Consider the following 115343-nt stretch of genomic DNA (forward strand, 5'->3'; position numbering starts at 1 on the left):
CATAAGGCGAAGTAATCAATTCGTTCAGTGCTGGATCATACATTAAAACAGATGCGACTCGCCAAAGTTCAAGATTGTTTGGATCATTGATATAATCATCGGTTTCATTGCCTGCACAAAAATACCAGCCGCTGTCTTCTTCTCTTGTGGGTTTATCACGCATTCCATAACCGATCTTCCAGCCCTCTTCACGAACTTTTTTTGATACGATCGCTGTCATTTTCCACAGTTTTTTGCGTTCAATCATAGGGATATAGTATTTTTTTGAATCCAGAAACATTTCAACTGACCGATCATCAGGTGTATCATCGCTGGCGAGATCTCTGATATATGAATCCCATATCTTTTTTTCGTCTGCATTTTCGGTAAGAAGAACGGCTAATTTCAGGAGCTGATCGGGATATGCATCAATAACGTGAACGATCTCTTTAGGATCAGCATGACCTTTATCTCCGTACACAAAAATGGATAATCTCCCGTCAGAGTAAAGAAAAGCCTGGACAGCGCCAAGCTTTTCGCTGTCGTTGTAGAAAATAAAAAAGCAAGGGAAATGCTCGTTGACGAACCAGTCGAAAGCAGTTCCGTTTTTCCCGTTCATATAGAAAACAGCACCATTATCTTCCAAATCAGCTGTATTTATATCCGGAAGATTGATTTTCAGTGCCTCTTGCATATATTTCTCTATCTGCACCAATATCTTATTCATATCACTTCACCGTCCAATGAGTATATTTGTACACATTATAGCATTATGCGGCAGAAATGTCAATAAACCTGAAATAGTAACTGTGACCTTTGATTTCTATATCAGTGCTGCAGTGTCACTGCAAATTCTTTCTGCATAGACTATAAAAAACAAAACGGAAAGGAAGTGCCACAAAATGAAAAAAACTATTATAACCATGAGCAGCATAACCTATGCCATGAAAGCAAAGGAATATCTGAATTCGCTTGGCTATTGGTGTGAGGTGGAGCGCACTCGGAAAAATATAGGCAGCGGCTGTGGGTATTCAATAGTAGTGCGGGATGATGCTGATATCATCATACGCCAGCTGGAGCGCGTTAATATCCCGTATAAAGGGATATACAGCGTATAGGGGGGATGGTATGGAACTAAAAAACATGGTGAATTTTGATAATTGCGCGGGTACTTATCCTAAGCCTGACAGTGTGCGTAAGGCTGTTTCCGATGCAGTGAGGGTACTTGGGGGAAATCCGGGCAGGGGAGGGCACAGGCTGTCACTTGAAGCAGCTGAACGTATTTACGGTGTGAGAAAAAGTGCGGCAGAGTTCTTTGGCGCTGAAACGGAAAACACGGCATTTACGCCAAACTGTACCTACGCCCTGAATATGGCGATAAAAGGGATAATGCAGTTCGGCGGGCATATCATAATAAGCGGCTGGGAGCATAATTCCGTCAGCAGACCTGTATATGCCCTTACAAAGCGCTGCGGAGTGAAATGTTCGGTGGCTGAGATATTTGCAGATACGGGGAAAACTGTTGAGAGTATCGAGAAGCTTATTCGCAGCGATACTCTGTGTGTGTGCTGTATGGCGGCTTCAAATGTCACGGGAAGGATAATGCCATACAAGGAGATAGCAGAACTGTGTAAGCGCAGAAATATAGCTTTTATCTGTGACTGTGCACAGGCAGCGGGTGTTCTGCCGCTGAAGGTAGGAGATGGTATCAGCTTTATATGTACCTCCGGTCAGAAAGGGCTTTACGGTCCCACAGGGACGGGACTTCTTATAAGCAGCGGAGAATTACCTCTTTCGACGATAATCGAGGGAGGTACGGGAGCAACATCAGGGGAACTGGAACAGACTCCGTTTATGCCTGAAAAGCTTGAAAGCGGCACACTGAATACCGCAGGTGTGACTGGACTTGGTGCGGGGCTGGGATTCGTCAAAGCTAAGGGCATTGATAATATCCTGCGGCATGAAATGGAGTTGTGCAAACGATTTGAGCAAGGTCTTTTAAAGCTTGGTGCAGAGGTCTATGACAGCGATATTCTTCGGGTGCCGATAGTGGCATTTAATATAAAAGGCAAGACTTCTGAGGAAACGGCTGCGGAACTCAGCAAAGCCGGATTTGCTCTGAGGGGTGGTATGCACTGCGCGGCACTTGCCCATGAAAGTCTGGGTACGGGTAAACGGGGAGTTGTAAGGTTCTCGCCGTCGGTGTTCAACACCCATGTACAGGTGAGCGAACTTCTTGGTTTTATTGAAAACAGGCTGTGCGTATAAATGAAAGACCCCACAGGACGTATCCTGCGGGGCTTTGCATTATATAAATTTACTTCCGTTTCTTGAATACCACTGCAACGCAGCCTGCCAGCGCAATACTGACTGTAGCAAGTGTTGCAGCACCTGTATCAGGATTTATATTCTGACCGGTGACAGCTTTTTCACCTGCGTTTTCGGTATTCTCATCAGCCCATACAGGCACAGCTGCAGAACACAGCATCATCGTGCAGCATAGTAATGAAACGAGCTTTTTCTTCATACCGTTTCACTCCTTTGCTCGGTAATGGGATATAATTTTTCGCATCATTTTCCTATATCATTATTTTATCACATATCTATCACAGATTCAAGATGCACATTGAACAAATAACAAAGTATATTTATGGAGAATATCAACAGATGAAATTAATGGACAGTAAAGCTGTTTTCATATATAAAAAGACACTTCTGCCGAAAGAGCAGAAGTGTCTGAAATTACATATCAAGCGATGTTTCGCGGATTATTACTTGTCAGCGATAACGTCGATGCCGGGGAGAACCTTGCCCTCGAGGTATTCGAGAGATGCGCCGCCGCCTGTGGAGATGTGGCTCATCTTGTCAGCGAAGCCCAGCTGGATAACTGCAGCTGCAGAGTCGCCGCCGCCGATGATAGTAGTAGCATCGGTCTCAGCCAGTGCCTTAGCAACAGCTATAGTACCTGCTGCCAGAGTGGGGTTCTCGAAAACGCCCATAGGTCCGTTCCAAACAACGGTCTTAGCGGACTTAACAGCCTCAGCGAACAGAGCCTGAGTCTTGGTGCCGATATCCAGACCTTCCTTGTCTGCAGGGATCTTGTCGGAATCAACGATCTCAACTTCAACCTCAGCGTCGATAGGATCAGGGAAGTTGGAAACAACTGTTGTATCGATAGGCAGAAGCAGCTTCTTGCCGTTCTTCTCAGCCTTAGCGATCATTTCCTTGCAGTAATCAAGCTTGGTATCGTCAACCAGGGACTTACCAACTTCCTTGCCCTGAGCCTTCAGGAAGGTGTAAGCCATACCGCCGCCGATGATGAGGGTATCGCACTTCTCGAGCAGGTTAGAGATAACGTTCAGCTTATCAGCAACCTTAGCACCGCCGAGGATAGCAACGAAAGGACGAACAGGGGTCTCAACTGCATTACCGAGATAGTTGATCTCCTTCTGCATCAGGTAACCAACTGCGGTCTCCTTTACGAACTTGGTAACGCCTGCTGTAGAAGCGTGAGCTCTGTGAGCAGAACCGAAAGCGTCCATTACGAATACCTGACCGTCAACCAGCTCAGCCAGTTCCTTAGCGAACTCCTCGCCGTTCTTGGTCTCGTCGTTGCCTCTGAATCTTGTGTTCTCCAGAACAACGATCTCGCCGTCCTTCATAGCTGCAACTGCTGCCTTGGCATTGTCGCCTACAACAGTATCGTCAGCTGCGAAAGTTACCTTAGTGCTTACCAGCTCTGCAAGTCTGTCAGCAGCGGGCTTCAGGCTGAACTTAGCCTCAGGACCGTTCTTGGGCTTGCCCAGATGTGAGCAAAGAACTACCTTTGCGCCGTTCTCAACCAGCTTGTTGATAGTGGGGAGAGCAGCTGTGATACGGTTATCATTAGTGATAACGCCGTCCTTCAGCGGAACGTTGAAATCAACTCTTACAAGGACCTTTTTGCCCTTAACATCAATGTCTTCTACAGTGACTTTGTTTAAACCTGCCATTTTAGTGACACCTCTCTCTTAATATTTCCGCCGGGGCGGATACTTTCCGTTGTTAAAGTTATAACAACTCCGAATTATATTATATAATATCACGGCAAAAAAATCAAGAGGTTTTGGCTTATTTTTACCAATATTCCAAAAAAACAGTGCTGTTTTGTATGCCTATTATTCATTATTTTTTACTGTTCGGCATATCAGCTGCGACTGCTGCTGCGGAATACCAGTGAAGCGAGAAAAGCAAACAGCATAGCGGCTGCTATACCGCCTGCGCCTGCTGTAAGTCCTCCTGTGAATATACCAAGAAAGCCTTTGTCTTCTATCTCACGGCGGACACCCTCAGCCATCAGCGCACCGAAGCCTGTCAGCGGTACAGTTGCACCGCAGCCTGCGGCATCGCGGAATCCGTTGTATATCCCCAGCCCGCCGAGGACTACTCCTGATACTACATAAGCGGTCAGTATCCTTGCAGGGGTCAGTTTAGTGAAGTCTATGAGCAGCTGACCAATGGCACAGAGAGCTCCGCCTGCCAGAAATGCATATAGAAATATCATTTTATAACACTACCTTTCTCGTGGGACAGCCATACCAGATGGCTCACTGAGGGTATGCTTTCGCCCTGCTGACTTACTGTCGGGGACAGAAGAGCACCCGTTGCGGCGAAAAGGATATTTTTGATCCTGCCGCTGCGAAGTTCAGGTATAAAGTATCCGCAGAGCATACTTGCCGCACAGCCACAGCCGCTGCCGCCCGAATGAACGTCCTGTTTTTCGCTGTCGTATATCATAAGTCCGCAGTCAAGGTGGCGGGAGCGTATATCCATACCTTCGTGCTCGAATATCTCACAAAGCAGTCTGCTGCCCACCTTGCCTAAGTCACCTGTGACTATATGGTCGAAATCTTCGGGGGATAAGTCTGTGTCCGTGAAAAATTCACTTATTGTAGAAAATGCAGCCGGAGCCATAGCGGCACCCATGTTGTTTGCATCTGTCACACCCATATCAACTATACGTCCGATAGTCACGCCCCGTACATAGGGCGCACTTCCCTTGGAGGACACAGCCAGTGCTCCGCCTGCGGTAGCTGTCCACTGGGCGGTGGGGGGACGCTGTCCGCCGTAGTTGAGGGGCATACGGTACTGTCTTTCGGCGGTACAGAAGTGTGATGATGTGACCGCCATAGCCATGTCTGCAAATCCTCCTGCGGTAAGCATGGAAGCCAGAAGAAGTCCTTCGGACATAGTCGAGCAGGCGGCGTAAATGCCGAGAAAGGGCAGGTCGTAGTCCCGCACGCCGTAGGTGGTGCCGACACACTGGTCAAGCAGGTCGCCGCCGATGAGAACATCAATGTCATCCTCCTTTAAGTTCGCTTTTTCCAGGGCTATGCGCACAGCCTGTTTCTGGAGCTGGTTTTCACCCTGTTCAAAGGTATCAGCAGTCAAATATGGGTCATCGTTTATTTTGTCGAAATACTTTCCGAACGGCCCTTCGTTCTCTGTTTTTCCGCCTACCGCCGCTGAAGTTACTATTGACGGCGGCTGATCAAATATAGTTGTTGCTTTGTGCATGGTATCATCTCCGTTTTGAATTTAGTATGGGCTGAGAAAATGTTAATTATTCGTGTGTTGATTTTTTTTTTGCTATATGATATAATATAACGAAATGCAGTGTGTCCGGACAGCAAAGAAAGGATATGGCACAATTATGATGGAAGATATGACCGCGCCCTGCGGTGACGGGCTGATAAATATACGTGTATGCGCCATAATACAGAAAAAGGGCAGACTGCTGATGGCTTACAGTGATGATGCCGACTACTTGTATACAGTTGGCGGACGGGTAAAATTCGGTGAAACAGCCGGGCAGGCGATAGTCCGCGAAGTATTTGAAGAAACAGGCGTTAAGCTCGGTATCGACAGGCTCGGGTTCATTCAGGAGAATTATTTTTACGGTGATGTGCCGTCGAATAAGGGGAAACTCATATACGAGGTGGATTACTTTTTTTACATGAAAGTGCCCGAAGATTTCAAGCCCGTGGGTATGGATTTCAAAGAGGGCGATAACACTGAGCATCTTTGCTGGATAGACCCGATGACAGAGGAAAGACAGTTCTATCCCGAGTTTTTCAGGACGGAGCTTTTTGAGCCTTTTGATGGCATAAGACATATTGTAACAGATGACAGATAATATAGATAAAAGTAAATGAGGTAGTTATGTTCAAGTTATTAAAGCAAGAGGGTGCCGCAAGACGCGGTGAATTCAAGACGGTTCACGGAACTATACAGACTCCCGTTTTCATGAACGTGGGAACTTCTGCGGCGATAAAGGGCGGAGTGTCCTCAATAGACCTTAAAAACGAGCTGAAAACACAGGTGGAGCTCTGCAATACCTATCATCTTCATGTTCGTCCCGGGGACGATGTGATATACAAGATGGGCGGACTTCACAAGTTCATGAACTGGGATAAGCCCATACTTACCGACAGCGGCGGATTTCAGGTGTTCTCCCTTGCAAAGCTCAGGCGCATAAAGGAAGAGGGCGTGTATTTCAACAGCCATGTTGACGGCAGAAAGATATTCATGGGACCCGAGGAAAGTATGCAGATACAGTCCCATCTGGCATCAACTATCGCTATGGCTTTTGATGAGTGCGTTGAAAATCCTGCGGAGTATAACTACTCAAAGCGTTCCTGCGAGCGCACCACAAGGTGGCTGCACAGGTGCATCGCGGAGATGAAAAGGCTCAACTCCCTTGAAGAGACCATAAACCGCGATCAGCTGCTTTTCGGCATAAATCAGGGCTGTACATACGATGACCTGCGTATCGAGCATATGAAGACTATCCGCGAGCTTGACTACTGTGCAGGCTTCGCTATCGGCGGACTTGCAGTTGGTGAGCCTACGGAGATAATGTACCACGTTATCGAGCAGGTTGAGCCTTATATGCCCAAGGACAAGCCCCGTTATCTTATGGGTGTTGGTACGCCCTCGAATCTTATCGAAGCTGTTTACCGCGGCATAGATTTCTTCGACTGTGTAATGCCAAGCCGAAATGCCCGCCACGGTACCATGTTCACATGGAACGGCATCATACATATCGAAAACAAGCGCTTTGAAACAGACGACCGTCCTGTTGACCCCCAGTGCGACTGTCCCTGCTGCCGCAATTTCAGCAGGGCTTATGTAAGGCACCTGTTCAAATCGGAAGAACAGCTGGGCGGCAGACTGGCGGTTATGCACAACCTCTATTTTTACAATACTCTCACCGAACGTATGCGTGAAGCCCTTGACGAGGGACGCTTCGGCGCATTCAGGGCAGAGTATTCCGCTAAGCTGGCGCAGAGACTTCCTGACGGAGAGTAACATAAAAATGATCATACACAGCTTTTTCGCAGCAGTAATGCACAGCGGAAAAGCTGTGTTTTTTTGAGAATGTAGGGACGATTTTCGGAATAGGAAAAGTGTAGTTTCAAAAATAGTTGACAAAACGGTTACAAAGAGGTATAATAATATCGGAACCTTGTGACTTATTATTGATTTCAAGGAGTGATATAATGAGATTTATGGGACGTACATACGCTGCTGCTACAGCTATTATGCTCGCTTACAGCGCTTTTTTCAGTGCTGCGGCAAGTGCTGCAAAAACAGATGACAAAAAAGTTACAGAAGTTACAAAGAAGGACGTTTCAGGATATTCAGCTGCTGAGATCTGTGCTGATATGGGCATAGGTATGTTGCTTGATGATACAAAGGATATCGCTTCACAGGTAGCAGCGGCAAAGAAAAAGGGCTATGGAACTGTAAAGATATCGGACGGGATGAGCGGTCATACCGAGGATACCGAGAATTGGCTCGCAGGGCTTAAAAAGAGTGTTGATGCGGCAGATGAAGAGGATATGTACATAGTGCTCTCCCTTGACAGTGAAGATCTTACTGCTGAGGAAAGCAGGAATATATGGAAGCAGACAGCTGATCTATTCAAGAAATATGACAGAAAACTTCTCTTTGAGGGTGATTTTTTCAGCAGGACAAAGATCGGTGATAAGACGGATGCTGCAGCGGCGATACGCAGTATCAGCAAGGACAGGGTGCTTGTGTGTTCAGCAGCTGAACCATGGTCGGCTGCTGGCTTCGGGGCTGATACCATAGCTGCGGTAAGTGTAAACGGTAAGAACAGCGAGAAGCTTTTGAAGACATTTGAACGGCTTGAGATAGCTTTCGTAAACAAGGGCATACCTGTACTTATCCGCGGTACTGCACCCTCCGTAGAAAAAACGGCTGCATTGTTTGCGCAAAATGCGAAGGCGCTTGGTATTGCGGCTGTTATGGCAGATAATACCAATGAGGATAAGATCATAAAGACTTATAAAGATTCAGCGGCTTCGGGAACTGTATTTGATACTGAGGAAGCTGAGGAGAACAGCAGGATAGCATACACTGGCGATATAGAGCTGAAAGCCGGTGCTGATGGAAAATACAGCAGAAAGATCGCAGTAAGTGACCTGCTCGGCGGCATAGAAAAGGATCGGGTAAAAGGGATAAGGTTCACGGGAAGTGACGGCTTTACCCTAGTGCTTGATAAAAAAGGCACTTCTGCAGAAAAGGAGTGCTATAAAAAAGTTATATGTGTTAATGATATAAAGGGCGATACGCTGGAGGTATCTTCATCAGCTTCAAGCGGAACAAGGCTGGTAGAGTATGAGGTACTTGTGGCTGACGGCCGACTTGAACCATATACCCGTTATCTGCAGTTTAGTGAAAAGAACAGTGACGGCAGGTGCTATGCGCGTGCCGTCATGATGGTGAAATATGAAGATGTAGCAGCTGCGGATTCGGTGAAGTTTACTTTTGACCTCGACGGCAAGACTGCAAGTGTGACATCCGCGAAGTACTATAAGGCTGTTTCACAGCAGGGGCAGATAATTGAGCCCGATGAGGGTCATGTCTTCGTGGCGGCAGTAATATCGGGTGTGCCTGTCGGTATTACAGATAAACTGAAGGTCACTGATATCGAACTTGTCGGTGCTGACTAAGGAGGACGGCTATGAGGAAATATATTGTTATGATAGCGGGAGCTATGCTGACAGCCACACTTTGCGGCTGCGGAAATGTCATAGCCAGGGATGATGATATCATGTCAGAACGGATATCCCAAAGGTATGAGAAGGAAACCGAAACAGTTACCTCAGCTATGGAGCAGGAAGCTACATCATCGGTAGTGGGTGATATACGTGAAGAAAAGACTGCCACTGAGGCGGCGGTCGTAACGACTAAGACGGAAACTGCCGAAGAGGAAACCAAGACAAAAAAGACCAGCAGAGTTACGGCTGATTCAAATGATGTGATCGCTTTCACATTATCTGAGGAAACCAAGGAAAATACATCATCTGCTGAGACCACAGTTACGGCTGTGCCTTCTGTGACAACTGTTTCGGAAAAACGGGGAACTTCATCGGTGTCATCAAAAAGACCTGCAAATAAGGTCGATAAAGTAACTTCAAGAACTACTACTTCTGCGACTTCAAAAAAGACTGTCACATCCAAGCCTGACGAATTCACGGATATATTTACAGATAAAAAGAGTACTGAGAAAAAAACAGGATCTGACGGAGGGTCAGATGGCGGTGAAAAACATACAACCAAGCAGACGGAGAGAGCGACTGAAAAAGTAACTTCCGTAACGGAGAAACAGACGGAGAAGCCTGTGAAGACAGTAACTTCTGCTCCTGAGAAACCTGATGAACCTGTTGCTACAACAAAGGATAAAAGTGAGAAAAAGTCTGAGGGCAAGCTGAAAAGTGAGAAACAAGCGCCTTATAATGACCTTGACTGGGGTAGTTTTATTGCCATGAAATAACAGTAAAGCCGGATGGCAGAGATGTCATCCGGCTTTTTGGCTGTATATGAAAATAATGTTAAATTTCTTCTTTGCTATTGCAAAAGTGAAAGGTAAGTGATATAATAAAGTTAGTCAAGGTAAACTAGGTTAGAAGATTATAACGATGCATAGCAGACAGTACCTGTGAATATATCTGTAATGGGACAGTCTGTTTTAAGGAAGGTAATAGAAATGACTCTCAAAGAATTGCAGATAGGAAAGAAAGCAGTGATAACCGAGGTCGGGGGAGAGGGTGCACTCAGGCAGCATTTCCTGGATATGGGTGTAATCCCCGGAGCTGAGGTAAAGGTCGTAAAGTACGCTCCGCTGGGTGACCCTATGGAGCTTCTGCTGCATGGATATTCACTGAGCCTGCGCCTTGCTGATGCTGCGCAGATAACAGTTAAGGAACTGTCAGAGGATGATGAGAAGGTTCAGGAAAAGCCAAGAAAGAAAAAACGTGAGCATCCCGGATTCGGTGAGGGCGGACGTTACCATGAGGCGCATCCGGAAAAGCCCGAACCTCTGCCTGATGATGTCAAGCTGACATTCGCACTGGTCGGCAATCAGAACAGCGGAAAGACCACCCTTTTCAACAGGCTGACAGGTTCCAATCAGCACGTGGGTAATTTCCCCGGGGTAACGGTAGACCGCAAGGACGGCCCTATCAAGGGACATGAGAATACTCTTGTCACCGACCTTCCGGGAATATATTCCATGTCGCCTTATACAGCTGAGGAGGTAGTAAGCAGGAGCTTTGTACTGGATGAAAAGCCCAGGGGCATTATCAACATCGTGGATGCTACCAATATCGAGCGCAATCTTTATCTTACAATGCAGCTGATAGAGATGGATGTGCCTATGGTGGTGGCGCTGAATATGATGGACGAGCTCACTGCAAACGGCGGCAGCGTGGATATAAACGAGATGGAAGCTATGCTGGGTGTAGCTGTCGTGCCGATATCAGCAGCTAAGAATTCGGGCGTTGATGAGCTTGTGGATCATGCAGAGCATATAGCACGCTTTCAGGAAAGACCCGTAAGGCAGGACTTGTGTGATGAAAACGACAGCGGCGGTGCAGTACACAGATGCATCCACGGCATATCCTGTCTGATAGAAGACCACGCGAAACGTGCTGGTCTGCCTGTCAGATTTGCGGCAAGCAAGGTGATAGAAGGCGATGAGCTGGTAATGAAGCAGCTTGGTCTTGAACAGAATGAGATAGATGCAGTCGAACATATCGTTATGCAGATGGAGAAGGAGAGGGGACTTGACCGAAGCGCTGCTATAGCAGATATGAGATTTGCTTTCATACATAAGGTCTGTCGCGAAACGGTAAAAAGACCCCATGAGAGCAAGGAGCACATACGCAGCAGAAAGATAGACAAGGTGCTGACAGGACGCTTTACGGCGATACCTTCCTTTGTTGCGATAATGGCACTTGTGTTCTGGCTGACCTTCGGCGTTATAGGCGCGGGACTGCAGGGATTGCTTGAAACGGGAATAGACAAGCTGATAGCTCTGGCAGACGGTGCTATGAAAAGGGCTGGTGTTAACGAAGTTATACACAGCCTGCTGGTCAAGGGCGTTTTTGCGGGAGTTGGCAGCGTGCTTAGCTTTCTTCCGATAATCGTGACGCTTTTCTTCTTCCTGTCACTTCTGGAGGACAGCGGATATATTGCAAGGGTGGCATTCTTTATGGACAAGGCACTTCGTAAGATCGGACTTTCCGGACGAAGCATCGTGCCGCTGCTTATAGGGTTCGGATGTACAGTACCTGCTGTTATGGCTACACGTACCCTGCCAAGTGAGCGTGACCGTAAGATGACGATACTACTTACGCCGTTTATGAGCTGTACAGCAAAATTGCCGATATTCGCATTCTTTGCATCGGCTTTCTTTCCTGAAAAAAGCGCATTTATATTGATAGGGCTTTATTTGCTGGGTATTATTTCCGGTATATTCGTTGCCTGCGTTTACAAGGCAACAGTATTCAGGGGCGAGGCTGTTCCTTTTGTTATGGAGCTACCGAATTATCGTCTGCCTGCTGCTAAGAATGTAGGTCAGCTTTTATGGGATAAAGCAAAGGATTTCCTGCAAAGGGCATTCTCGGTAATACTGATAGCATCGGTAGTTATATGGTTTTTGCAGAGCTTTGATTTCAGCCTGCACATGGTCAGCGATTCGGGCAAAAGCATACTTGCGGATGTGGCAGGAGTTTTAGCGCCTGTATTCGCACCTCTGGGTATTGGTGACTGGAGGATAGTGACCTCTCTTATAAGCGGATTTATGGCTAAGGAAAGCGTTGTATCAACGCTGGAGGTACTATTTGCCGGAGATGTGGGCAGTGCGTTGACTACTCTTGGAGCGGCTTGCCTGCTGGTGTTCTCGCTGCTGTATACCCCTTGTGTTGCAGCGATAGCAGCTGTAAAAAGAGAACTCGGAAAAAAATGGGCAGTGACCCTGGTGGTATGGCAGTGTGCAATTGCCTGGGTGATAGCGCTGGCTGTAAGGCTGATAGGCATGGCTTTCGGAGGTGTGTGATATGAATATTGCAGATATAGTACTTGTGGTACTGATCGCTGCTGCTCTGGCAGGTGCGGTCTATCACTGTATCAGGAGCCGCGGAAAGTGCAGCTGCTCGTGCTGCTGCGGAGATTGTTCACAGTGCCGTGGTAAAATTTAGTAAAAGATAGAGGATGAGTTCATGCTTGTCCCCTTTTTTGTACAATAACAAATGGTTAAGAAGACTTGGCGTTAACAGAAAGTCTAAAAATACGCATTTTTGATAACAATAGAGAAAGGTCATATATTTTAATTGTGAAGAATGGATATTGACGTTAATGGTGGTAAGTGTTAAAATGATAGGGTGGATAATGATGCACATTTATTGACAGATAATTACAGGAGAGAACAAAAATGGAGCTGAATCTAATTCGACTGCTGGAACGTACAGCAGACAGATCACCTGACAAAACAGCGTACTCTGACAGCGTGGAGAGCCTTAGCTTTTCACAGGTCAGGGAACAGGCGGAACGCATAGGCAGTGCTATTGCTAAGAAGGTGCCTGCAAGGTGTCCCGTGGCGGTCATGTCAGGCAGACGTGTGCATACCCCCGTGATATTTCTGGGGATAGTATGCGCAGGGTGCTTTTATGCACCTATGGACAGCACTCAGCCTAAAGCGAGGCTGGCGGATATACTCTCAGTGCTACAGCCGAAGCTGCTGATAGCAGATGAAGAGGGTATAGAGACTGCCCGTGAGCTTGGGTTTGAGGGCGAGATACTTAGCTATGAGGATCTGGCAGGGCAGGAGACCGACAGGGCTTTGCTCGATGAAAGGGCAAGGTATGCCTGCGCTGATGATCCGCTTTATGTGATATTCACCTCGGGTTCTACAGGTAAACCCAAGGGAGTTATCACTTCTATGATGTCGCTGATGTGTTATATAAGCGCATATATAGAAGTCATGAAGATAGACGAGAACGATGTGCTGGGCAATCAGTCGCCGCTGGACTACATCGCTGCGGTAAGGGATATATATGTCCCCATATTTACAGGCGCTTCCATGTTCATAATACCTAAGCAGTGCTTTATGATGCCTGCAGAATTATTCAGGGTGATGAACGAGAGGAAGATAACATCTGTCGGCTGGAGCGTTTCAGTGTTCACGATTGCTGTGAAGCTTAAAGCTTTTGACGGTGAAAAGCCAGGATATCTGAAAAAAGTATGTTTTTCAGGTTCGGTCATGCCCTGCAGTGCACTGAGGGTCTGGCAGGATAATCTGCCAGGATGCAGATTCGTAAATCAGTACGGACCTACCGAGTGTACAGCATCGTGTACCTATCATGAGGTGGAAGGTCTTGTTGAAGAGGGTGACACTCTCCCTATCGGCAGACCCTACAGGAATTACAGAGTATTCCTGCTTGACGATGACAACAAGCCTGTCAGCACAGGCGAACAGGGCGAGATATGCGTCAGCGGACCCATACTCGCGCTTGGCTATTACAACAACAAGGAACTTACAGACAAGTCGTTCATTCAGCATCCGCTGAACGGGGCTTACAATGAACTTATCTATAAAACAGGTGATTACGGAGTTTTTGATGAAAACGGTGTGCTCTGGTTCAAGGGGCGCAAGGACAGGCAGATAAAACACCTGGGTCACAGGGTTGAGCTTTCGGAGATAGAGAATGCCGCCCTCAGGCTGGAAAGCATAAGGGAATGCTGTGCTATGTACCTGAAGGAAAAGGAGCTCATATATCTTTTCTATACAGGTACTGCGACTGCGAAAGAAGCGGCTGTGCATTTCAGGGGAATACTCCCCGGATTCATGGTGCCGCGCAAGCTTGTACAGCTTGAAGAAATGCCGCATTTGGCTAATGGCAAGACCGATATGCGTACGCTTACGGAAATGATGAAATAAAATGAGAATGATGAAATAATAAGGTTATGATACAGGAGGAACAAACAATGAAAGAACAGCTTTTAGAATTACTTGAAGAAATAAGACCCGATGTGGATTTTGAAAATGAGAAGCAGCTCATCACTGATGGTGTGCTGGATTCATTCGATATAGTATCCATGGTAACAGCCATGAACGATGAGTTCGATATCGAGATAGAGGTTGGCAATCTTGTGCCGGATAATTTCAACAGCATCGAGGGCATGATGGCTCTCATTGAAAAGCTGCAGGACGAGGATTGATACTGCGGCATGGAGAAAGAGATATTAAAAAATGCGGCTCTGACCTTAGGCACGCCCTGCTATATATTTGATACGGATGTATTCGCAAAGCGTGCAGCGGCAGTAAAAAATGCCTTTGGTGACAGGGTCGGGCTTTGCTATTCCATAAAGGCGAACCCTTTTCTGCTGGCAGCACTGCCGGAGGAGTTTTCGTATATCGAAGTATGCTCTCCGGGAGAACTCAGTATATGCGAGAATGTGGGTGCGCCACTTGATAAGATAATATTTTCGGGTGTGAACAAGACCGGGGAAGATATCGCACGCGCATATGCTGACGGCGTTGCCATATTTACAGCCGAAAGCAGACTGCACGCAGAGCTTATTAACGAGTGTGCGGTAAAGAACGGCGGCAGGGTGAAGCTGATACTCAGACTTGCCCACGGAAGCCAGTTCGGTATGGATAAGTCCGATCTGTTGGACATTATCGACCGCAGGGAGCAGTTTGCAGGCGTTGAGATAATAGGTCTGCACTACTTTACAGGCACGCAGAAAACTAAGGTCAAGACCATAGAAAAGGAGCTCGCACTTCTGGATGAGCTTTGTGCAGAGCTTGAAAACGAGCATGGCTATAAGCCCTCACATATCGAGTACGGCACGGGGCTGGCGGTGGAGTATTATAAGGACTTTACCGAAAGCACCGATATTGCGTTGCTTGAAGAAGCATCTGCGGTTATCCGTCCATTTGCGGAAAAGTACCCACTTACTGTTGAGATGGGAAGATTCTTTGCGGCTGAATGTGGAAGCTATCTGACCAAAATAATGGACATAAAGACCACAAATGATTTAAAATACGTGATATGCGACGGCGGTATAAACCATGTGAATTACTACGGTCAGAACATGGCTATGAAAGTTCCGCCTATAGAAGTAATTGAAAAAACAGGGGAGGAGAAGGACTACTGCCTGTGCGGAAGTCTTTGTACCACCGCTGATATACTTGTGCGCAAGGCAACTCTCCCGACTCTTGAAAGAGGGGATATCATCGCATTTTCAAAGTGCGGTGCTTATTCCGTTGCGGAGGGCATAGCGGCATTCCTTTCGAGAGATATGCCCGCAGTAGCTCTTTTCAGCGAAAAAGACGGACTTGTTTCTCAGCGAGGTCATGTGGCAACACACCCTCTTAATACCCCATCGGAGGTAAGACCTTGAGCTACACTTCGATAAATTACCTGCTGTATGTGGCAGTCTGTCTGCTGCTGTACGGCATCATACCCAAGACCAAAAGATGGTGGGTACTTCTGGCGGCAAGCATGGGATTCTACGGGATAATATGCAGGGAACACCCGTCACTGGTACTGTTTATACTTATGACCGCCGCGACTACCTACGGCGGAGGACTCTGGCTGGAAAAATACATCGAGCAGAAAGATGCTTATGTAAAGTCACAGAAAGGCAAGTGGAGCAAGGAAGAAAAGAGCGCCTACAAGGACAAGGTGACAGCAGGCAAAAAGCGGATCTGCGCTTCGGTGCTGGTGCTGAACTTCGGTGTGCTGGCGTTCTTGAAATATTTCAACTTCTTTGCGGATACTATAAATTCCGTGACAGGGCGCGGAAGTGTCCCTAGGCTGGGACTGCTTCTTCCGATAGGTATATCATTCTATACTTTCCAGTCCATGGGATATATCATCGACATCTACCGCAAGAAATATAAGGCGGAACGGAATTATCTGAAATTTCTGCTGTTCGTGTCCTTCTTCCCGCAGATAGTGCAGGGCCCCATAGCTTTTTACAGTGACCTGGCACATCAGCTTTACGCAGGTGAGGATGTCAGATTTGAAAACATAAAGCAGGGCGTTCTGCTGATAACATGGGGCTTTTTCAAAAAGCTTGTTATCGCTGACCGACTTGTTACTGCAGTGATGACTGTACCCAATGACTGCGACAGTTATTCGGGAACAGCGGTACTGCTGACGGCGCTGATGTATGCTTTGCAGCTGTATGCCGATTTCTCGGGCGGTATAGATATCTCCCGCGGCGTGGCACAGCTTTTCGGCATAAATATGGCTGAAAACTTCAAAAGACCATATTTCTCAAAGGATATTTCGGAGTACTGGCACCGCTGGCACATCACTCTCGGCGCATGGCTTAGGGAGTATCTGTTCTATCCCGTGGCAATGTCAAAGCCTTTCCAGAAAATGGGCAAGGCGCTGAAAGCCAAGTTCGGCATGAAGATATCGAAGGTGCTGCCTGTCAGCATAGCTTCGCTGATAACCTTCCTTGTGGTGGGTATATGGCACGGCGCAAACTGGAAGTATGTTGCCTTCGGTGCATGGAACGGCGGTATCATAATGATATCCACACTTCTGGAGAGCAATTTTGAGAGCTGGAAGAAGAAGCTTCATATAGAGAATACAAACAAGCTGTTCATAGTATTCCAGCTTTTCAGGACATTCCTGATAGTTCTGGTGGGCTACTATTTTGATATAGCGCCTGATTTTTCAACAGCGATGCACATGATGTATATGTCGGTGACAGACCTGCATCCCTCTGAACTGTTCAGCAGGGAGTTCCTTGGTTCGCTGTCACTGTGCAGAGCCGATGTTGTCGCAGTGCTTGCTGCGATGGTAATAATGTTGATCGTATCGCTGAAGCAGGAGCATTCAGAGGTAACTCTGAGAGAAAGGATATGCAAAAGGAGCTTTGTATTCCAGTCGCTGGTATTCCTGCTGCTGCTGTATGCAGTGATAATTTTCGGCGTTTACGGACCGGGTTCAAACCCCGCGGATTTTTATTATATGCAGTTCTGATAAGGAGAGCAAATGAAAAGCAAAATGAAAAAACGTATGCTGAAGCTGACCGGCCTTGGCGTGGTGACAGTGCTTCTGTTTGTGCTTACATCCTATGTTTTGCAGTACACGGCTATCAGCTCGGAAACACATATACGCAATTTTTACCGCGAACCGAAAGATTCGCTGGATGTTGCTGTTATAGGATGCAGTGAGGCTTATGCTGATTTCTCACCGCCCATAGCCTATGATAAGTATGGCTTTACCAGCTACAATCTGGCTTTTGAGGGAGCACCGGGTCATTTCTACAGCTCGATGCTGGATACTTTCGTATCAAGGCAGAAGCCCCAGCTGGTGGTGTTCGAGGTAAACGGATTCTTATATAATGACGATCACTCTTACAAAGAGGGAGTAGTCCGCAAGTGGATAGATAATATGAAGAAGGACAAACTCTGGTACGATCTTGTAAAGCAGGAGATACCCGAGGATGAACGGATCAACTACTACTTAGGTATACTTAAATACCACGACAACTGGAAACACCCGTTTTTGCTGGCAGGCAGACAGTACCAGCTGTGGGAGAATTATAAGGATGACGTATCCCTTATGAAAAGCTTCGGTACAAGAACAACTACAGATTCCAAAAAGAAGAAAACTCCCAAAAGAGTCCACAAATTATGTGATTACGGTATAAAGAATCTGACAGCGACGATCGATCATTGCCACGAACTTGGGATCGAAAATGTGCTGTTCATACGTACACCTCATAAGGATAAGCTGACTCCCGAAGTTGATGAAGAACTCAGAAAGCTTATCACTGATGCAGGCTATGATTATGAGAATTTTGAAAACGATGAGAATATCGGCATAGACGAAAATACCGACTTCTATAACGGCGATCACCTGAATGTTTTCGGCAATGAGAAGAATACCATATACCTCGGAAAGTACATAGTAGATCACTATGATATCAAAACTTCTCACTCCGAAAAGGTAGATAAGAAGTGGCGTGAATGTGCTGAGTATACATATAAAACATTCGATGTTCTCAAAAAGAAAACTCTTGAGGATGAGGATGATCAGTATAACGAGTTCTCAAATCTCAGCGATCACACACTTAAACTGAAGAAGAAGTTCGCGAAGTATAAGAATAAACACACAGAAGGAGAATCCTCCGTAAAAGAGTGATATTGACAAGTACAGGCACAGATGGTATACTATAATCATTGATAATTCTGCCGATACGGCAAAAGGAGTAATTGATATGAATAAAAAAATAACGGTCATTAAGGGTGACGGTATAGGTCCCGAGATAGTTACCGAGGCAATAAAGGTACTTGATGCAGTGGCAGCTAAGTTCGGTCACAGCTTTGAATACACAGATATACTCATGGGCGGCTGTTCCATAGATGCCTGCGGCGTTCCGCTGACAGATGAGGCTGTTGCTACCGCTAAGGCTGCCGATGCTGTACTGCTGGGTGCTATAGGCGGTAATACTTCCACCTCTCCCTGGTATAAGCTTGCTCCCAACCTCCGCCCCGAGGCAGGTCTGCTGAAGATACGTAAGGAACTGGGACTTTTCGCTAACCTGCGTCCCGCTAACCTGTATGACGAGCTGAAATTTGCCTGCCCCCTGAGAAGCGATATCATCGAGGGCGGTTTCGATATGATGATAATGCGTGAGCTTACAGGCGGACTTTACTTCGGCGCAAGAAAGACCGAGGAAGTTGACGGCGTTGAGACTGCTGTTGATACCCTTTCCTACAACGAGAATGAGATAAGACGTATAGCTATAAAGGGCTTCGATATCGCTATGAAGCGCCGCAAGAAGGTAACAAGCGTTGATAAGGCAAACGTGCTGGATTCTTCAAGACTCTGGAGAAAGATAGTAAACGAAGTAGCTAAGGATTACCCTGAGGTAGAGCTGGAGCATATGCTGGTGGATAACTGCGCTATGCAGCTGGTACGTGATCCCAAGCAGTTCGATGTTATACTCACTGAGAATATGTTCGGTGATATCCTTTCGGATGAGGCTGCTATGGTCAGCGGTTCACTTGGTATGCTGGCTTCCGCTTCGCTGAACGATACAAAGTTCGGTCTGTACGAACCCAGCCACGGTTCTGCACCTGATATCGCAGGTCAGGATAAGGCTAATCCTCTGGCTACCATACTTTCAGCTTCCATGATGCTCAGATATTCTTTTGATATGGATAAGGAAGCTGACGCTATCGACAATGCAGTAAAGCAGGTGCTTGCTGAGGGCTACCGTACAGGCGATATCATGTCCGAGGGCATGAAGCAGGTCGGCTGTAAGGAAATGGGTACTCTGGTAGCAGAGAGAGTATAAATCAGATAATGATTCGGTGGGGGCTGTCAATTTATGGCAGCCCTGCTTTTATTGGGAGATAACATATGAGAAAATTGGGATTTTCGGGGGTAATAAAAGAGATAGTTTTACCCTTGGTGATTTCAGCGCTGATAACGTGGTATATGCTGTACAAAGCAGTGACGGACATTAAGCGGATAAAGTTCTTCAAGAGAAATGGTATTACGGCGCCCGCAAAGGTTATGGATTATAATATGCTGAAATGCGGCAGCGGACGTACGAGATACCATAAATATAATGTCACGGTGGAGTGCAAGCCGCCTGGCTCAGATAACGAGGAAATGTACTTTCTTTCCACCACGAGCGGCAGGGCGAGGCGGTATAAAAAGCTGAAAGAAACCGAGGTGGTGTTTATGAGCCGCGACGAAAGCATACCTATCCTTGTGGAAGAACTGCACCTTATCAGGCGAGAGATATTTGCCGCGCTCCTTGGCGGGGTGATCTGCGGGCTGTTCTGCGCACTGTTACTGATAGCTGTGGCAGATGATCTTTCGGGCGGTGTGATAAGGAATTTTCTGCACAAACTTTTTTTCTGAAAAAAATTTTGAAAAGCACTTGACAATTCAGAAAAAAGATGTTATAATATATGAGTTGTTATGAGAGATATCTCAAAGCAAATGAGCCATTAGCTCAGTTGGCAGAGCATTTGACTTTTAATCAAAGGGTCTGGAGTTCGAATCTCCAATGGCTCATTTATCGCCTTCGGTACACATCGGAGGCGGTATTTTATATGCGGGTGTGGTGAAATTGGCAGACACGTTAGATTTAGGTTCTAATGCCGAATGGTGTGCAGGTTCAAGTCCTGTCACCCGCACTTCATTGATAACCGTCAGGATACGTTCAGCGCGTATCTTGGCGGTTTTATTGTGTTTATGTATGTTGTGGGACATGGAATTTTTAGTTAAATGATAAAATAATAATTAAGAAAAAAGTTATAAAGCCCTTGTCTGTTTTACATTAAATATCTTGACTAATTGATTAATTTATGGTATACTTGCCAAGGAGTATGATATGAAAAACAAGGAGATTGGTTATAATACGCACGTATGTGAAGGCATACGAATTATGATCATGAGAGGAGTTTTTTTATGAAAAGAAGAGCTTTTGGCCGCTGTACTGCGGCAGGCGTTGCTGCTCTGATCGGTGTTGCTGCACTTGGGCAGTCGATGCTGACAGCCAGTGCGGCTTCGGGTGTCGTTATCAACGAAGTCTGCACCAAGAACACAACTGTACCCGCATCAGACGGTCAGTTCTATGACTTTGTAGAGCTGTACAATCCCACGGGAAGCGCTATATCCATAGCAGGCTATGGACTGTCTGACGATGCAGCTTCACCTATGCAGTATACACTGCCGCGAAATGCTTCCATACCCGCATACGGTTATTATACCATTTACTGTGGAGTTGACAGCAGCAGCGGTGTGCAGGGCGCGTCCTTCGGCCTTTCCAAGAACGGTGAGAAGATAATACTTTCAAATGCGAACGGGAATGCAGTTGAAACCGTTGAAGTACCAGCGCTCAGTGATAATACTTCCTATGGCAGAACACCCGACGGCAGCCAGAACTTTGGTATCTTTTCTTCGCTGACACCGGGTTATGCAAACCAGAATAACCAGAACGTTCAGGCAGATGTGAGTGAGCCGCAGTTCTCAAAAGAGAGCGGTTTCTACTCCAACAGTTTTGACCTGACGATATCTGCGCCCTCGGGCTGCACTGTATACTATACCCTTGACGGCAGTGACCCGACAACTGCATCAGAGCGTGCTAACGGCAGCATAAACATATATGACAGGTCATCGGAGCAGAATGTATATTCTGCAAGAACAGATGTTGCTGACGGATATACTCCGCCCAGCTCGCCTGTTGACAAGGCTACCATAGTACGTGCAATTGCTGTTGACCGTAACGGCAATGTGAGCGATATCGTAACAAAGACTTATTTTATAGGCTATACCCAGAACGACTGCGAGATGAATATGCGTGTCATATCCCTCGTCACCGACCCCGACAACCTTTTCGACTATGAAAAAGGCATATACGTAAAGGGCAAGATATACGATCAGTCTACGGGAAATATGATGCAGTCCTGGAGCCATCCCGCAAACTATACACAGGACGGCAAGGAATGGGAGCGTCCCGCAAATATCACAGTGTTTGAAAAGGGAAAAGCCACATACAACGCAAACGTAGGCATACGTATACACGGTGCGGCTACACGTGCCGATGTACAGAAGAGCTTCAACCTTTATGCAAGGAGCGAATACGGTACAAAGAAGCTGAAATATGATTTCTTCAACGGACAGCTGACCAACCACAAGGGTGAAGTTATAGATTCCTTTGAGAAGATAACACTGCGTAACGGCGGCAACGATTACAAGACCAAGCTTCGTGACCGTCTGAACCATGAGATGGTAAGCGACCGTCATTTCGGTTCACAGGCACAGACAGAATGTGTTGTGTTCCTGGACGGTGAATTCTGGGGTACATACAATATCACAGAAAAGATAGGCAAGGAATACATTTCCGACCACTACAAGGTCAAGGAAGACGATGTATGCATGATAAAGACCGATGAGCTCGCTGACGGCACTCAGCAGGGACTTTCGGATTATGAACAGCTGAAGCGCCTTGTATCTTCAAACAATTTCAAGGACAGCAGTGCATACGCCAGACTTGAAGAGCTGATGGATATGAGGAGCTTTGCCGAATATATGGCAACAGAGCTGATAGTAGGCAACTCCGACTTTGGCGATAACAACTATGCGCTGTGGAAGACCGAGACAGTTGACGCTGATAAGAAGTACGGCGACGGCAAGTGGCGTTTCATACTCTTTGATACCGAATACGGTCAGGGTCTTTACGGACAGAGCAACGCAAATACCAACGCTATACAGGCTCTGCGAAACAAGAACAAGTGGATAACACAGCTGTTCTTCGGACTGTGTGAGAATCAGGATTTCCGTGACCTTTTCCTGAGAGCTTATTTTGATCTGTGCAACGAGAACTTTGATACCGACAAGGTGCTCTCGCGCCTGAATGAGCTGGAAAATGCATACAAGGCTTCCATGAGCAAGAGCTACGCACGTTTCAACTGGTCAAGCGGCACAGGCGGCTGGGGCGGCGGAATTTGGGGCGGCGGCTGGCAGTTCCCCGGACAGGGCGGACAGCCCGGTCAGCAGAACCCCGGAGATGGTCAGCAGGCAAACGGCAACGACAAGTTCTCGACGGAGGTTTCTTCTATTCGCAGTTTCTGGTCGAACCGTATATCTGCCTGCGAACAGCAGGTGATGCAGTACTTCGGCATAAGCGGCACAGTAAACGTCACCGTGAAGAACAACTCTTCACAGGGACACGTAAACTTCAATACCCTGAAGGTTTATGACAGCAGCTGGAGCGGTGTATATCCCGCAGACTGCAAGCTGACCCTTGAAGCTAAGCCCGAGGACGGATATCATCTTGAAAAGTGGGTAGTCAGCGGTGCGCAGTTCGTTTCGGGCAGTGCGACATCTGAGGAAGCAGTTATCAAGCCCACAGGTCAGAACGTGACAGTTCAGGCTGTGTATGCGGCAGGCAGCGGTTCATCACAGCCCTCAGCAAAGGACTATCCTACGAACATCAAGGTGAATTACAATACCCAGTATCATCAGATACAGTTCGTATGGGACAAGGTACAGGGTGCTGACAAGTACGGCATAGCTGTATACCTGGCAGGAAAGTGGAGAGTGCAGACTTCAAGCATAACCACAAACAGCTTTGTTACACCCAAGAACCTCACCCCGGGCATGAGCTACAAGGTAGCAGTTGCGGCAAGAGTTAACGGTCAGTGGAACACCACAGACCCCATCAAGAATGCTGTTACAGTTACTGTAAAGTGATAGGTACGACATTCGGGTGATGTAAGAACATTATTTAGGGCTATCCCCATGGCACACCGGCAGATACGATGATACGGTGTGCCGACGGGATAACATAATTATTATCTTATTAAGGAGTTGTCTTTTTGACGAATATCAAAACGGAGATAGCAGCGTAAACGGGAGGTTTGCGAATACTATCTGCACAAGCCTCCCGTAGTGTGGCAAACATTTACAGGAGGTAAAAACAATGAAGATCAAAGACTATATCATAAGACAGGAAACAGAAAAGGACTACCGTGAGGTGGAAGAAATGGCTCGTGAAGCTTTCTGGAATTTAAGCGTACCGGGATGCAGCGAGCATTATTTCATACACCTGTTAAGACAGCACAAGGCTTTTCTGCCGCAGCTTGATTATGTACTGGAAAGCGATGGCAGGATACTGGGCTGTGTGATGTATTCCGAATCTGATATCACAGATGAACAGGGCTGTAAACGGACTGTACTCACCATGGGTCCCCTTTGCGTGAGGAAAGGATATCAGCGTCAGGGGCTGGGCAAGGCTTTGCTTGAACACACTTTCAGGCTGGCAGAAGAGATGGGCTACGATACTGTCATAAACTTCGGAAACCCCGATAACTATGTTGCAAGAGGATATAAAAGCTGTAGAAAGTACAATGTGTGCTTTGAAGGAGATATCTACCCTGCGGCACTGCTGGTGAAGCCGCTGAAAGACGGCGTATTCGATGGCAGAAAGTGGTATTATCACCAGAACGATGCTGATGCGCCTTGTGAAGATGAAGCTGCGGTGGAAGAGTATGACAAGCTTTTCACGCCGATGAAAAAGGCATGGCAGCCAAGTCAGGAAGAGTTCTATATCCACAGTCATTCGGTGATAGCCCGTGAGTGACATCGGTACTTAATGACTTCAATTATTATGGCCTAAAACAAAAAATGGCTGCGCAGAAAACTCTGTGCAGCCATTTTGATATTATGCTATGATAGTTATCTCAGGTATCAATCAAGTTTCCAGCTGTCAACTGAAGCATTGTTGTTGAATACGAAATAGAGATCGTTCTTGCCGCTCAGACCCTGAACAGGAACTGTGATCTCCTGCATTGACGAACCTGCGGGTATCTCAACATAGGATACGACTGTTCCGTTTGCACTGCCTGTGCAAACCTTAACGATACAGCCTGTGTTGGAAGAAGCCTTGAATGTCATGGTTTCTGCGCCGCTTCCGCAATCAACTCCGGATACACGGTACCAGCTGCCCTTCTTAGCCTGTACGGTAGAATAATCGCCGCTGCCGCTTATGGTTATGCCGCCCTGATGCGAGAATGTAGCTGCACGCTGGGTACGGAAGGGATCAAACGATTTGATCTGGCTGACACCCTTCTTGGTGCCTGTGATAGCCTGGATAGTACCATTGGAATTGATCGTTACCTTATCAATATGAGTGCTGCGGTAGCCGCCCTTCAGACCCATGTTGTCCTGTAAGTACTGTGCATGGTAGAACAGATACCACTGATTGTTGAACTTGAATATGGTGTGGTGGTTGTTGCCGCCTGTGCCGAAGAATGTGCCTATACCCTTGAATGCCTCACCAACGTATGTGAAGGGTCCGAGAGGATAGTCGCTGACCATGTACTGGATAGCACCGCCTGACAGTCCATACTGGTTTCCGCCGGTGCTGAAATTCGAGCAGTAGCTGTAATAGTACTTGCCGTTGAACTTGTGTATGCCGCTGTCCTCAAAGAGATAAGGCGGGTCAATAGTCTGGGGAGTACCTACGATAGAGGTCATATCACTGCCGAGTTTTACACATCTTGCAGTCTTGGGGTGAGCATTCTGTCCGCTGGGAACACCGCCGCCGAAATACAGATATCCTGTGCCGTCGTCATCTACGAGTACTGCAGGGTCGAACAGCCATTCAACGTTGCCGCAGTTCGGGGTCGAACGAGAGATAAGTGCCTTGCCGATAGGATCTTTCCAGGGACCTGTGGGGCTGTCGGCTTCAAGAACTGCTATGCCGTTACCGCCGTTTGCGAAGTACAGGAAGAATTTCTCTTTGCCGTTGATCTTCTTGTGGCAGGCAGTAGGTGCCCAGGAGTTTCCGCCCCACCTGCACAGACCGTTAGATCCGGCTGCATTTATCAGACCGTGGTCTGTCCAGTTAACAAGGTCGTCGGAGGATATGCAGCGGATGCAGTTGATAGTACCGTATTCGATATCCTTGAGCTGACCGTTGCTGTAAAGCAGATGGTCGTCTGTCATAAATACATATACTCTGCCGTTATACTCCATTACACCGGGGTCTGCACCGAAGTACTGAGATATCAGGGGGTTGTTCTCGTTGGACTTCTTATAGCCGGTAGCGAGGCTGACATTGCCGAATTTGCCTGCCATTTCGTTGAAATCTATCTTATTTATCTTGGGGAAGCTGTTTATTTTCTTGAGGATAAAATCCTGTAAGTAATTGATATCATCATTATCGACAGTACCGCTCTTGTCGATATCTGCAGCCTTCTGAGACTGCTTGTTCGGGAATCCCGAATACATACCGCGCTTAGCAAGTATCAGGTCTGCCAGGTTGATCCTGCCGTCCTGATTCACATCGCCGCGGATATCGCCTGGGGTCTTGGGTGCGGTGTAGCCCTGTGAAGCCCCTGAGCTGTCGATCGTTACACCGTCAGCGGCAACTATGGCTTCATCGATGTAGAAATTGCCGTAAACGTCGGTAGTTTCAACATAAAGGTAAACATCGCTGGCATCCGATGGTATCTGGAAGCTGGGGTTTGAAAGCTGGAGATACTGTCCGCGGGAGGTGGAGCCTTCTGCAAGGTGCAGGTACTTTACTGTGCCCGTAGAATCGGTGTACTGCATGGAAAGCAGGAAATTCTGGGTGCTCTCGCCTTCCTCATAGTCAACGAATACATTGAAGCTGTAGCTTTTTCCGGGAATGAATGTAGAAGTATCAAGCGCCATCTGAGCGCCCTGCCATGCACTGGTACGGTCCTTGATAAGGAGCGCGTTGGTACCCTTGAAAGGATGTCTGCCGCTGAGAAGTATCTCACCTGAACCCCTTATCTCCCAGTTGCCGCTGCTGTCCTCAAAAGTATCATGGTAATAGAACCCGTTTGAATCGGGTGACATTGCCGCTGACACAGGTAACGCAGAAGTTGTCGAAAGCAATACTGCGCTGCTCAGAGTTGCTGTACAAAGTCGGGTAATCGTTTTCTTCAGTTTCATAAAAAAATCTCCTCCTTATATAAAATAACATAAAATAATTTAACAAATCCTACATTATATGGGCATTATAGCACACGAATATGCCCATATCTATGAAATTTCATGTACTAAATGTTAATAATTAAATAATTTTATTGATTAATAAACTTTTATAAGATAATAATTTTATATGCCTTTTTCTGATTATTGCATAAGCTAAAAAGTTTATATAAATTAATAATACAAATGTGAAATTTGTTATAGCCATGCATGTTAAGACCTTTTATGTACTACTGCAGATCGTGATGTCCACAGAAAAAAAGAAAAGCTGCACGGACAAAAATGTTCATGCAGCTTTGTGAATATACAGTAAGAATTTATACTATGTTTGTTTCACTTAGTCCTTTGACAAAGTGATGACTTTTCGGTACGAAAGCAGCGCTGCAGCCGATACTGATGCTATCATCACCAGAGTGGCAATATCAACGGATATCTTGGTGCCGAGAAAGACGGACAGTACAACCAGTCCCATTGTTGCGAACATATTCGGGAACATATATATGGCAACTGCCGCACCCTGCTTGATGACCTCGACCTCGTTCTCCCAGTCAAGACGCATATGCTTTATGCCGCACACACAGCCCCGGGAGGTCGAGAAAGCACACAGGCATACCACAAGTATGATGTGAAGTATTGTAGTCAGAAATGAAGCCTTTGTGCATATACTGAATGTCAGTACGGCGAAAACGGCAAATGGTACTGTAATATACATATTAAAAAGCATCTTGCCCTGATACAGTGTCTTTTTGCTTATGGGAAGACTTTGCACTATCCAGTAGTTTTTGCCTTCAAGGGAGGGGGTGAAAGCAGTTGTAGCTATCATACCCACGAAGAAGTAGGCTATAAAAGGTATGGCGGGTATCAGCATCTCAACGGTCATGGGGGCATCTTTTGCTACGGCTTTTATGACCTTCTGCGGGTCGATGAACAGGGCAGCTGCGCCTGCCGCAAAGCACATTATTTCGCCGATCATTGCGTTTGTCATGTATACCACAGAACCTGTCATGCGCTTGAATTCCTTGAAAGCTATGGCATTTACGAGGGAATGCTGTTTCTGTTCCTTCATTACGAATCCGCCTGAAGCCGCGTGTGAACGCAGGGCTGAATTTATCCTGCGGTACGACCTGCCTACGGGTATGAAAGTCACAACGAACAGAACAGCCGTTACTGATATGAAAAGGAGAGCGTACAGTATATGTGGCTTTGTAACAGCGGTGCTGAACCACTTCATCGGCATATAGATACTGCTGACCTTTGATGTAGTGGCGGATACGGTGTTGAGCACATCTTCTGTCTTGTTGTTTTTGAACATATCTTCAAGGAAGAATCTCAGGAAGAACATCAGCCCTATGAAGATCATTGTGATGACAGTCTGTGCGATGTTCTTGTTTTTGAAGCCTGAACCCAGCCTTGCTATAATGAAGCCGATGAATGCCGCCGCAAGCATTGGTATTACCGGCATTACAAGGGAGAGGATCAGCCAGATGGGATATACGATAAAAGGGGGCTTTTCATATATCCCGTATCCTGCCATCATCGAGAGCGAAACGCTCATATACCATGGCAGGCTTTTTATATACATATACATGAACTTGCACGCTGCGATCGTACCGGGTGCAAAGGGGAGCGACATCAGCATATCGTACTCCTTAAAACCGAAGAGATAGCCGTTTGTTTTGAACAGCGTAAATACGAAAGCCAGAAGGGATATGACCATGGCGCACATATCAGGGATAAATGCGGTCAATCCGAATTTACCGTAGCCTATGCAGGTAAAAATACAGTAGCACATCAGCATGAGATAAAGCATTGAAGCTCCTATGATGCTGCCAACTATCCTGCCGCGTTTTTTGTTGTCCTTGCAGTGTTTGTATATGTTGATGCTGCTTGTGGACTTCATAAGTGTTTTGAGTAATAGGATATTTTTATTCATCAGCTACCTCCAGGAAAACATCCTCCAGCGAACAGCCCTTTGTGAGTTCTTCCATAGTACCCTGTGCGATGAGCTTGCCCTGCTTGATTATAGCTACCTTGTTGCACAGCTTTTCGGCAACGTCCAGTACATGGGTGGAAAAGAATATCGCTGTTCCTCTGGAACATATATCGTGCATTATCTGTTTGAGGGTGAAGGTCGCTTTGGGATCAAGGCCTACAAAGGGTTCGTCAAGCACCATCAGTTTAGGTTCGTGTATAAGTGCCGATATAATGGCGAGCTTCTGCTTCATACCGTGGGAATAGGAGCTTATAAGGTCGCCAAGAGATTCTGTTATCTCAAACATATCGGCATAGTCCTTTATGCGTTCTGCACGTTCAGTACCGCTTATTCCGAAAACATCAGCGATGAAATCCAGGTACTGTATGCCGGTGAGATTCTCGTAGAGGTCGGGATTATCTGGGATATAGGCTGTGACTTTTTTGCATTCCATAGGTTCGGTCTTCACGGAATGACCGTCTATGAATATGTCCCCCTCGGTGAAATCGAGCACACCCACAACAGCGCGTATGGTAGTAGATTTGCCTGCACCGTTGTGCCCGATGAATCCGTAGATATCTCCGCTTTCAACAGTAAGGGTGACATTATCCGCAGCTTTTTTTCCCTCGCCGTAGATCTTTGTGTAGTTCATTATTTCAAGTATCGCTTTGTTTTCCATAAGCTGACCTCCGTTTGTTGTTCTCTTTTGTTTGAGATTATATATTTTGATATCAATATGATATCAAAATTTTCTGTGTTTGTCAAGATTCTGTTACAAGCTTTGTAAAAATATATAAATTTCATATCTCCTTTTTGGCAGATATTTGTCGCGGTGAAAACAAAAAATCCGCGAACATGATGTTCACGGACTTGGGAATCGGCGACCGCATCTTTACTGCGATATTAGCAATAAAAAACCACCCTTGGATTATCCAAGAGTGGTAAGCTGGTGACGGGACTCGAACCTGCGACCTGCTCATTACGAATGAGCTGCACTACCAGCTGTGCTACACCAGCGTATATCAGCACTGTCAATTGTTTAACAGCTATACTATTATACACTACTTTGTCAGATTTGTCAAGGGTTGTATATAAAATTTCACAGGCAGGTTGTTTGATGCAAAACAGTTAAAAAATTAATTTGTTATAACTTTGGATGAAAATATGCAAATTTGTTTATAATATGGCGGCTGTATAATATATTAACAAAAAGTTTAGGCGATACAATGTCTTTATGTTGATTTTTTACAACGCCCCCTATTGACATTTATTCATTGGGGTGTTAAAATAAATCCGTAAGATACCATAGTACTGTAATAGTACAATAACCGAACGGTATCATCGAGAGGGGAATATATCATGAAAAGTATTATCAGAAGAATGGCTGCCATTGCATCGGTAGCTGCACTGTCTGTGACAGGTGCGGTACCGGCGTTGTCGGCAGTCACAACAACACCTGCAGTAGCTGCAACAACAGATGACTGCAACGACGACTGGCTGCAGGCAAAGGGCAGCAGACTTTACGACAAAAACGGCAACGAGGTATGGCTGACCGGTGCAAACTGGTTCGGTTTCAACTGCAGCGAGGCTTGCCCTCACTACCTCTGGAGTGCTGACGCTGATGACTGTCTGAAAGAGATAGCAGACCGCGGCATCAACATTATCCGTTTCCCTGTTTCTTCCGAGCTTCTCGTTTCATGGATGAAGGGCAAGCCAATGCCCGTAAGCAGCTTCTCCTGCAACACAGACCCTGCTTACACCATCAATGCTGACTTCTGCGAAGCAGACGGAAAAACAGCAAAGAACAGTATGGAAGTATTCGATATCATGATGCAGAAATGCAAGAAGTACGGTATCAAGGCTTTCATCGATGTTCACAGCCCACATACTGACAATTCAGGTCATAACTACAACCTCTGGTATGGCAAGGCAGGCGTAACTACTGATGTATGGATAGAGTCACTGGTATGGCTTGCTGACAAGTATAAGAATGATGACACACTTCTCGCTTATGACCTCAAGAACGAGCCTCACGGCAAGGGTCAGGAAGGCGATGAAGCAGCTAAGTGGGACGGTTCCAAGGATGAGAACAACTGGGCTTATGCTGCGACAAGATGCGCAGACGCTATACTTGACGTTAACCCCAATGCACTCATACTCGTTGAAGGTGTTGAGCAGTCGATGAGCGGCGCTCAGGCAGGCGACTACTGGGGTATGCCCGACAGAAGAGACAACTCACCTTACATTGGCGCATGGTGGGGCGGTAACTTCCGCGGCGCAAGAAAGTATCCTATCAAGCCCGAGCATGGTACATCTCAGATAGTTTACTCGCCTCATGACTACGGCCCTTCTGTTTATGCACAGACATGGTTCAATAAGGATTTTACAGAGGAAACTCTTCTGAAAGATTACTGGTATGATACATGGGCATATATCAATGCTGAAGAGATAGGTCCTGAGCTTATCGGTGAGTGGGGCGGTCATATGGACGGCAAGGAGAACCAGAAGTGGATGACTCTTCTTCGTGACTACATGATCAAGCACCACATCAGCCATACATTCTGGTGCCTCAATACGAACTCCGGCGATACAGGCGGACTCTGGGATGGTCTTGGATTCATGGCAGGCAGCGGTACATCTATCAAGTGGAACGAGCCTAAGTATGAGCTCTTCGAGAAGGCTCTCTGGCAGACAGCTACTTCCGGCAAGTACATCGGTCTTGACCATCAGGTAGCACTGGGTAAGAACGGTATCTCCCTGAATGAGTTCTATTCAAAGTATTCATCTACTGAGGGCAGCAACCTTGACGGCGGAAAGAAATCTCCTGGTAATGTTAACAATGATACACCTGTTGTTCAGAGCATCAAGGTTTCGTACACTGCTGTTGAAGGTGGTGCAAACCTCAGCTGGAACAAGATAAGCAACGCTGATAAGTATGCTGTATACCAGAACGTTAACGGTTCCTGGAAGCAGGTTGCCGAAACAACAGGCACTTCCTATAACTGGACAGGTCTGACCTATGGTACTAACTACAAGGTAGCTGTCGTTGCAAGAGTCAATAATGCATGGACTAATGATTATTCCAATGCTATCACTGTAACTCCCAAGCAGACAACTTCCAACACTGATGATTATCCTAAGAACGTTAAGGCTAATTACAACACTCAGTATCATCAGGTACAGTTCACATGGGACAAGGTACAGGGTGCTGACAAGTACGGCATAGCTGTATATCTGGCAGGCAAGTGGAGAGTTCAGACTTCCAACATCACAACCAACAGCTTTGTAACACCCAAGAACCTCACCCCCGGCATGACCTACAAGGTAGCCGTTGCGGCAAGAGTAGGTGGAAAGTGGAACACAGCCGATCCTATCAAGAACGCTATAACTGTTACTATTAAGTAATTGCGATAGTTCATGATAATAAAGAAAGACCGTCGATCCGTTTGTAGGATCGGCGGTTTTTCCTTTCCGCTTTTCAGCGGTCATTCTTTGTTTTGATTCTGCATTTTCAGCTTGGTCATCTTGTATATGAATATCTCGGTGGCTACTACAAGTATTATAACAGCCCCTGCAATAAGCCCTATGAAAAGTATCTTGCTGTCACTGCCTGCCTTTATATTTTCTTTGGTGTTAGCGTCAGTATTCTCATCATCATCACTCGCGGATTTCTTTGTTTTGTTCTCAGCCTTGTTTTTGTCAGCCTTTTCTTCGTCATAGGTGGACTTTTCAGCAGGCTCAGCATCACCGCCGTTGTTTTCTTTTCCTATGTCTTTGCCTCCCTCGCCGGGTTTTATGTCGGCGTTAAGTGCAGAGAAGGCTGTGAGCCATGCAAGTGAAGCGTTCCAGTTTATAGTACACTCGTTGCAGCTCCATGCTTCTATGGAGTCAACATAGCACTTCTGGGGAGCTATCTCGCCTTTTTTCCAACCCATGCCCTTTACCCAGGGGTCCTGCATACCCGAGTTTGGTCCGCCCGAGAGTACTCCGCAGGGCGCTTTCGGGAATTTGTCATCTATCTGGTTTGACCACCAGCGGTGATGTGGATTTTCCGTGGTGTGACTGCCGTAGCCCGTAACATAGGAATAGTCCATAGCATTTCGTCCAAGCAGATAGTCAAGACCCTGTAATGCACCGTCAGTATAGCTGTCGTCCTCGTTGAGTACAGCCGCATAAGCAAGTACGATTGCGTTATCTGCTACGAATGAGTTCGAGCCCCAGAGGTATCCCTTGTCGCTGTCGTTGTAGCTAAGGGTGCTCTGCCCGTAGGGAAGCCCGTAGCCCTGCTTTTCTTCTAAAGTGATATAGTGGTCAGCTGCTTCTCTCAGTGACTTTTCAGCTTCGTCCGCATCATCGAAGGTGTTCTCGTTCAGCAGTGCCGTAAATGTACCCAGTGCTGCGGTATTTCCCCAGTCGAAAGTACCTGTGCTGTCAACACTCTCGCCGCTGCCCATAGAAACAGGCACCGACATATAGTAGTCTGACTTCTCTGCATCCTTCAGGTAATCCTTCTCCCCTGTGGCAGCATAAAGCTCCATGGCAGCCCAGTAGAATTCATCTTCAACGTCATTATCTCCGTAAGCACCGCCGCCCACGCTCTCATCGAGGGGAGCGTACATCTCGGGGTGCTTTTTAGCCGCCGCGTAGGCTTTCTCGGCAGCTTCAAGGCAGGTATCCGCGAAATCACTGTCGAGGTCTTCCCAAAGTCTTGCAGACTGTGCCGCGCAGGCAGCAAGATTCAGCGTTGCCGCTGTGGTAGGCGGCTTGATTATCCTGTTCTTGTCATCGTCCGCAGGGGCAACTCCAAGACCTGTCCAGGTCTCATCGTGAGCCTTGTGGTAAGCCATGCCCTCGTATTCGCTGGTATCTAGCTGCATTTTCAGCATCCATTCCATTTCCCACCTTGCTTCGTCCAGCAGGTCGGGGAAGCCGTTGCCGCTTTCTGGTATTATCATTGAACCGTCAGCGAATATATCTTCATTACCGGTATATACAAAAAACTCGTAGAGGTTCTGCAGCATCCACAGGGAAAGTCCGCCGTTTACGGTATACTTGCCGTGGTCGCCCGCATCGTACCAGCCGCCTGTCACATCGACTCTGCCGCTTGTTGCGCTGTAACCCCATGTGTGCTGTATCTCGGCATCATCAGAGGTATGTCCGGCCGCACGGGCAAGGTCTGATTTGTCACCAGAACTTATATACTCGCTCTCTATCTCGATGCCGCTGCGGTTCTGGTAGAAATAATTCAGCGAATCATACAGCAGTGCCGAGTAATCGCTGACTTCATCCGCCGCGAATACTTTAAATTCTCGGCTCTCAGCACCGTTGTCAGCTTCTATATGGAAAGTTCCGCTCTCATCAAGCTCTGAAAAGTCTATGATATGAACAGTGTCCTCAGAATCCTCATCGTAGCCGAAATATTCACTTTTGCCCTCATAAACTGTCTTGCCCGAATCGTCAACCACCTCAAAGCCGATTGCGTCCTTATCGGTGCACAGGAGAGTTGCTTTCTTTTCACGCTTTGCAAAATAACCCACCTGATTTGTGAGGATATCCGCACGTACCCATTTCTCGGGTACCTGATAATCGTTCTCGTCACTTGTAAGGTCTATGAGCGACATATTATCAAAGGTTATCTCAGTGCCCGCAGGGAAGCATCCGCCCTGAGTATACTGACCGTCACCGCCCAGATGGAATGCCCATTCGGCAACATCAAGGGACTGGCTTGCGGTAAAGGTGAGTTCCACCTTTTTTGTCTCCTTTGCGCTTATTGGTATCGGGTCCCATGTTCCGTCAAGGTCATAACCGTTGGACATATTGTGCCATACCTCAACATCGCCGTCAAGGTTGCCTATCTTGGTATAGTATTTGCCGCTCTTTGAAGGCGTTATCTCGTAGGATACCTTGTACTGATGTCCCGATACTATCTTCAGTCCTCTGTGGCGGAACTGGCAGTCCCACCTGTCTTCACCGCCGTTTGAGGCACCGCCAGGGTTCACGATGGTTATTTTGTATTTCCCGTCAGAGATATCGAAGTCCATTTCGGCTGTTCTTGATTCACAAATGTGCCAGGGAAGTCCTACTCCGTCATCGAAATCTGTCTGCCCGAGCTGCTGTCCCGCAAATACACACAAGGGTGCAGCGCTGTTCAAAAACAGTACCGATGCTGCGGCGGCAGAAGCGATACGTTTTGTTGGTCTGATAAACATTTTAAAAATACCTCCATTTTTCTGACCTGTGTATAGTCACAGTAATGATTATAACACATTATTAATCGAATGTAAAGCGGCTGATATGTATTTTTTTCAGGATTATTTGTGATGATGACAGCAAAAGTACGATAATATGAAATATACAATATGCAATACAACGTATATGATATATAAGTGAAATTTGTGCTGAATATGAAAATATTATATTTATTATATTGATCATATGTTATTTTTGATTGACTTTTTTTCTGCTTTGCTGTATAATAGTATAGGGTATGTAAGCCTGATATAAATGTGGTGGTAAAGTTCTGTGTCAGGATATGGGTGAAATATTTTCAGATAATGATGCATAGGGAAGTGATAGTAATGATTCTTCAGGAGTTGGCAGACAGTTTTTCTACTATGACCTGTATCGTATCCGTCAAGTACAATGTCGGAAGATATGGTGATGTAAACAAAGTTCCAGTAAACAACGGTTCCCGCGGTATTATGACAGGGAAAATGTTTAAGACCAGAGGCTTTAATATGGAACACCAAGAAAGAAAACACGGATAGGAGAATTTAAAAAACAGCAAAAATATCGTGGATTTTATCGAGGTGTACACAATGAAACATGAAAATAAGGCTACAAATAATTTACAGAATACGCTGGAGGATCTTTCGGGAGGCAAAAAAGCATCCAAAAGTCTCTTTGTGTTATTGCTCATATCGTATATAGGGGTATCGCTGATAGTAAGTATGTCAGCAGGGTCACATAAGGTGATGAATGTCGCAGGTACTGAAATAGGTATGTATGCTTTTGCAGGTGTGTTCTCGGCACTGGTGAACATACTGGCTATATTCATGGCGGTGTATTTCAAGAAAGTGGGATTCATATCAGCCATCGTTCTGACCGGGCTGCAGTTTCCATCGCTTTTGGTCGGAATATTCAAGCATGATAATCTGCAGAGTCTGCCCGGGGTGTTTACGAATGTCCTTACGATAATCGCTTTGCTGATAATATACATAAATAATGTGAGGATAGAGCGCTTTCAGGAAAAGATAAGGGATCAGGCAGTAACGGACAGGCTTACTGGTCTGCCGAACAGATTTGCCTGCCGTGAGCTGGTAGACTCTCTGTTGAAACAGAATGAAAGATTTGCGGTGGTGTCAATAGATCTGAATAATTTCAAAAGCATCAATGACACTATGGGACATGAAAACGGCAACAAGGTACTTGTGACCATAGCTGAAAGATGGAAAGCTTTGGCAGAAAGCGGAGAAACTGGTACTCTGGATTTTGTGACCAGACAGGGCGATGATGAATTCACCCTGATAATACGAGGCTACTATTACGAGAAAGACATAGCTGCTACGATAAAGCTTTATCGTGAACGGCTAGAAAAAAAGATAACCATAGATGACTGTGATTTCTATATAAGGGGAAGCTTCGGCTATGCCTTTTATCCCAATGATACGGATAATATAGATCATCTGTTTACTTATGCCGATGCTGCTATGCATGAGGTCAAAAGGCTCAACAGCAGCGAATGCATACTCAGATTCTTCAAGGAACAGCTCAAGCTGGAACGCACCCTGGATATCGAGCGCAAGATAAGAAAAGCACTGGATGATGATTCAATATTCTTTGAACTGCAGCCGCAGTATGATATGTCATACCAACTGCGCGGATTTGAAGCACTGGCACGAATGAAGGATGCAGACGGTAATGATATAAAACCATCAGAATTTATCCCCGTGGCTGAAAAGGTAGGGCTGGTAGACAAGGTGGATCTTTGTGTGTTCAGGCAGTCAGCAAAATTTTTCGGTGAGCTTGTAAGGAAAACGGGTGCCAATATCACACTGAGTATAAATATCTCCGTCAGACACCTGATGAAGAACGATTTTCTTGATGAAGTCATTTCGATAATAACATCAAGCGGTATCCCTGCAGGGCAGCTGGAGATAGAGATAACAGAATCGGTGCTTATAGATTCGGCAGAAAAGGCTCTCCAGTGCATAAACGAGATCAAGAAGATGGGCATAAAGATAGCCATAGATGATTTTGGTACGGGCTATTCTTCGCTCAGCTATCTTTACAATTTCCCTGCAGATCTTCTGAAGGTCGATAAGTCGTTCATCGACAATATGAATACCAACAGATCTTCAAAGCAGTATGTAGCAGCTATAATCTCCATCGGTCATATCATGAAATACGATGTTATCTCAGAAGGCGTTGAAAAGGAAGACCAGCTTGAGACCCTTAAAGAGATCGGATGCGATTACATACAGGGCTTCATCTGGGGCAGACCGCTTTCAATGGTGGAAGCCGAAAATATCGTTATGAGCGAAGTGTGCAAATAAGCAAATAATAATTCCCCGACTTGTGAAAGTATACAGGTCGGGGATAATTTATATGTTTTTAATTACATGGTCATAGCTGTCCGAGCAGTTCTGATATGAGTGCAGATGATGCAAGACCGTCAGAGAATGCTGTAGCACCGCCTGCTGCAGTACCGAGCTTAATGGCGTATTCATAGTCGCCTTCTGCTGACCCTGCTATAAATCCTGCCAGCATGGAATCTCCTGCACCTACTGAATTTTTCACAGTGCCGCGGCACACTCCGCAGATGTGGGTCTTTCCGTTCTTATCGAGCAGTATTGCACCGTCACCTGCCATAGATACAAGAACGTTCTGAGCGCCGAGTTTCTGCAGTCTGCCGGCATATTCTATTATATCCTCGGTGGAAGTCAGGGTAACGCCGAACATCTCACCGAGTTCAAAATTATTTGGCTTTACCACAAAGGGCTTGTATTTCAGTACATTCATCAGAAGCTTGCCCGTGGCATCAACAGCGGTCTTTATATCTCTGCCTTCAAGACGTGCCAGGATACGCTCGTAGATATCTCGGGGAAGACTAGCAGGGATACTGCCGGCCAGGACCAGTGTGTCACCGTCCTTTACAGCATCGGTCTTCTCAAAAAGCTTTTCCAGAGAGATCTCATCGATATCGGGCCCCTGAGCGTTTATCTCAGATTCCTCCGAAGCCTTTATCTTGACATTTATGCGTGAATCACCCTTCGGCAGCCTGACGAAATCAGCCTCAATACCCATAGCTGCAACGCCCTTTTCAATGGCTTCTCCCGTGAAGCCTGCAGTGAAACCCAGTGCACGCGACTGCACTCCAAGTTCTTTGAGTACAGCCGAAACATTTATTCCCTTGCCGCCGAAATACATTTCCTCAGCTGTTGTACGGTTGACCTCACCTGCCCTGAATGCATCCATGTGAACAACGTAGTCAATGGCAGGGTTGAAAGTTACTGTGTATACCATTATCAGACCTCCTGAAATTCGTCAATGAAACGCTGTGCTAAATCTGCCAGCTCTCCGCTCCTTTCGGGCTGATGTGAAAGATAGGTCACTATCAGCTCTTTTTCGGGGCACACTACACATCGCTGCCCCCATTTGCCGCTTATGGCAAAGGTATTGTCATTTACCCACAGAAAGTATCCGTAGCCGCCTTTTCCGGTATTGACACGGGCAGTGGCAGCTTCACGGACAAGTTCTTTCGGGATAAGCTGTTCACCATGCCATGAACCCTCCTGCATGAGAAGCTGTCCCAGTCGCGCAAGCTGACTTACAGTGAGCTCCATACCCGTCGCACCGTAAAAATGCCCCTCGGGAGAGGTCTGATAAACGGGTCTGCCCCAGCCGAGAGGTTCAAAAAGCCGAGGACGAAGGTATTCTGCCAGCGGCATACCCACAGCGTTTTCACAGGCTGCACTTACAAGATAGGCAGGTATATTTGAGTAGTGAAAGCCCCTGTCGCTGTAATCTACAGGCAGGCGAAGTATGTTTTCCAGCCAGTCAGCCTCATTTGGTTCTTCAATAAGGGAGCTGACCTCCTGCGGACGAAAAGGGTAAGGCGCTGATGTCATGGTCATGAAGTCGCGGAATGTCAGTGCCCTGAACGGATCAGGGACGATATCTGAATATTTTTTATCCAGATATTTGTACAGCTTATCTGAGATATCCAGCCTGCCTTCACCTTGTGCCATGAGCACAGCAGCTGAAGTTACCGACTTTGTGGCAGAGTAGACAGGGTAACATTTATCCTCGCTAAAGCAGCGCTTCAGTACTGTCTTTCCGTGAAAGGATATCTCAGCACAGTGCAGCGCGATGCCTGCAGCAGCGGTGCTTTCAATAAATCTATCAAACATTGTTTTCCTCCGGATACTGTATTACAAAATGATTATACCCCTTTTTATGCATTAAGTCAAGTAGCAGGTGAATGGTTAACATATTGTGCAAAAGCTGGTTAAAATTTAAGCAGTATAATATATTGACGGATATTTGATCCGATGATATAATTAAGCAGTAATGGATCTAATGAACGGAGGTATCGCTATGATAGTAAAAACACCGCCTATGGGCTGGAACAGCTGGGACTGCTACGGAGCATCTGTAGATGAGAAAACGGTGCGCCGTAATGCCGAGTATATAGCTGAAAACCTTAAACAGTACGGATGGGAGTACGTTGTGGTCGATATACAGTGGTATGAGCCGAAGGCTAAGAGCCATGAATACAACCATTTTACCGAGCTTTGTATGGATGAATATTCACGCCTTATCCCTGATGAAGGCAGATTCCCGTCATCAGCAGGAGGCAAAGGATTTGCTCCGCTTGCGGAATATGTCCATTCTTTAGGACTTAAATTCGGTATACATATCATGCGCGGTATACCAATACAGGCTGTCCACAGGAACACTGCTCTGCTTGGGACGGATAAGACCGCACGCGAGATAGCCAAGATGAACAGTATATGCGCGTGGAATACTGATATGTACGGTGTTGACCCCGACAAGGATGGTGCAGAGGAATACTACAAGAGCATTTTTGCATTGTATGCAGAATGGGGAGTAGATTTCATCAAGTGCGATGATATCTGCCGTGAACTACCCCATGAGGAAAGCGAGCTTATTATGCTGAGCAAATGCCTGAGAAGCTGCGGCAGGGATATGGTGCTGAGCCTTTCACCCGGTCCCGCTCTGCTTGAAAAGTCCGAGGTATATAAGCAGACCGCTGATATGTGGCGCATCACTGACGATTTCTGGGATAACTGGGAGTCGCTGTACAATATGTTTGAAAGGTGTGAAAAATGGAGCATACACAGCGGCTCGGGACATTACCCTGATGCCGATATGCTGCCTGTTGGAGCTATATTGCAGGATTACAGTCCGGAAAACAGGACTAAATTTACTGAGGACGAGCAGCGCACTATGATGACCTTGTGGAGTATTTTCCGTTCTCCTCTGATGATAGGCGGTGAGCTGACAAAGAACGATAAGTTCACTCTTGGTCTGCTGACGAATGCAGGTATCATCGGTATGAATAAGCTCTCACGTCATGCACACATGGTATGGCGCAGGGATATCGGCGGCAGTGAGCATATTCTCTGGACGGCTGTAAACGCAGAAGACGGTCAGTACGCAGCGGTATTCAACTCAGGTGAAAATGCAGGCTGCTTTGAACTTGATCTTGCAGATCTGGAGATATATGAACCTGTAAGCTGCACCGAGCTGTGGACCGGCAGTATAAAAGAAAATATCCGCAGCATCCATATTGACCTTCCGCCTCACGGTGCGGCGGCTTATATTATTAAATAATATGGTTATCACACTGACACACTATGTTTCATTGTTATATATCACTTTGGTGGTGTGTTAAATGGGTAGCTTATTTATATAATATCCGGCTTTTTGATAAAGGCTTTGCGTACCTTTGGTGTGCAAAGCTTTTGCTTTTTTTGTACGTCTGAATATCCACTGTCCAAAAAAATTCATACTAAATTTCAAAAACCTCTTGAAATTTGAAAAAATCTGTGTTATAATGTATTTTAGAGAAAAAAAACGTACTTCATCAAATCGGAATAGGAGTTTTATTTATGAGATGTCCCTTTTGCAGTTATGAGGATACAAGAGTAATAGATTCACGTCCGAGTGAGGGCAAAAAGCGCAGAAGGCGTGAGTGTCCAAAGTGCGGCAGACGCTTCACCACATATGAGGTGGTTGAGAAGCCGCTGCTGATGGTATACAAAAAAGACGGCTCTTTTGAGCCTTTTGACAGGCAGAAGCTGATAAAGGGTCTTCAGAATGCTATAAAAAAGCGTCCTGTCAGTGTTGAACAGGTTACTAATCTGGTCGATGATATAGAAAACACATACGCAAACAAGATGCAGACAGAAACTACCACCGGTGAGATAGGCGATATGGTACTCAGCGGACTCAAAAAGCTGGATAATGTTGCTTATGTTCGCTTTGCATCTGTGTATAAGGATTTCAATGATGTCGATTCATTTATACAGATAATCTCTGAACTATCCGAAAAATGATGACCCGCAATAAATAAGTTTTCTCATAAAACTCAAATATAAGACCGATGAACGCCCTGCATATAACAATGCGGGGCGTTTGTCGTCGTTGCAGGATATTTGATGCGTAAGCTTTATTCTGCTTTTTTATCGGCAGATAAAAGCTGTGCTGCCAGTACGGCTGAAAATACAAGCGCACATCCGCATATCTCACGCGGAGAAAGTTTTTCGTTAAGTATCACCCAGCCTGAAAGTGCTGCAAATACCGATTCCAGACTCATAAGCATAGTTGCCCGTGCAGGTTCTGTCTGCCGCTGACCGAGTATCTGCAAGGTGTAGGCAACGCCGCAGGACATTATGCCCGTGTAAAGTATAGTCAGCTTTGCATCGGATATTGACGAAAGCACAGGCTTTTCAAATATGAACATACATATCAGCATTATAGTACCTGCTGTAAAAAATTGTAAACAAGCCATGACCATGCCGTCTGCACCCATATCATTGAATTTGTCGATCACCATGATATGAACAGCAAAAAATACCGCCCCCGCAAGCACCAGAAGGTCACCCACGGATACTGCAAAGTCTTCCTTTATGCACAGCAGGTAGAAGCCTGCCAGTGCACCTGCGGCACATATCCAGATGACAGACCTCGGGCGTTTGCCAAGAAAAAGCCCAAGTACAGGTACTATTATTATGTAAAGTGCAGTCACGAAGCCTGCCTTGCCTGCGGTGGTCATGATTATACCTGCCTGCTGCAGTGAACTTGCTGCGAACAGTACTGTACCGCATAGGATCCCGCCTTTGACGGTTGTTTTTGACGGTGTGTTTTTTTGTGTGCTTTTGCTCCGCCTGAAAAGTGCTATCACGGGTATGAGAACTATCCCGCCAAGCAAAGTACGCAGAGCATTATACGTGAATGGCCCGATGTAGTCCATGCCCTTGCTTTGTGCCACAAAAGCCGTACCCCAGATAAGGGCAGTGATGATCAGCATTATACTGCCTTTTAAGTTTTTCAAATTATCCTTCTCCCTGTTATTGATGAGATTAATTATACCACCTTTCTGACTGCTTTGCAAGTGTAGGGTCAAAATAAGAGTGCTGTTTTTTTCAGCACTCTTACGTATGATATCAGTTTATGCCTTTCGGACTGCCTCTTTGTCAAGACGTTTGTGTATGTTGTCGATATCCTCGGTAGTTCCGCCGCCCTCATCATCAGGTGCGCGGAATTCACCTTTTTCTACCAGCCGCAGAAAAGCATCAACAACATCTTCTGTCAGCTGGGTGCCTCTGACTTCTTTCATGATAGATACAGCCTTATCGAAGTTCATTCGCTTTCGGTACGGTCTGTCAGAATACATGGCATCAAAGGTATCGGCAACTGCGATTATCTGTGCTACACGTGGTATCTCATCGCCCTTGAGTCCCTTGGGGTAGCCCTTGCCGTCTGGACGCTCATGGTGTGCCCCCGCACCTATGGCAAGCTCCGGCATTATGCTGATATCTTTCAGCGTATTGTATCCAAGCGCAGAGTGTGATTTGATTATCTTGAACTCGTTATCGGTGAGTTTGCCGGGCTTGTTGAGCACCTCGGCAGGTACACCTACTTTGCCTATATCGTGCAGAAGGGCGATGTTGTAGTACTTCTCGATGGTTTCTTCGTCGAGCCCCAGCTCACGGGCAAGCATCATGGTGTATTCTGCTACGCGTGAGGAATGTCCGTTGGTGTATTTGTCCTTCATATCTATAACTTTAGCGAAGGCTTCGACTATCTCACGGATGAGCTGCTTCTGTTCTTTTTCCTTTTTGAGGAAACGCTCAGTCCTGCGGCCGATATAAAGCTTTATCAGCAGAACTATCACGGTGAGCATAACGGCAAGACATAGCAGCATGAACCAGATGTGTTCGTATATAGCCTTCTTTTTTATTATATTTATGACCTTCTCCTTGACTCCTGTTCCACTCGGATCCTTTATCTGCATAACAAAACGGTATGTACCGCCGCGAAGATTGGTGTAATCCACAGGTGCAAGTTCGCTTCTCTTTACTGTGACAGGCTGTTTGTCAAAACCTTCAAGGCAGTAGGTTATCTGAGGATTTATAAGCGAATAGTTATAGGCGTAACTGTATATGGTGAGCTTTTTGACATTTGATGGTATAACGATGTTTCCGTTTTCATCGGGATATATCATTTCTCCGTCAGCCTCAGCGTAGGGAACTGAGAGCTTTATGCGGTTGACATCGTTAAATTCCTTTTCTATGTTGACCTTAGCCACACCTGTTGTGCCTGAGATATACAGGTCTCCGTCTGCGGTAAGCTCGCTGTATGAATTTGAAGTAGTTATGCAGTGAAGACCGTTGTCCCTTCCGTAATATATCGGAGAGATATCTTCGTTGGCGAGCAGAGTATCTACATCTTCAACGTATACGCCGTTGCTGCTTAGTATCCACATATCGCCGCGGCTGTTTTCGTACAGGTCGAAATTGTTTGAATATGGGAATTTTCTTATGGTGGTGATATTGTAGTCAGCATCCATGTATGCCAGGGAATTGCTGGTAACTATCCAATATATCTCCTTCGTTCTGTCCTTCTTGATACGCATGATGACATCTGAGTTAAGCCCGTCATCAATGCCAAGATGGGTGGTCGAGCTTTCATCTATGACGAATATCCCTCCGCCGTCTGTGCCGAGTATGATATCACCGTTTTCGGCTGAGGCGGCTGTAAGTATCTCGGTATTGCTTATGCCGTCGCTCTCGTCGTATACCTTGGTGATCTTATCATCCTTTATTATCGCTGCACCGCCTGTGTATATTGCGATGAATGATCCGTCTGCCCTTTCGATAACTGTTCTGACGCGGCTTGATGGAAGACCGTCTTTTTCTGTGAATTTAATCAGCTTGCCCTTGTCGTACCGAAGAAGTCCCTGTTCACCGAAGGTGGAGAACCAGAGCCTGTTTTTGCTGTCACGTATTATCGAGCGTATCTTGCAGCCCTGCAGCAGCCTGATAAGATCGCTGTCATTGAATATTTCACCCGAAGCACTTCTCGATGATGTAATGGGAAGTGTATCCACTTTTTTTCCGTTTGTAAGTACCAGCAGTCCGCTGTTCTTTGTGCCGATGAACAGCTTTCCGTCTGTCGCACAGGTGGAGTATACTACCTCTGTATCCAGCTTGTATTTTTCAAAAATATCAGTGAACTGATTGGGTACTATCTTCATGACTCCCTGCTGTGAGGATACGAACCACAGGTTTTTCTGATAGTCGGTCATCATGCCTTCGACAGAGTTGTTGAATGGGGTATTCTCTATCTGTGTGAACTTTCCGTTTTCCACAAAGCCTATGCCGCTGTCAGTGCATACCCACAGCATATCACCGGTGGCAGACATTGAATTGATATATCCCAGCGGTGATATATCTGTAGGTGATACATTACTGAATCCTTTTTCAAGCTCGCCGTGATATATCTCCGAACCCTTTGTGCCGACGTATATATACCCTGCACGCAAAGGGTCGGGGAGTATTGTATGTATATCCTCGACTCCCAGCTTTTCAGCATCACAGAAGCTTTTAAGCCTTTTATCCTTTAGTGTGAACACTGCACCGTCCAGAGTAATACCGTATATTATACCGTCTATGCCTTTTTCAAGCATACGTATATACTCATTGTTCAGCTGGGGTTCATCTATGATCGTCAGATCACCGTTTGTATCTATAAGTGCTGCACCCTGTGTAGTACCGAGATATATGTTGCCGTCGCTATCCTCTGCAATAGAGCGAATCGACAGTGAACGCAGACCATTGTCCTTGTTGTACATCTTGAATGTTCCGTTTTCCATAACAGCAGCACCGCTGTCATTGGTTCCTATCCACAATCTGTCCTTTGAATCTACGAATAGCTTCACAACGCTGGCTATACCTGTTGTTGAATCTATACGCTCGAAGGTATTGCCGTCATATCGTATAAGTCCGCTGTAGCTGCCTATCCAGATAAATCCCTCGCTGGTCTCGACGATATCATTTGCTTCCGAAGTTGGAAGCCCCGAGGTGTTGTCGTACAGCACTGCCGAATAACCGTCGCCTTTGCCTGTCGGGTCTACTGAAAGTTCTTCTGCGGGAGAAAGTGCATCACCGCCGGTGTGCAGAACTACAGTGGACGGTACAGCTGTCAGCATCAATGCAGAAGCTATAATACAAAGCATTTTTTTTGATATACTTTTTATCACGCTGGATATGATCTTCATTATGCTCACTCTCCCCGGTGATACTGACAGCAGTTGCTTATATGTTGGAATGCGATATTTACCTGTTGTCAGGATCTGTATAAGTACTATCCGACTTATGACTATGATTTTTCCTTAATTTTACTGTTTTGTTATTTATATTTACTTAATACAGAGTACATGAATTATTTATATATATGATATCACATTCTCATGTATATTGTCAATAGTATAAATACAAAAATCACCCTCGAAATCATCTGCGGCTCCATAAGACATTCAAACATAAGTTTGGATATGGCGGCTTTAGAATTGTTCCGATTTTTAAAGTTCTTGATTAAATTTATCGCAGCTTTTCTGAACATATTCAGGCATTGCTGAACGTCTTTGTTTTCGACTCTGCACCAATCTTCTTCAAAATGAACATCAAGCAGCCAGTGCATTGACTCAACCGACCATTCCATTCTTGCATGATGAAGGAGCTGTTCCGCTGTCATTTCGCGGCTTGAAAGGTAATAGTGCCATTCGCTCGAAGTGCCTTTTTTCGTTGAAAACTCAGTATGAATGGCTCCTATGCACTTCAGATTTTTCCACTCTTTTTTCTGTTCCAGCCAGTTGATATCTGTTGTTACATACGCTGTCCTTGTTTCAACTCTGCCACGGTTTTTCTCCGTTCTTGAAACTGTTTGCATAGTGTCTCTGAGAGAACTGTCCTGCACATAATCCTCGATATCTTTCTTCAAATTTGGGTGATTATCCTTAACGCAAAGCAGATAATCTGCCTTTTGTTTTACGATAATCTCAGCAGTTTCTTTCTGACAGTTCAGTGCATCCGCAACAACTATATTACCCTTTATTTTCAGTTCTTTCAGAAGCTCCTGCACCGCAGGTATCTCGTTGCTTTTATCGTCCGTGCTGCGTTGTGCCAGGGTCAATCCAAGTTCGCATACCTGTGCGCTGATGATGTGCAGAGGACTTTCGATCTTACTCATTTTAAGTGTCGAACAAACAGTTTTCCCGTCAAGAGAGATCGTCATACTTTTGGACTTTTCGGGCATGAATGAATAGACCCAATCCGCAAAACAGCGGTTGAGCGATTCGGGCTTGACATATTTCAGCAGGCTCAATATCCAATAATAGCAAGGGACATGATCGATTCCGAATTTCTCCTTTAAGAATTCGCTTACTCTGTCATTTGTCGCCCATTGATGAATCTGATGAATGTTTCTAAGTCCACAGATACTTCCAAGAATTGCTATTGTAATGATATCGGGGATACTGCAAAAATAGCCGTCATATTCCTCATATAATTCAATATCTTCAAAATACTCGGTTATTCCATTATTCATGCCTATATTATATCATTTTCCAGGTGCTCTGTCCAGTAATTTGTACAATCTGAAATATAAATGTAACTTTTGAAACCTGATTTTTTGAAAATTGATTTCCGTGTACAAAAATAGTGGACTGTCTATAATATGTTTGATAGGGTCTTAATAATAAAGAGATCACCCGCTCGTCTTGATGTACGCAAGAGAGCGGGTGAAGAGGAAATATTATGAAAAAGATCCGATACTGTCTTTTTTGTATAACTGATGATCAGTCATTCTTTTTGTCTGCAGAAACCGGTGCAGTCTCGTATATGAACTTGACTTCGCCCTTAGTGTCTGCTGCTTTACCCGAGAAATTATCGTAAGCCTTGCCTGCTGCCTTTATTGCATCAAGTCTGTCCAGCAGGGGAGTGATATCATCGTTGTAAGCGTTGATTATCTTGTCGATGCCCTCGCGGCGGAATTTCTTCATGCCGTTGTTGAGTTCTTTTGCACCGTCTTCAAGTTTCTGAGAACCGTCTTTCAGCTTTGCGGCTCCGTCATCGAGGGTAGTTATACCTGCATAAAGGGTGCCGCTGCCGTTGGAGAGCTTTTCAGCGCCCTCTAAAAGCTGTGCACTGCCTGTGGATACACTGTAAGTACCGTCTTTTAGTGTCTGTCCGCCCTGCCAGATAAGTCCCAGACCGTCATCGAGTGCAAGAGCACCGTCTGAAAGCTGTGTAAGTCCGCCCTGTAATGAGCCTATGCCTGTATCCAGCTGTACAGCGCCGTTGCGTGCCGCTGCTATGCCGTCGGCAAGGGAATGTGCGCCGCCCGAAACTTTCTTAGCACCGTCGGAAACTGCTGTGCTGCCGTCAGCCAGCTGTCCTGCTCCTGCTACAAGCTCGGTCACTCTTGAAGCCAGCGTGCCTGTACCTGCCTTGAGCTTTTCTCCGCCATCGGTCAGCTGACCAAGACCGTCATCGAGCTTTGATGCGCCGTCTGAAAGCTGACCAAGTCCGCCGTTAAGCTTGCCTGCACCAGCATCAAGAGCAGCCGCACCTGTATTTGCGGAGTTAAGTCCTGTTGAAAGGGCAGCAGCGCCTTCGCTGAGTGAGCCTGCGCCTGTTGCCAGAGCCTTGATACCCTCGTAAAGGGAAGTAGTACCTGTATCAATGGCTGCGATGCCGTTGAAAAGTGTGTCTGCGCCGACTCTGAGTTCGCCAGAGCCGAATGACAGCTTGCCCAGACCCTCGTCAAGGGCTGAAGCGCCTGCACTGACCTGTTCTAAACCTGCCTTCAATGCCCCTGCTCCGCTGTCAACGCTCTTGGCCCCTGCGGAAGCGGTAGTCAGTCCCTTGGAGAGTGAACCTGTACCTTCGGAAAGTGAGTTAGCACCTGTCAGAAGCTCGCTGCTTCCTGCTTTCAGTCCTGCCGCACCGTTTGATACCTGTGCAGCACCGTTAGCCAGAGTTTTTGAACTTGTATAGAGTTTGCCTGCACCTGCCGCCAAAGCCTTGCCGCCCTCATCGAGAGTTGCCAGCCCTGTATCGAGAGCCTGAGCACCTTCTACCAGTGCAGCGGCACCTGTTTTCAGGTCTGCGATACCGCCTGTGAGCGCTGAAGTATCTGCCGATATCTGAGAAGAACCCTCAGCCAGACCTGCGGCTATCTGCTCCTGAGATGCGATAGTCTGCTGTAAAGTGCCTATCATGGCGGCTATGTCATCAGAGGGGTTAGAGGCATATACCTGCTGTAATCCTGCCAGCACCTGTTTGTTGTATTCTATGGTAGAGTTAAGGCTGTCTGCGGCATTTGTCATAGAAGCCGAAACACCATTCAGCTTTTCGGGGATAGCTGCTGCACCGCCGGCTAGAGTATCTATACCGCCTGCCAGTGCCTGTGCTCCTGCAAGCACCTTTTCGGAACCTGCCTTTGAGGAAGTTATGCCTGCCGAAAGTTTACCGGCTGATGTGCTGAGTGAACCTGCGCCTGTGGAAAGCTGTGTAGAGCCTGCCGCTACGTTAGCCGCTCCCGAATCAAGAGTTGCCGCTCCTTCAGCCAGAGCCTTTGAACCGCTTGCGACTTTCTTTGCACCGCTGTGAACGTCTGCTGCGCCCTTATCGGCAGAGCCTATGCCCTCAGCCAGTTTTGCTGTGCCTGATTTGAGTTCGCTTGCGCCGTTTTTTAGCTGTGAAGTTGCGTCTTTCAGTTTTTCAGAACCTTCCTTGGCTGACTTGATCCCGTCATCAAGAGTTTTAGCACCGTCAGCCAGACCCTTTGCGCCAGCCTTTGCCGATGATGTACCGTCTTTGAGAGTCTTTGCACCTGCGGCGGCGGTGTCAGCACCGTCTTTGAGTTTGTCAGCGCCGTCTTTCAGTTTCGCCGCACCCTCATCTGCATCTGCAATACCTGCCGCCAGCTGTGCTGTGCCTGCTTTCAGGTTTGCCGCACCGGAATTTACCTGTATGAAACCACCCACCAGCTGTGCAGAACCTTTCTTTGCCGCCTTTATGCCGTCAAGCAGGGACTTTGCGCCATCATCGAGAGTTTTTGTACCCTCAGCCAGTGCGCCCGAACCACCTGCAACTTTCTGTATGCCGTCATTGAGTTTGCTTGCTCCGTCTGCAAGAGAAGCCGCACCCTCATCGAGGGTCTTTGCGCCTGTGTCTGCATCGCCCAGACCGTTTGCCAGCTTTGCAGAACCGTCTTTCAGCTGTGCAGCACCGTCATTTACCTGTATGAAACCGCCGGCTAGCTTGCTGCTGCCGTCCTTTGCGTTTTTTATACCGTTTACCAGGTCGCCTGCACCGCTGTCGAGGGTCTTTGTGCCGTCAGCGAGTTTCCCTGCGCCGTCAGCCAGAGATACAGCGCCGTCGTTCAGCTGCTTGCCGCCGTCAGCCAGCTTATCTGCACCGTCTTTCAGATCTCCAACACCCTTGTTGAGTTCCTTTGTGCCGTCATAAAGCTGTTGTGAGCCGTCAGAAAGCTGATCTACTGCATCAGCAAGTTCGCCAAGCTTTTCTTCCAGTTCATCGAGCTTGTCGATACCGTCAAAGTCTATATCATTGAAGAATGAGTTAGTTCCTGCAGTGAATACTGTTTTCAATTCAAAATCTGTAACATCGGCAGTGAATTCAAAATACTCGGGTATGCCGATGTCGCTTTCATCATCAAGCCCAAGACTTTCTTTCAGTCCCGGCAGGGCATAGCCGATGACAGCCTGTCTGCCGCCGTCGGAGATCAGCTTACCGTTAGTCACACTGATATTACTGAACTTTTCACTGTCCAGCAGTGCACCTGTTGCCATAAGGAACGGGGTATAGATCGTTTCGTTCTTTCCGTTTATCTTTACTGTGGAAGTCGAATTGTTTGTATAATCGTACCTTACAGTGACCTTGCCGCTTTTGCCTGCCAGTTCCTCGGGAGTGATGCTTTTGCCGTCAAGGGTGTAGCTGACTTTTATATCAACAGGCAAAGCTGCATCTGTGTAGCCCTTGTAGTATACATCTCCGCCTGATGTGTTCCACTGCATATTATCTCCGCTGCCTGAGAAGGTATCATCGTTCTTCATATTTTCTATATCGGTAAGAGTGGATATATCCATAAGCGAAGTGAGTCCCTGAGGATTAACAAGATGGTCACTCACCACAGTCTTTGTCGGAGCGCCGTTTGCATCGGTCAGTACGTAAACAGTTTCCTCTTTGCGTGCAGTATTGCTGTCGGCGGTCTTTGTATCTTCTGTTTTCTTCTTGTCATGCTTTTTTATCTCGGGCGACTTGTGATCATCGTCAGCTTCGGAACTGTCTTTATCCGAAGTCTTTGAGGAACTGTCATTTGCGGATGTATCGTCCTTGTTTGCAACTGCGTAAAATCCTGTTGAGCCTGCCGATATCAGTACTGCCAGGACACCTGCTAAAAATCTGCTGTATTTTTTCATAATGATCTCTCCTTATCTATTCAACTATTCAACTGTTCAGTGAGGGGACTTTGAAAGCTTTTTCCCTTCTTGCTGTATCCTTCATGCCTATTGTGCTGTTGATTATCACCTTATCAAAAAGCAGCAGCATGGATGGGAGTGCACATATTACCGTTACCATTGATACCAGCGCACCTCTGGACATCAGTGTGCAGAGCTGTGATATCATATCTACGCTGGAGTATACACCGACACCGAAGGTCGATGCAAAGAAGCCCAGTGCGCTTACCATAATGGATTTCATCGAGGTAGCTAATGCTATGGTCACGGCTTCGGTCTTGTCCTTGCCGTCTATACGTTCCTGCTTGTATCTTGTGGTCATTAGTATAGCATAGTCAACAGTGGCGCCCAGCTGTATGGTGCCTATTACTACAGATGCTATAAAAGGTATCTTGGTATGTGTGAAGCAGGGAACTGCCATATTTACGGTTATTGCGAATTCTATCACTGCAACGAGTATCATAGGCAGAGATACCGATCTCAGCGCGAAAAGTATGATTATGAATATTGCTGCTATGGATACCGTGTTTACAACTGCGAAGTCACGTTTTGTTATACTGATAAGATCCTTTGTTGCGGCAGCCTCACCTATTACCATGCCGTTGTCATCATACTTTTTGAGTATATCTATGAGTTCATCTACCTGTGCGTTGACTTCGGGGGATGCTACCTTGTAATCAGAGCCTACCAGCATCAGCTGCCAGCCGCCCTCTTTCAGAAGACCGCTCACCGATTCGGGGATAGCTTCTTCGGGGATGGACGGACCTATAAGAGTATCGAATGCCATAGTCATGCTGACACCGTCCACCTTTTTCATCTCATCAGTCATACTGATAACATCACTGCGCTTCATATCAGCGCTGCACAGTATCATGTGGGTTGAGGTTATATTGAACTCATCCTGAAGCTTGGTGTTTGCGATCACGCTGTTCAGATCAGTGGGGAGCGTGTCTGTCAGGTTGTAGTAAACATCTGTATGGGTCTGTCCGTAAATACCCGGTATCAGCAGGGCTATGAACAGTACAACGAATACAGTGTGATGCTTTACTATAAAAGAAGCGGCTTTGTCCATGCTGGGGATAATATCCTTGTGTATGGTCTTTTCGAGCAGCTTATCAAAGACGAGTATCATTGAGGGCAGTACAGTCACACAGCATATAACGCCGATGACAACACCCTTAGCCATAACTATGCCCATGTCAAGACCCAGTGTATAACTCATGAAGCACAGTGCCAGGAATCCTGCAACTGTAGTTACCGAACTTGATACTACAGAGGAGATGGTCTGTGCTATGGCTTCAGCCATGGCTTCGTATTTGTCGGAGAAATTCTCTTTTTGTTCCTTGTAGCTGTGCCACAGGAATATTGAGTAGTCTATCGTTACCGCCAGCTGTAAAACAGCTGTCAGCGCCTGTGTGATGAAGCTTATCTGTCCGAGGAATATGTTGGTTCCAAGATTGTAAAGTATCGCAAGACCAACGCTAAGCATAAAGAATACAGGTATCAGCAGAGAATCCATAGTCACCGCAAGTATGATGCTTGTAAGAAGTACCGCTATTCCGACGTATGCGGTGGTCTCTTTCATCGTCAGGTCTTTAATGTCTTCAACTATGGCGGTCATGCCGTTTATGAAACACTGCTTGCCTGCTATCTTTCTCATCTCAACTACCGCTTCAAGGGATTCGTCAGCAGAAGTGGCTTGATTGAAGAACACAGCCATCATTGTGGCACTGCCGTCCTCATTGTTGAAGAAACTGTAGATGTCCTCAGGGAGTATCTCTTTTGGTATGGATATATCAGCTATACTGTCATACCAAAGCACATCACTGACAGCATCTATTTTTTCAAATTCGGATTTAAGTGCTGCAACATCCTTGTCCTCCATGCCTTCTACAACTACAAAGGCGAAACCGCCTTTACCGTATTCGTCAAGCATTATCTGCTGACCTTTCATCGTGTCGATATCTTCGGGAAGATAAGAGAGTATGTCGTAGTTTATCCTAGTTTTCAGCATACCTATCGCCGCGGGCACCGCAAGCACCAATGCCAGTATGACGATGAGTATACGCAGTCTGACAACTGCTTTACCGAAGTTTTTCATACTACCGTTCCTTTCTTTGTGGTTTAATGACTCACGGTCATTTCTTTATATGTAGTATAGCACTAAAATGACCAACGGTCAATAGCTAAAATGACCTTTGGTCATAATTTTGTAGAGATAAACAAAATGACTGTCAGTCATTTGCGATCACTGTTGATTTTGACCTATTGACAAAAAATTCTAAATATCATATAATTATAGCAAACGACGTATAAGAGGATAATAGGATGCTTGATAAGAATAATATTGAAAAACAGTTCAATATGGTAGCAGAGGAGTATGATATGAACCGCAGAAGATTCATACCCTGCTACGATGATTTCTATATAAACACGACGGCGCTTATCGCTGCTAATATTGATGCACCTGAACGTATCATTGATCTTGGTACGGGTACAGGACTGCTTTCGGAACATTGGTACAGACATTTTTCTGGAGCAGAGTATATACTTACAGATATCGCAGAGGATATGCTTGAAGTGGCAAAGTGCAGGTTCAGCGGGCTTGAGGGCTTTTCGTATAAGGTTGCTGACTACCTGAAAGGTCTGCCTGATGTTTCTGCGGATACAGTTATATCAACGCTTTCCATACATCATCTGGAAGATGATGAAAAGCAGGTATTGTTCGGCAATATATACAATGCACTGCCCGATGGCGGTCTGTTTGTGAATTACGATCAGTTCTGTGCAGTTGATGACAGACTCAGCCGCTGGTATGACCGCTTCTGGGAAGGTCAGCTGTATAACTCCGGTCTGACGGACAAGGATATCGCACTATGGCAGGCGCGCAGAAAGCTCGATCGGGAATGCTCAGTCGAGCAGGAGATAAATATGCTGAGAAAAAGCGGTTTTTCTATGGTGGAATGTGTATATTCATATCATAAATTCGCTGTTATAGCGGCGTTAAAATAATGAATGAAATGTAATAATATGGTAATGATAAATATAAAGTCAACCCTCATATTCGCAAAAACGGAGGTTATATAATGGGAAAGCTGGATATCAATAAAAAGGCCAAGGAGGATTCTCTGCTTGCCACTGCATATAAGCTGTTCACAACAAACGGTGTCAGCAAGACCTCGGTATCCGATATAGCCAAGAGTGCTGGGGTGGCAAAGGGTACTTTCTACCTTTATTTTAAAGATAAGTACGATCTTAAAAACAGACTGGTGGCACATCAGTCTTCAAAGTTGTTCAGTAATGCGATCTCAGCACTGGAGGCTGAAAGCAAAGAAATGTCTTTCAATGAAAAGATCATTTTCGTTATAGACAATATTCTCGACCAGTTGGAGGGCAATCATGCCATGGTGGCATTCATCGCTAAAAACCTGAGCTGGGGAGTGTTCAAACACGCTGTCACTTCACCTTCAAAGGGCGATAATATGGATCTGCGTGCAATATACGATGCTATACTTGCTGATGCACCTGACAGCATAACAGAACCTGAGATCATGCTTTTCATGATAGTTGAACTGGTAAGCTCTACCTGTCATTCTGCTATACTTTACGGTGAACCAGTCAGCCTTGAAAAGCTTAAACCCTATGTTTACCGCAGTGTCAACGATATCATCAACAGGCATATCTCGGCAGATAACTGATCCCGCAACTATGGGAGCCCATACGGATAAATGCGCTTGCACCGTTTCGGTGTTAGCGCTTATTTTATGGAATGTATAAAGCGTGTATAAAAGTTGCCTGTATTCACTGAAATATAAATTATGAATTATGAATAGATGAACATTAAATATAATGAAGTTTTTGCAATTTAATCTTGCAATTTGTCTGTAAATATGTTATGATATACGTTAAGGGATTTTTTTAGTGAATCAATTCGCACAGTTGTGCGGGATAGGAGAATATGTATGCCAAAGAAACAGGATATCAACAAGATAATGATAATCGGTTCCGGTCCTATAATCATAGGCCAGGCCTGTGAGTTCGACTACTCGGGTACTCAGGCTTGTAAGGCGCTGAGAAATCTGGGATATGAGATAGTGCTGGTCAATTCAAACCCCGCTACCATCATGACAGACCCCGATGTTGCCGATATCACTTATATCGAGCCCCTTAATCTTGACAGGCTCACACAGATAATCGACAAGGAGCGCCCCGATGCTCTGCTGCCTAACCTGGGTGGACAGTCGGGTCTTAACCTTTGCTCGGAGCTTGACAAGGCAGGCGTGCTGAAAAAGTACGGCGTACAGGTAATAGGCGTTCAGGTAGATGCTATCGAACGCGGTGAGGACAGGATAGAGTTCAAGAACGCTATGAACGAGCTGGGTATCGGTATGCCCAAGAGCCAGGTGGCTTACTCGGTAGACGAGGCTGTAAAGATAGCTGAGGAGCTGAAATACCCTGTAGTTCTTCGTCCTGCTTATACCATGGGCGGCGCTGGCGGCGGTATGGTATACAACGTTGACGAACTCAAAGTAGTATGCGCAAGAGGTCTTCAGGCTTCTCTCGTCGGACAGGTGCTTGTTGAGGAGTGCATCTTCGGCTGGGAAGAGCTGGAGCTTGAAGTAGTAAGAGATGCAAACAACAACAAAATAACAGTATGCTTCATCGAGAATATCGACCCCATAGGTGTTCACACCGGTGACTCCTTCTGCTCTGCACCTATGCTGACTATCCCCGAGGACGTTCAGAAGGAACTCCAGGATATGTCTTACCGTATAATCGAGTCTATCGAAGTTATCGGCGGCTGCAACTGCCAGTTTGCAAGAAATCCCGAGGACGGCAGGATAGTCGTTATCGAGATCAACCCCAGAACATCACGTTCTTCCGCACTGGCTTCCAAGGCTACAGGTTTCCCCATAGCACTGGTATCCGCTATGCTGGCTTGCGGTCTTACTCTTGATGAGATACCCTGCGGCAAGTACGGTACTCTCGATAAGTATGTTCCCGACGGCGACTATGTAGTTATCAAGTTTGCAAGATGGGCATTTGAGAAATTCAAGGGCGCTGAGGACAAGCTGGGCACTCAGATGAGAGCTGTCGGCGAGGTAATGAGCATCGGCAAGACCTACAAGGAAGCTTTCCAGAAGGCTATACGTTCTCTTGAAACAGGCAGATACGGTCTGGGCTTTGCAAAGGATTTCCATGATCTTTCCAAGGAGGAGCTTATGGATAAGCTCCGTTTCCCCACAAGCGAAAGACAGTTCATTATATATGAAGCACTGCGCAAGGGCGCTACAATAGATGAGATCTGGCAGCTCACCAAGATCAAGCACTGGTTCCTCGAGCAGATGAAGGAACTTGTTGACGAGGAAGAAGCTCTGCTGAAAAACAAGGGCGCTGTTCCCGCTGAGGCTGTACTCAAGCAGGCTAAACTGGACGGTTTCTCTGACAGATATCTGTCTTCTCTCCTTGAAGTTACCGAAGAGGAGATAAGAAATGCCCGCATCGGCTTCGGTATCAAGGAAGCATGGGAGGGCGTACACGTAAGCGGCACAAAGGATGCAGCTTACTACTACTCCACCTATCACCTTGCTGAGGACAACAGCCCTGTTAATACCGAAAAGCCCAAGATCATGATACTTGGCGGCGGTCCTAACCGTATCGGTCAGGGTATCGAATTCGACTACTGCTGTGTACACGCTGCACTGGCACTGAAAAAGCTGGGCTTTGAGTCCATAATCGTTAACTGCAACCCCGAGACAGTATCTACCGACTATGATACTTCCGATAAGCTGTACTTCGAGCCTCTGACTCTTGAAGATGTTCTGGCTATCCACGATAAGGAGAAGCCCGTGGGCGTTATCGCACAGTTCGGCGGACAGACTCCTCTGAATCTGGCTAACGACCTGAAAAAGTACGGCGTAAATATACTGGGTACAACTCCCGAAACTATCGACCTCGCAGAGGACAGAGATCACTTCCGCGCTATGATGGACAAGCTGGGTATTCCTATGCCCGAAGCAGGTATGGCTGTCAATGTTGACGAAGCTCTGGAGATAGCTAACCGTATAGGTTATCCCGTAATGGTAAGACCTTCTTACGTACTGGGCGGCCGCGGCATGGAGATAGTTCACGACGATGAGATGATGAGAGTTTATATGTCTGCTGCGGTAGGCGTAACTCCCGACAGACCTATACTGATAGACCGTTTCCTCAACCACGCAACAGAGTGCGAGGCTGACGCTATATCCGACGGCGAGCACTGCTTTGTTCCCGCTGTTATGGAGCATATCGAGCTTGCAGGCGTACATTCCGGTGACTCCGCTTGCATACTGCCTTCCAAGAACCTGAGCGAGAAGCAGGTAGCTACCATCAAGGAATACACCAAGAAGATAGCTGTGGAGATGAACGTAAAGGGTCTGATGAATATGCAGTACGCTATCGAGGGCGATACTGTATACGTACTGGAGGCTAACCCCCGTGCATCGAGAACAGTTCCGCTGGTATCCAAGGTTTGCTCTATCAACATGGTAAAGATAGCTACCGAGATAATCACAAGCGAACTGACTGGCAATCCTTCTCCTGTACCTCAGCTGAAGGACAAGAAGATAGGTCACTACGGCGTTAAGGAAGCTGTATTCCCCTTCAATATGTTCCAGGAAGTTGACCCTGTACTCGGACCTGAGATGAGATCCACAGGTGAAGTTCTGGGTATCTCACCCAGCTTCGGTGAGGCTTACTACAAGGCTCAGGAAGCTACCAAGACAGCACTGCCCACAGAGGGTACAGTACTGCTCAGCGTATGCGACAGAGATAAGCCCGAGCTTATTGAGATCGCTAAGTCTTTCAGCGAACTCGGCTTCAATATACTGGCAACAGGCAAGACCTACGAGATGATAGTTGATGCAGGTATCCCCGCAAAGAAGATCTTCAAGATCTACGAGGGCAGACCCAACATCGCTGATGAGATCGCAAACGGCGAGATCCAGCTGATAATCAACACTCCCGCAGGCAAGACCAGCGCTCACGATGACAGCTATATCAGAAAGAACGCTATCAAGCACCGCATACCTTACATCACCACCATGGCAGCAGCCAAGGCAAGTGCCGAGGGCATACGTGCTATCAAGCAGAAGACCCACTTCGGCGTTAAGTCTCTCCAGGCTCACCACGCTGATATCACTGAGTAATAGTAAAAATAAAATAGCGCTCGCATCGTTAAGATGCGGGCGCTGTTTTTCGTATTATGTCTATCCATTTAACACACTAAATAATGCGACTGTATAAAGTAGTACATTTGTTGATACCACTAATTACTATTAGTTGTCAGCAAAGGATGTTTAGTGTGTCAGTGGGATTGCCATATTTCATATTAATTGAGTGGTGTTGTGCTGATAGAAGTGTTTTTGTTGGGCTCTATCTCGATATCAATGAGCTGCTCACCGTCATTGAGCTGACACTTGCAGTAGCCGTTCTCGTCGAACTTGTCTGTTATATCCTCTTTGAAGTCCTTGCTGTAGACCCATACAGTGCCGTCATCCTTGAAATCAACATAAATATCATCCTCGATACACTCAAGTACCTCTTCCTCAGTCAGCGGTCTTTCTCCGCCAAAGCCGTCCATAGCCATACCGCCGCCGTGTATCTCCTTTTCCTCGCCGCTCTCATCGGTGTATTTCAGCTCGTATTCAGTAATATCCTCACTTTGCTTTATATCCACAACAGCTTCTGTCTGCTCGCCGTGGAGCCATATATTCACTTTCTTCTGTATACCGCCGATATCTGCCGCATAAGCACCTACGCTCATAGCTGCCACGATAGCTGCTGCTGCACAAACTGCTGTTATTCTCTTTGAAATTCTTATACCTTTTCTCTTGTTCATTGTCAGTTCCTCCAAATCAAATTCGGAGGCATGAAGCACTGAAAATGTACGCTGATATTTTTCCTTGTTAGTCATTGTTCCATTCCTCCGTCAACATTTCTTTCAACAGAGCACGCCCTCTGCTGAGCTGACTTTTTACCGTTCCCTCGCGTTGTTTCAGCGTATTCGATATCTCGGTGATGCTCATTTCCTCGTAGTAAAACAAGTGTATAACTATACGATATTTGTCGGGAAGCTTCATCACTGCCTCGAACAGTTCGCTGTCTTCGGGGGCTGCAAATTCCAGCTCGTCCATATAGTCCTCCCACGGGACGGAATTTTTTCTTGCGAACGAGCGTGTGAGATCCTTTGCACGGTTGATAGCAGTACGCAGAAGCCACGCTTTGATATGCTCATCATCATTATAGTCCATATTTTTGGATATGTACTTGAAGAAAGTGTCATGTACAGTATCATCGGCATCTGTCTTGTTGCGACATATACTGAATGCCGCTGCAAAGGCATTGTCTGCATATCTGCGGTAAGCTTCGTCTGCTGTCAGTCTCATCGGGTGTCTCCTAGATTTATTTTTGTCTGAAAGGTCCTTTCAACAATAACACGTATGAGGGCTGCGAAAGGTTGCAAAAAAAGAAAATTTTTTTCAAAAAAATATTTTCAGCCGTGAAATGCCCGATAAATCGGGATTTCACAAAACATGCGCCCGCTGAAACTGCGAGCGCATACGAATTTTTTTTACGTATAACAAATTGTACGAACGCATATGTATCATTACAAACGTATACCAAATTGTACAAGCGCATACGGAGGCATACAAAAACTTACGAACGTATCTTCATGGTTCTCATGGCATTGAGTATTGCTATCACAGAGACGCCAACGTCTGCAAATACCGCCAGCCACATATTAGCGATACCAAGCGCACCCAGTATCAGCACCAGCGCTTTTACACCAAGTGCGAAAACTATGTTCTCACGAACTATTCGTACCGTCTTGCGTGCTATCTTCATCGCAAGTGATATCTTAGCAGGGTCATCGTCCATAAGAACTATATCAGCCGCTTCGATAGCCGCGTCGCTGCCAAGGCTTCCCATGGCTATGCCGACATCTGCGCGTGTAAGAACAGGCGCATCGTTTATGCCGTCACCCACAAATACCAGTGAAGAACCCTCCTGCTTTTCTTTCAGAAGTTCTTCCACCTTTTCCACCTTGTCCGCAGGCAGAAGTTCAGCGTAAACCTTATCAAGTCCAAGCGTATTTGCAACTTCCTCAGCTGTTGACTTTGCATCGCCCGTAAGCATAACAGTCTGCTTAACGCCGTTCTCTTTAAGACTTTTTATAGCCTCTGCTGAAGTTTCCTTTACAACATCGGATATAACGATATGTCCCGCATATCCGCCGTCAGCCGCAACGTGTACCATAGTACCCCTGCAGCTGCATTCGGGAACATCAACGCTTTGCTTAGCCATCAGCTTTTTGTTGCCTGCATATATTTCTCTGCCGTCTATCACAGCACGTATGCCGTGACCCGATATCTCCTCATCGGAAGTTATCCTGCCGTGATCGACTTCCTTGCCGAACTTAGCGCATACCGACCTTGCTATGGGGTGGTCGGAATAACTCTCTGCATGGGCGGCAAGGTCAAGAAGTTCGTCCTCGCCCATAGAATCGGAGTGTATCTTCGTTACTTCAAAACTGCCCTTCGTAAGCGTTCCTGTCTTATCAAAAACAACAGTTTCGGCATTAGCAAGTGCCTCCAGATAATTTCCGCCCTTTACCAGTATGCCGCGCTTGCTTGCACCGCCTATGCCTCCGAAAAAGCTCAGTGGTACAGATATTACCAGCGCACAGGGGCAGGATATTACCAGGAATATCAGCGCACGGTGTATCCAGTCAGCCCAGCCGCCGCCCAGTATCAGCGGAGGAAGCACAGCAAGCACCGCCGCCGCGATAACTACCGAAGGCGTATAGTACCTTGCAAAACGAGTAATGAAGTTCTCGTACTTAGCCTTTTTAGTCGCTGAGTTTTCCACCAGTTCAAGTATCTTAGTAACAGTGGAATCCTCATATTCCTTAGTGACTTTCACTTTCAGAAGGCCGCCCTGATTGATGCATCCGCTTATTACTTCGTCCCCGACTTTTACCGACCTCGGAAGGCTTTCGCCTGTAAGTGCCGCTGTATCCACCGAAGAACTGCCCTCGATTATAACGCCGTCAAGTGGTATCTTTTCGCCGGGCTTTATAACGATGATGCTGTCAAGCTCAACTTCCTCCGGGTCAACTTCTTCAAGCTGACCGTCCCTTTCAACGTTTGCATACTCGGGACAGATATCCATAAGGTCTGATATTGACTTTCTCGATCTGCCCACAGCCACGCTCTGAAAAAGCTCACCTGTCTGATAAAACAGCATGACAGCCGAAGCTTCGGGATATTCACCCACAAAAAGCGCACCTACGGTAGCCACGCACATCAGGAAATTTTCATCAAAAACCTGTCCGTGTATTATACCGCGCACAGCTTTCCAAAGCACATCATAGCCTATCACAAAATACGGCACCAGAAATGCTGCCAGCCGCAGCAGGCTTTTTTCTTCAAGGGGCAGAAGTGCCGCTGTTATAAGCAGCGCCCCTGCTGCGATTATCCTTATCAGAACGTTTTTCTGCTTCTTCGTCATCTTTATTCTTCTTTCTTCACATACTTTAGATCAGCGGTTTCAGGGCTGTAAGGTTATTATAATACTATCTGACAATCAGGCTCGACCTTTTTGCACAGCTTTACAACCTTATCCATCAGTGCGTCCATATCAGTTCCGTCGGGAACTTTAATGGTCATTTTCTGTGTCAGAAAACTTACTGTGCAGTCCTCAACCTCGGGAAGATCCTTGATAGAATTCTCCATTTTAGCAGCGCAGTTTGCGCAGTCCAGATCAATAAGTTTGTATACTTTTTTCATAATAAGTCATTCCTTTCAAATAAATATTAACTAATACTTTGCTCAGCGTTTTGTCAGATCATTCTTTTGTTATCACAGCTATGGCACATGGCATCCTGCCGTCTACCAGATCATATACGACATTCTTATAACCGCCCTCGGTGAAGAACTGCTTGTAGCTATCTTCATCAAACTGTCTTTTAAAATTGGCTCCTGCTTTGTCTATCAGCTTTACCGGGAGGGAATTGCCTTTCTTCTGTAGGTTTATATATGTGGGAATTATTACCTTTCCGCCCTTTTTGCATACCCTCAGAAGCTCGTCAACAGCTTTGTAGGGTTCGTCCAGCAGATGTATGACGTTTCCTGCCACCACATAGTCAAAGCAGTTATCTCTGCATCTCAGATCATATATATCACCTTTGCACAGCCTTACGTTATGGAAGTTTCTCAGATTTTTTTCAGCCTGCCTGAGCATACCTGATGAAAGGTCTACTGCCCTGAGAAAGCCTGCTTTTTCTGCGAGATAACGGCTTATAGAACCTGTACCGCAGGCACATTCCAGAACTCTGCTGTCCTCTTTGATATATGAAGCGACTTTCGCTCCTGTGCCGTCATAGCACCTTTTGTTGTAAAGCCGTTCAAAAAGGTCGTAAACACCTGCAATGCAGTCCCAGAAGCTCTTTTTCATTTCAGTTATTCTCCTGTCTTTTTCTCACTGTTTCTCTTTTCTGTCTGGATTATTGTACTATTCCAAAATGTGTTCCATGCCCAGCGCCAGTATGCTTCTTACGTGATCATCAGCAAGGGAATAGAACATGATCTTTCCTTCACGGCGGAACCTTACAAGCTTACTGTTTTTAAGCACTCTCAGCTGATGTGAGCAGGCTGTCGGAGTGAGCCCGAGCAGCTGTGCCATATCACCAACGCACATCTCGCTTTCAAGCAGAGCATACAGTATACGTATACGTGTGCTGTCACCGAAGACCTTATAAAGCTCAGCCAGGTCATATAGTTCTTCATCGGAGGGAGTTTCTCTTTCCAATCTGTCTATATCCTCCTGTGAAAGCGCCAGAAAATCAGAACTTTTCATATCCTGCAATATATTCACTTCCTCTCTGTTTTTATGAAGTTCATTGTTACATCTGAATCACTGTTCATATGATAACATATTATAGAACATTTGTCAAGGGGTAATGAAATAATTTTTATAAAAACCTAGAAAAGAGGCACTGCTGCACACAAAAAAGCTGATCGGTGAAGTGTGTCGGGCATACACTGCTTTAATATACCTATAAAACATTATGTACGATATGAATAATAAATGCATCGGAAATTTGTTTGGTTTAATAAGCGGTGAGGTATTGTTTTTTTGATCTTTATATGTTAATATACTATTATAAAGTGGATGTTTATTAAACTAAATAGTACATATCCGAAAGGAGGTCTTGATTTGAAAAGAAAACACAGAATGGTGTCATTGTTGACATCTGCTGCGATGCTGTGGGTGATGCAGCCTTCGGGCATAGTTACGGTATCTGCGGATATGGCAGGGGAGTTCAGTGAAAATCACAGCTATGTAGGTGGCACTGTCAACACCCCTATCCTCAGATCAACCGATATCCAACCAATAGAAATAACCGAACAGCCCTCTGCTGTATCAGATGTATACTATAATGAGGATGTGACACTTACTGCTAAGGCAGATAATGCGAATACTGCAAGATGGTACTGCCGCAGTCTGAATGGCATACATCCATGCGGAAAGCTGACTGCCCTTGATGAAAGCGGTCTGACTTCAGTGAGCGTAAAAGCAGACGGCAAAACGTATTTCTGCCGTTTTTCGGACGGAAAGGAATATGCTGACACACAAACAGTATCAGCCTGCTTTATTCCTGCGTTCACGGTAAATGAAACAAGCATGACATTTATAGGGGGTGAGGATGCAGAGATCTCCATTCCCTGTGATTATGACCATGAGCATCCATGTGATCATATCATTACTGATGAATGGATAATGCGGAAGAATGGAACGGATGTTACGATAACAAGTTCTGATAAGTACATTATAAAAGGCAGCAGGCTTACAATCAAGGACATATCCGCAGAAGAAAGTTCCTGTATATTAAGACATATCATTACCGAACACGGAAGTTATTACAGCAAAGGGATAAATATCAGCGTAGTTGACGGCGATCCTGATAAGAGTATATCCTCCTTTGAACTGGAAGGGATAGGAAAGCTGTTCATAGGTGATAAAGCACCCGGTATTTCGGATATAAGTACTATGAGCGAAAAGTACACTATTGAGAGCATATCCTGGACAGGTGTTGATGCAAACGGATATATAGTAAGCCCGAATCCTGCATACAGTATATCATTGAAGGCGGCTGACGGATATATGTTCAGGTATGGCGGTAACGGTGATATCAAGGGTCATATGGATGATATTATGCTGACAGCTTATGGTGTACCTGATACTTATACAGACAAGCTGACTGTAAGCCGTACCTATGATAATCACACATATCTTACGGCGCCGAAGGACTTCATCGCACTGGAGCAGTACGATCTTTCAGCCTGCCGTTATAATTACGTTGATATACAGCTGAAAGTTAACTTCTCCTGTCCCGATCAGCATTCCGAAAAGCACGCTGTCAAGAGTTTTACCGATGCACATTATTCTGCGGGATACCATCTTCCCGAGGGGCTTACTATGGACAGCATGGGACATATAACAGGTATGCTTACTGCCCCCGAGGGTGTACAGCCTTTCCTTGTGTATATTGAAAGTACAAGCGGAGAAGCCTACCTTATGGATTGTACTTTTACCGTAAACGAACATGAACATCAATATGTAAAGGACACAGACCCTGAAACTGGTGAGGCGGTAATGGTCTGCAGCGGGACTGAGTACTGTGGCGCTGAACCTATACCTGTGCCACAGGAGCCTCACAATGCTCATACATGGGGGCAGTGGATAAGCGACAATGACAATACACACAGCTGTACCTGCACTGAATGCAGTGAGATCAAGACAGAAAGTCACAGCTTCGATGACGGAGTTATCACGAAAGAAGCTTCAAAGGAAGAAAAAGGTATTATAGTATATACCTGCACAGAATGCGGTCATCAGATCACCGAGGAGTATGAATATGATGGAAACACTGATGATGACTATATTCTCGGAGATGCTAACGGCGACGGAATGATAAATGTTTCTGATATCGCCATAGCGGCTGCCTATGTCAAGGGCAGAAAACCACTTGACGACAAGTCACAGAAACGCGCTGATACCAATAATGACGGCAAGGTGAATATCTCTGATATCTCGAAGATAGCCGCCCATGTTAAAGGCAAAAAACTTTTGGCAAAATAAGAACAAGGCTGCCCGGCGATATGCTGAGCAGCCTTGTTTATATTATTTTTGGTTTATCAGTGCCTGTACTTCCGAGAGTGTCGGCGGATAAAGCGGCAGAGGAAAGCGTGATATTGCTATGGCTGAGCAGGCACTGGCGAAACGCACAAGTTTGTCATCGTTCATGTGTTTCAGCAGACCGTAGATACAGCCTGCTTTAAATGTATCACCGGCACCGAGTGTGCTTTTTACAGATACATCGAATGGTTTCATTCGTTGTATCTTTCCGCCATTTCTGCCGTAAAGCATATCATCTCCGCCCTGTGTTATAACTGTCAGCCCTTCGCCTGAAGACATCATAAGTTCAAGCACAGCCTCTGACGGCATACCTTTGTAGCGGATAGAAGTGCATTCCCGTGAAACTGCGTTTACTGCTGCATGACGGTGAAGAAACGAATCGTGAGGTGCATCTATGGTAACATAGGGGACACCAAGTTCTATGCACAGCCTTGCTGCCAGCAGTGATTCTTCACCAAAGAAAGGATCTATCCCGGCAGCACCGCAGCCTGAAATATCTTCCTCTTTTGGGATGCCCCACCATCTTTTGCCTGATGAGAACAGCTGTGCGAATCTTCCCATAGGTGAGCGCACAAGTCCTGCTATCACCACATAGTCCATAATACCCGCATCATCCTGTAATAAGCCCAGGGATGATATATCCACGGTCTTATCACGATAGAATTCTTTAAGCATAGGCGCGACTTCTGTTCTGATTTGAGTACCGTCCATTTTTATGGACACTCCCAGTGAAGCCAGCACTGTAGCCGCAGTACCGGTTTCACCTCCCGGGAGAAAATACTGTTCGCTTATCTCGGAATATTCATCGGGTTTTAAAAAACCGTCCTTCAGCAGAAAAGAATGCGTACCAAGTATCTGACCGAAAAGATATGCGCGGTTATCGGTATCCATAGTAAAGGTACCTCCTTAGAAGATATTATCCGTATCAGTCGAACGTCCTCATCTGGTCTGTAAGACTTTCCTTGTTTATCTTTCCAAGTGTTATCAGCGATGATATCACAGCGGCTGCAAATGCGATGGCTGCGGCTATCCATATCAGCGGAACAGGTTCGATGAAGTTCACTATGTAACCGAGTTCCTCATAAAGATTTATCCGTTTCAGAAGCAGTACCATCAGACCCATTAGACCTTCCATTAGTCCTGTTGCCAGCACACCTGCAGTCAGCGAATACTGTAAACATTCTATCACTGTCATTCCGTACATCTGACCTTCGGTCATGCCCATGCATTGCATGGAAGCAAGTTCTGCCTTGCGGTTAAGCAAGCCGGTAGACAATATATTCACCATATTCACCAGTGCGATTATACCGATGATTATACTCAGAAAAACAGAGCCTATCTTTATGGCACCTACACCCGAGCGCATTTTAAGCATATCACCGTGATAGTCTTCGTCTAGCTTCATAAGTTCTGTATTCGCATTGATAAAGGTCTTTGCCTGTTCGTAGTCATTATCGTCCTTGAGATCGAGGTGTACATACTCAAATCCGTCAAGAATAGCAAGGCTTCCTTTGCCTGCCAGAGTGTATGCACTGTTATTATAGTAGTCAAGAGTACCGGCAAGTATAATAGCATTTCCTGCCAGCTGTTCTTCAGAGGTAGGAGCCTTACCTTCTTCTGACCTGAATATGGGCGCAGAGCCAGCGACATTCAATACTGTGGGGTAAAGCTCTGTTGTATAGCGATATTCCAGTTTCTTGCTTTCAGTATTGAAATCATCGATATAGTAGTCCTTGACCTTTTCCTTTTCTGCGGCGCTCATGGCATTATACTCTTCGTCGGATATGATCGTTTTTTCCATCACACCTACTTCCAGCTTTTTGGGAGTATCGAAGTGCTCTGAAACTGCATCTGCAGCGCTGTTCATCATAAGGTACGCACCCTGCGATGTCAGCTCATCATAACTTACAGGCAGTTCTCCTGCGAATTTCTTTTCGAGCACATCTCTGGGATAGTATCTCAGCACACAGGTATTCATTGTGCCGTCAGAAGTTTGTATATATGATACCTGCTCCTTGCAGAAATCATTCACATCGAATAATCCTGTTTCCATCAGTGCATCATAGCCTGCCTTGTAGTCCATAGGCTTTCCCTGCTCACTTTTTATCGCAACGCCAAGATCGTAGTTAAGTCCGATTATGTCGACCAGCTTTTCAAAAGCCGCAAGAGATTGTCTGAGTACGACTGAAAATGAGGCAAACAGTGCGATTGACAGTGTCAGAGATATAACGGTTATAGCAAAACGCTTCGGCTGACGGCGGTTATTGCGTGAAGCCAGCTTGCCCTTCCAGCCGAACACAGAACTGAATACGGAAGCTTTTTTTACCTTGTTCGTTTTGTTGCTGCTGCCGAATATAGCTTGTATAGGAGTTTTTTTGATCGCACGCATACCTGTCTGATAAGCCGAGAGAAATACCCAGACCAGACCTGTCGCTGCTGATAGTACAAGCATCAGCGGACTGACATGAAGGTGCATCAGATCATGCGCTTTTTCTGCAGTAAAGAAAGTTTCTGCCACGTCGCTGGAATCAATTACCTTCAGGGCACAGGCGCTTGCCCCGAATCCCAGCAGCATACCGAGTGGAAGACCGATAATACAAAGGATAAGACCTTCATAGGTGATAGTGCGGACTATCTGCTTTGGTTCAGCGCCCATGCATTGCAGCATACCGAACTGTTTTTCACGCTCCTTGGCGCTTATCTCAAAGGCTGTATCTATCATAAGTCTAAGTGCGATGACCAGCAGGAATACAAAGATAAAATATACAGCAAGGTCACGGAGTGCTTCATATCTCGACGGGAAATCCAGTTTATCCGCACTTATAAGATCGTAGTTCACATCTATCTGCGATGTATCGAATTCTTCAAATCGGTCACTGTAAAGCTGTTTTTCCGGGAAAAGGCTGAAAATATACAGACCTATATCCTCGTGATATCCATTCAGCATGACCTCTGCCGATATGGTACCGTCTGCTTCGTTAGTGTGATCGCTTATGCTCAGTTCTTCATTTTCTGCAAGCTGCTCATATTCTTCTTCGGTGAGCTTCATGATCCTGAAATGGTATGGTTTATCCGCATATACCGATTCACGGACTATTCCCCTGAATGTCGAATAGCCTATGAACAGCAGCGTCATCAGTGCGACAGCGATCGTTATGCTGCAGATGGTGAAGATGCTGTGGCGCTTTTGTGACTTGATATACCTTAGCGCCAGTAACCTCTCAAACATGACCTCACCTCCCTGAATTTGTCAGCTCATCTTTAACGATCCTGCCGTCTGACATGGTTATGATGAGGGTCGCACTGTTTGGCAATATTTTCATCATGGGTTATTATTATCATCGTCTGCCCTAGTTTAAGATTAGAGGTCCTGAGCAGTTTGATTATCTCGGCGGAGTTTTTACTGTCAAGATTTCCCGTAGGTTCATCTGCAAGTATAACATCGGGTGAAGTAAGAAGTGCTCTGCCAATGGATACTCTCTGCTGCTGTCCGCCCGAAAGCTGCGAAGGAAGATGTCCGCGCCTTTCCTTGATATCCATTAGCTCCAGCATTTCCTCGACCTTTTTCTGATCGGGCTTTTTGCCGTCCATTATGCAGGGAAGGGTCATATTCTCCTCTGCGGTAAGTACGGGTATAAGGTTGTAGAACTGATATATAAGTCCTACTCTTCGCCGCCTGAATATGGCCAGCTCCTTGTTTGACTGTTCATATACGTCTGTGTCGTCCAGCAGTACCTTGCCGGAAGTAGGTCGGTCAACACCGCCTAGTATATGCAGCAGGGTAGATTTGCCCGAGCCTGATGCACCTATGATAGCAGCCATCTGTCCTTTCGGTACAGTAAAGCTGACGTTATCTACTGCTTTCACAATGTTTTCGCCGTTTCCGTATGTTTTGCAGATCGCTTCGGCTGTAAGTGATGCCATGATACTGTTCCTCCTTATGATATATATAATAAATATTATAGCACAATCCGGCGATCATTTCAATGATTTTCAACAAAAAAATCATATTTTCAGGTAAATCCTCGGCCATGAAGGACATACTGTATTGAGTGCGTAGTTATACGCAAAAAAACTCGGGACGATGCTTAACAAGCTTTATCATCCCCAATCAGAAAGAGTATGCTGAAAGATCATTATGATCTTATATGATAAATGCCCCGAAGGGTATGGGTTGTGCTTATAAAGAAGTTTTAAGCCATAGTATTTCTGATCTTAAGTCAGAAGTACTATGGCGTTTTTTATTGACAATGCAGCGATGCTATGTTATAATTGCTACTAATATATATCGGGATTGATTTATATTCGATGAATAGGGGAAAAGCTATGAAAATAGAAACAGGTTCAACAATAGGCGTTTTCAGCCCGTCGTGGTGCATCACAAATGAAGCGCCGGAAGCTGCTGCTCGTGCAGAGAATTATATTCGCTCCCAGGGTTTTAATGTAAAGCACGGCAAGCTATGGGGAAAGGCAGATGCATACGTTTCAGGCTCACCAGAAGAAAGAGCTGATGAATTCAATGCGTTGCTTCACGATCCCGAGGTCCGTATACTTATGGCGAGTGTCGGCGGTCAGGTGACAAACGGTATGCTCCCGTACATTGATTATGAATTCTACGCGGAAAACCCGAAACCCGTTGTAGGTATGTCGGATGTGACGGCGCTGCTGATGGCAATTTATACGAAAACAGGCGTACCCACATATTACGGCTCGAACTTTGTAACAAGCTATGCAAGGCTCAGTCCGTATCGGGATATCGCCTTAAAAAGCCTTTGCGATGTGCTGAACTTTGAAGAATGCCACAAATATTTTTTCCCCGAATACTATTCTGACGACGTTATAGAATGGTCGCAGGAATTAACCGAGGAAAAGTGTATCCCAAATGAGATTATAACTCTGAGCGGCGGAAAGGTATCGGGCAGACTTATCGGCGGGAACCTGTATACTATCGGAAATATATGGGGTACCCCATATATGCCGGAAATACGCAAGGGTGATATTCTGTTCATTGAAGATACCGAGGAGTGGGCGTGCAGCCTGGAACGAACATTGGCTCAGTTGAAAATCTGCGGTGTTTTCGACATGATTGGAGGGCTTATCATCGGGAAATGCAGGCAATTTCAGCATTACGGGACAGAGAAAACGTATTATGAGTTTATATACGATTATCTGAACGGACCGAATTATCCCGTGCTTGCCGAGTGTGATTTTAGCCATTGTGCACCCATGCTGACACTGCCTATCGGAATCACGGCTAAGCTGGATGCCGATGCCCAAACGATAGAATTGGTAAGATAAATTATGAATTGTTTTAGCGGCCGTATAAAATAGAATGCCCCTAAGCACTTTGAAGTGCTTAGGGGCAAAACTTCTATATGGGTATCCCTCTTAACTTTCGGGGGCATTTATATCATGCGGTTACAAGGCACGCATTCAGCTTTGAGAGAATGTCTGCTTTCTTATAGTCTTTTCCTATGAAAACAAGCTGGTTTATGCGGTCACCGTATTTATCATCCCAATCGTCTTTAAGATCGGGATAAGCCTGAAGCATGGCATCGACTTCTTCCTGTGGGCAGGATGCGAGCCATTCATTCAGCTCTGTCACGCTTGCATTTCTTCCTGCCTGCTCAAACAGCTGTATATGTACATCATCATCCGCGAACCACATATACCCTTTTGTGCGTATAAGTTCTGTCGGGTACTCATCCACCAGTGCCATGAATTTATCACGGTCAAATGGGCGTACTTCCTCATAAACAAATGAAGTTATACCGTATTCGTCCATACACGCTTCCTTGTCATTCGGTTCGTTGGTGTTGAGTGCACGCTGTACCGATGATGATGCCATTACCGAATGGTAGTCGAATTCCTTGCCGTGAAGTATCTTGTCTGTATCCACTACGCTGTTAACTGCGGGGATTATCTCCGCTTCGGACTGTATGTCACGGATAGCCTTTGTTACTTCTTCTATCTGTCTTTCACAAAGAAGGTCGGTCTTGTTGAGTATGACCAGGTCGCAGAACTCTATCTGGTCTATGATAAGATTGATTATATCTCCCTCTTCGGTGTCGTTCTCCATGGATATCTCACGAAGGAATTCGTTATATATGCGGTCAGCGTCCACAACGGAAACAACGGAACTCAGGTAAACATTGGTATCGGGATTATCCTCGGTATATATCACGAAAGATGCTGCTATATTGGAGGGTTCGCTTATGCCCGATGCTTCAACGAATACTGCTTCAATATCGGGCAGCTGAGATATACGTTCTATCTCAGCGATGAATTCATCACGGAGGGTGCAGCATATACAACCGTTCTGAAGTTCTACCATTTCTACGGAAGAAACGCGGTCGCGGTTCTTGTTAAGCAGAGCGGCATCTATATTGACACTGCCCATATCGTTAACGATAAGTGCTATCTTGCGCTGTTCCTGTTTCAGAAGATTCTGCATAAGTGTGGTTTTTCCCGAACCGAGATAACCTGTTATAAGAATTACGGGGATCTTTTTGTTGTTATTCATACTGCACCTCATTTCAGAACGCCTGCAAGAACATCATAGTTTTTCTGCATAAGTGATATGTAGCTTGCACCGCCTGCGATATCGTCCTGTGATACTGACTGTAGTGAATTCAGTTCAGCGATCTCTACACCTTTACCTGATGTGCTTATGATAGTTTCAGCAATATCCTTGCTTGAATTTTCAAGTGTGAAGATAGTCTTGCAATCAAGCTCATTGATTTTATCGGCAAGGAAAGAGATAGTTTCAAAGCTTGCTTCGGTTTCAGCCGAGCAGCCGATGAATGCTGCATAGTAATCAAGACCGTAATCATCAACGAAGTAGCGGAAGGGGAATCTGTCACCGAAAATAAGTGTATTTACAGAAGAATTATCGACCAGTGTACTGAAGCTGTTATCAAGTTCATCAAGCTTTGCGGCATAGCTGTCAAGGTTAGCCCTGTAATCAGCGGCATTAGCTGAGTCTATAGCCTCTATATTTTTCTCTATCTCAGCACAGAGGATCTTTGCGTTTTTGACAGACAGCCATACGTGCTCGTCGTATTCTTCCTCGCCCTCTTCGTGTTCATGCTCGTGTTCGTCTTCTTCATGATCCTTGTCATGACCTGCAAGGTGATCGCAGATCTCCTCGCCGCTCATATCAGCGGGGAAGAATGTAGGCCAGTATTTTTCGGGATCAACAATAGCATCATAGCTTTCGTTGCTCATTCTCAGGTGGAAATGCTCAGCCTTGGCAGGTTCGATCATGTGATCATTGATCTCGATATAAACAGGTGCGCCTGATCCTTTATCCTCAGCTTCAAAGCGGTACATTGCGCCTCTTGTTCCGCTTGACCAATCCTGTATGAAGTAGCCTGTATACTTATAATCAGAGCTTACAGTTTTTCCGTTATCATAGGTATATGTGATATTGTCACCGTCTATCTTTACTGACTTTATGTCTGTTTCATAGCCGGTCTTGTAGTATTCCTTGTACTCCTCGGCGGTCATTTTTCCCTTTGTTTCAGCCATCGCATCCCATGCTTCATCGAGTGTACCATCGAGTACGAACGGATACGGAGACTGCCATTCGCCTGCCCAGTCAGAAAGACTTCTGTCCTTTACTTCATCGTCCTCAAAGGTGGATACTTCCTTGCTGTGTTCATGATCGTGTTCATGCTCATGTTCGTCCTCCTGCATACCCTCCTTCAGTTCTTCCACTTTGGCGGAATCCCCGAGAACTTCCATGAGATCAATGACTTTCATATCCTTGTTCTGCGGATCTTTAAGAACATCTGTTACCCACTCATCCGATTCTCCGCCTACATATATAAACAGGTCACAGGTAGTTATTTTCAGTATATCTTCAGTAGTCGGCTGATAGCTGTGAAGATCCACACCGTTATCCAGAAGATAGGTGAGCTCGACATTATCAGCGTGATCGCCAAGTATCTCCTTTATCCAGTCATACTCAGGGAATATAGTGCATACTACACTGAAAGTCTCTGTATCGGATGCAGTCTTTTTATTATTATCTGAAGCTTTTGCAGCAGTGCCGCAGCTTGTTATACCGGTCATTGTCATAGCTATTGCAAGAGCATAAATAGCTGTTTTTTTCTTGAACATAAATATTGATCCTCCGAAATAAATAATCGCATAATACTGATCGGGCATAAATACCCTTTTACGATGTCTGTGTGTTTTTCTGACATTGTCTGAGTGTCGGTCATCAATCCAGAAGCTCAACTTTCAGAGATATAAGGGTGTTGTGTGCAGGACGTGATCTTATGATGACCCTGCAGGACACAGTGATAATGCAGAGTAAAAGACTAAGCTTTAATGCTCCTGCAACTGCTGTACCGAGAGTATTGATCATCTTATGGCACTGTGCAAGCTCGTAACATACAGAGCAGCCGTCACCAGTACAGTCATGATCTGCCTTCATTATTATAAAACAGGATGAGCCTATAATTACAAAACCGAATAATATAAGTATCAGTAATGTTACGATCCTTTTCATGTAACCTTTCACTGTGCTCACCTCCGCGAATATGATAATAACTCTCAATTTAATATTATAATTTGAAAGGATAGAATTGTCAATGATTTCATATCAGATTCTACATCTTTGCTAAAATGAGAGCTACTCTCATATTTTTACTATTTATTTTTGACAGTATTACAGTGAACAGAACGGTGTAAGAATAACTCCGTAAGCAGGCATATATGACAGTATTTTGGGATCCGGGAACGAATGGCCTTGATCAACAAAAAAAAGTGATTCGCCATACGTATTTATGTTGCAGGGATTGGTGTTTTTGTCACGACATTATATCAATATATGTCAATATTGATATATTAAACTGTTGCAAAAATGTTAAAAGTTATAATCTATAAAATGAACAGTCTTGCAATCCATTGACAAATTTAATCAACAATGATATAATTTTTTTGGTTAGATTATTAGACATAATCAATATGTCTGAACCAGTGGTGTATTTAGATCTAAGGAGGGATCGAGTTATGAAAAGATCAACTAGGGGTGCAGCTTGTGTGCTGCTTGCAGCAGGAATGCTGGCATCAACAGCGACACCGCTTCTGCCGAATATTCAGATGAGTATAGTGGCAAATGCGGGTGAGAATGATTTCAGCTGGAGTACCTATTCAAAAAAGGATTCATCATGGTGGAAAAGTTCAGAAGCGACCGCGCTTGCTGATGAGATGATAGCTTATCAGCTTTCGGACGGCGGCTGGCGCAAGGATATGAAAACGGCTACAACAGGTTCGTGGAACAAATCCACTATAGATAATAACGCTACATGGGGACAGATAAGGTTCCTTGCAAGCGTATACAACGCTACAGGTACCCAGAAGTATAAGACTGCGTGTCTGAAGGGTCTGGATCTGCTTATAAACGGACAGTATTCCAACGGCGGTTGGCCTCAGGTGTTCAACGATGCAGGTACATATCATGCACATATTACCTATAATGACAGTGCTATGGTGCAGGTGCTGAAGATCATGCTTGAAGTATCCCAGAAGTCGGGTGCTTTCTCGTGGGTGGACAGCAGCTATCAGAGCAAGGCAGAAAATGCAGTTAACAAGGGTATAAACTGTATCCTCAATACACAGATAAAGATAAACGGAACTCTTACGGCATGGGGTCAGCAGCATGATGAATACACTCTTGCTCCCGCAGCAGCCAGAGCTTATGAGCTGCCGTCGGTATGTACTTCAGAGAGTGCAGGCGTAGTTGATTTTCTCCGTTCACTTCCCGATTCAAAGAAGAGTGCAGATGTTATACGCAGTATAAATGCTGCAGTCAGGTGGTTTGATTCAGTAAAGATCGAGAATAAAAAGTGGGACTGGAATTCTGATAAGTCGGATAAAGTACTGACCACATCCAGCGGTTCAACTATATGGGCGCGTTTCTATGATCTTACTTACTCCAAGCCTTTGTTTGCAGACCGTGACGGCAAGGCGTATACAGATGTTACACAGATAAGTCAGGAGCGCAGAACAGGATATTCGTGGTACGGAACATGGTGTGCCAATAATATCAAGCTCGGCACTCTGCCCGAACCTTCAGGTTCTACCCAGCAGACACAGGGTACACATTTGTATGTCGGCTACAGCAATAAGTCTAACAACTATAATACAATACAGGCGGCTGTAAATGCAGCAGCTTCCAAGAATCCTTCTTCCGAGCAGACCCGTGTGAGCATACATATCGCACCCGGTACTTACCGTGAGCAGGTGCGCATAAATACACCGTATATCAGCCTGATCAACGACGAGCCTTCAAAGGAAGTAAAGATCACCTGGTATTACGGTATCGGCTACAAGTACTACAGCATGGGCAGTGACGGTTATTATAATGCTACCAATGCGAAGAATAAGTCATCTAAGGGTGAAGCTACCCGCTGGGGAAGTGCAGTTGCCCTCCATACCAATGCTTCTCACTTCCGTGCTGAGTATATCACATTTGAAAACTCATTCAACCGTTATGTTACCGATGAAGAGATCTCGGACGGTGTTCAGGTGTCCGGCAGTGAGTCTATAACTTTCCAGCGTTACAAGGGCGCTGATGTTAAGAGCAAGACCGCTACCGAGCGTGCAGCTGCTATCGCTATCGAGGGCGATTACAGTGAGTTTTACAAGTGTAATTTCCTGGGAAGCCAGGATACGCTGTTCACAAGGGGCGCACACGAATACTTCCGCGAGTGCCGCATAGAAGGCAACACAGATTATATCTTCGGTCAGGGCACCTGTATTTTCCAGAAATGTGACCTTGTATGGGCAGGCTATACCGACAAGTCTGTCGGCGGTTACATCACAGCTGCAAAGAGTGACGGAAAGTACCTGTTCTCAGACTGTAACGTATATGGCACAAGCGGCATGAAGGTAGGCTCGGGATACTTCGGCAGACCATGGGGCGCTGATGCAGATGTTGCGTTCGTAAATACAAAGCTGTCCTCGGAAAGCATGATAACCTCTGCCGGATGGACAAGCATGAGCGGAAATCAGCCCGAAAATGCAAGATTCAAGGAATACAACACAACTGTTAACGGCAGTGCTGTTAATACTTCGGGCCGTGTTTCGGGTACAGTAAGGTCCTCCGCGAGCGGACTGGATGTAAATACATATTTAAGCGGCTGGAGCCCATATTATTATACGAATGCAAGTTCATCCTATCAGCCTGTGGCTATAAACGGAAAACTCGTAAAAGATCTGATCGTCAATGACGGTGAGAACGCTTACGACTGGTCTGTTGGTTATGGTTTCGGATATGGCTCAATGCTGTTCGGTGACCGTGATTTCACAGCACTGAATGTACCGTCTTATCTTAACAATGCAGAAGTTATCAGAACTGCCTGTGATTCCAAGAATGTCACATCCGACCTCGGATACTTTACAGCAGCATCTGATATTACTGTATATACAGCTGTTGACAGCCGTATTACAGGAAGTCTGCCGTCATGGCTCTCGGGCTGGACTAAGACAGGTGATGTTATAACCACATCAAATGACCTGACTATGGAGCTGTTCAAAAAGACCTTTACATCGGGCAGCAAGATCACTCTCGGAACCAACGGCGTTTCAACAGGCTGCGTAAACTATATCGTACTTATGACAGAGAATGCTCCTGAGCCCCTGAACGGAAAGCTCATCAGAAATCTTGTCGTCAATGATACTGAAAATGCTTCAGACTGGTCTATCCGCTATGACATTAACAATGGTTCACAGATCTTCGGTGACCGTGATTTCACAGTACAGGGAGTACCAAGCAATCTGATAAATGCAGAAACTATCCGTACTGCCTGCGATTCCAAGATGTTCACATCAGATCTTGCAACATTTACAGCAGGTGCAGATACAACACTCTATGTAGCGGTAGATACCAGAGTAAATAGTCAGCTCAGCTGGCTGAACTCGTGGACTGCAGTAGGAACGTCTATGTACACTTCAAACGATGTTGAGCTTGCTCTCTATAAGCGTGATGTTACTTCGGGAACTAAGGTGACCCTTGGAACAAACGGAGGAGAAGGCTATTCTGTAAACTACATCGTAATGGCTGTACCAAAGGAGTATTCACAGCCTGCAATAGACTATCCGACTAATATCAGGGTAGAGTGCAGCGAGCAGTACCACCAGTTAAGATTCTCATGGAACCCTGTCAGCGGAGCTACAAACTACGGCATCGCTGTATATCTTGCAGGTAAGTGGAGAGTACAGACTTCAGCTATACCCGCTTCACAGACCTACTTTATCACACCCAAGAACCTGACCCCGGGCATGACTTACAAGGTTGCTGTTGCTGCAAAAGTAAATGGCAAGTGGAATACAGCCGATCCTATCAGGAATGCTGTGATCGTCACTGTCAGGTAACAGGTAAAGTCAGTATTACCACACTTACATATATAACAATAATAATGAGGAGCCGATGCTGCATCAGCTCCTCATTTTATGTATTACAGACTTCAAAAAGCTCCGATGAAATGTCGGAGCTTTTTGCATGATTTTTACTTAATAAGACCGATGCCCCAGATGGTGAACTGACCGCTTCCGCTGATGGAAACATCAAGGTCACCTGAGGTACTCTGATAGTATCCAAGCTCTGCATCCGGACCGCCCCATGTGTACTGCTTGTTGCCGCTTATCTTGGTGGTCTTGCCGTTTACAGTAACATTTATGCTGCCCATACCCGAGCTGTTGGCTTTGAACACGATTATCAGACCTTTGCCCTGAGTCTTGAACTTCATCGGATTGCTGCCGTTGAGAGTATATGAGTAGTTCAGACCTGAGTTGTTGTAACCGTAGCCCGATGTCCATGAGCCTGCACTGAAGTTTGTCAGGTTCTTGGGGTCAACGTTAACAGTGTCAGCGTATTCGGCACCGTATACGTAGCTGGTAGGCTGAGTATAGCTGCTTGAACTGTTCTGGCTCTTCATTGCCTGACGTACATAGTAAGCCATGCAGTCAGCTATGAGCTGTCCGCCCTTCTGATGAGGGTGATACTCGTCAGTGTAGTAGTCGCCTGTATTGAGGAATCCGCTGTTGAAGGCTTTGGTAAGAGCATCATCCATGCTTATAACGGGTATATCGAAGTTCTTTCCGATAGGATACATCTGATTCTGGCTGGAGAATCCGCCCTTTGCACGGGTGATGAGGACACATACAGCAGGTGCGTTAGGCATATCAAGGAATTTTTTGATACAGCTCTCGAAGCATTTCTTGTACATTATATCCTCGTGATCATTTACCGAGAATTCCAGGAAGATGATATCAGGCTTCTGCGAAACTATCTGTGCTTCGCTGCGCACAAGTCCTACTACGGATGAAGTACCCGAAAGACCTGCGTTTATTTCCTTGAAGCTGCCCTTGGCGAAAGTATTCTTCAGGTAGCTGGAGAATGGAGTGGTGTAGTTCTTGCCCTCAGTGATCGAACCGCCGAGGTAAGCCACTGTCAGGGGAGAACCGTTTTCAGCTGCACTAAGTTTCTGAGAAAGTCTGTATGTGTTGCCCATGTGCTTTATGGAGCTTTTGTAGAAATTTATATACTGAGAGGATGCGGTTTCCTTATAGTTATCCCACTTGGAATGATCCACTTCAGTACCTGTACCTGATCCCGAACTGCTTGCTGAGCCTGGAACTTTGCCTGTGCCGCCTGTCTTGACCGATGATTTTGTACCTGCGGCTGCGATCTGAACATTGTCGATATAGAAATCAGTAAGGTCACCCGAACCCTGAACAGTTTCAACGTATAAAGTTATATCGCCTGCGTTATCGGGAATAGTGAATGATGTGTTCTCTATCTTTGTCCATACACCGCTCTTGCATTCTGCGGAAGCTATATGAGTGTATACAGCGCTGCCGTAGCCGCCGCTCTGCTGGAGTGATACCTGTATTTCAGATGAACCTCCCGAAGTTTGCAGTGCTGCCAGACTTATGCTGTATGTCTGCCCTGCCTTGAAGTCTGAACCGAGGTTTATAGCAGCGCCGTTCCATTCTGCAGTTCTTCCCGATACATACATTGACTTGCCTGATGTACCGTAGTAAGCATTATCTGTAGCCGCAACAGAAGCAGCACCTCTGCCTGCCCAGTTGCCGACACCAGAATTGAAATCATTACTCAGTACAACTCCTGAAGGAGTATCGGTCTGACCTGATGGGTCATCTGTTACCTCTTTGATGGGAAGGGAGCTGATATGGCCTAATATGTAATTTTTTATGGCATTTGCATCATCAGCGGTAATGCCATCACCAACGTTGAAAACGTCTGCGTTTACGCTGCCCTGCCCTGTGAGCTTGTACTTGCCGGGAGCTGCTACAGCCTGTCTGATAAGTACAGCATCCTTCATATCAACCTTGCCGTCAAGGTTAGCATCACCGTACAGAGAAGCTGCTTTCTTTCCGCTTCCACTGCTCTGGGATGAAGAACCGTCAGATTTGAATGCATATCTCATGAATGTATATAGATGAGGCTTTACAGAATTGGCATTATGTCCGCCGCCCGGTATAGACTGGTATACGTGATCGACACCGTTGCGTGTGAGGATATCGCTGTACTGTTTCGGGAAAGTACCTACAACGTCATCGTTGGTTCCGCCGGTTATCATAAACACCTCAGGCTCGGGACCTACATTCCTGAACTTCATTTCGCTCTCCTGCATACAGCCGGGGTGATCCATGTAGCGGTCAGAACCCGGAGTGATACCGGGAGCAGGGCAAGCGCCGCCTACATAACCGAATACATCAGGGCGCATAAGTCCGCAGTAAATAGCCTCACGTCCGCCCATGGAGAAACCTGTGATAGCTGTATTCTCTCTGCCTTCCTTTATGGGATAGTTCTCCTTTATAAACGGCAGAAGGCTGTCTGTAACATCGTACAGGAAATTATCGTACTCAGCACAAGTCTGCTGATTGATGCCGCTTGGACCGTTCATAGTCTTACTTGTGAACATATTGGGAGTTACAACGATGAACTCCTCAGCCTTTCCGCTTGACATAAGACTTGTCATCAGTTCCTGTACACCGTTGCCGCTGACCATGTCGTTCTCACTTCCCATGATACCGTGGAGTATGAACATTACAGGGTATTTTTTACTTGGATTATAGTTAGGCGGCAATATAACGTTGCACTTTTTCTGCTTGCCGGTATATTTGCAGTAATAGCTTTTGTTCTCGACCTTGCATTGGCTTGATGTTTCAAGGTCGCTTGGAACAGTTGTAGGCATATCATTTTTGATCTTGGCATTTAGACCTGACTGTGCATTACCGCCGTTTCCGGCATCAGAGCCTATTACCTCATTTCCGGTGGTGTCAAAACCGCCGGCAAAGCCGCTCCAATCCTGACCGCCGTTGTTTCCCCAGAAATTTCCTGCTGCATTAGCAGGGAATGGCAGGGATGCTGCCACCATCATCAGGGATACGGTTGCACTAAGGATCTTCTTTGTTCTTGATAGTTTCAATTTTATCACTCCTTATCAAATTTGTTGTCCCGATAAGATTATATAAGCAGGACAGATCTTTCGCTTTAAAATATTAAAGCTTTTGTGTTTGATATGGTACAGATCGGATCTGAATGATTCGCAGAACAATTATTAAATATTCTGCTAAATTTATCAAAATTACCAATATCTTACATGGCGATATGATATCTTTAATGTAAATATACTATACACCATAGTAAAAGTAAACAAGTATTTGTAAAAACCGCAATCTTTGATTGTTGGTTCGCAATATTTGGTCAAAAAAATTGTGATTTGGTTTTACATCGATAAATAATTGATAATTATTAATAGTTGAAAGGCGTCAAATTTCATCCTGATGAGTATTCACTCGAAAGCTTACTGCTTACTTCTGCGGTAATCAAGGGGAGTAATACCGCATCTTTCTCTGAATTGTCTGGCAAAATGTTCATAATTTCTATAGCCGCATTTTTCAGCGATCTCATGGGCGTTGAGATTTGTTGATGTCAGGAGCATCTTTGCATACTCTGTCTTTGCATTGATAAAATCCTGGACGAATGTTATATCGAATGTTTTTTTGTAATAGTACTGAAAAGAAGCGGGACTCATGCGAACTTCATGGGCTGCCCATGTTATGGAACGTGGTACGTATGGCTCAGCATAGATCTTATGACGTATTGTCATCAGCAATTCGTACTCAGCACCATGTGCCTTTTCGGCAGGAAGATTTATCACATCACTTACACGGTTGAATATCAGCCACATATAGTGCTGCATATTTTCATAAGCATAGGGCGAGGGTGAAGTGAATTCATCAGCTATTGCCTTGATGCACCAGCTCAGAAACTCAGCGTGAGGTGTTGTTATTCCTTTGGCATAGGGGATATTTCTTTTCATAAATTCAGCCTCGTCATCAGCCTCAAACTGAAAATGCACCCAGTCATTTGCAAATTCATGCTTGGGAACACATCGGTAATACTGCGGCATACCCTGAGGATAAAGGAAGAATGAATCCTTTGGGACGATAATATCTTTGTTTTCCAGAGTGAAAACAGCATCTGTTTTCAGTATCAGCAAAAGAAAGTCACCATACCCGTTCGGCCGTTCAATAAAAAAATCTCCATCGTGTCTGTGATTGAAACCTACATTGTTTATTATCATTCTGTTCACCTGCCGGCTTGACTGAATTTGATGATTTTTCAGAAAAGATCATCTAAGTTATATTATATATCATTGAAATAAGTGATGTCAATAGTATATAATATTTTTAGTGAGAAGTTTTAAATAAATACATATTATGCACAAGCTGTCTGTCCTGTCAGCTGCCCCTGATTGGAACAGACGGCGCTCACAGTAAAGGCAGGCTGTGAGAACATAGGAAGAGGATCGTTTTTCGTCTGAAGGGGTATTCAGACGGAAGAACAATGAACCACATTTTTTAGAGGTGAATGTATAATGAAGACTAAAAGCAAAAGCGCACTTACACTTTCAATGGTGTGTGCGATGGCACTCTCGTGTATGCCTTTCGTGGAGCCTACACGTGCTGAAGCCGCATTCGATAAGGATGCTAAGCAGACTGTTGCTGATATGGGTCTGGGCTGGAACCTCGGCAACTCTCTGGACAGCTATTCAGGTACGACCATAGGCGGAAACAGAGGCAGCACATCCTCCGAAACAGCTTGGGGAAACCCTGCGACCACCAAAGCCATGATAGATATGGTAAAGGAGTCGGGTGTCAAGACCGTACGTGTGCCTGTGACCTGGTATGAGCATATGGATCCCTACACCTACAAGATCGACGATGTATGGATGAACAGGGTCGAGGAAGTAGTTAACTATGTACTCGAAGATGATATGTACTGCATCCTCAATGTTCACCATGATACAGGTGAAAAAGGCTGGCTGAAAGCCAACAGCAAAGATCTTCAGAAGAAAGAAGCTATGTTCAGGTCTATCTGGGAACAGGTCAGCGAGAACTTCGAGGATTACGGCGACAAGCTTGTTTTCGAGGGCTTCAATGAAATACTTGATGAAAGCTCAAATCAGTGGTGGAACCCAAGCTCGGAAGCTTGCCCTATCTCCAATGAGCTCAATCAGATATTTGTTGATGTTGTCAGAGGCTCAGGCGGAAACAACGCAAAGAGAAACCTTATATGCAACACCTATTGTGCAGGTGCAAACAATGAGATCACAAGTCAGTTCGTACTCCCAAAGGATACTGTTAGCAACAGGCTGATCGTTGAAGCTCATGTTTATCAGCCTTTTGAGTTTACTCACGAGAGCTATCCCGAGATAACTACATGGACAAGCTCACCGCTGGATATGGTACTCAATAATCTCAACAGCACTTTTGCACAGAAGGGTATCCCTGTTATTATAGGTGAATTCGGCTGTGCCAATAAGAATAATATGGATGAGATCACATCCTGGGCAAAGTATCTTGTAGAAAAATGTACAGGCTATGGTATGGGTTGTATCTGGTGGGATAACGGATCACAGTATAAGATCTATAACCGCCGTACACTGAAAGTATCTCAGCCCGAACTTCTCAATGCTATGCTTGAAGCTGCAGGTTCTGATGTTCCTGCTTCTGCTCAGAAGTTTGTCAGAGGCGATATCAACGGTGACGGAAAGCTCAATGATACAGATCTGGAAATGCTCCGTAATTATCTTCTTAAAAAGACCGTAAAGATCAGTGACAAAGCTGATATCAACATGGACGGAAAAGTGACTATGGCTGATTTCGTTCAGATGAATAAGGCTATACTGAATCCTGATCCTGCATCTGACCCGAGAAATCTCTGTGCAAATGAAGACAACTGGGCAAGCTGGACGGATACTTCAAACGGCGGTCAGGGCGAGATGTTCTTTATGGACAATGGCGTTTCCATGCAGGTAGATAAAGGCGGCAAGAATGAGTGGGACGCACAGTTCTTCTATGATGCCATAACACTTGAACAGGGTGCAAAGTATCAGATATCATTCGATTATGTAAGTGATTCTCCGCAGACCACTACTTTCATAGTTAATCAGGGTCACGATGATTATCTGCCTTACTATTTAGACAGCCTTAACTGGACAACAAATGTTCAGCATTATAAAGCGACCTTCGACTTTACTTCCAAGACTGACAATATGTGCCGCGTTACCTACAATCTCGGCGGCAGCGGTGTGAATGTTCCTTACAAGGCTACTATCACCAATCTTTCCCTTATCAAGCTTAGCGGCGGAGGATCTTCGTCCTCATCATCTTCTTCGACTCAGTCCGGAACTTCCGCTTCAACAGGTACAAATCTTGCTGCTGATGCTTCAAAGTTCAGTAGCTGGGCAAACACTGAGGGTGGTGCATCTGCATCGTTCAAGAGCCTTAGCAACGGTCTTCAGATCTCGGTAAAGAATTCGGGTACGGAGGAATGGTACGTTCAGGGAATATACCCCGGCATCAAGTTTGAAAAAGGTGCGACTTATGAAATATCATTCGATCATCAGGCTGATAAAGCAGTAAAGTTCGGCGTTAAGCTTCAGCAAAATTATGAGCCATACGGTCAGTATTCCAACGAGCCGGTATATGCTTCCACACAGAAGCAGCACTATTCTGCAGAATTCACAATGACAGACCCGACTGATGATAACACTGCCTGTGTATTCAACTGCGGTGCTTTGAATACCAACGCTACGATCACGATCACTGATCTGGTCATCAAAAAGATCTCCTGATTCATCCCGCATATATAGATAAGTACAATTATCGGACAAACCACCCCCTGTCGGGCGACAGAGGGTGGTTTGTTTATATGCTTTACTATAAAAATACATGGCGATACATTTGATACACCAACACAAAATGCTATATAACATCATACCTGACAGATTTTCGTTATGTGGTGTTATGCCAAAACAAAACCACGCCGTAACTCTTGCGAGTGCGGCGTGGTACGCTTTTAACTGTTATTACTTAACAGAAACTTTTTTAAGTGCAGTAGATGATATAGGGAGATCGGATACCTTGAGAGCTGATATTACTACAGCCTTGATGGCTTTAGCATCATCATTGGTAAGACCTTTGCCTGCATCAACACAGTCTGCATTTCTCATACCCTGAGCAGTGAGAGGATACTTCCTCTTGTTGTTGCCGTACTGGTAAATAGCTGTTACATCAGCCATATTTACCTTGCCGTCGCAGTTAACATCACCGTACAAGATCTTTGCGGAAGGATTTTCGGTGGGTTCATCATTTACAAAAGTTTCGGGCGTAGTTCCGTCAGGCTCAGAACCCCAGATGAGCTTGCCGTCCGCGTAAAGTGCTATCTTATCGGTTATAGCTGCAGCAGAGTTGTCATCTTCAAAGCTTACCAGGTCGGAGTAGCTGTAGTCGTTTGAAGAATCCCATTCAGGATATACAAACTTTTCGGGATCCATCTTTGTTGTCAGCGCGAACTGGTATACACGGCTGCCGTAGAACTTGCAGTCCTTCCAGGTGATGTCAACGTAGTAAGTTCCCTTGTCGTCATACTTGACGGGATCGGAAAGTTCTGCGTGTGACTTATTGTTGGAATAGCCTGCTACCTGGTCATAGTCGATACGTGCAGTGATATAGTCGATACCGTAGCCTGCATCCAGGAGTTCCTTGATATTGAAGAAGTATCTTGCCTTTACATTGCACTCAAATCTGGGAGGATCAACAGTTCTGTTGTGAAGAACGACTTTGAGCTGGATACCATCCTTCTTTTCCTGTGCCTTACCGCCTGATACGAAGTATCCAACAGGCAGAGGATTGCCGTTTTCATCGACCTGATCGAAGCCCTTTGCATTTGAGGACATATCAAAGTTCTTGATGATGCTGTTCTCCTTAGCATCTATGCCGCCCTTGCGGCCGTAGTAGTGGTAAAGACCTGCAAGGTCACCGCAGAAGCCTGCATTGTAGTCGTCAGTTACCTCGTTGTAGATGTAGTCCTTGGTCTCATCAACATGGTTGTCTTTCAGATCGGGACCGCCTACAAGTGCACCCCAGAGGGTGTGTACCTGTGTGATAGGATCATCCATGCTCTGTGTAGCGGAGCAGTGAGATGAACGGTGGTGAGGATGGCTTGCGAAGTTGTTGCCGTAGCCTACCTCATAAGCGTAACCCATGGGGTTCTTGCCGAGGATGTATTCCATCTGAGCTCTTGCCCAGGGGAGGAATGTCTGATCGTTTGTAGTCTTGGCATATACACAAGCGCACAGACCTGCAGCTGTGTTGTAACGTGCAGAACCGTATCCAGATACTACTGCCCAGCCCTTGGGTGACTTAGCAATAAAGTCGCCGCTTGTTTCGCTGATAGGAAGGTCTGCTATCTGATCTGCGGTCATCTTTGTGTTCCAGAGATAGTCGTCCATACCGAAGTACTTATGACCGTGAACAGGCTCATAGCCCCAGTCGGAAGAATCAACACTTTCAGCACAGCCTGACCAGAATTCAAGGTTATAGCGGAAGATGTACCAGTCACGTGCTGTGTTGGTAACAGGAGCAAGCTTTGCGAATACACCGCCCCATACTGTATCCCAGCAGTGAACCCAGATGTTCTGCCAGCAGTTGCCGGTATCTGTGATGATACGCTTCATATATCCGGTGTAAGGATGAGCGCCCTTTGCGTTTGTAGTGGTTTCATCAACTGCGATTATATCGTTGATGTAATCGTAGTCCTCGGTGCAGTAGTAAAGCCATACAGCAGCCCATGCCAGTTCATCGTAGTCATAGCTGGATGTATAGAAACCGCCGTCATAGCCAAGGCTTGAACAGCTGGGAACTTCGCCGGGCTTCCATTCCTCAACGTGGGTCTTTACAGCGAAATCGTACAGTGCCTTTGCGTACTTTAATGACTTTTTAGCGTACTCGGGCTCAGTGTCTTTGAAGTTGAGGTAGTTGATAGCAAGAGATGCAGCAGCACCGGCGCACTGATCGGATGCAGGCATTTCTTCAGTAGCGAAGTAAGCAGGACGCTTAACAGCACAGGATGAAGAAGCAACCATAGTATCCTCTACCTGGAGCTCGGGTGGGCACCAGTAGTTATGGTCATTATTACCTTCGCCTACCTGATAGCAATAAGCAATTACATTATCATCGTCGTCCATGAAAGTAACTTTCATGAAATAATCGTTGATCCAGTGGAGCTCATCCTCAACGTGCTTGTCAAGTCCCAGTTCCTTGTATGAATCACGGAATTCATAGTAGCCCCAGCCCACTGTTGAAGCGGAGTAGCTTCCCGGAAGGCCGAACTTGACGTGGTCACCTGCATCGTGCCAGCCGCCTGTAAGGTCGAGAGTGCCGTCTCCGTCAGGGTCGAGGTATTTCTTGTTCTTGTCGATGAAATTCTGGGACATATTGACGCCTGCATACAGAGAGGGGTCGGTATCACCGAGGTTTGGCTTGGTCTTTCCGTCATCGCCTGCGCCAAGTCCCTGATCCTCCTGCAGCTGATCGTCAGTTTTGCCTTTACCTATCTCCGGCATGGGGCTCATGGGCTGGAGCGGTATATAACCGTCCTTTACATGACAATTTGCACGCCAGGAGTAATAGCCGTCATCGGCTACCTCGTCGCCGCACTTGTTAGCATCGTAGAAACAAAGTGCAAGCTGCAGAGCTTCTGCGTAGTTGTGGTAGTTGTTGGGATTCTCTTTGTCGATCACAGCGGCGGTAACTGTAGCAGCAGTGTTTCCTGTGAACATCATTGCAGCAGCGGATAAGCCGGCAAGTGATCTTTTAAGAAACTTTCCCTTTCCCATTTTAATCTTCCTTTCTGTCAGTGTTTTTCAGCAGAGCTTTCTTTTTAAGTCTGTCAGTACGATACTATAGATATCGTTTTCTTTTCTATAATAAGGTCAACAGCATCAAAAAGAGATCCCATGCTATCGGATCTGATCTTATGATCTTTGGGTTGGTCCGAACTGTTTACAGGCGAACAGGACATTAGTTCACCTATAGCTAATAATAACATAGCAATAACCGTATGTAAAGTAAAATATTGCGATTCATAGCATTTTTGTTAACTGCAAACAATAACGATCCATTATTAATGGACATTTTTACAATTACCCATTCGCATCATTAGTTTATTCTGAGATTAAAAATGGAACTTTATGGCTGAAAGAAATAAATGTAATATTTATATAGTATTAGTTATCCTATAAGGAGTATTATCCAGGTTATCTAACGGCAAATCTGGATCAGAAAAAAAGCTGCGGAGCGTATTAACGCTCACACAGCTTTCAGAGGTATTATTATGACAAGTGTTATTTATAGACCCGCCGAAGATCATATAACACCTGTACAAGCCATTTTAGAGAGAAACAGTGATCAATGTTTGTTTTGGTTAGCGTGCTCGATCGCGAAATCATCAGTGTGACCTGCTGCAAATTTGCAGAACAGAGCTGTTGCCTTTTCGTCAGCATCGGCTTCAGCAAGCTGGTTGGTGCCTGCTTTTGTAGCACAATAAGATATATCCAGATTTCCGTCGGGCATTATTCTGAAGTGTATCTCATAAGCGAGCCAGTTATGATTTGAATGACACATAAGTCTGGTATCTTTCTTGTAAACCTGCTGTTCACCTTCACCGGGCACATCTCCGCCGCGTCTTCTTATTGTAGCGTTCGGTTTTACATAGCCATTATCAATAAGTATCTGCATCATCTGTTTGGATGATGTTCTTACATCGTCCTTGCCGACATAAACATAACCCCATGATGATGTGCCGTCAGCATCAAGGTTAGTTGACCATGGATTATACAGATTAAGGTCATCGCATATAGCAGCTTCAGCCATTATCAGTTTTCCTATGTCCTTTGCTTCGTTAGCATCACGTGTATTATTTGCTTTTTCGATCAGCTTGAGCAGGTTAGGCACGATAATTGCAGCCAAAACTGCAATTATTGCCAAAACTGTTACAAGCTCTACCAGTGTGAAGCCTTTTCTGTTCGGTCCGTTTTTGTTAAAGTATCCGTTTGTCCTCATAAAAAACCACCCTTATCATAATTCACCTTGTTTTTTTACTATATTGATTGATCACATATCATCTGCCGCGCCGCACTAATCAGCCAACGAAAACATTTCGTTTTCAAGAAAAATTTCCGAAAACGCGCGGATAACTTATCGCTTTTGATTTAATCTAATTTGTTCTCTACAATAACTATATCACTAATTATATTTTTTTGTCAATGGTAAATATCATTATGAAAATGTGAATAATAATAGACGTTTCTTAAATAATAAAGCTAAAACACCGTTATTTGCGGCGAAAACGTTTGAAAAGTCACTGGGAAAACGTTTTAGATTTATTAAAATGATGTATTGTATCAAAATGATAATTTATTAATATAAGATTTAGAAATCCTTTGCTTGCGTGGAAACGTTTGCGAAAATCAGAAAATGAAATTTCGTAAAATATTATGTTCGGATAAATGATCTGATGACGATCGTCACAGAAAAGACTGTCAATTGCTTTGTAAAAAATGAAAAATGAATGATATTTACAAGTAAAAAGGCGGATAAAGAAACATCCGCTATCACGGATTTATCTGTGTAAGTCTTGACAAAACAGGGATAATATAGTATAATATTGATTTGAAGTATGACCGAACAAACCAAATATCATATAGGAGTGTTTTATAATGGAAATCAACAAGACAGTATCAAAAGCCGGCTATAACAAACTGGTTGAAGAAAAGGAATATCTCGTAACAGTCAAGCGTAAAGAGGTTGCACAGAAGCTGAAAGAAGCACGTTCTTTCGGTGACCTTTCCGAGAACGCTGAGTACGATGAAGCCAAGAATGAACAGGCTATACTTGAATCGCGTATCAACGAACTTGAGATACTCATTTCCAACGCTACAGTCGTTGATGATGATGAGATATCTGTTCACGAGGTCGGTGTTGGTTCTTATGTTAAGCTGAAGGATCTTGAGTTCGATGAGATCGAAACTCTTCAGATCGTAGGTTCTACCGAATCTGATCCCGACAACGGCAAGATCTCTGACGAGAGCCCTATAGGAAAGGCTGCGCTCCACATGAAGGTCGGTGACATATTCGAGGTCGAGGCACCTGCTGGTATGATCAAGTTTGAGGTCCTGGAAATCACAAGGGAATAATGAACGTCAGTCTCCCTTTCTGATTTGAGGATATATACTTCGGCAGCGGCAGGCTGATGTCCTGCATGAACACCTGTGACGAGGATTCCTCGCTGCGGCGCATATCGGATATCCGGATAATTTCGATATAACGGTGGATCACTTTGAAGCACAAATATTTACGGCGGCGATTTTTCGTGCGGATGATATATCACTGCTGAAGAAAGCCGTGACGGAGTGTGTCAGACGTGCCGAAAGGGAAGCGGAGCAAAGACGATTTTCATATTACGGTAGACTATGGGATACCGAATATATTGATGTCAGATAAGCCGCGGAAGGCTTTTATGACAGTTGACTGAGGTGATAGATATGCACAGGACTGCGCTTGCGGCAGTTATAGTATCGTCGATGATGCTTTGCAGCTGTATGGGAAAAAGCATTAACGCAGTCAGCAGTAAGGAATTCAGCAAAACTGTACTAGAATGTGGTTACTGCGCTGAAGACGGCATCTCTGTTACAGATAGTGAGGACGGGACATCTACCAAAGTCCTCGCGGATAACGGATGGCTGGCAGGATTCTATGAATGTGCTGACTATGATATTGCTGAGAATGAATTTTACAGTGAATGCAACGCCGCAGATATGGATGATATAAAGGATATTGGCAATAATGTGCAGTCGGCTGAAAAAACATCCGGCAATAACTACTCACTGTATATCAGGGTGGGGAAGACCTGCCTGATGATGACAGGTCCCACAGAAAGATCTGATGAAATGAAAGACCTCGCCGCTAAGCTGGGGTATAGTGATGGGAAAAAGAAGTAGATGTCAGCTCGTCAGATCATTACAGAAAGGAAGTAAAATATGAGCGAAGAAATAAAGAACAATGCTCCTGAGGAAGAAGAACTTACTCAGGAACAGGTGAATGAATATAAGAAGATAAGAATGGAAAAGCTGAAGGCTTTGCAGGACGAGGGTGCTGACCCTTTCCAGATCACCAAGTATGATGTGACTGCAAGCTGCGAGGATGCCAAGGCTATCTATGAGAAGACCGAGGCTGAGTGCAAGACTCAGGCAGGTGAGGACGAGGAAACTCTGGCTGCCAAGCTGGAGGAGAACCGCGTTCGCGTTTCCATCGCAGGACGTATTATGTCCAAGAGAATGATGGGTAAGGCAAGCTTCATGGATCTCAGAGACAAGAGCGGCAAGATACAGCTCTATGTCAGGATGAACGAGGTCGGCAAGGAAGCTTTTGACCGTTACGTAAAGAAGGGCGACATTGGTGATATCGTCGGCATTACAGGCTTTGTTTTCAGAACAAGGATGGGCGAGATATCCGTTCATGCTGAAAGCTTTACTCTGCTTTCCAAGAACCTGCAGCCCCTGCCCGAAAAGTGGCATGGTCTGAAGGATCAGGATACAAGATACAGACAGCGTTACACTGACCTGATATGCAACCCCGAGGTCAAGGATACTTTCATCAAGAGATCCAAGATCATCTCCACTATCAGAAGATATCTGGACGAAAGGGGATTCATGGAGGTCGAGACCCCCATGCTGGTAAGCAACGCAGGCGGTGCTGCTGCAAGACCTTTCGAGACGCATTACAATGCTCTTGACGAGGACGTTAAGCTGAGAATATCTCTCGAACTCTACCTCAAGAGACTTATCGTTGGCGGACTTGAAAGAGTTTACGAGATCGGCAGAGTTTTCAGAAACGAGGGCGTTGACGCAAGACATAACCCCGAGTTCACACTTATGGAGCTTTATCAGGCATACACTGATTATCACGGCATGATGGATCTGACAGAGGATATGTTCAGACATCTGGCTGAAACTGTCTGCGGCGGTACAACTATACCCTATGGCGAACATCAGATAGACCTGGGCAAGCCTTTCGAGAGACTGACCATGATCGAGGCAGTTAAGAAGTATGCAGGCGTTGATTTCAATGAGATCAAGACCACTGAGGAAGCAAAGGCACTGGCTAAGGAAAAGCACATAGAGTTTGAAGACAGGCACAAGAGGGGAGATATCCTCAATCTGTTCTTTGAAGAGTATGTTGAGGAGCACCTCATCCAGCCTACTTTCATAATGGATCACCCCATCGAGATCAGCCCCCTGACCAAGAAGAAGCCTGATGCGCCCGATTATGTTGAGCGTTTTGAGCTGTTCATCAATGGCTGGGAGATGTGCAACGCATACAGTGAGCTGAATGATCCGATCGATCAGCGCGAGCGTTTCAAGGCACAGGAAGAAGCTCTCAGCAACGGCGACGAAGAAGCAAACCGCACCGACGAAGACTTCCTGCGTGCGCTGGAGATAGGTATGCCTCCTACGGGCGGTATCGGCTACGGCATCGACAGACTCGTTATGCTGCTGACAAATTCACCAGCTATCAGAGATGTACTGCTGTTCCCGACGATGAAGAGCATCGACTGAGAAACGGCGTAAATACGCGGGGTTTATGACCCGGCAAGCAAGATTTACGACCAACTTACGACCGAATTGTTGAGGACACGTTTGATAGAAAAAAAAATCCCGAAGCTGACTATGGTGGTTGGCTTCGGGATTATCTTTTCTCGTAATTTTATCTTTCATCTACAAGATTAAATATCTTCTTGCCCTGTTTCTCCGCATATCATATCGTTGCATAAGCTCCACTGCTTTTGTGCTGTGATTTCCGTCCTTTTATTCTATTTCTACTTGAAAAAACGTAGCTGTTGTGCTATAATAGTATTGATTATACAGAATTTATGAATTATGGTTAATACTCATATTCTATCTGTTATATTCTGGAAATAATTCCTTAGTCCGAATGAGGTGATGTAGGTGGAAATCTTCAACAATACTACGAAAACAGTGGGTGATGATCTTAAATCTTGCATTAATGCAGGTAATCGCATTGCAATTGCTGCGGCCTGTTTTTCTATCTATGCCTATCAGGAGCTTTGCGAACAACTTGAATCATGTGAAGAACTTCGTTTTATTTTTACGTCTCCGACATTCATTGCAGAGAAAACTAAGTCCGAACGTCGGGAATTCTATATTCCACGTCTTGGTAGAGAACGAAGCCTTTATGGTACAGAGTTTGAAGTGCGACTTCGTAATGAACTCAAACAAAAGGCAGTCGCAAAAGAGTGTGCTGACTGGATGCGCCGTAAGGTAAAATTTAAGTCAAATACAACTCGTGAAGGGATGAACAATCTTTTACTTGTCGAGGGTGATTCAGACATTTTTACTTATATGCCTATGAACACCTTTACAACTGTTGATCTTGGATGCGAACGAGGAAATAATCTTACGAATATGGTAACTCGACTTGAAAATCCTGCAAGTTCAGAGTTTTTGCGAATGTTTGATTCTATATGGAATGATGCCGACAAGCTGAAAGACGTAACGGAAGATGTAATCGAAATGATTTCGACTGTCTATCAGGAGAATGCACCTGAGCTTGTGTACTTTATGACACTGTATAATATCTTCAGCGAATTTCTTGATGATATCTCAGAGGACGTTTTGCCAAATGAAGCAACAGGATTCAAAGATAGTGTAATATGGAACAAGCTGTTTCATTTTCAGAAAGATGCTACTCTTGCGATCATCAATAAATTAGAGCAGTTTAACGGCTGTATTCTTGCAGATAGCGTTGGACTTGGAAAGACCTTTACAGCATTAGCGGTTATCAAGTATTATGAGGGACGTAATAAAAATGTCTTAGTACTATGTCCTAAAAAGTTGTCTGAAAACTGGATGACCTATCGAGGCAACCTTATCAACAATCCATTAGCGGCAGACCGCCTCCGTTATGACATTCTTTATCATACAGATTTGTCTCGTGACAGCGGTGACACCGTTATTGGATTACCGATTGATCGGATAAACTGGGGCAATTATGATCTTGTTGTGATTGATGAGAGCCATAATTTCCGAAATGGTAATGGTACTAACAGCAAGGGCGGCGAAAAAGAAAATCGTTATATGCGCCTTATGAATCGTGTTATTAAGCCTGGCGTTAAAACGAAAGTTCTGATGCTCTCTGCAACTCCTGTCAATAACCGTTTCTATGATTTACGCAATCAATTAGCCTTGGCTTATGAAGGAGAACCAGAAGAATTCAGCGATAAACTCAAGACAAAATCGGATATTGATACAATTTTTCGTCAAGCGCAAACGGTATATAATGCGTGGTGCAAACTTCCGGAAGAACAGCGTACAACTGCTACACTGTTATCAAGGCTGGACTTTGACTTCTTTGAGGTACTCGATAGTGTTACAATAGCGCGCTCAAGGAAACATATCCAAACATATTATGATGTTTCAGATATTGGCACATTTCCAAAACGTAACAAGCCTATTACTTTACGTCCGAAACTTACAAATAAGCCAAAAGCAATTAACTACAAAGAAGTTTATGAGTTGCTTTCAAATTTGCAGTTGACGATCTATACGCCTACAATTTACATACAGCCAAGTAAAATATCAAAATATCTTGATGAGGATGAAACTGAAAATTTCCGAAAAGGGCGAGAACTCGGCATCCAACGGTTGATGAAAATCAACCTGCTGAAACGAATGGAAAGTTCAGTTCATTCGTTCTTGCTTACTGTACGTCGCATTCACGACTTTTTACACGATACATCAGAGATTATTTCAAAATTTATGAAAACTGGAATAGGTAACCTCGATGAAATGCGTGATCTTTTAAGTACAACTAATGATTTTGACTTTGATGACCAAAATACCGACTTCTTTAGTGTTGGTAAGAAAGTAAAGATTGACATTCGTGATATGGATTATATTAGTTGGAAGCGCGATATAGATAATGATATTGAAAATCTCCAACTACTGATTTTTATGGTTGAAGATATCACTCCGGAGTATGATTACAAGTTGAATGAGCTGTTTCGAGTGATAAAAGAGAAGATAGCTCACCCCATCAACCCCGAAAACAAGAAAATAATAATATTTACAGCATTTGCGGATACTGCTGAGTACTTGTATGATAATGTGAGCAAAATGGCATTATCTGAACTTGGACTGCATACAGCACTTGTGACAGGTTCTGTTGACGGGAAAACTACGATTTCAAAATTCAAAGCAGATATGAACCACGTTCTGACCTGCTTCTCTCCTCTATCCAAAGATAAAGCCGTACTGTATCCAAATGAATCGGCGGAAATAGATATACTCATAGCAACTGACTGTATCTCTGAAGGTCAGAACTTGCAGGACTGCGATTATTGCATTAACTATGACATTCATTGGAATCCAGTACGTATTATTCAACGTTTTGGACGTATCGACCGAATTGGTAGTCGTAATGCCGTGATACAACTTGTGAATTTTTGGCCCGATCTTGACCTTGATGAATATATCAATTTGAAATCCCGTGTGGAAACACGAATGCGTATTTCTGTTATGACGTCTACTGGTGATGATGACCTAATAAATCAGGAGGAAAAGGGCGATCTCGAATACCGACGCAATCAGCTTAAGCGCTTGCAGGAAGAAGTTGTTGACCTTGAAGATATGACAAATGGCATTTCTATTATGGATTTAGGACTTAATGAATTCAGAATGGATCTGCTTGCATATATGAAAGAACATGAAGATATCGATCACACGCCGTTCGGCATCCATGCTGTTGTAAAAGGCGAAAAACCGGGCGTTATATTCGTGATGAAAAATGTCAATGAGCATATAAACATTGAGAATCAGAACCGCCTGCACCCATTTTATATGGTATATGTCAGCATGGACGGCGAGGTGATCACAAATCACTTGCAGCCCAAAGATACGCTTGATATCATGAGACATCTTGCAAAAGGAAAGACACAGCCAGACAAGCACCTCTGTGATAAATTCAATAAAGCAACAAACAACGGTAAAAACATGGCTAAAATCTCGCAGTTACTGGAGGATTCAATCATGTCTATCATTGATGCAAAGGACGAGAGCGACATTGACAGCTTCTTCGGAGGAGGACAGACCACATTCCTTTCAGGAGGATTCTCAGGACTGGATGATTTCGAGCTGATATGTTTCATGGTGGTGATTTGATATGATTGAGTTTCCAAGTGCAACGGTGGTAGGCAGAAGACTTCCGAAGGAGGCGTTCTATAAGCACTTGCCACTGACCAAGCCATTGAAAGACAAATTTGTGTCTGATGTTGAACGTATTGTAGTAGAAAACAGCTTGACCAAAAGTAATCTGAATTTGAACGATGATGCGGAAATCAACGAAATTATGCTGTTATCTATCACGTTAAAAAAACAGGAATTTGACGGCAAGGTAGTTGAAGCAATCGCAAGGCAGAATCAGCACAAACTGATTTTTCTTCTAATTTATGAAAATAGTTATCAGCTTGCATTGTATCATAGCAAGTTATACCGCACTTCATGGATGCAGAAAGATCAGGTTTCCCTGAGACCGCAGGGCTTTTCGCTTGACGAGATATGGAACTGCTTTATTGAGCAAATAGCACTGTTTGCTGAACAGGCTGAAAATATCCGAACACTCTCTATTGAGGAACGCCTGGCTTTACAAGAGAAAATACAGAAACTCGAAAAGCAGATACAGAAAACTGAAACTGCTGCCTGGAAAGAACAGCAGCCTAAGAAACAATTTGCATTATACACGAAATTACGTGAATATCAAAAACAATTGGAGGAACTGAAACATGGACAAGCTTAAAATGCACACGCCCGATCTGGCGGATGAGAACTTTAAAAAGCTGGCATCGCTGTTCCCGAACGCTGTTACCGAAACAATTACAGGCTACGATGCAGATGGTAATGCAATCGTTGAACGTGCCATTGATGCAGATGTATTGCGACAGGAAATTTCTGCAACCGTCGTTGAGGGTGCGCAGGAGCGTTATCAGTTCACATGGCCTGATAAAAAGAAATCCATAGTGCTTGCCAATCAGCCGATTGCAAAGACGCTTCGCCTTGACCGTAAGAAGTCCGTTGGCAGAGACGGCACACCGGGTAGTATTGATACCGAGAACATCTATATCGAGGGTGACAACCTTGATGCTTTGAAGCTCTTGCAGGAAACATACCTTGGCAAGGTGAAGATGATTTATATTGATCCGCCCTACAACACCGGAAATGATTTTATCTATGAGGATGATTTTTCGCTGGATACAGGCGAGTATCTGGGAAACAGTGGGCAGTTTGACGAAGAAGGAAACCGCCTTGTACAGAACACGGAAAGCAACGGGCGGTTTCATACAGACTGGCTTAATATGATGTACCCGCGTCTAAGAATTGCTAAGGATTTACTGTCTGAGGACGGGGCGATTTTTATATCAATAGACGAACATGAAGTCGGTAATTTAAGAAAAATGTGTGATGAAGTGTTCGGCGGTGCTTGCTTTGTTTCTGATGTTGCATGGCAGCGCACTTATTCAATGAGAAATGATGTAAAAGGTATCGCTGCTGAAATTGAACATGTTTTAGTTTATGGGAAACAACCTGCCTGGCAACCCAAAAAACTCGCAAGAACAGAAAAAATGGATTCAAAATATAAAAATCCAGATAATGACCCTCGTGGCGCATGGAGAAATATCGTAGCGAGCGCTCCCAATGCAGCAACGCATCAAGGCATGGTATATGCAATTCAAAATCCTATTACGGGAGAATATGCATATCCGCCTCAAGGAAGGTGCTGGAGCTTAGGTCAAGATTTTATGCTTAATGCGATGAATCAGTGGTGCGATTATGAATTAAAAAACATTCACGATGATGAAAGAAGAGCAGAAGTTTGCGGCGTAAGTACGGCTGAAGTAAGAAAAGATGTTCTTGCAATTGTGTTGAAAGGCGCTTTAGCTGAGGCAAAACAAAAAGCTTTAGCAAAGTATCAAGGAGTTTTACCCGAGTTTTTCTTTTCCAAAAAAGGTGAAGGAACTTTAAGCAGAAAAGCCTATATAAACGAAGTTGCTGGAAGACCTGTAACGAATTTCTGGTCATTTGAAGAAACTGGACATACTGATGAAGCATCCAGATTACTGAAAGAATTATTTGATGGTACAACAGTTTTTGATACGCCAAAACCTGTTCGCCTTTTAGACAGAATCATAACCATTGCGACAAATACCGAAGATGTAGTGCTAGATTTCTTCTCTGGATCGGGAACTACTGCGGAATCACTTTTGAAAATGAATATGTCTGATAGCGGAAATAGAAAGTATATTCTAGTTCAAATTAATGAAGAAACGCGGTTGCCTAGTTATGCTAATCTCTGTGAAATCGGAGAAGAACGAATCCGCCGTGCCGGAAAGAAGATCAAGGAAGAAAATCCGCTTACAACCGCAGACCTTGATATTGGGTTCCGTGTGTTCAAGGTTGACAGCAGTAACATGGAGGACGTGTATTATCGCCCTGCTGACCTGAAACAAGACCAGATCATGATGAACATAGATAACGTCAAGGCAGACAGAACGCCGGAAGATCTGCTTTTTCAGTCGATGCTCGACCTCGGCATTCTGCTTTCCTCTGAAATCGAAGAAACGGAATTTGCCGGAAAGAAGGTCTTTTCCGTTGCAGGTGGCTACCTGATTGCCTGCTTTGATTTTGAGATCACTGAGGAAACTGTTACGGAGATTGCAAAGAAAAAGCCTTTCTATGCTGTTTTCCGTGATGCAGGCTATGCAAATGACAGCGTTGCCACGAACTTTGAGCAGATTTTTGAAACCTATAGCCCGAAAACCAAGAGGAAGGTACTGTAATGGCTGACATGAAATTCAAATTTACCATACAGCCCTATCAGACAGAGGCTGTAGAAAGCGTCGTGAACGTATTTGCAGGTCAGTCTTTTAATGACCGTTTCACATATCGCAGAGATGTGGAAGTAGAACGCACTCTTCTGAATGCACAGAAGTCTGACGAAGAATTGTATATGGGCTTCGCAAATGCCCGTGTGCAACTTGATGGGACTCAGCTCCTTGCAAATATCCGAAAAATACAGGGCAGAAACAATATCAAGCTGTCCGATTCTCTGACAACCAAGCTCGGCTGCTGTTCTCTTGACGTAGAAATGGAAACAGGAACTGGAAAGACCTATGTTTACATCAAAACGATGTTTGAACTGAACAAGCGTTACGGCTGGAGCAAATTCATTGTCGTTGTACCGAGCATTGCAATCCGCGAGGGAGTCCGCAAGAGCTTTGACGTAATGCAGGAGCATTTCCATGAGCAATACGGCAAAAAGGCGCGGTTCTTCGTTTACGATTCCAAAAACCTTTCCGAGATCGACGATTTCAGCCAAAGTGCAGATATTCATGTAATGATCATCAACACGCAGGCGTTCAATTCTTCGTTTAATGAGGCAAAGAATGTCGAGGGACGCAAGGGAGATGCCGCTGCAAGAATCATATTCTCCAAGCGTGATGATTTTAGTTCTCGCAGACCTATTGATGTGATTGCTGCGAATAACCCCATTATCATTATGGACGAACCTCAAAAAATGGGCGGTGACAAAACGCAGGCTGCACTGAAACAGTTCAAGCCGTTGTTTGTTTTGAATTATTCTGCCACCCATAAACAGCACCATGAGCTTGTCTATGTGCTGGATGCACTCGATGCCTATAATAAGCATTTGGTTAAGCGTATTGAAGTTAAGGGCTTTGATATTAAAAATCTGCGTGGTACTGACAGTTATCTGTACCTGTCAAGTATCATCATTTCTCCGAAAAAGCCCCCGATGGCTCGTATTGAATTTGAAATAGGCTATGATAAATCCATTAACAGAGAAACTCGTTTGCTGGGTGTGGACGATGATCTGTATTCCCTCTCAAAAAATATGAATCAATACCGTGGATATCGTATCAGCGAGATTGATCCTGTCCGAGGTATTGTGACTTTTACAAACGGTGAGATCATTCATTCAGGTGAAGTGCAGGGTGATGTTTCGGAATCTGATTTACGGCGTGTTCAGATCAGAGAAACGATACGCTCTCATTTTGAAAAGGAAAAAGAGCTTTTTGATAAGGGCATTAAATGCCTGTCTTTGTTCTTCATAGATGAGGTAGCAAAGTACCGCTGTTATGATGAAGACGGCAATGAGGTCAATTCTGAATATGGTGAGATTTTTGAGCAGGAATATACCGACATACTGAATGAATATCTCACGCTGTTTGATACGCCATATGAGAAGTATCTTCGTTCTATTGAAGTTCATCAGACTCATGCCGGATATTTCAGTATTGATAAAAAGGGACGTAAGATAGATAGCTCTCTCAAGCGCGGCACTGATGAAAGTGATGATATTTCTGCATATGATCTTATCTTGAAGGATAAGGAACGGTTACTCTCGTTCAATACGCCTGTTCGTTTTATTTTCTCACATTCCGCTCTCCGTGAAGGTTGGGATAACCCGAACGTTTTTCAGATTTGTACGCTGAAGCATGGCGGTAGTTCTCCTACGCAAAAGCGTCAGGAAGTCGGCAGAGGTCTACGCCTCTGCGTTAATCAAAACGGTGACCGAATGGACAGCGATACACTTGGGGATCTTGTGCAGCAGATCAATCAACTGACAGTTATCGCATCTGACGGTTACAGCGAATTTGTTGCTGATTTGCAGCGAGGTATCCGTGAAGATCTGTATGATCGCCCGACAAAGGCATCCGCAGAGTATTTCACCGGAAAGACACTTGTTTTGAACGGACAGGATATTACAATTACCGAAAAACAAGGAAAGGATATCTATCGCTATCTTATCAAAAATGATTATATTGACGATGAAGATCATATCACCGATCAATATCTTACTGATCTTGCCAATAGAGTTCTTGCATCGTTGCCGGAAAGCTGTATTGAAATCACTGAAGGGGTTCATGCTCTTGTGCAAAGCATCTATGATGAACACGCCCTTGATGACATGATTCGCAATGGTAACAGTACAACAATTCAGGAGAACGCACTGAATGATAATTTCTATAAAAAGGAATTTCAAACACTCTGGAATTATATCAACCATAAGTATGCCTACACTGTCGAATTCGACAGCGAGGAATTGATTAAAAAGGCTATTGCTTACCTTGACGAAAAAATGTTTGTTGCTAAACTTCAATATACAGTAACAACAGGTAAACAGGAAGATAAACTCAATAATGAAACGATAAAAACTGGCGCAGGCTTCTCTACTGAAAAAAGTAAGACCTATACATTAGATAGAACTGAAGGCAGTTCTATCCCCTATGATCTTATTGGAGAAATTGCAGCCGGTGTAAAACTTACTCGACGTTCAACAGCAAGAATTCTGGCTGGTATAAAGCCTACTACATATGCGTATTATTGTAATAATCCAGAAGAGTTTATTTCAAAGGCAATTCGTTTGATTTTAGAGCAGAAAGCAACGATGATTGTAGAGCATATTTCTTATAATCAAACTGATGGAACATATGATAGTGCTATATTCACTGCTGAAAAAAATAATGATTTTTCTAAGGCGTATAGAGCGCAAAAGCATATTCAGGATTATGTTTTTACAGACGGATATGCTAAAGACGGTCAAAGCGTTGAACGAAAATTTGTCGAAGACATTGATAAAGCTGATGAAGTTTGTGTTTACGCAAAACTTCCAAAGGGCTTTTCTATTCCTACACCTGTTGGAAACTATTCTCCTGACTGGGCAATTGCATTCCATGTAGGTATGGTGAAACATATTTTCTTTATTGCTGAAACCAAGGGTACTATGGAATCACTGAATCTAAAACGCATAGAGCAAGCTAAAATTGATTGTGCAAAAAAGCTTTTCGCTCAGCTGTCAAAAGCAGATGTTGTATATCATGAAGTTGATAATTATCAGCATCTACTTGATAAAATAAATGAACTATAAAACTATGTGATTGAATAAATATACGGGCTGTGGTTTGTGTGAACCGCAGCCTTTTTTAGTATCAGAATGTTCCCACTCTATACCCCTGTCACCATTTAGCTCAATCAAAATGACACAAAACTACTCCTCGTATAGCTCAGCGGCAGGAAAGTTGGCGCTCACAGTTGTTGTATATCTCATTAATCATTGTAAACCGCCTTCTAGTTTTAGGTTGAATATAATGTAAAACCAACCGCCAGAAAAAAACTATTTCCGAGATATTACTACTTCGGCAATTAAACAATTGGCTCGATTTTACAAGGATTCGCAAATAGTACGCTATTACACGTTTTTAAAAGATTGAGCTTGCGCCGGTCAAATTATATAATTGCCGAAGTAATAATGTGTTGCTTACGACACCAATCACTATAATAACATGCACATCAGTTGTTCAGCATTTACATATCTGAATACTTGTCCGAAACCTTATTCAGTTCCTCGGCGAACCCCTTCCTGATGTCCTTCGGCGAGACTATTTCCAATCCGTCACCATAGCGCATCACCCACAGATAGAACTGCCTGTTTATTCCGCAGCTTACGCGGACTATTGCGTACTCGGGATCATCAAAATCCTCGCGAGAACTGACGGTGTCCCCAAGCTGCTCGATCATTTCATCAAGAAGATAGCGCCTGATCTTGAAGGTGACGATTTCGTATCTTTCCGGCGGGAATACATCGACTACAAAGCCCTGCGGTTTTTCGTCCGCGGGGGGCTTGACTTTGCTGACCTCGCCGCCTTTGATGTTCTTCATGCGGTCAATGCGGTATGTGCGGAACTGCCCTGTTTCCTCGTTAAAGCACCGAAGATAGAACCTCTCATTCATATAAATAACCTTGACAGGCAGCATATTTCGGCGTTTGTCGTAGTATATCACCTGCTGGTGTGTGTCGAATTTCCCATAGCTGAAATTGATCCTGCGTTTTTCGGAGATCAGCTTGTGTATCGTATCAAGGTTTCCGAGAAGGTCACGAGGTACTCTGCCCGCCTCGTTCAGCTCGATACGGCTGATGAGCTGCCTTATCTCCGCTTCGGAGCACATACTTTCAAACTTTTTTATCAGCTCCTGCTTCTGTCTTGCGGAGAGATACTTATTGATAGAAACAGAGTCAACGAGAAAGCGCAGTTCACCCACCGTGAAGCTCTTGTTCGTCAGATGATAGTATGTCGTGTTGTGAGCACCGATAGTTTTGGTTATATGATAACCCGCAGTTTCAAGCCGCTCTATATCACGCCGGACGGTCAGCGCGGACACATCATACATACCTGCACTGTTTGCAAGGTGATCTCTGATATTTCTGATCGTTACTCCATGCTCCTCGTCCGTTGCCCGGGTGAGGTAATTCAGAATATGTATTATCCGCTCGTGGTCCATAGCTGCCTCCCAACAAGAAAAGAAATAACGACTACAATAGAATTATATCATAAAATCCCGTCGAAAGCAATACTGAGGCAGCTTCATTTTCAATTCTCCCGTACTAATCCCACGAAAACAAAGCTTTTATAGCGTTTACTGTAATCATATCCGATCTTTCTCATTTGATGGTATATAGGCAATTTTATTATTCTGTTGTATTCCATTCCCTCATACAGGTTTGATTTCATCAATATTTTCTCGATCTCGGAACTTTGATCGTATGTATCTTCTTCATCTTGCAGGCTCTCAGACCATTTCCCGGGCATAATTCCGCGAGTATCAAAGAAAGGAATCTTTCCGATACTATCAAAACATAGATCAGCAGATTTTGTATCGTCCCCTGGGAACAAGTAGCCTCCGCAGACCTCGCATTTAATAACAAGATGCTTGTCCGGGTCGATCCACAAATAAGAATCGGCATCATCATCAACCGTCGGTTTACCATATACATGAGCTTTCACCGGAGTGTTAATAGTGCGGAAAGATAATTCTCTGCCGCATGTTTTACAGTAAGACACCAGATCATACGAACCAGCTTCGCAACAGGTCGCTCTTTTTACATTTTCACATCTGATTTCAACAGTATGTTGGTGCTGTAATACAGTTGACATTTTAAGCATAACGATTTACCTCCTTTTCCACTTCGTTACGTCTATTATAGCACATCAGATGTTCAGTTTTTGCACAACTGGAGAGTTTTTTTAGCGAAGGGAAAGTGGAGATAGAAAATATCAAGGCTTCTGCATACAAACCAGCAGAAGCCTTTGCTATATGAGCGTATGCTCTATTCCGGGGAGGTCTCGGAGGGTACTCCCTCTGAGCAGGTAGTACCGCACAGCCTATGCAAAGCCCGCCATGAGTCGGGGTTTGTATAGCCAGCGGTGCTACCTGCCTATGCTGCCATTTACGCAGCATGAACTTTTTTCGCCGCGCTTTTTGCGCGGCTGAACGCACAAACGAATAATAAAGCACGACAGCGATACCGAAACGCACTTTGTTCGGTACCGCTGTTTTTTTATGCCTGTTTTTCATACCATTTTTGCTGCAAATTAGTATCAGGCGCGTATGCGCCGACGCGATTTTTGGTATCAGCGGAATTTTACATCGCAAAATTAATCCTTTTTCGCTCCTTTTTCACTCAATGACAAATCGGAGAATCTGTGGTATATTAAAGCACGACGGAAGGCATCAGAGAGGTGCTACAACCGTCTGAATATGAAATGGAGGGATTTCAATGAGAGAATTGAAGAACGGAACGAAGATCATAGGCGTGGATCACGGCTATGGCAACATCAAGACTGCCAACACGATCATGCCCACGGGTATCACGGCGTATCAGACTGCGCCGACCTTTGACGGGAACATTCTGATCTATGACGGAGTGTACTACCGCATAGGTGAGGGACACAAAGCATTTATTGCTGACAAGTCGATGGACGAGGATTTCTATCTGCTGACACTCGCGGCTGCCGCACAGGAGCTTCGCTGTTTGTACTGCACCGAAGCCGATGTGCATATCGCGGGGGGGCTGCCTCTGACGTGGGTCAAGACCCAGCGTGAGGATTTCCGCAGGTACATTATGAAGAACAAGAATGTGAAGTTCACGTTTAATGACGTGGCGTACAAGCTTCACCTTGTCGGGTGCTCGATCTATCCGCAAGGGTATCCCGCTGTGGTTGACAGGCTTCCGCAGCTGACGGGCGTGAACCTGCTGGCGGACATCGGTAACGGCACCATGAACATCATGTTCATCAACAACAAGCGTCCGATAGAAAGCAAGTGCTATACGGAGAAGCTCGGCGTGAATCAGTGTGTGATAGCGGCGAAAAATGCAGTCATGGATAAGTTCTGCACGAAAATCGACGAGAGCATTATCGAGCAGGTCATTCGCACCGGCAAGGCGGATATTTCGGAAAAGTATCTGAACTGCATAACCGTTACTATTAAATCGTACTGCGGCGAATTGTTCCAGACGCTTGACAAATATGAGTACGACCCCGAGCTGATGAGGCTCTATATTGCGGGCGGCGGGGGCTGCATCATCCAGAATTTTGGAGAGTATGACATAAGCAGGGTGACGATAATTGATGACATTTGCGCGGCGGCAAAGGGGTATGAAACGATCGCATATGAACAGCTGAAAAAGGAGGGTTAACATGAGCAATATCAAATGTACCACGTTGCGATTCAATCTCGACAAGCCTCTTGACAGACAGGCGTGGGATTATCTGCAAGGCATGGATAAGGACGAGTTCAAGTCATACAGTCAGGCTGTCGCAGTTGCTGTGACGGATTATTTCAAGAATTATTATCGCAAGAAAGATGACCCGTATTTTGAGACCCGCGAGCGCGAGGATAAGTTCGTTGAGCAAATCGTTTCTGCGGTTGAGACTGCTGTCGAGAAATCTCTGCCTACATTCCTTGCGGCTTGCTTCACGAAAATGGTCATGCCGTATAACACGGCTGCACCGACCATAAATATCACGAACACAAACGAGAATAATGTGTCTGCCGACGATATTGATTTCGATTTCGTCGGCGGGTAAGGAGGTCTAATGAATAGAAACAGGGACAAGCAGTTTAATATAAGGCTGACCGAAAAGGAGTTGGAGGCTTTTGAAAAAAAGCGTAAGGCAAGCGGTATGAGCAAAACGGATTTTTTCATGAAGCTGGTGCGCGGCTCTAATATAAAGGTATACAGATTCGATGATGAGGTAAAATCTATCGTCCATGAGCTGAGAAAGATCGGCGTGAATCTGAATCAGGTGGCGTATTTTGCAAATACTTTTCAGAGCGATAAGGCGCAGGTCGCGCTGAGGTATTATCAGAAAAGCTTTTGTGAGGCGATGGACAGGCTGTCGGCATTCCTTGACAAGCCACTTGTGGAGGACTAATGCCGTTCGGGAACGTCAATGTTGATTACGCGCCCTGCAAGTCGGTCGGGGCGCTGAAAGCCGCGGCGGACTATATGCTCGGACAGAAAAAGGAGCAGATCGAAAGCGGTGTGAAAAAGACTTCCGAGGGGCTTTATACTGCCCTGGGCTGCAACCGCGAGAACTTCGCAAACGGCATACTGGTCACGCGCAAACTGAACGGTAAAAGCTACTCTAAGCACAAGGCGAATACTATTCTTGCGCATAAAATGTCGATCTCGTTTCACCCGCTGGATAATGTGGATAACAAAACAGCCTTTGAGATAGCGCAGGATTTTGCGGAGCATTTTATTCACAGCAAAGGCTACGAGGTGCTGTTCGCGGTGCATACCGATACCGATCACATTCACGCGCATTTTCTGATCAGTAACTGTAACATGGAAAACGGCAAGTCATATCGCAGAAGCCAGCATGATCTTTATGAGATGTCGAAGTATTTCGGGCAGAAATGTCTGGAGCATGGTTTCACTCATTCGGTAAGGGATAGTTTCTATAATCACGATATGTCACGTCAAAAAGACAAGCTGACATTCGGTGAAGCACAAATGAAAAAGCGAGGCGCGGAGAGCTTTAAGGACGAATTGCGTGAGGTAATAAGAATAGAACTTGCAGACCCGAACAACCGCACTTTCGATGATGTTATTCGTAGTTTGAAAGAGCATTACAATGTCGAGTGCAGGGTCGTGGGGAATACGGTGTCTTATAAGCACCCGCAGTATTTGGACAAGAACGGTAAGTCGGTCTCTGTCCGCGGAAGCAGGTTAGGAGATCTATACACGAGAAAGGGGATAGAATATGAGCTTACAAAGAAATGCCGAGAATACTCCACAGCAGGAGCTTTCCGGGCTGTGGGAGAACGTTATGAAACTGAAAGCAGAGGAACGTCAGACGGCAGAGGACAAGTACCAGACCGCACTGCTGCTCGCAACAGTAGACAAGATGTGCACGGTCTTGACGGATTTTATGAAAGATACACAGACAGAGCTGCGGAAGATGAACGAGAATCAGCTGCGGCTGTTGGACATTCAGGAGCAGTATCGCCAAAGCGTAAGAAAAGACGCCGCTAAGGTGCTGAATGATAATCTTAACAATATCATCGGTCAGCAGAACAAGATGTTTGATAAACTATTGGCGAACAGCAAAAACGCAGTTTCGGAGATGGAAACTGCGTTGGAAAAGAGTGCTGAAAAGTTGAACAAAGCAAGTCATGCGGCGGGACTTATTGGTTTGTGGTACAGTCTTGCGCCCGTCGCGGTCATCGTGCAGACGGTCATTCTGCTGTGGCAGCATTTTCACTGAGCGCAAGGTATGATGGTAGGTTTGTTATTCCCGCACGATTGAAATACTTGACCGCAAGTGCAGCTTTTTCGCGGAGGTCGTTATCAGGAAGAACATCGCGGTAAATCCTGAACGCACGAATAAAATACTGCTCGGCGGTTTGAATACCGCTTAACTGAGACGTAATGCCGGCTATGTCGAAAAGGAGGTCGGCGTAGTCGGAGGTCGTCTCGGAGTTGGTCGCTTTTACGAAATCGGCGCACTTTTGGAGCGCGGTTATCGCTCGGCGGGCTTCTCCTGTTTCCGCGAGAAGTCGGGCATAATTGCGCGACATGATTATCACATCGTGGGTCGGAGCGTTCACCTCCGCGATTATCTGCATAGCATTCTCCATACTCGGCTTCGCGAGGTCGATCTTGCCGTCCGCCTGGTAGAGATAGCCGAGGTTCATGTGGAGATTGGCGGCGAGCAAGGGATTTTCCGTCGGGTCGCACATATTAATAGCGCGCTTTTCAAGGTCGATGGCTTTCTTGTAATTGCCGTTCAGCAGACCTTCGCAGGAGGCTTGGTTATTGAGAAGTAATGCGCGGTCATTTTGTGTAGCAAATGTATCATCTGAAAGCAGATCGGTCATATTGGAAAGGAGCTTGTTCATGCCGCTTGCATAACGGTACTTTTCCATGTAGGAAAAGCAATCCTCGATGAACAGCAGATAATCTGATGTGTTACATATTTTGATTTTATCCGAGATATTCTCCACAGTACCGAACAGCGCAGGATAATATGAAATATCCATTCCATGCTGCAAGCAGATTCGGTGTATGCTGTCAAGCAGAGCGCGGCAATTATCGGTGTCGGGATTTAGGTCGGAAATGACTATCTCCTGCACAAGCGGGTGCAGAGTGATCTTGTCCGTTTCAAGGTTCTGTATGAAGCCTATCTCGATGAGATCATTTATGGTATCCATAGTATCCAGCCCGAACAGTTTTGCGAAAAGACGGGCTCTTATTCCGGCGGTAGGGATAAATGCGGCGGAGCGCATGACAGCCTGCATTTCTTCGTTCAAGGCAAACAGCGAGAAAAGCGTCTGAATGTGGGCGTGGTAGGTCGCTTTCTTGGTACGACCGTCTTTGTTGATAGTTATCTTGTCGTTGGCTTCGGGCGCGGCGGAGCTTTCGGAGAGTTTTACAAGTATCTCGTCAGGTTCAAGGATACCTGTCTGCAAGAGTCTTGCGGCGAGCTCTACTGAAAGCGTGTGACGGTGTACGGTCTCGATTATGTTTTCGACAGTAGAACGATTATTGTTGACTTCGGTATAATAATGTCCTGCGAGTGATACCAAACTTTCGAGGTCGGATATTTCGGAAAGTTCATAAGTATATCCTACCTCAAAATGACTGCGCGTGGTGAAAATGACTTTACAGCCGTATTTCATCAACACATCGAGCTGCGGTTCGTTCGCGGCGGTGGTATTAAAATTGTCGATAATCAGCAGCGTGTCGGGCTTGAGGCTGCGCAGAAAGCGGTTGTGCTTTTTGAAACGAGTGGTATTATCGTCGGTCGGGAGATCGTCGGCGAAGTCCATGTCCTCGATGAGCGTTTGCAGGCTGCCGGGGTATGTGAAGTAGAGAATGTTGGTGTAGTACTTTTTGTGGGTCTTCGCGTAGGCTTTGGCGAATTCGCTTTTGCCTATGCCCGCGAGACCCGTGACGAAGATCTTGCTGTGCTTTTCAAACAGAGTGTGCAGTTCGGATATTTCATTATCGCGCCCGCAGAAATGCTTGCAGGGATTTGGTACAGAGCCTGACATAATGAGGTCGGCGGCAGCGGGTGAAAGGGTGCCGCTTGTAATCAGTTTTGGATCACGTTTTTGAAATTTGCGCTCCATGCCGAAAAGCATTACTGCGGAAATGAAGTCTGCCGCGTCGGTAGAATTCCGCGGAGGATAAAGCTCCGTGAGGTCGGTTTTCTTTTGGTCGGACACGGAAATATCGTTCATCAGCAGATCGTATATTTCCTGCGCGGCTTTGTCAAGGTCAGTCATCAGAGGGAATATCTTTTCTTCAAGATCGGAGGCGAGGTATTCCGCATAACCGTCCTGCAAATAGAAGCGCGTTATTGTGGGACTTATGGGGTCTTTGCCCTTGAACCAGCGGTTGACTCTGCCCTGATCAAAATCGAAATCGTCATTCTCATTGGCGAACTCGTTGAACAGCTGAAACACAAGTTCGGTCTGGCTCAGGGCTTTTGCTTCGCTGATGTAATCGGTTATGATGTTGATTATCGAGCAGAAATCGCAGCGGGTCATGGGGTGCCTCCTACAAAGAATTATACAACTATTATATCACAAATTGGGGTGATTTGCAATGTTTTACTGTATGTTTGATAGAACTTGAAAATTTTTTTTGGAAGGGATGATAGATTGAACAGAAAGACAACAAATGAAGTTCCTATTTGGGAGAAATCAAACCTGACGCTTGAAGAAGCCGCGGCATATTTCAACATCGGACAGAACAAGCTGCGGGAGCTTACAAATGACGAAAACTGCGACTTCGTTATATGGGTCGGCACCAAAAGACTGATAAAACGCTTGAAGCTGGAGGAATATCTGGCAAAGGCATATTCGATATAAAAATATAGTTGACATCGGGGCGCGTTTGGTGTATAATAATTACATCAGACGTGTCCTCTATGTTATGAAAGAGAGGTTTATCATGGCAATAGAGAGACGCAAGGATAACAAGAAAAGAGTCCTGAAAGAGGGCGAATATCAGAGGTCAAACGGTTCGTTTGAATTCAAGTGGCGCGACAAGATGGGCAAACGTCATTCGGTGTATGCCAAGACACTCGATGAGCTTCGTGAGAAGGAGCTTGATGTACTGCGCGATACACTTGACGGTATAAACGCGGACGTGAAAAATCTCACGATAAATGATCTGTACAACAAGTGGAAAACGCTGAAAAAGGGCTTGAAGGACAACACCTTCTCCAACTACAAGTATTCCTATGAGCAGTTTGTGGAGCCGAAGTTCGGCAGGATAAAGCTGACCGATCTCAAGCGCACCGATGTGAGAGCGTTCTACAATTATCTCGCTGACGAGCGGCACATCAAGGTCAACAGTATCGACTGCATACATACTGTGCTGCATCAGGTTCTGGAGCTGGCTGTCGAGGACGATTATCTCAGATACAATCCCTCGGACAACGCCTTGAAAGAACTGAAACGTGCGCACAGCAGCGACTTTGACACAAGACGAGCGCTGACTCTTGAAGAACAGCAGATCTTCGAGAACTATCTCGCAGACTCGGCTAAATACGCGCACTGGCTGCCGATATTCACGGTAATGCTGTGGACTGGCATGAGAGTCGGAGAGCTTACGGGGCTTCGCTGGGAGGACGTGGATTTTGAGGAGAACACGATCAGCGTAAATCACACGCTTGTATATTTCAGCATGGGAAAGCAGAATGGCTGCACCTTTGCGGTGAATACTCCCAAGACCGAAGCAGGCAAGCGGGCGATACCCATGCTGCCGAAAGTGAGAGAAGCTCTTTTGAAAGAAAAGGCGTTTCAGGAGGAAGTCGGCATCACCTGTAAGGCGGAGGTTGACGGGTTCAGCAATTTCATTTTCGTAAACCGCTTCGGGAACGTTCAGCATCAGGGAACGCTCAACAAGGCGCTGAAAAGGATAATCCGTGACTGCAATTATGAGTTGCTCGACAATAGCGGCGGCAAGGAAGTCACTACCCTGCCGAATTTCAGCAACCATTCGCTGAGACACACCTTCACGACGAGAATGTGCGAGGCGGGCGTGAACATCAAGGCGATGCAGGATATTCTCGGGCACGCCGACGTTGAAACTACTTTAGGGATTTACGCCGATGCGACAAAGGAACTGAAGTCGAAAGAGATGATCGGTTTCGAGGAGTATTTCAAGTCGCTGACCGATGAGGATGCCGAGTGAAAGCTTACGACCAACTTACGACCGTTTTACGACCAACTGTGAAGACTTATGAAGAATTATGTAAAACCGAAAATGCAGACCCATTGAAAATACAGGGTTTTGAAGGGCTGCGAAGGGTTATGAATTGTCGGGGATGTTTTCCCGACGATGAAGAGCATCGACTAAGAAAAGTGCGTATTTAGGCGGTTTAAGAGGTGCTGAAATTACATTTTTTCGCATCAAAACATCAAATTCGCATCAAATTGAAGATTATAAATAACAGTGTATAAATAATCACCGATGTGTTGCAGTGAACACATCGGTGATTTCTTATTCCTTTTCATCACCGCTATCGTTAAGATAACGATCAAATTCTTTGAACTCCCTCTGTTTCAAGTCCTTGGTGGCTTCAGCGTAGACGTTCATCGTGGTATTGAAATCAGCGTGACCTAATACGTCCTGAATGACTTTGATGTTAACTCCGGATTCGCACAGTCTGGTAGCGAAAGTGTGCCTGAGCGAATGACAGCTGAATCTTGGCAGTAATGTTACATTTGCCTTTCCCTTTGACTTGGCTATTATCTCTTCGTTGCAGTCACGAGTGATCCGACGTATAGCCTTATTCAGTGTACCCTGATTATGTACATTACCGAAACGATTGACAAACACAAAATTGGTGTAGCCGTCTATCGTGACAGTACATTCGATCTCGGCTTCACGCTGATAGTGTTCTTCCTGTATAAAAGCCTCTTTTACACCGTTGAGGATAGGTATCGTTCTTACACCTGCCTTGGTCTTGGGCGTGTGAATGTTGAAATAACATCCGTTTTCCTTATGTTTGTAATATACGAGTGTGTGGTTAATGCTGATAAATTCGCCGTCAAGATCAACGTCTTCCCAGCGTAAGCCTGTTATCTCGCCAACTCTCATGCCGGTATTTAGCATTATGTAGAAAATAGGATACCAGTGATGGTACTTCCCGTTTCTGGAAATGTAGTTCATAAAAATATCCTGTTCCTCGCGTGTCAGAGCACGTTTCTTTTCGGTATCAAAGTTACTAGCCTGCTTGAAATGTTTCAGCGCATTGTCAGAGGGGTTAGTTCTTAGATAATTGTCCTGTACTGCCAGATCAAGCACCTGATGCAGAATGTTTTGTATGACTTCGATTGTGTTCTCTTTTAGACCTCGCTCGTAAATAAGCCTATTGTAGAATGACAGTACATCGGAGTATCTGATGCCCTTAACCTTATATTTGCCAAAATCGTAACGAATAAAACTGTCATACATATACTTGTAATTCTGAAAGGTGTTGTCTTTAAGTCCTTTCTTCAAAGCAAACCATATGTCTGCGAGATTGTTGAGCAGTACACTGTCTGCATCGGGACGAATACCGTATGCATGACTGCTGACGATATCTTCCTCTTTCTGCCGAAGATCTTCCAGAGTCTTGGCATACTTGAAGCAGCGCTTGCCGTTTTTCATAATGTAATCGTAGCGATAAGTACCGTTAGCAAGTTCCTGCTCACCCTTTTTTAATACTCTTCCTTTGCTGTCTCTGCGTCTTTTAGCCATAAGAATTCCTCCTTTATAAATAACGGCGGACGCTAAACCTAACGTCCGCCGTATAGTCAATTTGCTAGATGGAATAGGCATTAGCAATAAATTCATCAAACGGCTTACGCTTGATGAGCCTTTTGTTGCCGATCCAAATCACAAACTTGCAATTCTCGTCAGCGGTCAGCTCTCTGAGCTTGTTTTGCCCGATGTTGGAATACTCGGCAGCTTCCGCTATGGTAAGAGTACTCTTTTCCCAGATAGGGACTGTCTTGTTGTCCAACAGGTAGACGGTTTCGTTGCGTTCAGCAATGATTTCCTTAGTTCTCATGTTCGAACCTCCTTTCATTAATGTGTAGTTGTCGGAAGCTCCTCTGTGAATGAGGAACTTCCAGTGTTGTATACTAAAATTATGTATAACTAAGAAACTTTGATATGCTGTATTACTGCTTAGATTGACCCTGAGGTACCTTTGATTTTGACTTGTTATTGGGCTAGTGGGATTTATTATCGCCCCAAGTACCATATTGCGCGGAACCTCTGTGATCGCCGGCCCAAGGAAGATTGTAAAAATCTGTGTTGACTTTGCCATATTCTTTACGCTGTCTGTTCTGGTCTAGTTCTTCAAGACGAGACAGGTAGATCTGATAGTAGTCACCTTTAGGTTTTTCGGGGATGTTGATATGACTGACATATTCTCCACCTACAACTTTAAGAAGACCGTGATAATGCAGCTGTTTGGATACCGCCTGCTTAGTAGGCTTAACTTCGAGCTTGTTGACTTGTTTAAGCCATGCTACGAGAGTATCACCTTTTACACAAAGGCACTGTCCGTCATAGAAAAAAATAAATTTGGGCAATGTACCACTTTTTGCAGCTGTTTTCATTGCCTTATGATACTCTTTCCAATTCTCTGTTACGATTTCACAGAATTGCCGATACAGCACTTTGTTGATCAAAGGTATTATGAAATCATAGCCGGATTCGCATTTTGAAGTGTCGATATAACCTAGTGTATCATTTATACAGGTATCTATTGACGCTTCAAGCTTGGTTGAAAAACGATCGATCATCTTAGTATCAAGTTTAAGCTTTTCTTTGAGGAAAAGCTTAAATATTGAAAGTGTTATCTCCAGTAGATGCTTGGTTCTCAAAACGCGGTGAAGTCCTTCGTATTTTGAAGCATCATACTTACGATAATCGGATCTCCACGCAGCAAGTTCATTGACTGCCTTTGTTCTGAGTTCATCGTAATTCTGGCACACCCATTCAAGAAAATCATAGATAAATGCCAGATATCTGGCCTTGTTTTCTGTGAAAAAGGAAAGCTCGGCAGGATCAAATGACTGATTCAGCTTGATAAGTAAGCAACGGTTTAGTGTGCTGTAATTATTCAGCACATATTCCGCTGTAACGTAAGCCACGTGATTCAGTTTTCCATTGATGCCTTTATCCATGCTGTTGCCTGCGCCTTGGTTATGCTGGATCCACATAGATAGCTTGGCTTCTTGGGCATTCGTTACCCTTGATGAGATCGACTTATTCAGATCGTCAACCAAAATTGGGATATCTGTAAAGATGTTCAGCTGATCGATAGCCTTCTTCTCACTTGAAAGTGAGGCTATGTTCTCGCTGCCGGAAAACAGATCCACATAAAATTTGGCTATGGTGGTTTTTCCACTACCGGTAGGTCCGAATATGTAGTTTGTATAACCATACTGCTCTTCGGTGCCATCTTCAAGTAAGTGCTTTACGAATGAAGAAAGCACAGTTAGTAACAAAACCGGTGGAAATACTGGCGAATTGGCTATCCTGGTAAGCAAATCCATATATCCGTAACCATGATTCCTTGGTCTGAGCTGTATACCGCAATTGTTGATCAGATTCATACTCTTGTCAACATTTATCATCACATTGCCTAAGACAAAGTAATGGCGTTTCAGCACAGAATCGTAGTGTAAACCCTGTTTAACGCTATTGAATTTTAAAGGTTCGATCCCGTCCAGGTTCAGATTTATTATCTCAGATAACACCTTGTTCATCGTGGCCTCACTTAAATAATAAACAAACCCTGGAGGTAAATGCTTTAATGCACGACGTTTTCTAACATCTTCATACGGAAAAACGATAGTTTGTTCCGTATTCTTCCTGCTGCGCAGTTTGAGCCAGACATTAATCTGGTCTTCTTCTGAATATGCGCCCATACTAACGATCGTGAAGTTAGTGATGGTCTCCAGTTCCTTTCCCTTACCTTGTTCTATGCTAAGGGTACCATCCGGATTTTCAACTATTCCCGGTTGGAATTCTGGCTTCAAACTAGAAGGTTTTTTCTTGTCAATATCTGACATATTTTATCTCTCCTTATGTTAAGTATGACAATAAGCTATGGACATTGTGATTTTATTATAGTATAATAGAAAATGACCATACGCTGTCTATAACACTGCACTTATTGTCAGTGTTTTTGTAACGTGTAATTCTGACCATAAGAGACAGATAAATGCCCCAATTACCGTCGATAACAGAACAATACGGCGAATGATTCCTGATGGAATCCTCTTGTGTTGTTCACTGTTATAAACACTGGTACAATAGCCGCTGAGTTACAAATTTTGCCATCAGTGATTTCTTC

80 protein-coding genes, 3 tRNA genes and 1 pseudogene (1 of these 84 only partly in view) are annotated in these 115343 nt (G+C 45.2%); 45 read left to right on the plus strand and 39 right to left on the minus strand.

All coding sequences use genetic code 11. The features are described from left to right. On the minus strand, positions 1–706 hold the 5' portion of the coding sequence (locus tag RUMAL_RS05190) for a DUF2185 domain-containing protein (protein ID WP_013497728.1). Its footprint begins 101 nt before the window's first position; the window shows 706 of its 807 coding nt (coding positions 1–706); the start codon lies at positions 704–706; its stop codon lies beyond the left edge, outside the window. Positions 707–881: 175 nt separating this feature from the next. On the opposite strand from RUMAL_RS05190, the gene RUMAL_RS05195 reads away from it, so the two are divergent. Both RUMAL_RS05195 and RUMAL_RS05200 read left to right on the plus strand, forming a co-directional pair. Beyond that, positions 882–1097 carry a putative Se/S carrier protein gene (locus RUMAL_RS05195; protein ID WP_013497729.1) on the plus strand — a complete coding sequence of 72 codons (216 nt, stop codon included), beginning with the start codon at positions 882–884 and terminating at the stop codon, positions 1095–1097. A gap of 10 nt (positions 1098–1107) precedes the next feature. Continuing rightward, on the plus strand, positions 1108–2247 hold the full coding sequence (locus RUMAL_RS05200) for an aminotransferase class V-fold PLP-dependent enzyme (RefSeq protein WP_013497730.1): 1140 nt from the start codon (positions 1108–1110) through the stop codon (positions 2245–2247). Between the two features lie 49 nt (positions 2248–2296). Here RUMAL_RS05200 and RUMAL_RS05205 read toward each other — a convergent pair whose 3' ends face one another. From RUMAL_RS05205 to spoVAD, 4 genes are all read right to left on the minus strand, one after another. Beyond that, the gene (locus RUMAL_RS05205; RefSeq protein ID WP_013497731.1) at positions 2297–2506 is read right to left on the minus strand and encodes an NPXTG-anchored protein; all 210 of its coding nucleotides are present in this window, start codon (positions 2504–2506) and stop codon (positions 2297–2299) included. A 244-nt stretch (positions 2507–2750) separates the two neighbouring features. Further along, a complete protein-coding gene (locus tag RUMAL_RS05210; RefSeq protein WP_013497732.1) occupies positions 2751–3971 on the minus strand; it encodes a phosphoglycerate kinase in 1221 nt (406 codons plus the stop codon). Positions 3972–4165: 194 nt separating this feature from the next. Further along, positions 4166–4522, minus strand: coding sequence for a stage V sporulation protein AE (gene spoVAE / locus RUMAL_RS05215; protein WP_013497733.1), 357 nt, complete (start codon positions 4520–4522; stop codon positions 4166–4168). Continuing rightward, entirely contained in the window at positions 4519–5535 is a 1017-nt protein-coding gene (spoVAD, locus tag RUMAL_RS05220; protein ID WP_013497734.1) for a stage V sporulation protein AD, read from the minus strand. Before spoVAD ends, spoVAE begins: the two co-directional genes overlap by 4 nt. A 136-nt stretch (positions 5536–5671) precedes the next feature. Between spoVAD and RUMAL_RS05225 the strand changes: the two genes are divergently transcribed. The 17 genes from RUMAL_RS05225 to RUMAL_RS05300 all read left to right on the plus strand — a co-directional run bounded on the left by RUMAL_RS05225 (position 5672) and on the right by RUMAL_RS05300 (position 24465). Beyond that, positions 5672–6154: an NUDIX hydrolase gene (locus RUMAL_RS05225; protein WP_013497735.1), complete on the plus strand. Its 483-nt coding sequence runs from the start codon at positions 5672–5674 to the stop codon at positions 6152–6154. Between the two features lie 26 nt (positions 6155–6180). Next, positions 6181–7329 (plus strand): tRNA guanosine(34) transglycosylase Tgt, encoded by a 1149-nt coding sequence (tgt, locus tag RUMAL_RS05230; protein ID WP_013497736.1) that lies wholly within the window; start codon positions 6181–6183, stop codon positions 7327–7329. A 191-nt stretch (positions 7330–7520) separates the two neighbouring features. Continuing rightward, a complete protein-coding gene (locus RUMAL_RS05235) occupies positions 7521–8999 on the plus strand; it encodes a glycoside hydrolase family protein (protein WP_013497737.1) in 1479 nt (492 codons plus the stop codon). Between the two features lie 11 nt (positions 9000–9010). Further along, complete coding sequence (locus RUMAL_RS05240; protein ID WP_013497738.1) at positions 9011–9823, plus strand: hypothetical protein; 813 nt, start codon at positions 9011–9013, stop codon at positions 9821–9823. 213 nt (positions 9824–10036) lie between these two features. Continuing rightward, entirely contained in the window at positions 10037–12388 is a 2352-nt protein-coding gene (feoB, locus tag RUMAL_RS05245; protein WP_013497739.1) for a ferrous iron transport protein B, read from the plus strand. Between the two features lies 1 nt (position 12389). Then, positions 12390–12530: a hypothetical protein gene (locus RUMAL_RS22125; RefSeq protein WP_013497740.1), complete on the plus strand. Its 141-nt coding sequence runs from the start codon at positions 12390–12392 to the stop codon at positions 12528–12530. A 233-nt stretch (positions 12531–12763) separates the two neighbouring features. Further along, complete coding sequence (locus RUMAL_RS05250) at positions 12764–14269, plus strand: amino acid adenylation domain-containing protein (protein ID WP_013497741.1); 1506 nt, start codon at positions 12764–12766, stop codon at positions 14267–14269. A 47-nt stretch (positions 14270–14316) separates the two neighbouring features. After that, entirely contained in the window at positions 14317–14550 is a 234-nt protein-coding gene (locus RUMAL_RS05255; RefSeq protein ID WP_013497742.1) for an acyl carrier protein, read from the plus strand. A 9-nt stretch (positions 14551–14559) separates the two neighbouring features. Then, positions 14560–15738 (plus strand): type III PLP-dependent enzyme domain-containing protein, encoded by a 1179-nt coding sequence (locus tag RUMAL_RS05260; RefSeq protein ID WP_013497743.1) that lies wholly within the window; start codon positions 14560–14562, stop codon positions 15736–15738. Then, positions 15735–17336, plus strand: a complete 1602-nt coding sequence (locus RUMAL_RS05265) for an MBOAT family O-acyltransferase (protein WP_013497744.1) — start codon at positions 15735–15737, stop codon at positions 17334–17336. Before RUMAL_RS05260 ends, RUMAL_RS05265 begins: the two co-directional genes overlap by 4 nt. Positions 17337–17348: 12 nt before the next feature. Further along, positions 17349–18503, plus strand: coding sequence for a hypothetical protein (locus RUMAL_RS05270; protein WP_013497745.1), 1155 nt, complete (start codon positions 17349–17351; stop codon positions 18501–18503). 76 nt (positions 18504–18579) lie between these two features. After that, complete coding sequence (gene leuB / locus RUMAL_RS05275) at positions 18580–19662, plus strand: 3-isopropylmalate dehydrogenase (RefSeq protein WP_013497746.1); 1083 nt, start codon at positions 18580–18582, stop codon at positions 19660–19662. Between the two features lie 65 nt (positions 19663–19727). Next, positions 19728–20237: a hypothetical protein gene (locus tag RUMAL_RS05280; RefSeq protein WP_013497747.1), complete on the plus strand. Its 510-nt coding sequence runs from the start codon at positions 19728–19730 to the stop codon at positions 20235–20237. An 83-nt stretch (positions 20238–20320) separates the two neighbouring features. Further along, positions 20321–20393: transfer RNA gene (locus tag RUMAL_RS05285), tRNA-Lys, on the plus strand. A gap of 40 nt (positions 20394–20433) precedes the next feature. Then, positions 20434–20515, plus strand: a tRNA-Leu gene (locus RUMAL_RS05290). A 274-nt stretch (positions 20516–20789) separates the two neighbouring features. Continuing rightward, positions 20790–23576, plus strand: coding sequence for a CotH kinase family protein (locus RUMAL_RS05295; RefSeq protein WP_013497748.1), 2787 nt, complete (start codon positions 20790–20792; stop codon positions 23574–23576). Between the two features lie 229 nt (positions 23577–23805). Continuing rightward, positions 23806–24465, plus strand: a complete 660-nt coding sequence (locus RUMAL_RS05300) for a GNAT family N-acetyltransferase (protein ID WP_013497749.1) — start codon at positions 23806–23808, stop codon at positions 24463–24465. A gap of 107 nt (positions 24466–24572) precedes the next feature. On the opposite strand, the gene RUMAL_RS05305 is transcribed toward RUMAL_RS05300, so the two are convergent. From RUMAL_RS05305 to RUMAL_RS05320, 4 genes are all read right to left on the minus strand, one after another. After that, positions 24573–26807 carry a family 43 glycosylhydrolase gene (locus tag RUMAL_RS05305; protein ID WP_013497750.1) on the minus strand — a complete coding sequence of 745 codons (2235 nt, stop codon included), beginning with the start codon at positions 26805–26807 and terminating at the stop codon, positions 24573–24575. Positions 26808–27183: 376 nt separating this feature from the next. Continuing rightward, positions 27184–28779, minus strand: a complete 1596-nt coding sequence (locus RUMAL_RS05310) for a putative ABC transporter permease subunit (RefSeq protein WP_013497751.1) — start codon at positions 28777–28779, stop codon at positions 27184–27186. Continuing rightward, the gene (locus RUMAL_RS05315; RefSeq protein WP_028504286.1) at positions 28772–29482 is read right to left on the minus strand and encodes an ABC transporter ATP-binding protein; all 711 of its coding nucleotides are present in this window, start codon (positions 29480–29482) and stop codon (positions 28772–28774) included. The genes RUMAL_RS05310 and RUMAL_RS05315 overlap by 8 nt, the downstream gene beginning before the upstream one ends. Positions 29483–29762: 280 nt before the next feature. Then, positions 29763–29835 (minus strand) — tRNA-Thr (locus RUMAL_RS05320). 342 nt (positions 29836–30177) lie between these two features. Here RUMAL_RS05320 and RUMAL_RS05325 point away from each other — a divergent pair. Beyond that, positions 30178–32223, plus strand: coding sequence for a cellulase family glycosylhydrolase (locus tag RUMAL_RS05325; protein ID WP_013497753.1), 2046 nt, complete (start codon positions 30178–30180; stop codon positions 32221–32223). Positions 32224–32303: 80 nt separating this feature from the next. Here RUMAL_RS05325 and RUMAL_RS05330 read toward each other — a convergent pair whose 3' ends face one another. After that, positions 32304–35027 (minus strand): glycoside hydrolase family 9 protein, encoded by a 2724-nt coding sequence (locus RUMAL_RS05330; RefSeq protein WP_013497754.1) that lies wholly within the window; start codon positions 35025–35027, stop codon positions 32304–32306. Between the two features lie 369 nt (positions 35028–35396). Between RUMAL_RS05330 and RUMAL_RS05335 the strand changes: the two genes are divergently transcribed. Together RUMAL_RS05335 and RUMAL_RS05340 are read left to right on the plus strand one after the other, a co-directional pair. Then, positions 35397–35585, plus strand: coding sequence for a hypothetical protein (locus tag RUMAL_RS05335; RefSeq protein ID WP_013497755.1), 189 nt, complete (start codon positions 35397–35399; stop codon positions 35583–35585). Between the two features lie 51 nt (positions 35586–35636). Then, positions 35637–37373: a putative bifunctional diguanylate cyclase/phosphodiesterase gene (locus tag RUMAL_RS05340; RefSeq protein WP_013497756.1), complete on the plus strand. Its 1737-nt coding sequence runs from the start codon at positions 35637–35639 to the stop codon at positions 37371–37373. A 70-nt stretch (positions 37374–37443) separates the two neighbouring features. On the opposite strand, the gene pfkB is transcribed toward RUMAL_RS05340, so the two are convergent. Together pfkB and RUMAL_RS05350 are read right to left on the minus strand one after the other, a co-directional pair. After that, positions 37444–38343, minus strand: a complete 900-nt coding sequence (pfkB, locus tag RUMAL_RS05345; RefSeq protein WP_013497757.1) for a 1-phosphofructokinase — start codon at positions 38341–38343, stop codon at positions 37444–37446. 2 nt (positions 38344–38345) lie between these two features. Further along, the gene (locus RUMAL_RS05350; protein ID WP_013497758.1) at positions 38346–39230 is read right to left on the minus strand and encodes a serine hydrolase domain-containing protein; all 885 of its coding nucleotides are present in this window, start codon (positions 39228–39230) and stop codon (positions 38346–38348) included. Between the two features lie 187 nt (positions 39231–39417). On the opposite strand from RUMAL_RS05350, the gene RUMAL_RS05355 reads away from it, so the two are divergent. Further along, the gene (locus tag RUMAL_RS05355) at positions 39418–40677 is read left to right on the plus strand and encodes a glycoside hydrolase family 27 protein (protein WP_013497759.1); all 1260 of its coding nucleotides are present in this window, start codon (positions 39418–39420) and stop codon (positions 40675–40677) included. 278 nt (positions 40678–40955) lie between these two features. Next, a complete protein-coding gene (nrdR, locus tag RUMAL_RS05360; protein WP_013497760.1) occupies positions 40956–41402 on the plus strand; it encodes a transcriptional regulator NrdR in 447 nt (148 codons plus the stop codon). Positions 41403–41515: 113 nt separating this feature from the next. Here nrdR and RUMAL_RS05365 read toward each other — a convergent pair whose 3' ends face one another. The 5 genes from RUMAL_RS05365 to RUMAL_RS05385 form a co-directional block, all read right to left on the minus strand. Further along, a complete protein-coding gene (locus RUMAL_RS05365) occupies positions 41516–42400 on the minus strand; it encodes a DMT family transporter (RefSeq protein ID WP_013497761.1) in 885 nt (294 codons plus the stop codon). A 117-nt stretch (positions 42401–42517) separates the two neighbouring features. Continuing rightward, a complete protein-coding gene (locus RUMAL_RS05370) occupies positions 42518–45628 on the minus strand; it encodes an HD domain-containing phosphohydrolase (protein WP_013497762.1) in 3111 nt (1036 codons plus the stop codon). Positions 45629–45810: 182 nt separating this feature from the next. Continuing rightward, positions 45811–46956 carry an ISAs1 family transposase gene (locus RUMAL_RS21230; RefSeq protein ID WP_013497763.1) on the minus strand — a complete coding sequence of 382 codons (1146 nt, stop codon included), beginning with the start codon at positions 46954–46956 and terminating at the stop codon, positions 45811–45813. Between the two features lie 250 nt (positions 46957–47206). Continuing rightward, positions 47207–50857: a YhgE/Pip domain-containing protein gene (locus tag RUMAL_RS05380; RefSeq protein ID WP_013497764.1), complete on the minus strand. Its 3651-nt coding sequence runs from the start codon at positions 50855–50857 to the stop codon at positions 47207–47209. Between the two features lie 28 nt (positions 50858–50885). After that, positions 50886–52997 (minus strand): efflux RND transporter permease subunit, encoded by a 2112-nt coding sequence (locus RUMAL_RS05385; protein WP_013497765.1) that lies wholly within the window; start codon positions 52995–52997, stop codon positions 50886–50888. A gap of 227 nt (positions 52998–53224) precedes the next feature. On the opposite strand from RUMAL_RS05385, the gene RUMAL_RS05390 reads away from it, so the two are divergent. From RUMAL_RS05390 to carB, 3 genes are all read left to right on the plus strand, one after another. Beyond that, positions 53225–53908, plus strand: coding sequence for a class I SAM-dependent methyltransferase (locus RUMAL_RS05390; RefSeq protein WP_013497766.1), 684 nt, complete (start codon positions 53225–53227; stop codon positions 53906–53908). 74 nt (positions 53909–53982) lie between these two features. Then, positions 53983–54594, plus strand: coding sequence for a TetR/AcrR family transcriptional regulator (locus RUMAL_RS05395; RefSeq protein ID WP_013497767.1), 612 nt, complete (start codon positions 53983–53985; stop codon positions 54592–54594). Positions 54595–54858: 264 nt separating this feature from the next. After that, positions 54859–58083, plus strand: a complete 3225-nt coding sequence (carB, locus tag RUMAL_RS05400; protein WP_013497768.1) for a carbamoyl-phosphate synthase large subunit — start codon at positions 54859–54861, stop codon at positions 58081–58083. A gap of 182 nt (positions 58084–58265) precedes the next feature. Here the strand turns inward: carB and RUMAL_RS05405 are convergent, their stop codons facing one another. From RUMAL_RS05405 to RUMAL_RS05430, 6 genes are all read right to left on the minus strand, one after another. Beyond that, a complete protein-coding gene (locus tag RUMAL_RS05405; protein ID WP_013497769.1) occupies positions 58266–58850 on the minus strand; it encodes a hypothetical protein in 585 nt (194 codons plus the stop codon). Next, entirely contained in the window at positions 58843–59322 is a 480-nt protein-coding gene (locus tag RUMAL_RS05410) for a sigma-70 family RNA polymerase sigma factor (RefSeq protein WP_013497770.1), read from the minus strand. Before RUMAL_RS05410 ends, RUMAL_RS05405 begins: the two co-directional genes overlap by 8 nt. 271 nt (positions 59323–59593) lie before the next feature. After that, positions 59594–61447, minus strand: coding sequence for a heavy metal translocating P-type ATPase (locus RUMAL_RS05415; protein WP_013497771.1), 1854 nt, complete (start codon positions 61445–61447; stop codon positions 59594–59596). Between the two features lie 56 nt (positions 61448–61503). After that, entirely contained in the window at positions 61504–61725 is a 222-nt protein-coding gene (locus RUMAL_RS05420) for a cation transporter (protein ID WP_013497772.1), read from the minus strand. 58 nt (positions 61726–61783) lie between these two features. Continuing rightward, on the minus strand, positions 61784–62392 hold the full coding sequence (locus tag RUMAL_RS05425; RefSeq protein ID WP_013497773.1) for a class I SAM-dependent methyltransferase: 609 nt from the start codon (positions 62390–62392) through the stop codon (positions 61784–61786). Positions 62393–62449: 57 nt separating this feature from the next. Next, positions 62450–62794 (minus strand): ArsR/SmtB family transcription factor, encoded by a 345-nt coding sequence (locus RUMAL_RS05430; protein ID WP_037304287.1) that lies wholly within the window; start codon positions 62792–62794, stop codon positions 62450–62452. A 360-nt stretch (positions 62795–63154) separates the two neighbouring features. On the opposite strand from RUMAL_RS05430, the gene RUMAL_RS05435 reads away from it, so the two are divergent. After that, on the plus strand, positions 63155–65080 hold the full coding sequence (locus RUMAL_RS05435; protein WP_013497775.1) for a dockerin type I repeat-containing protein: 1926 nt from the start codon (positions 63155–63157) through the stop codon (positions 65078–65080). Positions 65081–65122: 42 nt separating this feature from the next. Here the strand turns inward: RUMAL_RS05435 and RUMAL_RS05440 are convergent, their stop codons facing one another. The 3 genes and pseudogenes from RUMAL_RS05440 to RUMAL_RS05450 form a co-directional block, all read right to left on the minus strand. Further along, positions 65123–66028: a carbohydrate kinase family protein gene (locus RUMAL_RS05440; RefSeq protein ID WP_013497776.1), complete on the minus strand. Its 906-nt coding sequence runs from the start codon at positions 66026–66028 to the stop codon at positions 65123–65125. 34 nt (positions 66029–66062) lie between these two features. Beyond that, on the minus strand, positions 66063–68366 hold the full coding sequence (locus RUMAL_RS05445) for an ABC transporter permease (RefSeq protein WP_013497777.1): 2304 nt from the start codon (positions 68364–68366) through the stop codon (positions 66063–66065). 4 nt (positions 68367–68370) lie between these two features. Beyond that, positions 68371–69061: pseudogene (locus RUMAL_RS05450) on the minus strand (ABC transporter ATP-binding protein). Between the two features lie 402 nt (positions 69062–69463). Between RUMAL_RS05450 and RUMAL_RS05455 the strand changes: the two are divergent. Then, positions 69464–70435: a S66 family peptidase gene (locus RUMAL_RS05455; RefSeq protein ID WP_013497779.1), complete on the plus strand. Its 972-nt coding sequence runs from the start codon at positions 69464–69466 to the stop codon at positions 70433–70435. 112 nt (positions 70436–70547) lie between these two features. Here RUMAL_RS05455 and RUMAL_RS05460 read toward each other — a convergent pair whose 3' ends face one another. The 3 genes from RUMAL_RS05460 to RUMAL_RS05470 all read right to left on the minus strand — a co-directional run bounded on the left by RUMAL_RS05460 (position 70548) and on the right by RUMAL_RS05470 (position 73667). After that, positions 70548–71660, minus strand: coding sequence for a CobW family GTP-binding protein (locus RUMAL_RS05460; RefSeq protein WP_013497780.1), 1113 nt, complete (start codon positions 71658–71660; stop codon positions 70548–70550). A gap of 8 nt (positions 71661–71668) precedes the next feature. Beyond that, a complete protein-coding gene (locus RUMAL_RS05465; RefSeq protein WP_013497781.1) occupies positions 71669–73261 on the minus strand; it encodes a metal ABC transporter solute-binding protein, Zn/Mn family in 1593 nt (530 codons plus the stop codon). A 103-nt stretch (positions 73262–73364) separates the two neighbouring features. Further along, the gene (locus RUMAL_RS05470; RefSeq protein WP_013497782.1) at positions 73365–73667 is read right to left on the minus strand and encodes a hypothetical protein; all 303 of its coding nucleotides are present in this window, start codon (positions 73665–73667) and stop codon (positions 73365–73367) included. Positions 73668–74158: 491 nt separating this feature from the next. Here RUMAL_RS05470 and pelA point away from each other — a divergent pair, with 491 nt between their 5' ends. After that, on the plus strand, positions 74159–77524 hold the full coding sequence (pelA, locus tag RUMAL_RS05475; RefSeq protein ID WP_013497783.1) for a pectate lyase: 3366 nt from the start codon (positions 74159–74161) through the stop codon (positions 77522–77524). 134 nt (positions 77525–77658) lie between these two features. On the opposite strand, the gene RUMAL_RS20605 is transcribed toward pelA, so the two are convergent. Then, the gene (locus RUMAL_RS20605) at positions 77659–80607 is read right to left on the minus strand and encodes a carbohydrate binding domain-containing protein (protein ID WP_013497784.1); all 2949 of its coding nucleotides are present in this window, start codon (positions 80605–80607) and stop codon (positions 77659–77661) included. A gap of 378 nt (positions 80608–80985) precedes the next feature. Further along, entirely contained in the window at positions 80986–81768 is a 783-nt protein-coding gene (locus tag RUMAL_RS05490) for a helix-turn-helix domain-containing protein (RefSeq protein ID WP_013497785.1), read from the minus strand. 294 nt (positions 81769–82062) lie between these two features. Here RUMAL_RS05490 and RUMAL_RS05495 point away from each other — a divergent pair, with 294 nt between their 5' ends. After that, complete coding sequence (locus tag RUMAL_RS05495) at positions 82063–84324, plus strand: cellulase family glycosylhydrolase (protein WP_013497786.1); 2262 nt, start codon at positions 82063–82065, stop codon at positions 84322–84324. Positions 84325–84558: 234 nt separating this feature from the next. Here the strand turns inward: RUMAL_RS05495 and RUMAL_RS05500 are convergent, their stop codons facing one another. Together RUMAL_RS05500 and RUMAL_RS05505 are read right to left on the minus strand one after the other, a co-directional pair. Continuing rightward, on the minus strand, positions 84559–87369 hold the full coding sequence (locus RUMAL_RS05500; RefSeq protein ID WP_013497787.1) for a glycoside hydrolase family 9 protein: 2811 nt from the start codon (positions 87367–87369) through the stop codon (positions 84559–84561). Between the two features lie 571 nt (positions 87370–87940). Continuing rightward, a complete protein-coding gene (locus RUMAL_RS05505; RefSeq protein ID WP_013497788.1) occupies positions 87941–88594 on the minus strand; it encodes a prepilin-type N-terminal cleavage/methylation domain-containing protein in 654 nt (217 codons plus the stop codon). A 656-nt stretch (positions 88595–89250) separates the two neighbouring features. Here RUMAL_RS05505 and greA point away from each other — a divergent pair. The 7 genes from greA to RUMAL_RS05540 all read left to right on the plus strand — a co-directional run bounded on the left by greA (position 89251) and on the right by RUMAL_RS05540 (position 101551). Beyond that, positions 89251–89727 carry a transcription elongation factor GreA gene (greA, locus tag RUMAL_RS05510; RefSeq protein WP_013497789.1) on the plus strand — a complete coding sequence of 159 codons (477 nt, stop codon included), beginning with the start codon at positions 89251–89253 and terminating at the stop codon, positions 89725–89727. Positions 89728–90075: 348 nt separating this feature from the next. After that, entirely contained in the window at positions 90076–90531 is a 456-nt protein-coding gene (locus RUMAL_RS05515) for a hypothetical protein (protein WP_013497790.1), read from the plus strand. A gap of 39 nt (positions 90532–90570) precedes the next feature. Then, positions 90571–92148, plus strand: coding sequence for a lysine--tRNA ligase (gene lysS, locus RUMAL_RS05520; RefSeq protein WP_013497791.1), 1578 nt, complete (start codon positions 90571–90573; stop codon positions 92146–92148). Between the two features lie 390 nt (positions 92149–92538). After that, positions 92539–95769, plus strand: a complete 3231-nt coding sequence (locus tag RUMAL_RS05525; RefSeq protein ID WP_013497792.1) for a helicase-related protein — start codon at positions 92539–92541, stop codon at positions 95767–95769. Position 95770: 1 nt separating this feature from the next. Next, positions 95771–96403, plus strand: a complete 633-nt coding sequence (locus RUMAL_RS05530) for a DUF4391 domain-containing protein (protein ID WP_013497793.1) — start codon at positions 95771–95773, stop codon at positions 96401–96403. Continuing rightward, a complete protein-coding gene (locus RUMAL_RS05535; RefSeq protein ID WP_013497794.1) occupies positions 96390–98441 on the plus strand; it encodes a site-specific DNA-methyltransferase in 2052 nt (683 codons plus the stop codon). Before RUMAL_RS05530 ends, RUMAL_RS05535 begins: the two co-directional genes overlap by 14 nt. Before the next feature lie 8 nt (positions 98442–98449). Then, positions 98450–101551, plus strand: a complete 3102-nt coding sequence (locus RUMAL_RS05540) for a type III restriction-modification system endonuclease (protein ID WP_028504272.1) — start codon at positions 98450–98452, stop codon at positions 101549–101551. A gap of 437 nt (positions 101552–101988) precedes the next feature. Here RUMAL_RS05540 and RUMAL_RS21235 read toward each other — a convergent pair whose 3' ends face one another. Continuing rightward, entirely contained in the window at positions 101989–102963 is a 975-nt protein-coding gene (locus RUMAL_RS21235) for a helix-turn-helix transcriptional regulator (RefSeq protein ID WP_013497796.1), read from the minus strand. A gap of 89 nt (positions 102964–103052) precedes the next feature. After that, positions 103053–103625 (minus strand): hypothetical protein, encoded by a 573-nt coding sequence (locus tag RUMAL_RS05550; protein WP_013497797.1) that lies wholly within the window; start codon positions 103623–103625, stop codon positions 103053–103055. 614 nt (positions 103626–104239) lie between these two features. On the opposite strand from RUMAL_RS05550, the gene RUMAL_RS05560 reads away from it, so the two are divergent. Genes RUMAL_RS05560 through RUMAL_RS05580 form a run of 5 tightly spaced genes read left to right on the plus strand, consistent with a single transcriptional unit; the run spans position 104240 to position 107237 of the window. After that, positions 104240–105160, plus strand: a complete 921-nt coding sequence (locus RUMAL_RS05560; protein ID WP_013497799.1) for a ParM/StbA family protein — start codon at positions 104240–104242, stop codon at positions 105158–105160. A 1-nt stretch (position 105161) separates the two neighbouring features. Beyond that, positions 105162–105551 carry a hypothetical protein gene (locus RUMAL_RS05565; protein WP_013497800.1) on the plus strand — a complete coding sequence of 130 codons (390 nt, stop codon included), beginning with the start codon at positions 105162–105164 and terminating at the stop codon, positions 105549–105551. Positions 105552–105560: 9 nt separating this feature from the next. After that, positions 105561–105899 carry a plasmid mobilization protein gene (locus RUMAL_RS05570; RefSeq protein ID WP_013497801.1) on the plus strand — a complete coding sequence of 113 codons (339 nt, stop codon included), beginning with the start codon at positions 105561–105563 and terminating at the stop codon, positions 105897–105899. Continuing rightward, positions 105899–107005, plus strand: coding sequence for a relaxase/mobilization nuclease domain-containing protein (locus tag RUMAL_RS05575; protein WP_013497802.1), 1107 nt, complete (start codon positions 105899–105901; stop codon positions 107003–107005). Before RUMAL_RS05570 ends, RUMAL_RS05575 begins: the two co-directional genes overlap by 1 nt. A 1-nt stretch (position 107006) precedes the next feature. After that, positions 107007–107237, plus strand: coding sequence for a hypothetical protein (locus RUMAL_RS05580; RefSeq protein ID WP_028504274.1), 231 nt, complete (start codon positions 107007–107009; stop codon positions 107235–107237). Here RUMAL_RS05580 and RUMAL_RS05585 read toward each other — a convergent pair. Next, the gene (locus tag RUMAL_RS05585) at positions 107209–109524 is read right to left on the minus strand and encodes a tetratricopeptide repeat protein (RefSeq protein WP_013497803.1); all 2316 of its coding nucleotides are present in this window, start codon (positions 109522–109524) and stop codon (positions 107209–107211) included. The two genes, RUMAL_RS05580 and RUMAL_RS05585, sit on opposite strands and share 29 nt — an antisense overlap. Positions 109525–109638: 114 nt before the next feature. On the opposite strand from RUMAL_RS05585, the gene RUMAL_RS05590 reads away from it, so the two are divergent. Together RUMAL_RS05590 and RUMAL_RS05595 are read left to right on the plus strand one after the other, a co-directional pair. Next, complete coding sequence (locus RUMAL_RS05590) at positions 109639–109848, plus strand: excisionase (RefSeq protein ID WP_013497804.1); 210 nt, start codon at positions 109639–109641, stop codon at positions 109846–109848. A gap of 82 nt (positions 109849–109930) precedes the next feature. After that, positions 109931–111178, plus strand: a complete 1248-nt coding sequence (locus RUMAL_RS05595; protein WP_013497805.1) for a tyrosine-type recombinase/integrase — start codon at positions 109931–109933, stop codon at positions 111176–111178. 309 nt (positions 111179–111487) lie between these two features. Here RUMAL_RS05595 and RUMAL_RS05605 read toward each other — a convergent pair whose 3' ends face one another. The 3 genes from RUMAL_RS05605 to RUMAL_RS05615 form a co-directional block, all read right to left on the minus strand. After that, entirely contained in the window at positions 111488–112729 is a 1242-nt protein-coding gene (locus tag RUMAL_RS05605; RefSeq protein ID WP_013497806.1) for a tyrosine-type recombinase/integrase, read from the minus strand. Positions 112730–112793: 64 nt separating this feature from the next. Continuing rightward, positions 112794–113042 (minus strand): excisionase, encoded by a 249-nt coding sequence (locus RUMAL_RS05610; protein WP_013497807.1) that lies wholly within the window; start codon positions 113040–113042, stop codon positions 112794–112796. 163 nt (positions 113043–113205) lie between these two features. Further along, the gene (locus RUMAL_RS05615) at positions 113206–115059 is read right to left on the minus strand and encodes a hypothetical protein (RefSeq protein WP_013497808.1); all 1854 of its coding nucleotides are present in this window, start codon (positions 115057–115059) and stop codon (positions 113206–113208) included. Positions 115060–115343 lie beyond the last annotated feature (284 nt).

The organism is Ruminococcus albus 7 = DSM 20455 (genome assembly GCF_000179635.2).
Lineage (GTDB): Bacteria > Bacillota > Clostridia > Oscillospirales > Ruminococcaceae > Hominimerdicola > Hominimerdicola alba.

What these genes read in the sequence shown, in the direction of transcription:
- RUMAL_RS05380 (WP_013497764.1), bottom strand. Translation starts at nt 50,857, where the DNA reads ATGAAAAAATACAGCAGATTTTTAGCAGGTGTCCTGGCAGTACTGATA.
- RUMAL_RS05270 (WP_013497745.1), top strand. Translation starts at nt 17,349, where the DNA reads ATGAAAAGCAAAATGAAAAAACGTATGCTGAAGCTGACCGGCCTTGGC.
- RUMAL_RS05535 (WP_013497794.1), top strand. Translation starts at nt 96,390, where the DNA reads ATGGACAAGCTTAAAATGCACACGCCCGATCTGGCGGATGAGAACTTT.
- RUMAL_RS05250 (WP_013497741.1), top strand. Translation starts at nt 12,764, where the DNA reads ATGGAGCTGAATCTAATTCGACTGCTGGAACGTACAGCAGACAGATCA.
- RUMAL_RS05305 (WP_013497750.1), bottom strand. Translation starts at nt 26,807, where the DNA reads ATGAAACTGAAGAAAACGATTACCCGACTTTGTACAGCAACTCTGAGC.
- spoVAD (WP_013497734.1), bottom strand. Translation starts at nt 5,535, where the DNA reads ATGCACAAAGCAACAACTATATTTGATCAGCCGCCGTCAATAGTAACT.
- RUMAL_RS05505 (WP_013497788.1), bottom strand. Translation starts at nt 88,594, where the DNA reads ATGAGGACAAACGGATACTTTAACAAAAACGGACCGAACAGAAAAGGC.
- RUMAL_RS05415 (WP_013497771.1), bottom strand. Translation starts at nt 61,447, where the DNA reads ATGACGAAGAAGCAGAAAAACGTTCTGATAAGGATAATCGCAGCAGGG.
- RUMAL_RS05280 (WP_013497747.1), top strand. Translation starts at nt 19,728, where the DNA reads ATGAGAAAATTGGGATTTTCGGGGGTAATAAAAGAGATAGTTTTACCC.
- RUMAL_RS05595 (WP_013497805.1), top strand. Translation starts at nt 109,931, where the DNA reads ATGGCAATAGAGAGACGCAAGGATAACAAGAAAAGAGTCCTGAAAGAG.
- RUMAL_RS05340 (WP_013497756.1), top strand. Translation starts at nt 35,637, where the DNA reads ATGAAACATGAAAATAAGGCTACAAATAATTTACAGAATACGCTGGAG.
- RUMAL_RS05490 (WP_013497785.1), bottom strand. Translation starts at nt 81,768, where the DNA reads ATGATAATAAACAATGTAGGTTTCAATCACAGACACGATGGAGATTTT.
- RUMAL_RS05355 (WP_013497759.1), top strand. Translation starts at nt 39,418, where the DNA reads ATGATAGTAAAAACACCGCCTATGGGCTGGAACAGCTGGGACTGCTAC.
- lysS (WP_013497791.1), top strand. Translation starts at nt 90,571, where the DNA reads ATGAGCGAAGAAATAAAGAACAATGCTCCTGAGGAAGAAGAACTTACT.
- RUMAL_RS05500 (WP_013497787.1), bottom strand. Translation starts at nt 87,369, where the DNA reads ATGGGAAAGGGAAAGTTTCTTAAAAGATCACTTGCCGGCTTATCCGCT.
- RUMAL_RS05565 (WP_013497800.1), top strand. Translation starts at nt 105,162, where the DNA reads ATGAGCAATATCAAATGTACCACGTTGCGATTCAATCTCGACAAGCCT.
- RUMAL_RS05310 (WP_013497751.1), bottom strand. Translation starts at nt 28,779, where the DNA reads ATGAATAAAAATATCCTATTACTCAAAACACTTATGAAGTCCACAAGC.
- RUMAL_RS05335 (WP_013497755.1), top strand. Translation starts at nt 35,397, where the DNA reads ATGATTCTTCAGGAGTTGGCAGACAGTTTTTCTACTATGACCTGTATC.
- RUMAL_RS05455 (WP_013497779.1), top strand. Translation starts at nt 69,464, where the DNA reads ATGAAAATAGAAACAGGTTCAACAATAGGCGTTTTCAGCCCGTCGTGG.
- nrdR (WP_013497760.1), top strand. Translation starts at nt 40,956, where the DNA reads ATGAGATGTCCCTTTTGCAGTTATGAGGATACAAGAGTAATAGATTCA.
- carB (WP_013497768.1), top strand. Translation starts at nt 54,859, where the DNA reads ATGCCAAAGAAACAGGATATCAACAAGATAATGATAATCGGTTCCGGT.
- RUMAL_RS05560 (WP_013497799.1), top strand. Translation starts at nt 104,240, where the DNA reads ATGAGAGAATTGAAGAACGGAACGAAGATCATAGGCGTGGATCACGGC.
- RUMAL_RS05350 (WP_013497758.1), bottom strand. Translation starts at nt 39,230, where the DNA reads ATGTTTGATAGATTTATTGAAAGCACCGCTGCTGCAGGCATCGCGCTG.
- pfkB (WP_013497757.1), bottom strand. Translation starts at nt 38,343, where the DNA reads ATGGTATACACAGTAACTTTCAACCCTGCCATTGACTACGTTGTTCAC.
- RUMAL_RS05260 (WP_013497743.1), top strand. Translation starts at nt 14,560, where the DNA reads ATGGAGAAAGAGATATTAAAAAATGCGGCTCTGACCTTAGGCACGCCC.
- RUMAL_RS05300 (WP_013497749.1), top strand. Translation starts at nt 23,806, where the DNA reads ATGAAGATCAAAGACTATATCATAAGACAGGAAACAGAAAAGGACTAC.
- tgt (WP_013497736.1), top strand. Translation starts at nt 6,181, where the DNA reads ATGTTCAAGTTATTAAAGCAAGAGGGTGCCGCAAGACGCGGTGAATTC.
- RUMAL_RS05205 (WP_013497731.1), bottom strand. Translation starts at nt 2,506, where the DNA reads ATGAAGAAAAAGCTCGTTTCATTACTATGCTGCACGATGATGCTGTGT.
- RUMAL_RS05495 (WP_013497786.1), top strand. Translation starts at nt 82,063, where the DNA reads ATGAAGACTAAAAGCAAAAGCGCACTTACACTTTCAATGGTGTGTGCG.
- RUMAL_RS05235 (WP_013497737.1), top strand. Translation starts at nt 7,521, where the DNA reads ATGAGATTTATGGGACGTACATACGCTGCTGCTACAGCTATTATGCTC.
- RUMAL_RS05540 (WP_028504272.1), top strand. Translation starts at nt 98,450, where the DNA reads ATGAAATTCAAATTTACCATACAGCCCTATCAGACAGAGGCTGTAGAA.
- RUMAL_RS05200 (WP_013497730.1), top strand. Translation starts at nt 1,108, where the DNA reads ATGGAACTAAAAAACATGGTGAATTTTGATAATTGCGCGGGTACTTAT.
- RUMAL_RS05295 (WP_013497748.1), top strand. Translation starts at nt 20,790, where the DNA reads ATGAAAAGAAGAGCTTTTGGCCGCTGTACTGCGGCAGGCGTTGCTGCT.
- RUMAL_RS05570 (WP_013497801.1), top strand. Translation starts at nt 105,561, where the DNA reads ATGAATAGAAACAGGGACAAGCAGTTTAATATAAGGCTGACCGAAAAG.
- RUMAL_RS05605 (WP_013497806.1), bottom strand. Translation starts at nt 112,729, where the DNA reads ATGGCTAAAAGACGCAGAGACAGCAAAGGAAGAGTATTAAAAAAGGGT.
- RUMAL_RS05460 (WP_013497780.1), bottom strand. Translation starts at nt 71,660, where the DNA reads ATGAATAACAACAAAAAGATCCCCGTAATTCTTATAACAGGTTATCTC.
- RUMAL_RS05210 (WP_013497732.1), bottom strand. Translation starts at nt 3,971, where the DNA reads ATGGCAGGTTTAAACAAAGTCACTGTAGAAGACATTGATGTTAAGGGC.
- RUMAL_RS05195 (WP_013497729.1), top strand. Translation starts at nt 882, where the DNA reads ATGAAAAAAACTATTATAACCATGAGCAGCATAACCTATGCCATGAAA.
- RUMAL_RS05575 (WP_013497802.1), top strand. Translation starts at nt 105,899, where the DNA reads ATGCCGTTCGGGAACGTCAATGTTGATTACGCGCCCTGCAAGTCGGTC.
- RUMAL_RS05420 (WP_013497772.1), bottom strand. Translation starts at nt 61,725, where the DNA reads ATGAAAAAAGTATACAAACTTATTGATCTGGACTGCGCAAACTGCGCT.
- RUMAL_RS05395 (WP_013497767.1), top strand. Translation starts at nt 53,983, where the DNA reads ATGGGAAAGCTGGATATCAATAAAAAGGCCAAGGAGGATTCTCTGCTT.
- RUMAL_RS21230 (WP_013497763.1), bottom strand. Translation starts at nt 46,956, where the DNA reads ATGAATAATGGAATAACCGAGTATTTTGAAGATATTGAATTATATGAG.
- RUMAL_RS05390 (WP_013497766.1), top strand. Translation starts at nt 53,225, where the DNA reads ATGCTTGATAAGAATAATATTGAAAAACAGTTCAATATGGTAGCAGAG.
- feoB (WP_013497739.1), top strand. Translation starts at nt 10,037, where the DNA reads ATGACTCTCAAAGAATTGCAGATAGGAAAGAAAGCAGTGATAACCGAG.
- RUMAL_RS05405 (WP_013497769.1), bottom strand. Translation starts at nt 58,850, where the DNA reads ATGACTAACAAGGAAAAATATCAGCGTACATTTTCAGTGCTTCATGCC.
- greA (WP_013497789.1), top strand. Translation starts at nt 89,251, where the DNA reads ATGGAAATCAACAAGACAGTATCAAAAGCCGGCTATAACAAACTGGTT.
- RUMAL_RS05255 (WP_013497742.1), top strand. Translation starts at nt 14,317, where the DNA reads ATGAAAGAACAGCTTTTAGAATTACTTGAAGAAATAAGACCCGATGTG.
- RUMAL_RS05240 (WP_013497738.1), top strand. Translation starts at nt 9,011, where the DNA reads ATGAGGAAATATATTGTTATGATAGCGGGAGCTATGCTGACAGCCACA.
- RUMAL_RS05330 (WP_013497754.1), bottom strand. Translation starts at nt 35,027, where the DNA reads ATGTTTATCAGACCAACAAAACGTATCGCTTCTGCCGCCGCAGCATCG.
- RUMAL_RS05225 (WP_013497735.1), top strand. Translation starts at nt 5,672, where the DNA reads ATGATGGAAGATATGACCGCGCCCTGCGGTGACGGGCTGATAAATATA.
- RUMAL_RS05410 (WP_013497770.1), bottom strand. Translation starts at nt 59,322, where the DNA reads ATGAGACTGACAGCAGACGAAGCTTACCGCAGATATGCAGACAATGCC.
- RUMAL_RS05465 (WP_013497781.1), bottom strand. Translation starts at nt 73,261, where the DNA reads ATGTTCAAGAAAAAAACAGCTATTTATGCTCTTGCAATAGCTATGACA.
- leuB (WP_013497746.1), top strand. Translation starts at nt 18,580, where the DNA reads ATGAATAAAAAAATAACGGTCATTAAGGGTGACGGTATAGGTCCCGAG.
- pelA (WP_013497783.1), top strand. Translation starts at nt 74,159, where the DNA reads ATGAAAAGATCAACTAGGGGTGCAGCTTGTGTGCTGCTTGCAGCAGGA.
- RUMAL_RS05550 (WP_013497797.1), bottom strand. Translation starts at nt 103,625, where the DNA reads ATGCTTAAAATGTCAACTGTATTACAGCACCAACATACTGTTGAAATC.
- RUMAL_RS05445 (WP_013497777.1), bottom strand. Translation starts at nt 68,366, where the DNA reads ATGTTTGAGAGGTTACTGGCGCTAAGGTATATCAAGTCACAAAAGCGC.
- RUMAL_RS05585 (WP_013497803.1), bottom strand. Translation starts at nt 109,524, where the DNA reads ATGACCCGCTGCGATTTCTGCTCGATAATCAACATCATAACCGATTAC.
- RUMAL_RS05385 (WP_013497765.1), bottom strand. Translation starts at nt 52,997, where the DNA reads ATGAAAAACTTCGGTAAAGCAGTTGTCAGACTGCGTATACTCATCGTC.
- spoVAE (WP_013497733.1), bottom strand. Translation starts at nt 4,522, where the DNA reads ATGATATTTCTATATGCATTTCTGGCAGGCGGAGCTCTCTGTGCCATT.
- RUMAL_RS05615 (WP_013497808.1), bottom strand. Translation starts at nt 115,059, where the DNA reads ATGTCAGATATTGACAAGAAAAAACCTTCTAGTTTGAAGCCAGAATTC.
- RUMAL_RS05430 (WP_037304287.1), bottom strand. Translation starts at nt 62,794, where the DNA reads ATGAAAAGTTCTGATTTTCTGGCGCTTTCACAGGAGGATATAGACAGA.
- RUMAL_RS05515 (WP_013497790.1), top strand. Translation starts at nt 90,076, where the DNA reads ATGCACAGGACTGCGCTTGCGGCAGTTATAGTATCGTCGATGATGCTT.
- RUMAL_RS05530 (WP_013497793.1), top strand. Translation starts at nt 95,771, where the DNA reads ATGATTGAGTTTCCAAGTGCAACGGTGGTAGGCAGAAGACTTCCGAAG.
- RUMAL_RS05610 (WP_013497807.1), bottom strand. Translation starts at nt 113,042, where the DNA reads ATGAGAACTAAGGAAATCATTGCTGAACGCAACGAAACCGTCTACCTG.
- RUMAL_RS05370 (WP_013497762.1), bottom strand. Translation starts at nt 45,628, where the DNA reads ATGAAGATCATATCCAGCGTGATAAAAAGTATATCAAAAAAAATGCTT.
- RUMAL_RS21235 (WP_013497796.1), bottom strand. Translation starts at nt 102,963, where the DNA reads ATGGACCACGAGCGGATAATACATATTCTGAATTACCTCACCCGGGCA.
- RUMAL_RS05440 (WP_013497776.1), bottom strand. Translation starts at nt 66,028, where the DNA reads ATGGATACCGATAACCGCGCATATCTTTTCGGTCAGATACTTGGTACG.
- RUMAL_RS22125 (WP_013497740.1), top strand. Translation starts at nt 12,390, where the DNA reads ATGAATATTGCAGATATAGTACTTGTGGTACTGATCGCTGCTGCTCTG.
- RUMAL_RS05425 (WP_013497773.1), bottom strand. Translation starts at nt 62,392, where the DNA reads ATGAAAAAGAGCTTCTGGGACTGCATTGCAGGTGTTTACGACCTTTTT.
- RUMAL_RS05325 (WP_013497753.1), top strand. Translation starts at nt 30,178, where the DNA reads ATGAAAAGTATTATCAGAAGAATGGCTGCCATTGCATCGGTAGCTGCA.